General features: G+C 55.3%; 102 protein-coding genes, 1 tRNA gene, 1 pseudogene and 1 riboswitch (2 of these 105 running past the window's edge). Of the genes and pseudogenes, 61 read left to right on the top strand and 43 right to left on the bottom strand.

What is annotated here, in order from left to right; all coding sequences use genetic code 11:
- On the top strand, positions 1-66 hold the 3' portion of the coding sequence (gene hldE, locus ACFQW4_RS16980; protein ID WP_110867313.1) for a bifunctional D-glycero-beta-D-manno-heptose-7-phosphate kinase/D-glycero-beta-D-manno-heptose 1-phosphate adenylyltransferase HldE. It extends 1,359 nt beyond the left edge of the window; the window shows 66 of its 1,425 coding nt (coding positions 1,360-1,425); the start codon falls outside the window, past its left edge; the stop codon is at positions 64-66.
- A 37-nt stretch (positions 67-103) separates the two neighbouring features.
- Here hldE and ACFQW4_RS16985 read toward each other — a convergent pair whose 3' ends face one another.
- Complete coding sequence (locus ACFQW4_RS16985) at positions 104-409, bottom strand: accessory factor UbiK family protein (RefSeq protein WP_008103418.1); 306 nt, start codon at positions 407-409, stop codon at positions 104-106.
- A 171-nt stretch (positions 410-580) separates the two neighbouring features.
- Positions 581-730, top strand: a riboswitch (FMN riboswitch).
- A gap of 105 nt (positions 731-835) precedes the next feature.
- Between ACFQW4_RS16985 and ribB the strand changes: the two genes are divergently transcribed.
- Positions 836-1,492, top strand: a complete 657-nt coding sequence (gene ribB, locus ACFQW4_RS16990; RefSeq protein WP_008103416.1) for a 3,4-dihydroxy-2-butanone-4-phosphate synthase — start codon at positions 836-838, stop codon at positions 1,490-1,492.
- 59 nt (positions 1,493-1,551) lie between these two features.
- On the opposite strand, the gene ACFQW4_RS16995 is transcribed toward ribB, so the two are convergent.
- Positions 1,552-1,935, bottom strand: a complete 384-nt coding sequence (locus ACFQW4_RS16995; protein ID WP_101762992.1) for a cell wall hydrolase — start codon at positions 1,933-1,935, stop codon at positions 1,552-1,554.
- Between the two features lie 273 nt (positions 1,936-2,208).
- On the opposite strand from ACFQW4_RS16995, the gene ygiD reads away from it, so the two are divergent.
- Positions 2,209-2,994: a 4,5-DOPA dioxygenase extradiol gene (gene ygiD, locus ACFQW4_RS17000; RefSeq protein WP_217549714.1), complete on the top strand. Its 786-nt coding sequence runs from the start codon at positions 2,209-2,211 to the stop codon at positions 2,992-2,994.
- Positions 2,995-3,032: 38 nt separating this feature from the next.
- Here the strand turns inward: ygiD and ACFQW4_RS17005 are convergent, their stop codons facing one another.
- The 4 genes from ACFQW4_RS17005 to ACFQW4_RS17020 all read right to left on the bottom strand — a co-directional run bounded on the left by ACFQW4_RS17005 (position 3,033) and on the right by ACFQW4_RS17020 (position 6,680).
- Positions 3,033-4,196: a glutathionylspermidine synthase family protein gene (locus ACFQW4_RS17005; protein WP_277974124.1), complete on the bottom strand. Its 1,164-nt coding sequence runs from the start codon at positions 4,194-4,196 to the stop codon at positions 3,033-3,035.
- An 8-nt stretch (positions 4,197-4,204) separates the two neighbouring features.
- Complete coding sequence (locus ACFQW4_RS17010) at positions 4,205-4,879, bottom strand: DUF1190 family protein (RefSeq protein WP_061720467.1); 675 nt, start codon at positions 4,877-4,879, stop codon at positions 4,205-4,207.
- 140 nt (positions 4,880-5,019) lie between these two features.
- Positions 5,020-6,492 carry an outer membrane channel protein TolC gene (gene tolC, locus ACFQW4_RS17015; RefSeq protein WP_110867308.1) on the bottom strand — a complete coding sequence of 491 codons (1,473 nt, stop codon included), beginning with the start codon at positions 6,490-6,492 and terminating at the stop codon, positions 5,020-5,022.
- Complete coding sequence (locus ACFQW4_RS17020) at positions 6,489-6,680, bottom strand: hypothetical protein (RefSeq protein ID WP_225614418.1); 192 nt, start codon at positions 6,678-6,680, stop codon at positions 6,489-6,491. The genes tolC and ACFQW4_RS17020 overlap by 4 nt, the downstream gene beginning before the upstream one ends.
- 25 nt (positions 6,681-6,705) lie before the next feature.
- Between ACFQW4_RS17020 and nudF the strand changes: the two genes are divergently transcribed.
- Genes nudF through parE form a run of 5 tightly spaced genes read left to right on the top strand, consistent with a single transcriptional unit; the run spans position 6,706 to position 11,162 of the window.
- Positions 6,706-7,341, top strand: coding sequence for an ADP-ribose diphosphatase (gene nudF, locus ACFQW4_RS17025; protein ID WP_192236275.1), 636 nt, complete (start codon positions 6,706-6,708; stop codon positions 7,339-7,341).
- Entirely contained in the window at positions 7,338-7,763 is a 426-nt protein-coding gene (locus ACFQW4_RS17030; RefSeq protein ID WP_008103400.1) for a DUF1249 family protein, read from the top strand. The genes nudF and ACFQW4_RS17030 overlap by 4 nt, the downstream gene beginning before the upstream one ends.
- 44 nt (positions 7,764-7,807) lie before the next feature.
- Positions 7,808-8,635: a 3',5'-cyclic-AMP phosphodiesterase gene (gene cpdA, locus ACFQW4_RS17035; RefSeq protein WP_101762997.1), complete on the top strand. Its 828-nt coding sequence runs from the start codon at positions 7,808-7,810 to the stop codon at positions 8,633-8,635.
- Positions 8,636-8,638: 3 nt separating this feature from the next.
- Positions 8,639-9,220 carry an esterase YqiA gene (gene yqiA, locus ACFQW4_RS17040; protein WP_101762998.1) on the top strand — a complete coding sequence of 194 codons (582 nt, stop codon included), beginning with the start codon at positions 8,639-8,641 and terminating at the stop codon, positions 9,218-9,220.
- Positions 9,221-9,266: 46 nt separating this feature from the next.
- Positions 9,267-11,162, top strand: a complete 1,896-nt coding sequence (parE, locus tag ACFQW4_RS17045; protein ID WP_101762999.1) for a DNA topoisomerase IV subunit B — start codon at positions 9,267-9,269, stop codon at positions 11,160-11,162.
- Positions 11,163-11,191: 29 nt separating this feature from the next.
- Here parE and ACFQW4_RS17050 read toward each other — a convergent pair whose 3' ends face one another.
- A complete protein-coding gene (locus ACFQW4_RS17050) occupies positions 11,192-12,667 on the bottom strand; it encodes a tetratricopeptide repeat protein (protein WP_377726328.1) in 1,476 nt (491 codons plus the stop codon).
- Between the two features lie 92 nt (positions 12,668-12,759).
- On the opposite strand from ACFQW4_RS17050, the gene ACFQW4_RS17055 reads away from it, so the two are divergent.
- From ACFQW4_RS17055 to ACFQW4_RS17070, 4 genes are all read left to right on the top strand, one after another.
- A complete protein-coding gene (locus ACFQW4_RS17055) occupies positions 12,760-13,659 on the top strand; it encodes a LysR substrate-binding domain-containing protein (RefSeq protein WP_101763001.1) in 900 nt (299 codons plus the stop codon).
- A gap of 266 nt (positions 13,660-13,925) precedes the next feature.
- A complete protein-coding gene (locus tag ACFQW4_RS17060) occupies positions 13,926-16,130 on the top strand; it encodes an Ig-like domain-containing protein (RefSeq protein WP_377726331.1) in 2,205 nt (734 codons plus the stop codon).
- 67 nt (positions 16,131-16,197) lie between these two features.
- Positions 16,198-17,070: an OmpA family protein gene (locus tag ACFQW4_RS17065; protein ID WP_377726333.1), complete on the top strand. Its 873-nt coding sequence runs from the start codon at positions 16,198-16,200 to the stop codon at positions 17,068-17,070.
- A gap of 205 nt (positions 17,071-17,275) precedes the next feature.
- Positions 17,276-20,407, top strand: a complete 3,132-nt coding sequence (locus ACFQW4_RS17070) for an Ig-like domain-containing protein (RefSeq protein WP_377726335.1) — start codon at positions 17,276-17,278, stop codon at positions 20,405-20,407.
- A gap of 85 nt (positions 20,408-20,492) precedes the next feature.
- Here ACFQW4_RS17070 and ACFQW4_RS17075 read toward each other — a convergent pair whose 3' ends face one another.
- A complete protein-coding gene (locus ACFQW4_RS17075) occupies positions 20,493-20,801 on the bottom strand; it encodes a putative quinol monooxygenase (RefSeq protein ID WP_008103384.1) in 309 nt (102 codons plus the stop codon).
- Between the two features lie 31 nt (positions 20,802-20,832).
- Positions 20,833-21,411, bottom strand: a complete 579-nt coding sequence (locus ACFQW4_RS17080; protein ID WP_008103382.1) for an NAD(P)H-dependent oxidoreductase — start codon at positions 21,409-21,411, stop codon at positions 20,833-20,835.
- 163 nt (positions 21,412-21,574) lie between these two features.
- Here ACFQW4_RS17080 and ACFQW4_RS17085 point away from each other — a divergent pair, with 163 nt between their 5' ends.
- Positions 21,575-22,339: a transporter substrate-binding domain-containing protein gene (locus ACFQW4_RS17085; protein ID WP_101763005.1), complete on the top strand. Its 765-nt coding sequence runs from the start codon at positions 21,575-21,577 to the stop codon at positions 22,337-22,339.
- Positions 22,340-22,477: 138 nt separating this feature from the next.
- Here the strand turns inward: ACFQW4_RS17085 and ACFQW4_RS17090 are convergent, their stop codons facing one another.
- The 6 genes from ACFQW4_RS17090 to ACFQW4_RS17115 all read right to left on the bottom strand — a co-directional run bounded on the left by ACFQW4_RS17090 (position 22,478) and on the right by ACFQW4_RS17115 (position 27,823).
- Positions 22,478-23,341 carry a ketose-bisphosphate aldolase gene (locus tag ACFQW4_RS17090; protein WP_377726338.1) on the bottom strand — a complete coding sequence of 288 codons (864 nt, stop codon included), beginning with the start codon at positions 23,339-23,341 and terminating at the stop codon, positions 22,478-22,480.
- Positions 23,342-23,469: 128 nt separating this feature from the next.
- The gene (locus tag ACFQW4_RS17095) at positions 23,470-24,321 is read right to left on the bottom strand and encodes a class II fructose-bisphosphate aldolase (RefSeq protein WP_101763007.1); all 852 of its coding nucleotides are present in this window, start codon (positions 24,319-24,321) and stop codon (positions 23,470-23,472) included.
- Positions 24,322-24,330: 9 nt separating this feature from the next.
- Positions 24,331-25,422 (bottom strand): PTS fructose transporter subunit IIC, encoded by a 1,092-nt coding sequence (locus ACFQW4_RS17100; RefSeq protein WP_101763008.1) that lies wholly within the window; start codon positions 25,420-25,422, stop codon positions 24,331-24,333.
- Between the two features lie 11 nt (positions 25,423-25,433).
- On the bottom strand, positions 25,434-25,748 hold the full coding sequence (locus tag ACFQW4_RS17105; RefSeq protein WP_101763009.1) for a PTS fructose transporter subunit IIB: 315 nt from the start codon (positions 25,746-25,748) through the stop codon (positions 25,434-25,436).
- A gap of 24 nt (positions 25,749-25,772) precedes the next feature.
- Entirely contained in the window at positions 25,773-26,243 is a 471-nt protein-coding gene (locus ACFQW4_RS17110; protein WP_061720482.1) for a PTS sugar transporter subunit IIA, read from the bottom strand.
- Between the two features lie 17 nt (positions 26,244-26,260).
- Positions 26,261-27,823 carry a transcription antiterminator gene (locus ACFQW4_RS17115; RefSeq protein ID WP_101763010.1) on the bottom strand — a complete coding sequence of 521 codons (1,563 nt, stop codon included), beginning with the start codon at positions 27,821-27,823 and terminating at the stop codon, positions 26,261-26,263.
- Between the two features lie 407 nt (positions 27,824-28,230).
- Here ACFQW4_RS17115 and parC point away from each other — a divergent pair, with 407 nt between their 5' ends.
- The 3 genes from parC (at position 28,231) to ftsP (ending at position 32,827) form a co-directional block, all read left to right on the top strand.
- Positions 28,231-30,501, top strand: a complete 2,271-nt coding sequence (gene parC, locus ACFQW4_RS17120) for a DNA topoisomerase IV subunit A (RefSeq protein WP_377726342.1) — start codon at positions 28,231-28,233, stop codon at positions 30,499-30,501.
- A gap of 41 nt (positions 30,502-30,542) precedes the next feature.
- Positions 30,543-31,280, top strand: a complete 738-nt coding sequence (locus tag ACFQW4_RS17125) for a 1-acylglycerol-3-phosphate O-acyltransferase (RefSeq protein ID WP_101763012.1) — start codon at positions 30,543-30,545, stop codon at positions 31,278-31,280.
- 119 nt (positions 31,281-31,399) lie between these two features.
- The gene (gene ftsP, locus ACFQW4_RS17130; protein WP_101763013.1) at positions 31,400-32,827 is read left to right on the top strand and encodes a cell division protein FtsP; all 1,428 of its coding nucleotides are present in this window, start codon (positions 31,400-31,402) and stop codon (positions 32,825-32,827) included.
- 173 nt (positions 32,828-33,000) lie between these two features.
- On the opposite strand, the gene dkgA is transcribed toward ftsP, so the two are convergent.
- The gene (gene dkgA, locus ACFQW4_RS17135) at positions 33,001-33,828 is read right to left on the bottom strand and encodes a 2,5-didehydrogluconate reductase DkgA (protein WP_222234869.1); all 828 of its coding nucleotides are present in this window, start codon (positions 33,826-33,828) and stop codon (positions 33,001-33,003) included.
- A gap of 205 nt (positions 33,829-34,033) precedes the next feature.
- On the opposite strand from dkgA, the gene ACFQW4_RS17140 reads away from it, so the two are divergent.
- The gene (locus ACFQW4_RS17140) at positions 34,034-34,945 is read left to right on the top strand and encodes an AraC family transcriptional regulator N-terminal domain-containing protein (protein WP_377726346.1); all 912 of its coding nucleotides are present in this window, start codon (positions 34,034-34,036) and stop codon (positions 34,943-34,945) included.
- On the opposite strand, the gene ACFQW4_RS17145 is transcribed toward ACFQW4_RS17140, so the two are convergent.
- Both ACFQW4_RS17145 and metC read right to left on the bottom strand, forming a co-directional pair.
- Positions 34,946-35,608, bottom strand: coding sequence for a DedA family protein (locus tag ACFQW4_RS17145; protein WP_377726348.1), 663 nt, complete (start codon positions 35,606-35,608; stop codon positions 34,946-34,948).
- A 98-nt stretch (positions 35,609-35,706) separates the two neighbouring features.
- On the bottom strand, positions 35,707-36,897 hold the full coding sequence (gene metC, locus ACFQW4_RS17150; protein WP_192412117.1) for a cystathionine beta-lyase: 1,191 nt from the start codon (positions 36,895-36,897) through the stop codon (positions 35,707-35,709).
- Positions 36,898-37,157: 260 nt separating this feature from the next.
- On the opposite strand from metC, the gene exbB reads away from it, so the two are divergent.
- From exbB to ACFQW4_RS17165, 3 genes are all read left to right on the top strand, one after another.
- Positions 37,158-37,886 (top strand): tol-pal system-associated acyl-CoA thioesterase, encoded by a 729-nt coding sequence (gene exbB / locus ACFQW4_RS17155; RefSeq protein ID WP_192236537.1) that lies wholly within the window; start codon positions 37,158-37,160, stop codon positions 37,884-37,886.
- Between the two features lie 5 nt (positions 37,887-37,891).
- On the top strand, positions 37,892-38,314 hold the full coding sequence (exbD, locus tag ACFQW4_RS17160; protein ID WP_008103349.1) for a TonB system transport protein ExbD: 423 nt from the start codon (positions 37,892-37,894) through the stop codon (positions 38,312-38,314).
- A gap of 181 nt (positions 38,315-38,495) precedes the next feature.
- Positions 38,496-39,842, top strand: coding sequence for an MFS transporter (locus ACFQW4_RS17165; RefSeq protein ID WP_110867293.1), 1,347 nt, complete (start codon positions 38,496-38,498; stop codon positions 39,840-39,842).
- A gap of 65 nt (positions 39,843-39,907) precedes the next feature.
- Here ACFQW4_RS17165 and ACFQW4_RS17170 read toward each other — a convergent pair whose 3' ends face one another.
- Genes ACFQW4_RS17170 through ACFQW4_RS17190 form a run of 5 tightly spaced genes read right to left on the bottom strand, consistent with a single transcriptional unit; the run spans position 39,908 to position 45,130 of the window.
- On the bottom strand, positions 39,908-40,873 hold the full coding sequence (locus ACFQW4_RS17170) for a spore coat U domain-containing protein (protein ID WP_277974113.1): 966 nt from the start codon (positions 40,871-40,873) through the stop codon (positions 39,908-39,910).
- Positions 40,870-43,305 carry a fimbria/pilus outer membrane usher protein gene (locus ACFQW4_RS17175; RefSeq protein ID WP_377726352.1) on the bottom strand — a complete coding sequence of 812 codons (2,436 nt, stop codon included), beginning with the start codon at positions 43,303-43,305 and terminating at the stop codon, positions 40,870-40,872. Before ACFQW4_RS17175 ends, ACFQW4_RS17170 begins: the two co-directional genes overlap by 4 nt.
- Positions 43,305-44,003 carry a molecular chaperone gene (locus tag ACFQW4_RS17180; RefSeq protein WP_192236538.1) on the bottom strand — a complete coding sequence of 233 codons (699 nt, stop codon included), beginning with the start codon at positions 44,001-44,003 and terminating at the stop codon, positions 43,305-43,307. The genes ACFQW4_RS17175 and ACFQW4_RS17180 overlap by 1 nt, the downstream gene beginning before the upstream one ends.
- Before the next feature lie 24 nt (positions 44,004-44,027).
- Positions 44,028-44,534, bottom strand: coding sequence for a spore coat U domain-containing protein (locus ACFQW4_RS17185; RefSeq protein ID WP_240632893.1), 507 nt, complete (start codon positions 44,532-44,534; stop codon positions 44,028-44,030).
- A gap of 26 nt (positions 44,535-44,560) precedes the next feature.
- Positions 44,561-45,130, bottom strand: a complete 570-nt coding sequence (locus ACFQW4_RS17190; RefSeq protein WP_101761803.1) for a spore coat protein U domain-containing protein — start codon at positions 45,128-45,130, stop codon at positions 44,561-44,563.
- 548 nt (positions 45,131-45,678) lie between these two features.
- Here ACFQW4_RS17190 and ACFQW4_RS17195 point away from each other — a divergent pair.
- The 3 genes from ACFQW4_RS17195 (at position 45,679) to ACFQW4_RS17205 (ending at position 51,524) form a co-directional block, all read left to right on the top strand.
- The gene (locus ACFQW4_RS17195) at positions 45,679-47,781 is read left to right on the top strand and encodes a bifunctional diguanylate cyclase/phosphodiesterase (protein WP_110867289.1); all 2,103 of its coding nucleotides are present in this window, start codon (positions 45,679-45,681) and stop codon (positions 47,779-47,781) included.
- A 158-nt stretch (positions 47,782-47,939) separates the two neighbouring features.
- Positions 47,940-50,030 (top strand): putative bifunctional diguanylate cyclase/phosphodiesterase, encoded by a 2,091-nt coding sequence (locus tag ACFQW4_RS17200; protein WP_377726355.1) that lies wholly within the window; start codon positions 47,940-47,942, stop codon positions 50,028-50,030.
- 81 nt (positions 50,031-50,111) lie between these two features.
- Complete coding sequence (locus tag ACFQW4_RS17205; protein WP_377726420.1) at positions 50,112-51,524, top strand: PLP-dependent aminotransferase family protein; 1,413 nt, start codon at positions 50,112-50,114, stop codon at positions 51,522-51,524.
- Here ACFQW4_RS17205 and ACFQW4_RS17210 read toward each other — a convergent pair.
- On the bottom strand, positions 51,521-52,003 hold the full coding sequence (locus ACFQW4_RS17210; protein ID WP_101761807.1) for a YlaC family protein: 483 nt from the start codon (positions 52,001-52,003) through the stop codon (positions 51,521-51,523). The genes ACFQW4_RS17205 and ACFQW4_RS17210 overlap by 4 nt on opposite strands.
- A 224-nt stretch (positions 52,004-52,227) precedes the next feature.
- Positions 52,228-53,943: pseudogene (locus ACFQW4_RS17215) on the bottom strand (flagellar biosynthesis protein FlhA); the annotation flags it as partial.
- Here ACFQW4_RS17215 and ACFQW4_RS17220 point away from each other — a divergent pair.
- The 6 genes from ACFQW4_RS17220 (at position 53,915) to ACFQW4_RS17245 (ending at position 59,717) form a co-directional block, all read left to right on the top strand.
- A complete protein-coding gene (locus ACFQW4_RS17220) occupies positions 53,915-54,829 on the top strand; it encodes a flagellar motor protein MotB (RefSeq protein ID WP_377726358.1) in 915 nt (304 codons plus the stop codon). The pseudogene ACFQW4_RS17215 and the gene ACFQW4_RS17220 sit on opposite strands and share 29 nt — an antisense overlap.
- Before the next feature lie 280 nt (positions 54,830-55,109).
- On the top strand, positions 55,110-55,724 hold the full coding sequence (locus tag ACFQW4_RS17225; RefSeq protein ID WP_110867284.1) for a cupin domain-containing protein: 615 nt from the start codon (positions 55,110-55,112) through the stop codon (positions 55,722-55,724).
- Between the two features lie 111 nt (positions 55,725-55,835).
- Positions 55,836-57,275, top strand: coding sequence for a circularly permuted type 2 ATP-grasp protein (locus tag ACFQW4_RS17230; RefSeq protein WP_271461018.1), 1,440 nt, complete (start codon positions 55,836-55,838; stop codon positions 57,273-57,275).
- A complete protein-coding gene (locus tag ACFQW4_RS17235) occupies positions 57,269-58,198 on the top strand; it encodes an alpha-E domain-containing protein (RefSeq protein ID WP_101761812.1) in 930 nt (309 codons plus the stop codon). The genes ACFQW4_RS17230 and ACFQW4_RS17235 overlap by 7 nt, the downstream gene beginning before the upstream one ends.
- Positions 58,195-58,995 carry a transglutaminase family protein gene (locus tag ACFQW4_RS17240; RefSeq protein ID WP_101761813.1) on the top strand — a complete coding sequence of 267 codons (801 nt, stop codon included), beginning with the start codon at positions 58,195-58,197 and terminating at the stop codon, positions 58,993-58,995. Before ACFQW4_RS17235 ends, ACFQW4_RS17240 begins: the two co-directional genes overlap by 4 nt.
- Before the next feature lie 17 nt (positions 58,996-59,012).
- Positions 59,013-59,717 carry a peptidase gene (locus ACFQW4_RS17245; protein WP_377726361.1) on the top strand — a complete coding sequence of 235 codons (705 nt, stop codon included), beginning with the start codon at positions 59,013-59,015 and terminating at the stop codon, positions 59,715-59,717.
- Positions 59,718-59,752: 35 nt separating this feature from the next.
- Here the strand turns inward: ACFQW4_RS17245 and ACFQW4_RS17250 are convergent, their stop codons facing one another.
- The gene (locus tag ACFQW4_RS17250) at positions 59,753-60,373 is read right to left on the bottom strand and encodes a response regulator transcription factor (RefSeq protein WP_101761815.1); all 621 of its coding nucleotides are present in this window, start codon (positions 60,371-60,373) and stop codon (positions 59,753-59,755) included.
- Positions 60,374-60,648: 275 nt separating this feature from the next.
- Here ACFQW4_RS17250 and ACFQW4_RS17255 point away from each other — a divergent pair, with 275 nt between their 5' ends.
- From ACFQW4_RS17255 to ACFQW4_RS17275, 5 genes are all read left to right on the top strand, one after another.
- On the top strand, positions 60,649-62,349 hold the full coding sequence (locus tag ACFQW4_RS17255) for a lysophospholipid acyltransferase family protein (protein ID WP_101761816.1): 1,701 nt from the start codon (positions 60,649-60,651) through the stop codon (positions 62,347-62,349).
- A gap of 566 nt (positions 62,350-62,915) precedes the next feature.
- Positions 62,916-63,983, top strand: coding sequence for an ABC transporter ATP-binding protein (locus ACFQW4_RS17260; RefSeq protein WP_377726363.1), 1,068 nt, complete (start codon positions 62,916-62,918; stop codon positions 63,981-63,983).
- Positions 63,984-64,017: 34 nt separating this feature from the next.
- Positions 64,018-64,998 carry an ABC transporter substrate-binding protein gene (locus ACFQW4_RS17265; RefSeq protein ID WP_377726422.1) on the top strand — a complete coding sequence of 327 codons (981 nt, stop codon included), beginning with the start codon at positions 64,018-64,020 and terminating at the stop codon, positions 64,996-64,998.
- A 2-nt stretch (positions 64,999-65,000) separates the two neighbouring features.
- Entirely contained in the window at positions 65,001-66,737 is a 1,737-nt protein-coding gene (locus ACFQW4_RS17270; protein WP_377726365.1) for an ABC transporter permease, read from the top strand.
- Positions 66,738-66,937: 200 nt separating this feature from the next.
- Entirely contained in the window at positions 66,938-69,781 is a 2,844-nt protein-coding gene (locus ACFQW4_RS17275; RefSeq protein ID WP_377726367.1) for an EAL domain-containing protein, read from the top strand.
- A 60-nt stretch (positions 69,782-69,841) separates the two neighbouring features.
- Here the strand turns inward: ACFQW4_RS17275 and ftnA are convergent, their stop codons facing one another.
- Positions 69,842-70,348: a non-heme ferritin gene (gene ftnA / locus ACFQW4_RS17280; protein WP_101761821.1), complete on the bottom strand. Its 507-nt coding sequence runs from the start codon at positions 70,346-70,348 to the stop codon at positions 69,842-69,844.
- A gap of 238 nt (positions 70,349-70,586) precedes the next feature.
- Between ftnA and ACFQW4_RS17285 the strand changes: the two genes are divergently transcribed.
- The 11 genes from ACFQW4_RS17285 to mrdA all read left to right on the top strand — a co-directional run bounded on the left by ACFQW4_RS17285 (position 70,587) and on the right by mrdA (position 83,377).
- Positions 70,587-71,690, top strand: a complete 1,104-nt coding sequence (locus tag ACFQW4_RS17285) for an amidohydrolase (RefSeq protein ID WP_377726370.1) — start codon at positions 70,587-70,589, stop codon at positions 71,688-71,690.
- A gap of 238 nt (positions 71,691-71,928) precedes the next feature.
- Entirely contained in the window at positions 71,929-73,518 is a 1,590-nt protein-coding gene (gene prfC, locus ACFQW4_RS17290; protein ID WP_101761823.1) for a peptide chain release factor 3, read from the top strand.
- 261 nt (positions 73,519-73,779) lie between these two features.
- The gene (gene osmY / locus ACFQW4_RS17295; RefSeq protein WP_101761824.1) at positions 73,780-74,394 is read left to right on the top strand and encodes a molecular chaperone OsmY; all 615 of its coding nucleotides are present in this window, start codon (positions 73,780-73,782) and stop codon (positions 74,392-74,394) included.
- A gap of 93 nt (positions 74,395-74,487) precedes the next feature.
- On the top strand, positions 74,488-74,649 hold the full coding sequence (locus ACFQW4_RS17300) for a DUF1328 domain-containing protein (protein ID WP_007893192.1): 162 nt from the start codon (positions 74,488-74,490) through the stop codon (positions 74,647-74,649).
- A gap of 179 nt (positions 74,650-74,828) precedes the next feature.
- Positions 74,829-75,881, top strand: a complete 1,053-nt coding sequence (locus ACFQW4_RS17305) for a patatin family protein (RefSeq protein WP_192236321.1) — start codon at positions 74,829-74,831, stop codon at positions 75,879-75,881.
- Positions 75,878-76,657 (top strand): TatD family hydrolase, encoded by a 780-nt coding sequence (locus tag ACFQW4_RS17310; protein ID WP_377726372.1) that lies wholly within the window; start codon positions 75,878-75,880, stop codon positions 76,655-76,657. The genes ACFQW4_RS17305 and ACFQW4_RS17310 overlap by 4 nt, the downstream gene beginning before the upstream one ends.
- A 291-nt stretch (positions 76,658-76,948) precedes the next feature.
- Positions 76,949-77,728, top strand: a complete 780-nt coding sequence (gene deoC / locus ACFQW4_RS17315) for a deoxyribose-phosphate aldolase (RefSeq protein ID WP_192412100.1) — start codon at positions 76,949-76,951, stop codon at positions 77,726-77,728.
- Positions 77,729-77,885: 157 nt separating this feature from the next.
- Positions 77,886-79,208 (top strand): thymidine phosphorylase, encoded by a 1,323-nt coding sequence (gene deoA, locus ACFQW4_RS17320; protein ID WP_354467390.1) that lies wholly within the window; start codon positions 77,886-77,888, stop codon positions 79,206-79,208.
- A gap of 94 nt (positions 79,209-79,302) precedes the next feature.
- Positions 79,303-80,526 carry a phosphopentomutase gene (gene deoB, locus ACFQW4_RS17325; RefSeq protein ID WP_101761829.1) on the top strand — a complete coding sequence of 408 codons (1,224 nt, stop codon included), beginning with the start codon at positions 79,303-79,305 and terminating at the stop codon, positions 80,524-80,526.
- 33 nt (positions 80,527-80,559) lie between these two features.
- Positions 80,560-81,273 (top strand): purine-nucleoside phosphorylase, encoded by a 714-nt coding sequence (gene deoD / locus ACFQW4_RS17330; RefSeq protein ID WP_008103284.1) that lies wholly within the window; start codon positions 80,560-80,562, stop codon positions 81,271-81,273.
- Positions 81,274-81,502: 229 nt separating this feature from the next.
- Positions 81,503-83,377 carry a penicillin-binding protein 2 gene (gene mrdA / locus ACFQW4_RS17335; RefSeq protein WP_101761830.1) on the top strand — a complete coding sequence of 625 codons (1,875 nt, stop codon included), beginning with the start codon at positions 81,503-81,505 and terminating at the stop codon, positions 83,375-83,377.
- 74 nt (positions 83,378-83,451) lie between these two features.
- Here the strand turns inward: mrdA and ACFQW4_RS17340 are convergent, their stop codons facing one another.
- Positions 83,452-84,774 carry a PAS domain-containing methyl-accepting chemotaxis protein gene (locus ACFQW4_RS17340; RefSeq protein ID WP_101761831.1) on the bottom strand — a complete coding sequence of 441 codons (1,323 nt, stop codon included), beginning with the start codon at positions 84,772-84,774 and terminating at the stop codon, positions 83,452-83,454.
- A gap of 193 nt (positions 84,775-84,967) precedes the next feature.
- On the opposite strand from ACFQW4_RS17340, the gene ACFQW4_RS17345 reads away from it, so the two are divergent.
- Positions 84,968-85,043: transfer RNA gene (locus ACFQW4_RS17345), tRNA-Phe, on the top strand.
- Between the two features lie 57 nt (positions 85,044-85,100).
- Here the strand turns inward: ACFQW4_RS17345 and ACFQW4_RS17350 are convergent.
- A complete protein-coding gene (locus tag ACFQW4_RS17350) occupies positions 85,101-85,250 on the bottom strand; it encodes a hypothetical protein (RefSeq protein ID WP_210081144.1) in 150 nt (49 codons plus the stop codon).
- A 55-nt stretch (positions 85,251-85,305) separates the two neighbouring features.
- Here ACFQW4_RS17350 and ACFQW4_RS17355 point away from each other — a divergent pair, with 55 nt between their 5' ends.
- On the top strand, positions 85,306-85,764 hold the full coding sequence (locus tag ACFQW4_RS17355) for a GNAT family N-acetyltransferase (RefSeq protein WP_377726377.1): 459 nt from the start codon (positions 85,306-85,308) through the stop codon (positions 85,762-85,764).
- Between the two features lie 6 nt (positions 85,765-85,770).
- Here ACFQW4_RS17355 and ACFQW4_RS17360 read toward each other — a convergent pair whose 3' ends face one another.
- The 7 genes from ACFQW4_RS17360 to ACFQW4_RS17390 all read right to left on the bottom strand — a co-directional run bounded on the left by ACFQW4_RS17360 (position 85,771) and on the right by ACFQW4_RS17390 (position 93,737).
- Entirely contained in the window at positions 85,771-87,813 is a 2,043-nt protein-coding gene (locus tag ACFQW4_RS17360) for a pyridoxamine 5'-phosphate oxidase family protein (protein WP_377726378.1), read from the bottom strand.
- Between the two features lie 10 nt (positions 87,814-87,823).
- A complete protein-coding gene (locus ACFQW4_RS17365; protein WP_101761859.1) occupies positions 87,824-88,441 on the bottom strand; it encodes a glutathione S-transferase family protein in 618 nt (205 codons plus the stop codon).
- Between the two features lie 129 nt (positions 88,442-88,570).
- Positions 88,571-89,083 carry a ferritin-like domain-containing protein gene (locus ACFQW4_RS17370; protein WP_137386456.1) on the bottom strand — a complete coding sequence of 171 codons (513 nt, stop codon included), beginning with the start codon at positions 89,081-89,083 and terminating at the stop codon, positions 88,571-88,573.
- 70 nt (positions 89,084-89,153) lie between these two features.
- Positions 89,154-89,336, bottom strand: a complete 183-nt coding sequence (locus tag ACFQW4_RS17375) for a general stress protein (protein WP_110867269.1) — start codon at positions 89,334-89,336, stop codon at positions 89,154-89,156.
- Between the two features lie 415 nt (positions 89,337-89,751).
- Positions 89,752-91,158, bottom strand: coding sequence for an MFS transporter (locus ACFQW4_RS17380; protein WP_377726380.1), 1,407 nt, complete (start codon positions 91,156-91,158; stop codon positions 89,752-89,754).
- A gap of 161 nt (positions 91,159-91,319) precedes the next feature.
- Positions 91,320-92,408 (bottom strand): tartrate dehydrogenase, encoded by a 1,089-nt coding sequence (locus ACFQW4_RS17385; RefSeq protein ID WP_210081152.1) that lies wholly within the window; start codon positions 92,406-92,408, stop codon positions 91,320-91,322.
- An 18-nt stretch (positions 92,409-92,426) separates the two neighbouring features.
- On the bottom strand, positions 92,427-93,737 hold the full coding sequence (locus ACFQW4_RS17390) for an MFS transporter (protein ID WP_101761864.1): 1,311 nt from the start codon (positions 93,735-93,737) through the stop codon (positions 92,427-92,429).
- Between the two features lie 130 nt (positions 93,738-93,867).
- Here ACFQW4_RS17390 and ACFQW4_RS17395 point away from each other — a divergent pair, with 130 nt between their 5' ends.
- The 12 genes from ACFQW4_RS17395 (at position 93,868) to ACFQW4_RS17450 (ending at position 104,331) form a co-directional block, all read left to right on the top strand.
- Complete coding sequence (locus ACFQW4_RS17395) at positions 93,868-94,776, top strand: LysR family transcriptional regulator (protein ID WP_354467373.1); 909 nt, start codon at positions 93,868-93,870, stop codon at positions 94,774-94,776.
- 208 nt (positions 94,777-94,984) lie between these two features.
- Positions 94,985-95,944 carry a LysR family transcriptional regulator gene (locus ACFQW4_RS17400; protein WP_192236355.1) on the top strand — a complete coding sequence of 320 codons (960 nt, stop codon included), beginning with the start codon at positions 94,985-94,987 and terminating at the stop codon, positions 95,942-95,944.
- A 340-nt stretch (positions 95,945-96,284) separates the two neighbouring features.
- Entirely contained in the window at positions 96,285-97,739 is a 1,455-nt protein-coding gene (locus tag ACFQW4_RS17405) for an NAD(P)-binding domain-containing protein (protein ID WP_377726384.1), read from the top strand.
- On the top strand, positions 97,736-98,218 hold the full coding sequence (locus ACFQW4_RS17410) for a CMD domain-containing protein (RefSeq protein ID WP_377726386.1): 483 nt from the start codon (positions 97,736-97,738) through the stop codon (positions 98,216-98,218). Before ACFQW4_RS17405 ends, ACFQW4_RS17410 begins: the two co-directional genes overlap by 4 nt.
- A complete protein-coding gene (locus tag ACFQW4_RS17415; protein WP_137386449.1) occupies positions 98,215-98,781 on the top strand; it encodes a peroxidase-related enzyme in 567 nt (188 codons plus the stop codon). Before ACFQW4_RS17410 ends, ACFQW4_RS17415 begins: the two co-directional genes overlap by 4 nt.
- A gap of 10 nt (positions 98,782-98,791) precedes the next feature.
- Positions 98,792-99,529, top strand: coding sequence for an amino acid ABC transporter ATP-binding protein (locus ACFQW4_RS17420; protein WP_377726388.1), 738 nt, complete (start codon positions 98,792-98,794; stop codon positions 99,527-99,529).
- A 20-nt stretch (positions 99,530-99,549) separates the two neighbouring features.
- Positions 99,550-100,365: a transporter substrate-binding domain-containing protein gene (locus tag ACFQW4_RS17425; protein WP_101761871.1), complete on the top strand. Its 816-nt coding sequence runs from the start codon at positions 99,550-99,552 to the stop codon at positions 100,363-100,365.
- Between the two features lie 82 nt (positions 100,366-100,447).
- Entirely contained in the window at positions 100,448-101,134 is a 687-nt protein-coding gene (locus ACFQW4_RS17430; RefSeq protein ID WP_154155525.1) for an amino acid ABC transporter permease, read from the top strand.
- Between the two features lie 15 nt (positions 101,135-101,149).
- Complete coding sequence (locus ACFQW4_RS17435; RefSeq protein WP_377726390.1) at positions 101,150-101,842, top strand: amino acid ABC transporter permease; 693 nt, start codon at positions 101,150-101,152, stop codon at positions 101,840-101,842.
- 172 nt (positions 101,843-102,014) lie between these two features.
- On the top strand, positions 102,015-102,560 hold the full coding sequence (locus ACFQW4_RS17440; RefSeq protein ID WP_222185486.1) for a helix-turn-helix domain-containing protein: 546 nt from the start codon (positions 102,015-102,017) through the stop codon (positions 102,558-102,560).
- A 42-nt stretch (positions 102,561-102,602) separates the two neighbouring features.
- Positions 102,603-103,865, top strand: a complete 1,263-nt coding sequence (gene fabF, locus ACFQW4_RS17445) for a beta-ketoacyl-ACP synthase II (protein WP_377726392.1) — start codon at positions 102,603-102,605, stop codon at positions 103,863-103,865.
- 43 nt (positions 103,866-103,908) lie between these two features.
- Positions 103,909-104,331: a MarR family winged helix-turn-helix transcriptional regulator gene (locus tag ACFQW4_RS17450; protein ID WP_101761875.1), complete on the top strand. Its 423-nt coding sequence runs from the start codon at positions 103,909-103,911 to the stop codon at positions 104,329-104,331.
- On the opposite strand, the gene ACFQW4_RS17455 is transcribed toward ACFQW4_RS17450, so the two are convergent.
- The 4 genes from ACFQW4_RS17455 to ACFQW4_RS17470 all read right to left on the bottom strand — a co-directional run bounded on the left by ACFQW4_RS17455 (position 104,314) and on the right by ACFQW4_RS17470 (position 110,034).
- Positions 104,314-104,727, bottom strand: a complete 414-nt coding sequence (locus tag ACFQW4_RS17455) for an ester cyclase (protein WP_192236368.1) — start codon at positions 104,725-104,727, stop codon at positions 104,314-104,316. The two genes, ACFQW4_RS17450 and ACFQW4_RS17455, sit on opposite strands and share 18 nt — an antisense overlap.
- A gap of 198 nt (positions 104,728-104,925) precedes the next feature.
- A complete protein-coding gene (gene uxuA, locus ACFQW4_RS17460; RefSeq protein ID WP_377726395.1) occupies positions 104,926-105,990 on the bottom strand; it encodes a mannonate dehydratase in 1,065 nt (354 codons plus the stop codon).
- A 118-nt stretch (positions 105,991-106,108) separates the two neighbouring features.
- The gene (locus tag ACFQW4_RS17465) at positions 106,109-106,813 is read right to left on the bottom strand and encodes a response regulator transcription factor (protein WP_137386443.1); all 705 of its coding nucleotides are present in this window, start codon (positions 106,811-106,813) and stop codon (positions 106,109-106,111) included.
- Positions 106,810-110,034, bottom strand: a complete 3,225-nt coding sequence (locus ACFQW4_RS17470; RefSeq protein ID WP_377726397.1) for a transporter substrate-binding domain-containing protein — start codon at positions 110,032-110,034, stop codon at positions 106,810-106,812. The genes ACFQW4_RS17465 and ACFQW4_RS17470 overlap by 4 nt, the downstream gene beginning before the upstream one ends.
- Positions 110,035-110,384: 350 nt before the next feature.
- On the opposite strand from ACFQW4_RS17470, the gene ACFQW4_RS17475 reads away from it, so the two are divergent.
- Positions 110,385-111,332, top strand: coding sequence for a diguanylate cyclase domain-containing protein (locus ACFQW4_RS17475; RefSeq protein ID WP_377726399.1), 948 nt, complete (start codon positions 110,385-110,387; stop codon positions 111,330-111,332).
- Between the two features lie 174 nt (positions 111,333-111,506).
- Here the strand turns inward: ACFQW4_RS17475 and treF are convergent, their stop codons facing one another.
- Both treF and ACFQW4_RS17485 read right to left on the bottom strand, forming a co-directional pair.
- Positions 111,507-113,165 (bottom strand): alpha,alpha-trehalase TreF, encoded by a 1,659-nt coding sequence (gene treF, locus ACFQW4_RS17480; protein WP_052026007.1) that lies wholly within the window; start codon positions 113,163-113,165, stop codon positions 111,507-111,509.
- Positions 113,166-113,629: 464 nt separating this feature from the next.
- Positions 113,630-114,484, bottom strand: coding sequence for an SDR family oxidoreductase (locus ACFQW4_RS17485; protein ID WP_110867251.1), 855 nt, complete (start codon positions 114,482-114,484; stop codon positions 113,630-113,632).
- Between the two features lie 97 nt (positions 114,485-114,581).
- On the opposite strand from ACFQW4_RS17485, the gene ACFQW4_RS17490 reads away from it, so the two are divergent.
- A complete protein-coding gene (locus tag ACFQW4_RS17490; RefSeq protein WP_101761882.1) occupies positions 114,582-114,944 on the top strand; it encodes a helix-turn-helix domain-containing protein in 363 nt (120 codons plus the stop codon).
- A 33-nt stretch (positions 114,945-114,977) separates the two neighbouring features.
- Here ACFQW4_RS17490 and yghX read toward each other — a convergent pair whose 3' ends face one another.
- Positions 114,978-115,343, bottom strand: partial view of a YghX family hydrolase gene (gene yghX, locus ACFQW4_RS17495; protein WP_354467354.1) — the 3' end only. It continues 525 nt past the right edge of the window; the window shows 366 of its 891 coding nt (coding positions 526-891); its start codon lies off the right edge, out of view; the stop codon is at positions 114,978-114,980.

The following is a 115,343-nucleotide window of genomic DNA, read 5'->3' on the forward strand; positions in this document are numbered from 1 at the left end:
CGCGTATTAAACTTCGAAGATGGCATCTCAACCAGCAACATCATCAAAACGATTCGCAGTCATTAAGTGTGAATGGGCGGGAGGAAAACTCCCGCCGATTAGCTTACTGCGGAGTATCAATTTTCCCAGCGGGATCTGGCGTGATGATCGCCGGCGCGGGTGCCGCTGGACTTTCACTTTCTAACTTCGCCAGGCGCTGTTCCAGCGCAGCTAATTTCTCGCGCGTGCGCAGCAGTACCTGCGTCTGCACATCAAACTCTTCACGATTAACCAGGTCCATGCGCGTCAACTGCGCCTGCAATACCTGACGGATTTTCTTTTCGACATCATCGCCAAAATCGCGAATCCCTTTCGGCATAGCTTCATGTACCTGGCGAGCCAGTTGTTCAATTTTTTTCGTGTCGATCATGATTATTTCCTGGTTACGGTGGCCGATAGCTGCGCGTGTTCGGACTCAATAGCTATTAAGTGTAATGCCTGAAACGAAAAGGTTAAACCTGAAATCCGCAACGCAGGAAATGCAAAAGCATTTGCACTTTTGTCGATTGCCCGACCAGATGATTGGCGTTATAGTTTGTTCGCTTATTCTCAGGGCGGGGCGAAATTCCCCACCGGCGGTAAATCAGCTCTTGCTGAAAGCCCGCGAGCGCTCTCACAGTAATGTGAGAGGTCAGCAGATCCGGTGTAATTCCGGAGCCGACGGTTAGAGTCCGGATGGGAGAGGGTAACGACATCAGCCGGGCTTTGCCCGCGTCACGTTTTTGCCATGTGTTTTGTACGCACTCCTAAGCACGCCCTGGTTCTGGTAACTCATATTTTATAAGGTTTTTTTACCATGAATCAGACGCTTCTTTCTGAATTTGGCACGCCTGAACAGCGTGTAGAGCGCGCCATTGATGCGCTGCGCAACGGCCGCGGTGTAATGGTGCTCGACGATGAAAATCGTGAAAACGAAGGTGACATGATTTTCCCGGCAGAAACCATGACCGTTGAACAGATGGCATTAACCATCCGTCACGGCAGCGGTATTGTGTGCCTCTGCATCACCGAAGAGCGCCGTCAGCAGCTTGAGCTGCCAATGATGGTGGAAACTAACACCAGCGCTTACGGCACCGGTTTCACGGTGACAATTGAAGCTGCAAGCGGTGTGACCACCGGCGTTTCTGCTGCCGACCGCATCACCACGATTCGCGCTGCGGTGGCTGATGGCGCTAAGCCTTCAGACCTTAACCGTCCGGGCCATGTGTTTCCGCTGCGTGCGCGTGAAGGCGGCGTTCTGTCGCGTGGTGGACACACCGAAGCGACTATCGATCTGGTGACGCTGGCGGGATTTAAACCTGCAGGGGTATTGTGCGAATTGACCAATGATGATGGCAGCATGGCGCACGCGCCAGAAGCGATCGTGTTTGCTAAGCAACATGATATGCCGGTCGTCACCATTGAAGATTTGGTGGCGTATCGCCGTCAGCGGGAAACGCGTCACGCCAGTTAACTGAATTAATACAGAAGAAAGAGGCCGGATAGATATCTATCTGGCCTCTTTTTTTTGTTTTAACGATTGGCATAAAACACGTGATTGCCAATTACTACTGTACGCTGAAAGGTATGACGCCAGGCCGGTTTAGCATGATGTGCATGGAAAAAGGTCGCGCCTTTCGTTACGTCCTGTAATTCCCCTTCAACAATCTTCTGTGCCAGCTTTCTGGCGCGTTGCCAGCTTTTATCTTCATTTGGTGGATAACGATAAGGATGCTTTTTGAGAGACGTCCAGGAGAACTGCTTAGGTGCATACACCACAGGACAGATCTCTTTGACATCCCAATTGGCCCGGTTCATGGTCACCGTACCAACGGCTATTTGTCCTTTAATCGGTTCGCCACGCGCTTCATGGTAGATATTCATCGCCAGGCACAATATTGCTCCCTGAATTAACATAAATTCCAACTCATCTTTCTAAAACCGAGGGGAGTTTAAGAAGTAGATTGATTGGATGTAACAAGACTGGTCTCGCTCGGTCTTAGGTGCGGGCTATATCACTGATATCTAAAAGGCTCGCGTGCAATATTAAGACCTAACCTGTGTCGAATTTATCCGCCCTATATCATTCAAATTCTCTGACAGAGACCATCATACTTATCAGCGTTAATCCCCCAGCGAAAGCGCGTATCGTAGCGGTTAACAAAGCGACACTCCGTCAGAGGATTAATCATGAGCACTACACGCATGCCTGCGCTGTTCCTTGGTCACGGCAGCCCGATGAACGTACTGGAAGATAATCGTTATACCCAAGCCTGGCAGCAATTGGGTGCAACCTTGCCGCGTCCACGTGCGATTCTCGCGGTTTCGGCGCACTGGTACACACGCGGCACGGCGGTGACGGCGATGAATAATCCGCGCACTATCCATGATTTTGGTGGTTTCCCGCAGGCGCTATTTGATGTGCGCTATCCCGCGCCGGGATCGCCAGAACTGGCTCAGCAAGTGATGAATTTACTGGCTCCGATCGCCGTTCATGCCGATCAGGAGTGGGGTTTTGATCATGGTTCCTGGGGTGTGCTTGCAAAAATGTATCCCGATGCCGACATCCCAGTGGTGCAACTGAGTATCGACGGCACTAAACCTGCTGAATGGCACTACGCATTGGGGCAAAAGCTGGCGTCATTACGAGATGAGGATGTGATGATCGTGGCCAGCGGTAACGTGGTGCACAATCTGCGTATGCTGCGCTGGCAAGGCGCAGAAACTGCGTATCCGTGGGCGGAGAGCTTCAATCAGTTTGTACGTGAGAATCTGGATTTCCACGGTGAGGCAGCAGATCACCCATTGGTGAACTTTATGCAGCATCCGGATGCACAGCTTTCGAACCCAACGCCTGAACACTATCTACCGCTGCTCTATATTCTTGGCGCGCGTGCCGCTGATGAAGCGATCAGTATTCCTGTGGAAGGGATGGAGATGGGCGCGATCAGCATGATGTCAGTGCAGATTGGCTAATGCGCAAGGCCGCCCGAAGAGTGCGGGCGGCACAGCTTTTACTCAACAAAGGTATGCGGATAGAAGCGCGACAGATCCTGCGTGATCAAGGCACGATCTTCGCGTAAGCCGATGCCCGCAGGTTGATCGTCAATTAGCCAACTGCCGATCAAGGTATAGCTATCACCGAATTTCGGTAGCTGATAGAACTGCTGGATAATCATGCCTTCTTCGCCATACGGACCATCGGCGCGGGCGATCTCCTGACCGTTTTCAATGATACGAATATTGGCACCTTCGCGTGAAAACAGCGGTTTCACCACGTACTTATCCATCTGCGGCGCGTTCTTATCATCGGCAAAGTAAGCGGGCAGCAAATTGGGATGATTAGGGAACATTTCCCACAGCAGCGGTAACAACGCTTTATTGGAAATGATGCTTTTCCAGGCCGGCTCCAGCCAACGCACGCCTGCATCCGCCAGCTTGGTAGAAAACACTTCGCGCAGCATGAATTCCCACGGATAGAGCTTAAACAGATTGCTGATGACCTGATCGTTTACGTCGGTAAACTGGCCTCTTTCACCCAATCCAATCTCGTCAATATAGAGAAATTCGCTCGGCAATCCGGCTTCAGTGGCGCAGTCCTGCAGATATTGCACCGTGGCGCGATCTTCCTCAGTATCACGGCAGCAGGAAAAGTGTAGCCAGTTGAAACCGAACTGCTGATGCAGCGTGGCGAAGCGCTCAATCAGCTTCTCTTGCAGGCTGTTGAACTGGTCGCTGCCCTGTGGCAGATTGCCCGCTTTGACCTGGTCTTCCAGCCAAATCCACTGAAAGAAGGCGGCTTCATACAGCGAGGTTGGTGTATCCGCGTTGTTTTCCAGCAGCTTAGCGTCACCTTTGCCATCCCATGCCAGATCGAGGCGCGAATAGAGCGAAGGCTGGCGCAACTTCCAGGAATCACGCACAAAGTCCCAGGTGTGCTTAGGAATACAGAAACGGGTGAGCAGCTCGTCACTGTTCACCACTTTTTCCACCGCCTGCAAACACATCTGGTGCAATTCGGCGGTGGTATCCTCAAGCTGTTCAACCTGCGCTAGCGTGAATTGGTAGTACGCATCTTCACACCAGTAAGGTTCGCCATACATGGTGTGAAACTGGAAACCATATTCCGCGGCTTTTTCACGCCAGTCTGGACGTTCGGGGATTGCAATACGTTGCATGCTGAGGCTTAGCCTCCCAGCGAGCGGCTGCCGGTGCCAGAAGCACTGCTGCGCTGCATGGTGTTTTGTTTTGCCACGCTGTCACCAAAGCCGCCACGCGTAATGGTGGAAGTGGTCGCGGGTTTCGGCGCCATTGCTGTTTTCGGCACGTTGATGGTGCGGCCCGATGTGGCATTACCGTAATTTTTACCCGCAGCATCAACAAATTTACCGTTTGCCGGGCTGTTCGGATTTTTTGGCGAGAACAGGGGCTGCTGGGCAAACCCTGCACCGCCGCTCATCATACGTCCCATCATGTAACCGGCCATCAACGGCATCCAGAAGCTACCGCTTTGCTGAGCTTCAGCATTGTTTGCGGTGGTGCCCACACCCGCTTGTGCAGGCGTTTGCTGGCATTGGTTTTCACCAAACTCAGCCACACAATCTTCGCGTGTAGCGTATTTTGGCGCGGTACGTTCGGCTTCTTTCTGTGCGTTGTTATACGCAGTGGTACATTGCGCGCTCTGGCCTGGATTGGCTTTGGCGCAATCATCCGCGTTTTGATAGAGCGACACCGTTTCGTCACTCTGCTCGCAGCCTGCCAGCATAAACACTGCGCTAACGGCAAAGGCGACTGGCGTTAAGTGGCGTGCCTGCCAGCTTTTACGAAAAGCGGCATGGCGAATATTTTTCGTCCGTTTCATTATTTTCATCCTGTGCCCAAAGGTGGGGTAAGGATAGGGGATGAGCGGTGGAAAATGAAGCGCGAAGCCAGATGGGGAAAGGATCTTTACGTAGCTATACGATTGAATGCGAAAGGGGCCGCATACGGCCCCCTGGGGAATTAATTACCGAATGGATTTCCGCTGCTGCGTGCGGCAGCTGGACGGGCTTGTGCGGCAGTTGAAGGCGATGAAGCTTTCGGACCGTTATCCACACGCGCGGCCTGCTGGTTATTCTCCGGCGCCACCACTTCAGGAGTCGTGGTGATCTCTTTGCCCAGCGTGCTGTTCAGCTGCTGCAGATCCTGCTCGTTCAGCGTACCCAGCGCATATTTGATATTCAGCTGGTTGATCAGATAGCTGTAACGCGCATCTGAAAGCTGCTGTTTAGCATTGAACAGCGTGGTGGTCGCATCCAGCACATCGACGATGGTACGCGTACCGACCTGATACCCGGCTTCCATCGCATCCAGTGAGCTTTGTGCAGAGACAACGGCTTGCTTATAAGCATCAATGCTGCTGATAGAGGCATTCACGTTATTGAATGATGAACGTACCGTCTGAACCGCACTACGATGTGCGCCTTCCAGCTGTTCGCTGGCCGCGACATAGTTGTACTGCGCTTGTTTCACCTGCGAGGTGACCGAGCCGCCGCTGTAAAGTGGCATGGTGAAGCTCAAGCCAACCTGGTTAGAACCGGTGATGGAATCGGTGCTGCCAGCGCTCTGATTGGCGCGACTGCCGCCATATTTGCTGTTTGACATACCGGTTGAGGCGGTCAAATCCAGCGTTGGCATGTGGCCGGTTTCGGCTGAACGAATCTGTTCACGCGCCAGATCCTGGCTCAGACGCGCAGACAGCAAGGTCAGGTTGCGGCTTTCCGCTTCTTTCAGCAGGCTGGCCACAGCATCTGGACGCGCGGTTTTGAAACGATCGATATTCAATGAAGCCAGCGACAGATAATCCATGCCGGTAATCTGACGCAGCGATTCCACCGCATTATCGAGGTTGTTACGTGCGGTCACTTCGTTAGCCAGCACGGTGTCATACTGTGCACGGGCGTTTTGCACGTCAGTAATCGCGACCAAACCCACGTTAAAGCGCTGCGTGGTTTGATCCAGTTCGCGGTAGATAGATTGTTTCTGTGCTTCGGTGTAAGAAAGCGTGTCGATTGCCTTTAACACGTTAAAATAGGCAGTCGCCGTGTTAAGAATCAGGTCTTGCTGAGCAACCTGATAGGTAACATCCTGAATACCAGCCTGTTTTTCCTGCAGCGACAGCGCACGCCATTTCGACATATCGAAAATAGTTTGAGTTAATTGCAGAGAGGCGCTGGTCGTGTTGGAATGAAGTCCGCTGCTGTCACGGTAGCCATTGTTATAAGTGTAATCTGCGCCCAAGCCTAACTGCGGCAATAAAGGACTACGCGCTTCATTGATTTTCTCAAATGCAGCGTCGCGGTTAGCGGCTGAAGATCGCAGATCGGGGTTGCTAAGGCGCGCCTGCTGATAGACCTGCAACAGGTTTTCTGCCTGGCTGGCAAGGCTGAATCCGCCCAGAGTCAGCCCAATAAAAAGTGGGAGCAGTTTTTTCATTTGCATTCCTTTTGTTGCAGCAAAATGCACTGGTAGTGCTGCAGGTAAGCCAAAAAAATAATCGCCGATTCTACAGAGGCGGCGTCAGAGATAAGTTGGCTGAACGTGCCTTCTTCCCCTAATTTACGTAAATAATTCAAAAAGAACCACTCGGACGGAGCGGTAGACTTGGCTTTTCTTTGCTCCATCCCAATCTGCATAAGGAATCAGACGATGGCGAGTGAAAAAAAATCCCCTGTGACTTTCACAAAAAACGATGTAGAAATTATTGCACGCGAAACGCGTTACGATGGTTTTTTTTCCATCGTCAGCTACCGTTTCCGCCACCGTTGTTTTAATGGCGAAATGAGTGGTGAAGTGGTGCGCGAAGTTTTTGAGCGCGGACACGCCGCCGTGCTGCTACCCTATGATCCCTTGCGTGATGAAGTGGTACTGATCGAACAGATCCGCATACCCGCTTTCGATTCCAGCCCAACGCCCTGGCTGCTGGAAATGGTGGCTGGCATCATCGAACCTGGCGAAACACCAGAAGATGTCGCACGACGTGAGGCGGTAGAAGAGGCGGGCCTTAAGGTTGGCCGCGTCAAACCGATAGTGAATTACTTAGCCAGCCCCGGCGGAACGTCTGAACGTTTATCGGTGCTGGTGGGCGAAGTGGATGCCAGCCTGGCAGAGGGAAATCATGGGCTGGAGGAAGAGAATGAGGATATTCTTGTCCATGTGGTGAGCCGCGAACAAGCTTATCGCTGGGTGGAAGAGGGGATTATTGATAACGCGGCATCTGTCATCGCCTTGCAATGGCTGGCGTTGCACCATGAAAAACTACGACAAGAGTGGAAGCTAAAATGAAACAGCGCTATACCCCTGACTTTCCCGAAATGATGCGCCTGTGCGAAACCAATTTCGCCCAGCTGCGTCGCCTGCTGCCGCGTAATGACGAGGCAGGCGCATCGGTGATTTATCAGGTGAATGGCGCCAGCTATCAGCTCACCATTGAGGAATCAACGCGTTACACCACGCTGGTGGAAGTGCGTCAGGTGGCGCCCGCAGTGAGTTACTGGAGCCTGCCTTCTATGTCGGTGCGGCTCTACCATGATGCGATGGTCGCTGAAGTGTGTTCCACTAAACAGATCTACCGATTTAAAGCGCGCTATGATTATCCTAATAAAAAACTGCATCAGCGCGATGAAAAACATCAGATTAACCAGTTCCTTGCGGATTGGTTGCGTTACTGCTTAGCGCACGGCGCTGTGGCAGTACCGGTTTGCTGATAGCGTAAAAAACGCAACGATGGCGTGGAGATTAAGGAAACGCTTTGGATAGCCTGCTAACTCTTCCTGCGCAAGATGGGTCTGATATCAGGATTTTACAAATCACGGATACCCATCTTTTCGCCGGAAAACATCAATCGCTGCTTGGGGTAAATACCTGGTCGAGTTTTGATGCGGTACTGGATGCTATTGAAGTACAACAGCGTCAGTATGATCTGATTATCGCCACTGGCGATCTCGCTCAGGATCACACCGTCGAAGCTTACCAACACTTTGTAGCAGGCATTAATCGTCTGCCAAAACCTTGCGTCTGGCTGCCGGGGAATCACGATTTTCAGCCGGCAATGGTGGATACGCTGGCCGACGCGGGCATCAAATCTGACAAGCACGTTCTTTTGGGCGATCACTGGCAACTGGTGCTGCTCGATAGCCAGGTATTTGGTGTGCCACACGGCATGTTGAGCGAATACCAGCTGGAGTGGCTACACACCGCACTTAGCAAGTACCCAGAACGCCACACTTTGGTACTGCTGCATCATCATCCGCTGGCTTCCGGATGTACCTGGTTAGATCAGCACAGCTTGCGCAATCCGCATCAGCTGGAAGCGGTACTGCAGCACTTCCCGCGCGCGCGTAATCTGGTATGTGGCCATATTCATCAGGAGCTCGATCTCGACTGGCATGGTCGCCGTGTGATGGCTTCACCATCAACCTGCGTCCAGTTCAAACCGCATTGCACTAACTTCACCATTGATACGCTGGCGCCGGGCTGGCGTTGGTTTACCTTGCAGCCCGACGGCACGCTGCAGACCGAAGTGAACCGCCTGCAAAGTGACATGTTCCGCCCCGATCTTGATTCCGAGGGCTACTAAGCAATGGCGGCGCTGATCTATCTGCATGGCTTCAACAGTTCCCCGCAATCGGCGAAAGCCACGCAGCTGCAGCAGTGGCTCAACGAACAGCATCCGCATATTAATGTGATGGTGCCGCAACTACCGACGTTTCCGTCTGAAGCCGCCAGCATGCTGGAAGATCTGGTGATGCAATATGCCGGTGAACCGCTGGGATTGGTGGGATCGTCGCTGGGCGGCTATTTTGCTACCTGGCTGTCGCAGTGTTTTATGTTGCCAGCGGTGGTGGTTAATCCCGCCGTACGGCCGTTTGAGCTGTTAGTGGATTACCTCGGCGAAAACCGTAATCCCTACACCGGCCAGCAATATGTGTTAGAGTCTCGCCACATTTACGATCTGAAAGTAATGCAGATTGACCCTCTTGAAGCGCCCGATTTACTCTGGCTGCTGCAACAAACCGGCGATGAAATACTCGATTATCGCCAGGCGCTGGAGTATTACAGCGCATGCCGCCAGACGGTTGAAGAGGGCGGCAATCATGCCTATATCGGATTCGAACGCCATTTCGCACAGATCGTTGATTTTCTGGGATTAAACGCCCAGTGACCTTGCGAAGTGGGGCCATTTTCCTATTGCTAATCAGACATTTACGATGAGCCAATCAAGCTATAATGCCGATGCCATTGAGGTCCTGACCGGCCTTGAACCGGTGCGTCGTCGTCCGGGGATGTACACCGATACCACGCGCCCGAACCACCTGGGCCAGGAGGTGATCGATAACAGCGTCGATGAGGCGCTGGCCGGTCACGCTAAACGCGTGGAAGTCATTCTTCATGCCGACCAGTCGCTGGAAGTTATTGATGATGGTCGTGGCATGCCAGTGGATATCCATCCGGAAGAAGGCGTGCCAGCGGTTGAGCTGATTCTTTGTCGCCTGCATGCGGGCGGCAAATTCTCCAACAAAAACTATCAGTTCTCAGGCGGCTTGCACGGCGTCGGGATCTCGGTGGTTAACGCCTTGTCGAAGCGTGTGGAAGTTACCGTGCGACGTAACGGCGAAATCTACCAGATTGCCTTCGAAAATGGCGACAAGGTGCAGGATCTTACGGTTACCGGCACCGTCGGTAAACGCAATACCGGTACCAGCGTGCACTTCTGGCCAGATGAAAGCTTCTTTGATAGCCCGCGTTTCTCGGTTTCTCGTTTATCACATCTGTTAAAAGCCAAAGCCGTGCTGTGTCCGGGCGTTGAAATTGTTTTTAAAGACAAGGTCAACGACACCGAACAAACCTGGATGTATCAGGATGGCCTGACCGATTACCTGTGTGAAGCGGTTGACGGCTTACCCACGCTGCCGGAAAAACCCTTTGTAGGCAGTTTTGCAGGCGATGTGGAAGCAGTGGATTGGGCGCTGCTGTGGCTGCCGGAAGGCGGAGAGCTGCTAACAGAAAGCTACGTTAACCTGATCCCAACCATGCAAGGCGGCACGCACGTCAACGGTTTGCGTCAGGGCTTGTTGGATGCCATGCGCGAGTTTTGCGAATACCGCAATATTCTGCCGCGCGGCGTGAAGCTGTCGGCAGAAGATATCTGGGATCGCTGTGCGTACGTGCTGTCGGTGAAGATGCAGGATCCACAGTTTGCCGGGCAGACTAAAGAGCGCCTGTCGTCGCGTCAGTGTGCGGCATTCGTCTCCGCGGTGGTCAAAGATGCCTTCAGCCTGTGGCTGAATCAAAACGTGCAGGCGGCTGAAATGCTGGCCGAGCTGGCAATCTCCAGCGCGCAGCGCCGCATGCGCGCCGCGAAGAAAGTGGTGCGTAAAAAACTCACCAGCGGCCCGGCGCTGCCGGGCAAACTGGCTGACTGCACCGCACAAGATTTGAACAAAACCGAGCTGTTCCTCGTCGAAGGGGATTCTGCGGGCGGATCCGCCAAGCAAGCGCGCGATCGTGATTATCAGGCGATCATGCCGCTTAAAGGTAAGATCCTTAATACCTGGGAAGTCTCTTCGGACGAAGTGCTGGCCTCACAGGAAGTGCATGATATTTCAGTGGCGATCGGTATCGATCCTGACAGCGAAGATCTGAGCCAGCTGCGTTACGGCAAAATCTGTATCCTCGCGGATGCGGACTCCGATGGTCTGCACATTGCCACGCTGCTGTGCGCGCTGTTTGTGAAGCATTTCCGTACGTTGGTGCAACACGGCCATGTGTACGTGGCGATGCCGCCGCTGTATCGCATCGATCTCGGCAAAGAAGTCTATTATGCCCTGGATGAAGATGAGAAAGAGGGCGTGCTGGACCAGTTGAAGCGCAAGAAAGGTAAGCCGAATGTGCAGCGTTTTAAGGGCTTGGGTGAAATGAACCCGCTGCAGCTGCGCGAAACCACGCTTGATCCGAATACGCGTCGTCTGGTGCAATTGACGATCAGCGATGAGGATGTCGATCAAACCCTACGCGTGATGGACATGCTGCTGGCGAAGAAACGCTCGGAAGACCGCCGCAACTGGCTTCAAGAGAAAGGCGATTTAGCCGACCTCGAAGTGTAAAAAAACAGGGACGCCGCGGCGTCCCTGTTTTATTGCTGCTGTAATGCCTGTTTAATCCGCGTAATAACCGTGCTCCACTCTTCATCCTGCCCGCGCCCAAACAATCTCATTTGCGGATACCACGGCGATTCATCGCGATTTTCCAACCAGCGCCAGTCTCGCGCCCAGGCGGGAAGTAATACCCAGCAAGGTATCCCCATCGCCCCTGCTAAGTGGATCACCGACGTATCTACACCAATCACCAAATCCAGTTGTGAAATGACCGCGGCGGTATCCTGATAATCAGTGAATTGGGCACCAAGCGGCTGTATGTGTGGAAAGTCAGCGATTTCCTCTTCACCTGCACCTTTTTGCAAGCTAATCCAGTTGATATCAGGCAGGTCAAATAAAGGTGCAAACTGTGAAAGGTGCGCAAGCGATCGTTGGCTATCATTCTTATGCCCGCTAGAGCCTTTCCATACGATACCAATTTTTTTCCCGTTCCCCTCAATCGGCCACCTCGCCTGTTGTTCTGCAGAGCTAAACAGATAGGGATGATGCGCGCTGAAGGGCTGTGTTGAGTTGAGGAAGTGCTGCGGTAAATCCAGTAGAGAGCACCAGTAATCTGCCGGTGGCAACGTGTGTTGTACATCTTCCCGTGTCAGATAATTATCGAGGTGCGGCAGCGTAACCATCAATGATTTTAAGGACTTGCTACCCAGCATGATCACTTTTACCGCATGCTTCTCAGTTTTAACGCGTGTGAGATAACGACAGAACTGAATTTCGTCCCCCATGCCTTGCTCGGTCCTTACCAACAGCGTTTTGCCGCGCAGATCCTCTCCTTGCCAGTAGGGAATAGGGAGTTTCGGTAAGGTAAAGAAGCGATCGGGATTATCGGGCGCATAACGCGCCTGATAGTTAGACCAGCCAGCAGCGAAGTTGCCTTGTTGTAGCTGAACCATGCCGAGCGAATTTCGGCAACGTTGATCGGCGTCACGCACTTGCAATACTTGCTGCATCTGACTTTCTGCTTCTTGTAGCTGGCCCATGTGCGCTAGCAACGTACTTAAGCCATAGCGGGCTTCGGTATAATCAGGCTGGCTTTGCAGCGCCAATCGATACTGATCTAAAGCAAGGTGATAGCGCTGCTGTTTATGCAGCAAAATAGCGTAGTTATTGTGACAGGCGGCATAGCCCATATGTGATTGCTGCGCAGCCTGATAACAGGCTTCCGCCTCGCTCCAGCACCCGGCGTCATAATGGGTTAGACCAAGACCGTTGAGTAATCCCGCATCTGTAGGCGCAAGTTTTAGCGCCCGCTGATAATAGCGCTGCGCCGTATCCAGATCGCCGTTGCGCCGTGCAAGCCGTGCGGCTTCATGAAGGAACCAGCCATCGTAGGGAGCAAGCGTCAGGTGCGCCCGAATCTTACGCCAGGCTTCTTCCTGTCGCCCTTGCTGCAGCAACTGGGTTACCGCTTGTTGCTGACGTAAATCGTTAGCCAACCGAGGTTTATGGCGCATTGTGATATCCTGCCGCGAATAAAGTGGCGTAATTTAAGTCAAAAGTGTTAGAAACCGCGCTAAGACAGGTCTCGATCTTTAAGGATGGGAATTTGAAAATAACACTGGAAGAGTTACGTGCCTGGGTTGCGGTGGTGGATACCGGATCAATCACATCAGCCGCGGAGCAGTTAGATCAAACCAGCTCTGGCGTGAGCCGTGCGCTTAGCCGGCTGGAAGGTAAGCTGCAAACCACCTTAATGCATCGCACCACGCGTCGCCTGGCATTGACCGAAGAGGGGCTGATTTTTCTCGATCATGCGCGGCAGATTCTGGCGTCGGTTGAACAGGCGGAAGAACTGATCGCGCAGCGCCGGGACATTCCTTCTGGACGCTTACGCGTCAATGCCAATACGCCATTTACCCTGCACGTCATTGTGCCGCTGGTGGCGGAGTTTCGTCAGCGCTACCCGCTGATTCAGCTGGAATTAAACACCGACGATATTGTGATCGATCTGCTGGAGCAGCAAACGGACATCGCCATTCGCATCGGCGAGCTGCGCGATTCGACGCTGCGTGCGCGTGTGCTCGGAAGCAGCGCCATACGCCTGTTAGCCAGCCCGGATTATCTTGAAAAGTTTGGTGTACCGGAAAATGTTGATGCACTGGCGAACCATCAGCTGTTGGGGTTCAGTCAGCTTGATGTACACAACGTCTGGCCGGTTTGGCAGCGCGAAGGCGAGTTCCTGCGCATCAAACCTACGCTGTCCGCCTCCAGTGGTGAAACATTGCGTCAACTGGCTTTAGCTGGGCAAGGTATCGTACGTTTATCCGATTTTGTCAGCCGTGAAGATCGCGAGAGTGGGCGTTTGGTACAGGTTTTGGCAACGGAAACCCGTGAACAGCGTTTACCCATCCACGCGGTCTATTATCGCAATCAATCCCTTACCTCGCGCATTACCTGTTTTCTGAGTTTTTTACGCGAAAAAATTCAGGAAAATCATCTGTTATAGTCTTGTTCCTGCTCGATTATTTACCCTTCATCTTCATATCTTTATTCATAAAAACGCTTTAATTCATATAGTTAATTAACTAATAACTTTTCTGTCAATGTTGGGAAATTTTTTCTTTCCTAACGGGACGTTTCTTATGTCTCGGAAATCTCTCTTTCCCGATTATGTCGCTCACTTTGAGCCCGCACAGGTGGGTTAAGCCAGGGAGATTGTTGCGCTTGTACGCAATCGCACAATCAAAATCTAATGTACGGAAGGGATTAAACATGAACGTTTCGCCCGTGAGTGTTGCGGTTATTGATAAAAAAACAATAACGAAAGCGGAAGCATTGCGTGTAGGTAAAGACGGTAAAGCTGCAAAAGTTCAGGCTATTACCAACGGCAAATATTTGCTGACCCAGGGTAATGACGGCGTTGCACCAGAAAACATTACCGTTAAGCGTGTCGGGAAAGATTTGCTGGTGATGCTGGAAGGATCCGACGCCAGCGAACCGGATCTGATTATCGAAGACTTTTTCGCTAAATCAGGTGCTTTAGTTGGTAAAGCTGAAGATGGCGCCATGCATGAATACGTCGCTACCGATGGTGACGCCGATCACGATGCTGCCGCATTGGCTGATGGCGAAACCACCGCATTAGCGCTTGGAGAGAGCACGGTTGATACCGATTCTGGTTTCATGCTGGCCTCAGGATTTGAATGGTCCCCGGCGTTGATCGCTTTAGGCGGATTGGCGGCTATCGCTGCGGCCGCCGGCCTGGGCTACGTGGCAGCCAAAGAGCAGTATCAGGATAAAAACGCTCACGAAAACGGCAGCAGCGATCAAAATGGTGGGGACAACGGGAAGGGCGGTGATGGCGGCGGTGATGGCGGCGGTAAAGGTGGCGGCGACAGCGGCGGCGGCAATGTAAACGTCCCGGTAGTTAACGGCCTGTATGACGACGTGGGCAGCATTACCGGATTGATCGCGAAAGGCGGCCGTACCGATGACACCACGCCGACACTGAACGGCACGGGCACCAAAGGGAATGTCATTGAAATTTGGGATGGCAGCACAAAAATTGGTGAAACCACGGTTGGTGAAAACGGCACATGGTCCTTTACACCTGGTAAAGCATTGGGCGCCGGTAGCCACAGCATCACCACACGTGAACGCAATGAAAGTGGCGTAGTAGGCGATTCAAGCGAGGCCTGGAGCTTCGTTATCGATCTGACCGCCCCTGCCAAGGGCACCATTGGTAGCATGGTGGACGAAAGCGTGAATCCGCCGAAAGAGATCGTGAAAGATGGCATCACCAAAGACAACACACCGACGCTGGCGGGTAAGGCCGAAGCGGGCGCTACCGTTGAAATCTGGAAAGATGGCCAGTTGCTGGGCACTGCCAAAGTAGACAGCGAGGGTAACTGGACCTACACCAGCCCGACGCTGGCAGAGGGTAAACATGATTTCAGCATCGTCGTCGTAGATGAAGTCGGGAATAAATCGCTACCTTCCGAAGCCTGGATTATCGAGGTTGATACCGTAGCACCAGAAAATAAAGGCATTGGTGCCATCGCTGATGATGAAGGTAAGTTGATTGAAAATGGTGGCGAAACGCAAGACAGCACGCCAACCTTCTCTGGCGTCGGTGAAAAAGGCGACATCATTAAAATCATTGATAACGGCCAGGTTATCGGCAGCACCGTTGTAGACGACGAAGGAAAGTGGCAATTCACCCCAGAAAAAGCCATTGGTAATGGCGATCACGAATTCCAGATTATTGAAATGGATCCAGCAGGTAATGAATCTGCGCCTTCAGAAAAAGTCATTATCGAAATTAACGATCCGAATAACCCTATTGATCCCGGCAAGGAAGTGATTCCGAATCCCGATGTACCGGTAACTGGCGCGGTTGACGACGTGTATCGTGATGAAATGTTGGATAACGGCGAAAAGTATTTCATCGGTAAACAGCCTATTGCTAACGGCGATGCGGTGAATGATTCAACGATTTTTGTGGGTGGATCCGGCAACGCGGGCGATATCGTTTATATCTGGCTCAGTGGAAGCAATAACCATTATTACCTCTCCTCTGTCGTAGATGAGAACGGGAAGTGGAGTATCGCCACGCCAGAGTTATCTGATGATGTTTACAAGATTGAAGCGGCATTTAAAAATGCTGAGGGCGTAGTAACAGCCAAAACCGAAGCATTTGAAGTTGAGATCGACACGCTTCCACCAGAACCCATCGATCCGGGCGATCTCTTCCCAGATTTACTTAGCCATGTTGAATTATCTGAGCTGCTCTCGGCAAACGGTGACACGTTATTCAATGAAGCGCAGGAAGAATCTGCATTACTCAATAATATTGATGAAAGCATTTTGAGTAATATGGTTTTTGATGCGGATATTAAGAGTTCTGCAGTGGACGGCGTAATGTCTCTCGATATTACAGCTTTGAAGGATTTAGATATTCATTATTTATCTGAATAATTATCACATCATTGCGATTAATAGAATAAAAACAGGCGTCGTCTGACGCCTGTTTTCTGGAGTTATAATGAAACTTAAAAAATATGCTATTGCCACGGTGCTTGCGTCATTGTCCATCAGCGCAACTATCCAAGCGCAATCTAATTTTGGCAAAGCCTGGCAATCCATGCCTGCAGCGGCCTCAGAGCAAACCCGCATCGTTTATTATCGTGCTACAGACGATAATAATAATAAAGCAGCACACATCTATGTTGATGGCGAATTCCAAACGGCATTATTAACCGGTGGCTACACGGTGTTTTGCCTGAAACCGGGTGTACATTCATTGGGGAGCTATATCGATGATGCGCCGGGTTATCAGGGCAAGCAGCAACAGCCATGGCGCGATAATCTGGCGGCGGGCAAAACCTATTATATTATTGCCAGCCTTGACGGTTCTGGCCGTCCTCTGGTGATGGATAGCGAACAGGCTCAGCAGCAATTAGTAGGAACACGTCAGCAAACTCACTTGCTTTCCCGCGCGTCAGCGGTGGTGCCGTGCCAGCCTGGAACTACACAGTCTTATGATAATTATGAGTTTTCATCGGATTTGTTGTTTAATTTTGGTAGTGCGAGCAGTGCCGATATCTCCGCTCAGGGTCACAGCGCCATTCAACAATTTGCGACCTTGTTGAAAAGCAAAAATAAAGCCGAACAGCGCATTATAGTCACCGGCTTTACCGATCCGATTGGGGAGGAGGAAAGCAACATCAAGTTAGGCCAACGCCGCGCGGATGCAATCAAGAAATTATTGGTTAATAACGGGCTCGCGAGCGAGCATATTCATTCGCAAAGTATGGGTGAAAGCCAGGTCACGGCGCAGTGCGCGGGCTCGCTGAAGCAGCAAAAAGCATGCTATCAAGGCGAACGTCGTGTAATTATCAGTGTGGAGAATAAATAGTTTTATCACTTTCTGAAAATTAACCAATGGTCTGATTTTTTAAAATTTAGACCATTTTTTTCGGCCGCCGGTTTTTATTAGTGATTTCGTTAAAAGACCATTAATTAAGACATGTCCTGTGTTGGTTATTTCACTAACTGGTCGAGAATACTTGCGTTCCGGGAGGGAACCGGAACACGAATCTAAATATTAAAGGAATATTATCATGGCAAATAACAGCATTAACGCATTAAAAAAAGTGGACATTAAAACTATCACCGATAGTCAGTTTGGTTGGATAGGTCAAACGGTCGATCCTAAAGACGCCGGTGGTTATGTTGAAATCCTTATTGATGGTGTGATTTACAAAGCACCTATTGATGAAAACGCTAATTGGTCTTTCACACCGCCAGCGGGCTGGGACGAAGGCTCACATACCGTGCAGTTGATCACCGTCGATAAAGCAGGTAACCGCGCACCACCATTGTCCTTTATTGTAATTCTGGATACCCAAGCCCCAGAAGCGCCGGAAATCTGGCGTGTGGTAGACAACACTGGCAGCAATAAAGGCAATTTGAATCCGGGCGAAATCACCGATGAACATAAGCCTGTCATTTCAGGCGTAGCGGAGCCGGGCGCGATTGTTTACCTGTATGACAACGGCGGAAAAGATCCGATTGCGTCAGTCAAAGCCAATAGCATGGGTGCATGGACCATTACTCCAGAATTGGCAGATGGCGAACATAGCCTGACCGTAGTGGCTAAAGATGCGGGTAAAAACGAAAGCCCAGCCTCTGCGCCTTTCGTGATCGTGGTTGAAGCGGGCGCGGTGGTGAAAGCCGAAGGCCCAACTTCAGAGTTACAGCAATCTGAAGAGTCAGTAATTGGCACGCATGATTTCGGCACATTTAAAAATGCCAATGAGGCCTATAGAAGTAAAAGTTATATTGAGCAAGCGGGAACAATTAAGGACAAAAACGCCGAAATTCAAATCACGTTAAATAACGAAGTTTATATCATTCGTTCTGATTCAGAGGGTAAATATCATTTCAAATCTGAAGAGCTGCCAGATGGTATTTATTACTATCAGACGCGCGTTCGCGACAACGCTAATAACTGGGGACCAGCTACCACATTTATTATACATATTGAAGCTGAAACACCCGAAGCGCCGCAAATCCTGCGCGTCATTGACGATGTAGGGAATGTTGACCACTTAACTTCGGGTCAATACACCGACGATAAAAACCCAACGCTGTCTGGCGTGGCTAAGCCAGGTTCGCTGGTCTTCATTTACGGTGCGGATTCAGCACCGATCGGCAGCGTGACAGCAGGTGGCGATGGCCGTTGGACCTTCACACCGGAACTGACCACGGATGACACCTATATCTTCAACGTGGCGTATCAGGATCGCTACGGTCGTATGAGTCCGAAATCAGACAACTTCATTCTGAAACTGGATGCTACTGCACCTGAAGCGCCTTCACTGGAAGGTGTTTACGATGACGTAGGCCGCGTAACCGGTGAGCTGAAATCAGGCGATACCACTGACGACACCACCCTGTCGCTGTCGGGTAAAGCGGATGCCGGTTCCATTGTACGTATCTGGGATGGTGAAAAAGTAGTTGCAACCGTTATTGCCAACTCACGTGGTGAATGGTCTTACGAACTGGATGTCGCCGAGGGCAAACATGCGCTGCGCGTAGATTCCGTCTCCAAAGGTGGTGCTGCTTCTGCTCCATCAGAAGAGTTCATTGTGATTGTTGATACCCAAACGCTGCCTCCGGCACAGATCGAAGAGATCGTTGCCAACAACGGTGCAGAAGAGCGTCCGCTGGTGAGCGGTGATGCTACCAACGATGATACCCCAGTGCTGCGCGGTTCAGGTGAAGAGGGTGAAATTGTTTATGTTTACGATAAAGATAAAGTCATTGGTTCTGCTACCGTAGGCAAAGATGGCAAATGGGAAATCGAGCTTGATCCACTGGAAGAAGGTTCGCATGAACTGAAGATCAAAATCGAAGATCCAAAAACCGGCAAAAGTTCAGACTTCTCAGATCCGGTCACCATCGTGGTGGATTTGACCGCACCTGAAAAACCGGTTGCTCCGGGCATTGTCGATAACACCGGTGATGAGCAGGGCATCATCCAGCCAGGCACGCCAACCGACGAAACCCAGCCGGAGTTCACCGGTGGCGGTGCTACACCGGGCGACGTTGTGGAAATCATCATCATTGATAAAGACGGAAAAGAGCAGGTCATTGGTAGCGGCGTAGTCGACGAGAAAGGTGATTGGACCGTCACCCCAACCGATCCAATCGGTGATGGTGAGTACGACGTGGTGGTTGAAATTACCGATCCGGCGGGCAACACCTCCGATCGTTCCGATCCAATTGAACTGATTATCGATACCAAAATTCCGGTCGAAATCAAGGACTTCGAATTGTGGGATGACGTAGGTGCAATTACCGGTCAGATCCTCGATGGCGGCGTAACTGATGATAAATCGCCAACCGTGCGCGGTACCGGTGAAAACGGGTCTAAAGTCATTATCTATGATGGCGATAAGCAGATCGGTTCAGCAACCGTGGTTGATGGGAAATGGAGTTTTGATCTGCCTGCTCTGACGGAAGGTGCGCACAATATCCGCGTTCAACCTGTCAGCGCTTCAGGTGTGAAAGGCCCTATCAATGACGGCATCAACTTTGATGTGGATCTGACCGCGCCTCAGGCTGGTACATACACCGGTGGTACGTTCATTGACGTTGATGGCTATCCTCGTCCAATTGTTCCTGATATCAACGGTCAGGTCATGAAGCTGAACGGTACCGGTAAAGAAGATGGCACCGTGGTAGTGGTCTATGGCGATGCGGCGCGTACCGAAATCATCGGCAGCGCGGTGGTGACCAACGGCAAATGGACACTGGATACCAAAGAACTGGCTGAAGGTAGCTACCATATCTCCTTCGGTTACCGTGACGCGGCGGGTAATGAAGTGGCCGGTGAAGAATCGTTCGATGTGAACGTCGACGTTACTCCACCAGAGCCTATCGATCCAGGCGACCTGTTCCCAGACTCATTCAACGAAGCGCTGATGAGCATGTCACTGACGGATATTCTGTCCATGAGCGATGACTCGTTATTCATCGACAACGGTAAAACGCAGTTGATGATTTCGGATTCTGCGCAGGAAGTGACCTTGCAAGACATCCTGCCGGAAGGTGAAGACGTGAATAACTGGAGCCAGGCAAATGGCACCGTAACCGTGGCAGGCGTTGAATATAACGTTTACCAGAATAACGGTGGCGATGCTGAAGTGATGGTTCCACAGCACCTGCTGCAGGAACAACAGCACTAATTTCTGATTAGCTGCGAAACAAAAGCCCCGATCGAAAGACCGGGGCTTTTTTTATGCACGATATGTAACAACACAGTAAATTGACTTATTTAGCCGCTTCCAGCACCAGGATCTTCACATCGACCACTTCATCTTTAATCAACGCGCGATGCGCATCCATGTGTGGCATCTGCTGATGCTGCTCCAGATGACGCAGTGATTCCCATAGCTCCAGCATGAAAATGGAATCGGGTGAATTCTGTTTCCACGGCACTTGCGCCTGATGATCAACTAATGCGTCATATTGATGACAGCCATCTTCTTCCAGCACGGTAGGAATCAGCTGGTTAATCGCATCCAAAACCACCTGGCGACGGCCCGGTTTGACACAAATCTCTGCAACGACGGTTAACATAGTGCTTCCTCTTTTCCCTGGGTGCTTACAGTTAAGCAAAGATCTGGCTGAGATGAGTCCGATAACGTTCGATATCGCGCGGTACGTCCGGCATTTTAATCACATCGTTACAGATAAAGGTCGGCAAACCTTCCATACCGAGGAACTGGTTGGCCTTATGGAAGTGCAGATACAAACCGTCCACGCCCACGCCTTCAAAAAACTGCTCGGGATCGTTAAAGGCTTCCAGCGGAGCGTTCCAGGTCAATGACAGCATGTATTTCTTACCCTGAATCAGGCCGCCGGAGCCGTATTTTTTACCGGCATCGCTGCGTGTGCGGCCATCGCTGGCATACAGTGAACCGTGACCTTCGGTGAAGACATCATCGATATACTTTTTTACTGTCCACGGCTCGCCCATCCACCAGCCGGGCATTTGATAGATCACCACATCGCTGTCGAGGTATTTCTGCACTTCTTCTGCCACGTTGTAGTCGCTGTCGGCAATCGTTACCTGTACCTGATGACCAAGATCGCGCAACTGGCTGGCTGCGACGTCAGTTAAGGTATGGTTCAGTTCGCCTTTCGAATGGGCGAAGGTTTTGCCACCATCGATAATTAAAAAATTCATGTCATCCGCTCCGTTTCTCGTTAATGCCGCACACTCTACGCGCGCGCAGCAGCGAGAAAAATGCGTGATCGATCACAACACTTTTGCTAATAAAGCAATAATACGCAGGGTTATGAAACAATCCGTGAGCAAACCAACATCAACTCCCATAAAAGAAGAAAACATGAAAACCGCGATACTGAGTGCATTACTTATGGTGACGGGCGCTGCTCAGGCGCAATCCCACCTCGATGACATCCGCGCAAGCAAAACCTTAAAAGTCTGTACCACCGGTGATTACAAGCCATATAGCTATTTGCGCAGCGATGGCCAATACGAAGGATTGGATATCAGCATGGCGCAATCGCTGGCGGCAAGCCTGGGCGCTAAAGTGCAGTGGGTGCCAACCACATGGAAAACCCTGAGCGATGATTTTGTGGCCAAGCAGTGTGATATCGCATTGGGCGGCGTATCAGTCACCCTCAAGCGTCAGCAGATCGCCTGGTTTGCCCAGCCGCTCGGTGTCGATGGAAAAATTCCACTGGTGCGCTGTGCTGATAAAGCGAAATATCAGACGGTTGAACAGATTAACAAGGCGAGCGTGCGCGTGATCGAACCGGCGGGCGGCACCAACGAAGCCTTCGTGCACAGCCATCTGCCGCAGGCAACGCTGCAGCTGGCTGACAATGTGGGGATTTTCCAGCAGTTGGTGGATAACAAAGCGGACGTAATGATCACCGATGCGTCTGAAGCGCTGTTCCAGCAGCAGCATTATCCCGCGCTGTGCGCCATCAATCCGGACAAACCGATGCAGTACGGCGAGAAGGCCTACATGATCCCGCGCGATGATATGAGCTGGAAGTTGTATGTCGATCAGTGGCTGCATCTCAGCACCGCCACCGGCGAATACGCGCAGATTGCTAAACAATGGTTGGGTGCGACTAAATAACAAAAGAGCGCGATAAATCGCGCCGCTACAAATATGTGCGCGTGGCTGATTACCATACTTAATATCTGCACATACCGTAGCGGCGCAATTTATTGCGCATTGCCGAGCACGTTGAAGATGCCAGGCTTACTACTTAACTCAACGATACAAACTCGCCTTACCCAACCCGCCAAACAGATTCATTTTGTAGCGAATGACTTCCTTCGCCGCCGCAATGGCATCGGGATAAATCACATTCGGATCCCACCAGGTTTCGCGTGCCAGAATCTCGCGCAGCTTAGCGAAATAGGCGAACTTCATGTCGCTGGAAATATTGATTTTGCACACGCCCAGCGTCACCGCTTCCGCGATCTCGGCATCCGGATTTGCTGAACCGCCGTGCAGCACCAGCGGAATAGTGGTGCGCTGCGCAATGTCTCTGAGGATATGCATCTGCAGCTCAGGCTTCATATCTTTCGGGTAGATGCCGTGCGCGGTGCCAATCGCTACCGCCAGCGTATCTACACCGGTGCGCTGCACGAAATCCTCTGCCTGCGCCGGTTCGGTGTAGATCACTTTACTCACGCCGCCTTCCACTGAAGTGCCGGTATCGCCGATGGTGCCGAGTTCACCTTCCACCGAAACGCCCACCGCATGCGCCAGTTTCACCACTTCTTTGGTCAGCGCTACGTTCTCTTCATAAGGCAGCAATGAACCATCGATCATCACTGAGGTAAAGCCGCATTGAATAGCGCGCAGCACCTGAGCAATGGACGCACCGTGATCGAGGTGGATGGTGAACGGCACTTTGCTTTTCAGCGTGCGTTCGCGCACATAGCCAAAGAACTCATCAGTGACAAACTCCAGCTCGCTTGGATGGATGGAAATGATCGCCGGCGTATGGGTAGCTTCAGCTTCTTCAACTACCGCGCGGATAAAGCAGCTGTCGGCCACGTTAAAAGCGCCAATCGCGTAACGGTGTTCACGAGTCGGTGCCAACATCTCTTTCATTGAAATCAACATGTTAATATTTCCTCAGCGTGATATTTACCGGAGCCGACGCATGCGCCGACCCGATAGTGGATATGAATGTGAAATTGATAATGCGACCTTGTGTCGCCATTCATGGCGAACACTAACCTACCTGATGACTAAACCTTGCCCGCCGATCCCGACCAGCTTAGGTACTCCGCCACCACTTCGCGGCAGGCGGACTCCATCAGCCCAAGCACATCGGCTAACTCAGCGTGAGGATGCTGCTTCAAGGCCTGTTCCACCGCCATTTTTCCGGCATCAAACACCGCCGCGCCGACGTTGATCTTGGCAACGCCAAACTCACTAACGCGGCGAATATCTTCAGCGGGCGTGCCCGATCCGCCGTGCAGCGCCAGCGGTCGCGAAGAAACCGCCTGCAACTCCTGCAAGCGCTGAAAGTCGATCTTTGGCTTCACACCCGCCGGATAAAGCCCGTGCGCGGTGCCAACCGAGATCGCCAGCAGGTCGATATCGGTCTGTTCGATAAACGGCAGCACATCGGCCACCTGCGTCATCTTCACTGAGGCATCAGCCAGTTCGTAGGTTGGCGCATCGGCGATATGTCCTAGCTCGCCCTCGACGCACACGCCGGCGGTATGCGCCATTTTCACCACGGCGGCGGTCTGGCGAATGTTCTCGGCCAGCGGCTCCGAGGAGGCGTCAATCATTAAGCCGGTAAAACCGGCGCGAAACGCCTGACCAATCAGCGGAAAGGCTTTGCCGTGATCGAGTGCCAGCGCCACCGGCACGCTGGCGGTCTCGGCCAGCGCACGCACTAACGGCACCGCGACAGCAGGCGGGAAGTGCGCGCTGTGTCCCTGATAAACATTGAGGATCAGCGGAGCGCGCTGCTGCTCGGCGGCCTGAATGGCGGCGCGCGCGGTTTCAAGGTTGAAGCAGTTGATCGCTAACACCGCATAGCGCTGTTGGGCGGCGGCCTGAATCAGGTCGTTCATCATGGCAAACATGGTGGCTCCTTATTCCAGAGTGAATTTGATCTCTTCATCGCGGACGCCGGGGGCTTCCACGTCATCGAACTCTTCATCCGCCTGCGTCACCGGCTTTTTCAATACCGACAGCATCACGCCGCACACCGTGGTGCCGATACCGAGTGCCAAACAGAACAGCCAGGGTTTGGTGAACAGCGGCACCACAAACATGCCGCCGTGCGGCACCGGTGCGCCGACCCCCCACACCATAATCAGCCCACCGGCGATGGCGGAGGCCACCACGCAGCTGCCGACCACGCGGAACAGGTCGCGCGCTGCAATCGGAATCACGCCTTCGGTAATCATGCAGATGCCCATCGGGAAGGCGGCTTTCAGCGCCTCTTTTTCCGCTTTGGTATATTTGTTGCGGCTAAGCAGATAAGAGAGCGTGATGCCGAACGGCGGGATCATCGAGCCGACAAACTTCACTGCTTCCGGTCCGTAAATGCCGTCAACCAGCATGCCGTCGGCGAACAGCGACATGGTTTTATTCACCGGACCGCCGAAGTCGAAGGTGGCCATCGCGCCGAGGATCGCGCCCATCACAAATTTCGAACCGCCTTGCATCGACTCCAGCAGGGCAATCAGCGCCTTCTGCAGCCAGACAATCGGCTGGCCGATAAAGGTCATCATCAGCAGCCCGGCGATAATGGTGCTCAGCACCGGCAGCACCATAATCGGCATCAAGCCTTGCATCGATTTCGGCAACTTAATGGTGCGGCGCAGCAGCAGCACGGTGTAACCGACCAGAAAACCGCCGAAGATGCCGCCGATAAAGCCGGTACCGATCTGCCCGCAGATAAAACCGACGATCAGGCCAGGCGCGAAGCCGGGACGATCGGCAATCGAGTAAGCAATCGCCGCGCTGATCAACGGTACAATCAGCCCCATGCCCCAACCGCCGATCTGATTCAACATCCACGCGAGGGTGCCGGTCTGTTTACCGACATCCGGCCCGCCGATCACCTGGCCGAGCGCGATGCAGATCCCGGCGGCGACGATCAGCGGGATCATCCACGAGATCCCGGTAAGCAAATGCCCTTTGATCTCCTGGCCGTACTGACGTTTGTTGTCACTCATGATGGATCTCCTCAGGCGCGCGCCAGTGAATCCGCCACTTTTTCGAGGAATTTCACCGGTGATTTGATCACTACTTCGGTTTTCACTCGCACAATGGGTTTGCCCTGAAAGCGCTCCTCGCCTTTGATCTTCACGTCAACGGCGAGGATCACCACGTCCGCAGCGGCGATATCTTGCTGCGTCAGCGCCGTTTCGGTGCCGATGGTGCCCTGAGTTTCAACGTGGATGGTGTGGCCCAGCGCGTGGGCCCCTTTAATCAGTTTTTCGCGCGCAATGTAGGTATGCGCGATGCCTGCCGTGCAGGCCGCTACACAGACGATATTCATGTGTCACCTCAGAGAGTTAGGGTGTTAACAGAGGTCGGTTTCGGCGTACTGACTAAACAGCCGGATGATATTGCTGGCATCGTTTTCCACCAGCAGTTGGGCTATCACCTCATCATCGGCCAGCGCACTGGCCACCTGCGACAACAGGCGAATATGGGTGGTGTTCTGATCTTCCAGTCGCACCGCGAACAGGATGATGCAGCGCACCTGGCTGCCATCGAGCGTTTCCCACGGAATGTCGTGTTGGGTGCGGCCGATGGCGAGCGTGGTTTGTTTCACCGCGGCGGATTTACCGTGCGGGATGGCGATATGATTTTCGAAGCCGGTGGAACCTTCAGCTTCCCGCAGCCAGACGTCTTCAATAAAGGCAGCGCGGTCGCTGATGGCGCCGTCGTGGTAGAGCAAATCGGTGAGCTCATGAATCGCTTGCTCTTTGGTGGTGGCGGTCAGCGCCAGGTTAACGCGGCGTGGCGTCAGAATGCGCGAAATATCCATGTTCAATCCTCATTCAATTAATGTTCAGCCAAAGCGCAGGAGGCGCCGTCGGGCAGCTGGCTGCCAATCATGGCGTCAGTCACCCGCCGAATATCGTCATCGTTAAAAAAGGCGCTGACATACACCGCCGGAACCGCTCCGGCGTTGAGGTGAATAGTAGTAATCACCAAATCCACCGTTTCTCGCTGGCAAAACTCCGCGTGATTACTGGCGGAAACCACGCCGACAATCTCCCAATCCGGGAAGGCGCGCAGAATGCGACTCTTCAAAAGATGCGAGGTTCCCACGCCGCTGGAGCACACCACCAGAATGCGTTTGTGGGCGATTTGTCGCTCCAGCGCTGCCTGGAAATGCACGCACAGATAACCTATTTCGTCATCCGCCACCGATGAAAGTCCCTGGCTACGCGCGGTTAATTGCATCGCCTGTTGCGTTAATGAAAATATTTCCTTCATCTCCTGCTGAATATCCTCCAGCAGCGGATTACGAATGTGAATATGATATTTGAGTCGATTTAATAATGGCTTTATATGAACTAATAACCCTTCAAATAATAATCGGTCCTGCGCTAAGTCCTGCTGAATAAATGACGCGAAGCGATCGATTAATTCACAGGTTATTTTCACTGATTCAGCGGTGGAAAATTGATTATGCAGCGGGGCATTATCGCCACGCTCTTCCACCACAATGCCGGACGAGACAATATATTGATAAATAAAACCCACTTCATCGGCGGGCAATGCGCAGCACATGCGCTGTTCAATCTGCACCACCATATTTTGGGCAATCTTCAGAATGCGCTGGTCGAGATCCTGCGCGCTGGTTAGGGTTTCCAGCGCCAGCGCGTTACCTTGCGCCATGCGATGCATCATGATCAGAATATGGGTGCAGAGATTGAGGTACCACGCGTCGCCCAACGGATAACTCAGTTGCTGCTCCATCTGCTGCAGCAGCGCCTGCACAAAAGCCACATCCTCGTCGCCAAAATAGTGCACCAACGCTTGCTGGCTGCCGGGATCGAGGCGTGGTAGCAGCGGCGTGCCGGCGACGTTCTGCTGCATCACATCATTGATCAGCGAGACCATCGCCTGGCGCAGCGTCTGCTCATTGCCTTCGATGTGGGTGCCGCCGGGGCCGCGCTGCAGCACCAAACCCAGCGGCTGCAGCCACTCTTCGATCACCTTCAGGTCATTCACAATCGACGCATGACTAATAAAGTAGCGTTCCGACAATTTACTGATTGAAGTTGCGCGTGGCGCATCGCTCAGCAGCTGCGAGGCAATTTTCACCCGTCGGCTGTTGTGGCTCAGCGCATCCGAACTGCTTTCGTCGCCGTTAAGCTGCTGCTCCAGTTGCAGACGCTGCTGCAGATCGTCCACCCGCAGACGTATGCCGCGTCCCGGCATTTTTTCCAGCTGCAGCGACCAGTCGCGAAGCCAACTCTCCAGCCATTGCAAATCGCGCTGGATGGTTTTCTCCGACACGCCAAGCTGTAAAGCTAATTCTTTTGTCGGCTGCGGTGCGGCATGATGCAGCAGCAATTTTACTAATCGGTGTTGTCGCGAAGTCAGTATTTGCATTCGTTCACCCTTATTTTGGCAAAACGTTTATGGCTAATTGGTGGTTATATTTATTCCATGCCAGAAATCAGACGCGCAAAAATGTGGGGCTTGTGGAGTATGAATTTAGGAGAGTAATCACTAAGCAACAATACTAAATGTTGTCCCGGCTTGCGGACACCATTAATACGCTAAATGCCTCGCGATATTAATTGCGAAGTTGCTCACAGATTATTGCCGATATTCACTGTGACATGGCTCCCATTCCGTTTTAATTTTCCAACCAATATCACGCTATTTAATGCAAGACGATTCTGTTTGCTGAACGGGCTTCTCTGTGACTAAACCGCACGAATAAGGTAATATCCTCGCCAAATGACCGCCGGATGTCCCGCCGTTGCGGGCCACGAAGTGAGGATGCGAGCTGAATGAGCGAATTGACGCAGGATGGTGCAGAGCGTCTTGCCCTGCACACGTTTACCGAAAACGCGTACCTGAACTACTCCATGTACGTGATCATGGACCGCGCGCTGCCGTACATTGGCGATGGCCTCAAGCCAGTGCAGCGCCGTATTGTGTATGCCATGTCGGAATTGGGTCTCAATTCCAATGCCAAATTCAAAAAATCGGCGCGTACCGTTGGTGACGTGCTGGGTAAATACCATCCGCACGGCGACAGCGCCTGTTATGAAGCGATGGTGTTGATGGCGCAGCCGTTCTCCTACCGCTATCCGCTGGTGGATGGCCAGGGAAACTGGGGTGCGCCGGACGATCCGAAATCCTTCGCCGCGATGCGTTACACCGAATCGCGCCTGTCTAAATACGCTGAAATCCTGCTGGGTGAACTCGGTCAGGGCACGTCCGATTACATCCCGAACTTCGACGGCACCATGCAGGAGCCGAAGATGTTGCCGGCGCGTCTGCCCAACATTCTGCTCAACGGCACCACCGGCATCGCCGTGGGGATGGCGACCGACATTCCGCCGCATAACCTGCGCGAAGTAGCGGAAGCGGCGGTCAAGCTGATCGACAACCCGAAAACCACGCTGAATGAGCTGCTGGATATTGTGCAAGGTCCGGATTACCCGACCGAAGCGGAGATCATCACGCCACACAGCGAAATCCGTAAAATCTATCAAAGCGGACGCGGTTCGATTCGTCAGCGTGCGGTGTGGAAAAAAGAAGATGGCGATGTGGTGATCACCGCGTTGCCGCATCAGGTGTCGGGCGCACGCGTGCTGGAGCAGATCGCTAACCAGATGCGCAATAAAAAGCTGCCGATGGTAGAAGATCTGCGTGATGAGTCCAACCACGAAAACCCGACGCGTTTAGTGATTGTGCCGCGCTCCAATCGCGTGGATCTCGAGCAGGTGATGAATCACCTGTTTGCCACCACCGATCTGGAAAAAAGCTACCGCGTTAACCTGAATATGATCGGACTGGATAACCGTCCGGCGGTGAAAAACCTGCTGGAAATCCTCTCTGAATGGCTGGTGTATCGCCGCGATACCGTGACGCGCCGCCTCAACTATCGTTTAGATCGCGTGCTGCGTCGCCTGCATATTCTTGAAGGTATGCTGGTGGCGTTCCTCAATATTGATGAAGTGATCCACATCATCCGTACCGAGGATGAGCCGAAGCCGGTGCTGATGTCGCGTTTTGACATCAGTGAAACCCAGGCCGAAGCGATTCTCGAACTGAAACTGCGCCATCTCGCCAAACTGGAAGAGATGAAGATTCGCGGCGAGCAGGCGGAGCTGGAAAAAGAGCGCGATCAGCTGCAGGCGATTCTGGCGTCCGAGCGTAAGATGAGCAATTTGCTGAAGAAAGAGCTGCTGGCCGATAGCCAAACCTACGGCGACGATCGCCGTTCGCCGCTGCACGAGCGCGAAGAAGCCAAAGCGCTGAGCGAAACCGAGCTGGTGAGCGCTGAGCCGGTGACCATCGTGCTGTCGCAAATGGGCTGGGTGCGCAGCGCCAAAGGCCACGATATCGATCCGGCGGGCTTAAGCTACAAAGCGGGCGACAGCTATCTGGCCGCCGCACGCGGCAAGAGCAATCAGCCGGTGGCCTTTATCGACTCCACCGGACGCAGCTACACGCTGGATCCGACCTCATTGCCGTCCGCGCGCGGACAGGGCGAGCCGCTCACCGGCAAACTGACGCCACCGCCGGGCGCGGTGATTGAGCAGGTGCTGATGGAGCCCGACGATCAGAAGCTGTTGATGGCCTCTGACGCCGGTTACGGTTTCATCTGTACCTTTGCCGATCTGGTGTCGCGCAACCGTGCCGGTAAAGCGCTGCTGACGCTGCCGGAAAACGCCAAAGTGATGACGCCAATGGCGGTACATTCGGGCGATGATATGCTGCTGGCAATTACCCAGGCCGGACGCATGTTGATGTTCCCGGTTGGCGATCTTCCGCAGATGTCGAAAGGCAAAGGCAACAAGATCATTTCGATTCCTGCAGCGGAAGCCGCGGCGGGCACCGACAAACTACAATGGTTGCTGATTCTGCCGCCGGGCGCGTCAATCACCGTATATGTCGGTAAACGTAAGCTGATCATGCGTGATGAAGATCTGCAGAAAGTGCGTGCCGAGCGCGGTCGTCGCGGCAGCGTGGCGCGTGGCCTGCAACGCATCGATAGCGTAGAAGTGAATGCACCAGCGCGTCCGAAAGCCGACGCGAGTGAAGAGTAACGCTGTAATTCAGGCGATGGAATGTCCCATTTGAGGAATCTATGTTACTAATTTTACGAGCAATTATTGTTATTGTTTATTCGATTCTGGTCAGTATTGTTGGCTGTATCTGGTGTCTGTTTTCACCGCGTAATCCGCGTCACGTCGCAACCTTCGGCCATCTACTCGGTCGTCTGTCGACGGTGTTTGGTCTCAAAGTGGAACTGCGTAAACCGGCGGAAGCCGCGCATTATGGCAACGCGATCTATATCGCTAACCACCAGAACAACTACGACATGATCACGGCGGCCAAAATCGTGCAGCCGACCACCGTGACCGTGGGCAAGAAAAGCCTGCTGTGGATTCCGTTCTTTGGCCAGCTCTACTGGCTGACCGGTAACCTGCTGATTGACCGTGATAACCGCTCCAAAGCGCACGGCACCATCGGTGAGTTGGTGGAGCAGTTCAACAAAAAGCGCATTTCGTTCTGGATGTTTCCGGAAGGGACGCGCAGCCGCGGTCGTGGTTTGCTGCCGTTCAAAACCGGTGCGTTTCATGCAGCGGTAGCAGCCGGTGTGCCAATCATCCCGATTGTGGTTTCCAACACCCACGACAAGATCAAGCTGAACCGCTGGAACAACGGTTTGGTAATTGTGGAGATGTTGCCGCCGGTCGATACCTCGCAGTTTGCCACCACCTCGGTGCGTAAGCTCGCCACGCACTGCCGTGAATTAATGTCGACTAAACTGGAAGAATTGAACGCCGAAGTCGCCGAACGCGAAAAAAACGGTAAACTCTGAGCAGCCAAAATGGGGCAGGTGATCATCTGCCCCGTTCTCAAGCCACACAGCAACTCATCATTAATTAGAACAACATGGACACGGCGTCCTCACGCCACGCTCAAAAGGTCTGAAGTTTTATGTCTTGCAGCAGACGTCAGTTTATTCAGCTTTCTGCCGGTGTCGCACTGGCTTCCGGTGCTATGCCTTTCGCCGCCCGCGCCGCCGCGCCATTGGGCGATACGCCACTTCCTATTCCACCGCTGATTGAATCACGTCGCGGTCAGCCGCTGTTTCTCACCTTGCAGCGCAGCCATTGGTCGTTCAGCGGCAATAGCAACAAAGTGCCGGTGTGGGGCTTTAACGGCATGTATCTCGGCCCAACGGTGCGCGTGTATAGCGGCGACGATGTGAAGCTGATTTACAGCAACCGCCTCAACGAACCGGTATCGATGACCGTCAGCGGTTTGCAGGTGCCGGGCGCGTTAATGGGCGGTGCGCCGCGCATGATGTCGGCCGGAGCTGATTGGGCGCCGGTGCTGCCGATTCGTCAGGGCGCGGGCACATTGTGGTATCACGCCAATACGCCAAATCGCATGGCGCCGCACGTCTACAACGGACTCGCCGGCATGTGGCTGGTGGAAGATGACGTCAGTAAATCGCTGCCGCTACCGAAGCATTATGGCGTCGATGATTTCCCGCTGATTATTCAGGACAAGCGCCTCGATAACTTCGCCACGCCGGTTTATAACCCGCCCTCCAGCGGCGGTTTTATGGGCGACGTGCTGCTGGTGAACGGCGTGCAAAATCCCTATGTCGAAGTCTCACGCGGCTGGGTGCGTTTGCGTTTGCTGAACGGCTCGAACGCGCGCCGCTTCGATCTCACCTTCTCCGATAATCGTCCCTTTACGGTAATCGCCAGCGATCAGGGCTTCCTGCCTGCGCCGGTGGCGGTGCAGCTGCTGACGTTGGCTCCCGGCGAACGTCGTGAAGTGCTGGTGGATATGTCACAGGGCGATGAAGTTTCGATCATGGCCGGAACGGCGGCGGGTTTGATGGATCGCCTGCGCGGATTGTTTGAGCCGTCATCGATTCTGACCAATACGCTGGTGCTGAGCTTACGCCCAACCGGTTTATTGCCGCTGGTGACTGACAATCTGCCGATGCGTTTGCTGGCGGATCAGATTCTTGATGGCGTGGCGGTGCGCACGCGCGAATTCCGTATTGGTGACAGCGAGCCGGGCATTAACGGCGTGTTGTGGGACATGAACCGCATCGATACCACCGTGCAGCAGGGCACCTTTGAGCGCTGGATTATCCACGCGGATCGCCCGCAGTCGCTGCATATTCAGGGCGTGATGTTCCTGATTAAGAACGTCAATGGCGCGCAGCCGATGGGCGAAGATCGCGGCTGGAAAGATACCGTTTGGGTGGATGGCAGCGTGGAGCTGCTGGTGAGCTTCCCGCAGAGTTCGTCGGATCACTTCCCGTTTGTCTATTACAGCCAGACGTTAGAGATGGCGGATCGCGGGACGGCGGGGCAGTTATTGGTGAATTCAGCGTCTTAATGCCCTCACCCCAGCCCTCTCCCGCAAGCGGGCGAGGGAGCAGATCGAGCAAAACGCACCTTACGGTTCCCTCTCCCGCAAGCGGGCGAGGGAGCAGATCGAGCAAAACGCACCTTACGGTTCCCTCTCCCGCCTGCGGGAGAGGGTTAGGGTGAGGGGAAACGCGCGCCATTCTACCCGTTAAACGCCTCCGGATCCGGGCCCAAACGGTTACCGCTATCCAGCCTACTGATCTCACTCACTTCAGTTTTATCCAACCTAAAATCAAACACCTGGAAATTCTCACGAATGCGTTCCGGGGTAATCGACTTCGGAATCACCACCAAACCGCTATCCAGATGCCAACGAATCACGATTTGTGCCGGCGTCTTGCTATATTTCTTCGCCAGCTCGCGGATAATCTCCTGATCAAACACGCCTTTACCGCCTTGCGCCAGCGGGCTCCAGGATTCGGTTTGAATCTGGTGCAGCGCATTCCACGCATGCAGCGTGCGCTGTTGCAGCATCGGGTGCAGCTCGATCTGGTTCACCACCGGCGATACGCCGGTTTCATCGATCAAACGCTTCAGATGCGCCTCGTGGAAGTTACATACGCCGATGCTTTTGGTTAAGCCCTGTTGCTGCAGCTCAATCAAGCCTTTCCAGGCTTCAACGTAGTTATCTTTTTCCGGGCACGGCCAGTGCATGAGATACAAATCCACCTGCTCTAACTGCAACTTCTTCAAGCTGGTTTCCATTGCCTGTTGCCAGTTGGTCTGGTCGTCGTTCCACAGCTTGGTGGTGATAAAAATGTCATCGCGCGCCACGTCGGTCTCTTGCAGCGCTTGCCCAACCGCTTCCTCATTTTTGTAGATAGCGGCGGTATCGATGGAGCGATAGCCGACTTTCAGGGCTTCCAGGATGGCGTTGCGCGCATCCTCAATGCTCGCTTGCCACACGCCGAGGCCAAGCTGCGGCATCATGTTGCCGTCGCGCAATTTAATAATGGGTTGATCTGCCATAATTGCTCCTTATCTGTTGCAGGGACTTACCGTAGAAAAGATGTGCTTAAGTCTAGTCAACAAACCTCACCACAGGATCATTGTGGCAAGCGGGCGGCACTTTTGCCTGATGGATTTCTGCAAGAATCTTGCCTGATTCTCCAGAATGATGGAGCTTTGCACAGCCTTACGGCAAACTGACTTTTTAGCTGCCTGAGAGAGATGCATGCCAAACGACGCCCTTTGCCGCCAGCTAGCGCAGCGCGTGGTTGCGCTGATGAGTGACCTGCATAAGCCGCTGTGCGCGGTAGAAAATGTCAAATTGATCTATGCCTGCGAAACCTTGCCGCGTACGCCGATGATGTATCAACCCGGCATCGTGATTCTGTTTCAGGGGCGTAAAACCGGCTATCTCGGCAGCACCGTTTTCCACTACGACGCCACCAAATATCTGATGCTCACCGTACCGTTGCCAGTGGAGTGCGAAACCGAAGCCACGCTGGCGGAGCCGCTGGCCGGCATGTGTTTGAGCGTGGATATCGCTAGCCTGCAGGATTTGCTGATGGATATCGGCGATGACGAGCAGTTCCAGCCGCAGGCACAAACTTCCGGCATCCATTCGGCGTTCATGAGCGAGGAGATGCTGTGTGCGGCCGAACGCTTGCTGGATGTGATGAATAACCCGCGCGACGCCCGCGTGCTGGGGCCGCAGCTGGTGCGCGAGATCATCTATTACGTGTTAACCGGACCGATTGGCGGCGCGCTGCTGTCGCTGGTCAATCGGCAGACGCAGTTCAGTCAGATTGCGCGTGCGCTGCGTCGCATCGAAAACCACTTCGCGGAGAGTTTGAGCGTCGACATGTTGGCCGCTGAAGTGAACATGAGCGTTTCGGCGTTTCATCATAACTTCAAAGCGGTGACGCAAACCTCGCCGCTGCAATACCTTAAGCGCTATCGCCTGCATCAGGCGCGCCTGATGATGCTGCAGGATGGCATGAAAGCCAGCGCGGCGGCGGTGCGCGTCGGTTATGAAAGCCCATCGCAGTTTTCGCGTGAGTTTAAGCGCTATTTCGGCGTGACGCCGGGAGAAGAGGCGAGCCGCGTGCGTCAAACTTTACCGTTTGACGCCGCGTCGTAATCAGGAGAGTTTCTGGCGGCGTTTTTTCCAGATCACCACAATGCTGCCTGCCAGGCCGATAAACAGCAGCGCGATCGGCAGAATCATCAGGATCGCCATCACCTGATCTTCATGGCGCTTGATAAAGGGCACATGGCTGATGCCGTAGCCCAGCGTCACCACAATCCCAACCCACAACAAGCCGCTCAGCCAGTTAAACAGCTGGAAGCGGCCATTGTTTAAGCCGGAAATCCCGGCCATGGTCGGCAGTAAGGTGCGCACAAAGGCCAGGAAGCGGCCAACCAGCAGCGCCATCAAACCGTGGCGGTTAAACATATTCCACGCGCGCTGATGATATTGCGCGGGCAGATGCAGTAACCAGCTTTTCACCAGTTTGGTGTTGCCGAGCCAGCGTCCTTGCAGATAGCTGAGCCAGCAGCCGAGACTGGCCGCCGTGGTCAGAATCACAATGGTCGGCACGAAGTCCATCACACCTTTGGCGACCATCGCGCCCGCCAGTAACAGCAGGCTATCGCCCGGCAGGAATGACGCGGGCAGCAAACCGTTTTCCAGAAACAGCGTTAAAAACATCACGCCGTAGACAATCCAAACCACATCCGCATTGCCGAGCGCGGCAAAATCCTGATGCCAAAGCGCCTGGACAATCTCATGTAAAACACCCATCAGCTATTCCATCGAGTCACAAGGAGTCTAATTTTAACCTTCTGTGGCATTGCATACGTTGATCTCTCATCGCCGCCACAGCGTGGTTTATCTTCTGTTTAACTTCTTAAACGTGCAAAACCGGCTTTAAGATCATCCAGCAAGTCATCGACATGTTCGAGGCCGATATGCAGACGCACCAGCGTGCCGTCAAAATCCACGCCGCCCGCCGGACGAATCGCCGCCAGCTCTTCAGGCTGGTTCGCCAGAATCAGGGATTCATAGCCGCCCCACGAATACGCCATGCTGAAATGGTGGAAGTGATCGAGGTAATTTGCCAGCTGCTCACGGCTCAGTTTTTCATGCAGGATGAACGAGAACAAACCGCTGCTGCCGCTGAAATCGCGCTGCCAGAATGCGTGGCCTTTACACTGCGCCAGCGCCGGATGATTAACGCGCGCCACTTCCGGCTGCGTGGCCAGCCATTCCGCCACCTGCAATCCGCTCTCTTCGTGCTGACGCAGACGTGTGCCCAGCGTACGAATGCCGCGGCTCGCCATATAAGCGGTATCGGCATCGACCATTTGGCCCATCAGATAGGAGTTCTCGCGCAGCTGCGGCCAGCAACGCTCATTTGCTACCGCCGTGCCAATCATCGCGTCGCTGTGACCAATGATGTATTTGGTGCCGGCCTGAATCGAAATATCGATGCCATGCTCCAGCGCGTTAAACAACACGCCCGCCGCCCAGGTGTTATCGATCATGATGATCGCCTCCGGCGCTTTGGCGCGCACGGCGGCAACAATCGCGGGAATATCCTGCACTTCCATGGTGATCGACGCCGGTGATTCCAGGAACACCACGCGCGTATTCGGCTGCACCAGTTCGCCAATTTCGCTGCCGATGCAGTGATCGAAATAGGTGGTGGTGACGTTCAGCTTACTGAGAATTTTCGAGCAGAAATCCTGTGTCGGTTCATAGACCGCGCCGCTCACCAGAATATGGTCGCCGGCTTCGACAAAGGACAAAATGGCATTAGAGACCGCCGCCGCGCCGCACGGATAGAGCGCGCAACCTGCGCCGCCTTCCAGCTCGGTCATGGCGTCTTGCAGCGAGAAATGGGTGAGGGTGCCGCGACGACCATAAAACAGCTCGCCTGACGCACGGCCAGCGGTAGCACGTTTCTTGTCGGCGACCGTGTCAAAAACCAGGGATGAAGCGCGTTGAATTACGCTGTTAACTGAGCCTTGCGTGTAACGTTTACTGCGTCCCGCGCTGACAAGCGTGGTGTCTATTTTTTTCGTTGCCATCACTGCCTTTCCTGACATTTCCCACAAAACATTCACGTTACCACGAATCAGTGTAGCGGGTTGAGCCTGATTGCGGATTATCAGAGTGAGGCCAGTATTGCGCATAACATCCGCTAACTTGTGGAAATCGCGGGCATCTTTGCTTTGTAAATAGTAATGAGAACCACTATCACTTCGGTGGTGTTTTTTGTTATGATCCGCGCTTCAATCGTGAACTGTGCAACAGAAGTTGGAGATGCAGCGTGGTAGCCAGTGATTTGATGCAAACGGATCTTTCCGTTTGGGGCATGTATCAGCATGCCGATATCGTGGTAAAGATTGTGATGATTGGCCTGTTACTGGCTTCGGTTGTCACCTGGGCAATTTTCTTCGGTAAGTTTGCTGAGCTGAGCGGGGCGAAACGTCGCCTGAAACGCGAGCAGCAAGCGCTGGGCGAAGCCCGCTCATTAAACGATGCTTACCGTGCTGCTGAAAACTTCAAAAGCAACAGCCACAGCGCTGTGCTGCTAAACGACGCGCAGAATGAGCTGGAGCTCTCCGCTGGTACTGAAGATCTGGATGGCATCAAAGAGCGCACCAGCTTCCGTCTCGAACGCCGCGTGGCTGCATTTAGCCGTCATGCCGGTCGCGGTAATGGATTCCTCGCCACCATCGGTTCCGTTGCGCCGTTTATCGGTCTGTTCGGTACCGTTTGGGGCATCATGAACAGCTTCATCGGCATCGCGAAAACGCAAACCACTAACCTCGCAGTCGTCGCGCCGGGCATCGCCGAAGCGCTGCTTGCTACCGCGATTGGTCTGGTGGCGGCAATCCCCGCCGTGGTTATCTACAACGTCTTCGCGCGTATGATTGCCAGCTACAAAGCGTCGCTGGGCGATGTCGCCGCGCAGGTGATGTTGCTGCAGAGCCGCGATCTGGATCTCGGCAACGTGGATACCGCGAAAGAAGCCAACCGTCCAGCGGCGGCACAGAAACTGCGCGTAGGATAAGTATTATGGCGATGCGTTTAAACGATGACTCGGTCGGCGATGGCGAAATGCACGAAATCAACGTGACGCCGTTTATCGACGTCATGTTAGTTCTGCTGATCATCTTTATGGTCGCCGCGCCATTAGCTACCGTCGATGTGCGCGTTAACCTGCCAGCATCGACCAGCGCGCCGCAGCCGCGTCCGGAAAAACCGGTTTATCTCTCCATCAAGGAAGATAAGCAGATCTTCATCGGAAACGATGCAGTCACCAAAGAGACGCTGGTGAATGCGCTGACGGCACAAACCGAAGGCAAGAAAGACACCACCATCTTCTTCCAGGCGGATAAATCGGTGGATTACGCCACCCTAATGGAAGTGATGGATCAGCTGCGTGAAGCCGGTTATCTGAAGATTGGTTTGATGGGCATGGAAACGGTGAAGAAGTAACGTCACTCCACTTAGCCTTGCCGTAAAGGTCGCTCCCGCAGCGGCCTTTTTTAATGCCTGCACGCAATTTGTTAATTTATTGTTACTATTGGTCGTATTTTTGTAAACTGCAATGGTGAAGAAGATCACGTTTATTCCTGGCCCGGCACGCTACAACGGAAGAAAAACCAGGAAGGACAATATGAGCGCGAGTCACTCTTTACAAAAGTCGCCGCAAAGCGGTGCCAAAACCATCTTTAGCGTTACCAGCGGTAACTTCCTTGAGATGTACGATTTCATGGTGTTTGGCTATTACGCCACGGCGATCGCCAAAACCTTTTTCCCCGGCGATGATCCCTTTGCCTCTCTCATGCTGACGCTGATGACCTTCGGCGCAGGCTTCCTGATGCGCCCGCTCGGCGCGATTATTCTTGGTGCTTATATCGACCATCATGGCCGTCGTAAAGGCTTGCTGTTAACGCTCGGCTTGATGGCGATTGGGACCTTAACCATCGCGCTGGTGCCCGGATACGCCACGCTCGGTGCCGCCGCACCGATCCTGATTCTGCTCGGTCGTTTATTGCAGGGCTTCTCGGCGGGCGTTGAGCTGGGCGGCGTCTCGGTGTATCTGGCGGAAGTGGCGCCGAAAGGGCGCAAAGGCTTTTATGTTAGCTGGCAATCGGGCAGCCAGCAGGTTGCGGTGATCTTCGCCGCGCTGCTCGGTTTGGGCCTGAACCATCTGCTGGCGAAAGACGCCGTCACCGAATGGGGCTGGCGTATTCCGTTTGTGGTGGGATGTATGATCGTGCCGTTCCTGTTCTATATCCGCCGCATGCTGGAAGAGACCGAAGCTTTCAGCCAGCGTAAACATCATCCCTCAATGCGTCAGATTATGCGTTCGGTCGGGCAGAACTGGGCGCTGGTGCTGGCAGGGATGTTAATGGTGGTGACCACCACCGTAATGTTCTACATGATCACCGCCTTTACCCCGACGTTCGGCAAAACCGTGCTGATGATGAGTGACAAGCAGAGCTTCCTGGTGACGCTGTTTGTCGGCATCTCCAACCTGTTTTGGCTGCCGGTGATGGGTTCGCTGTCGGATCGCATCGGTCGTCGTCCGCTGCTGATTGTCTGCACCCTCTTGATGATTTTAACTACCTGGCCGGTGCTGCATTGGCTGGTGGGAGCGCCGACCTTCTCCCATCTGGTTGAGGCCGAGCTGTGGCTCTCGTTCCTGTATGCCAGTTATAACGGCGCGATGGTGGTGTATCTGGCTGAGATCATGCCGGCAGAAGTGCGCGCTTCGGGTTTCTCACTGGCCTACAGCCTGGCAACCGCGCTGTTTGGCGGCTTTACGCCAGCGGTGTCGAGCTATCTGATTCATGCCACCGGCGATAAAGCGATGCCGGGCGTGTGGCTCTCTTTTGCTGCGGTGTGCGGATTAGTCGGTACGCTGCTGATTGGCCGCATGGTGAAGCAATATCAAGCGCAACATCGTTCCCCTCACCCTAACCCTCTCCCGCAAGCGGGAGAGGGAATGTTTAGGTAACGGCGCGATCAGCTCCTTCTCCCGCCTGCGGGAGAAGGCTGGGATGAGGGACAGCGCGCACCCCGCTAAAACGACACATCCACCACCACGCTATCGGTATAATTCCCCGCCGCGGGCGTATTCTGCGTGGTCAAAATCTGCGCCGTATAGGTAAAGTTGCGCGTCACGGTATCCGCATTCAACGATGTCGAGGTGGTGCTGCTCCAGCGATCGGTGCCGGTCGGTCCCCAGCGCGATGTGGTGGTGGTGCCTTTGTAGATGTCATACGCCAGCCGGTTAGTTCCGCTCGCCATCTGCCGCGTGGTGCCGCTGTAGTAACTGCCGTTGCTCAAGCCCACGGTATAAGTGCTGCCCTTCGAACACACCACGTTAATCGTCTGCTGCACCGTTGAGAAACTGCCCACCAAAGGCGCGCTGCCAAAACTGACGTTGGGCGCAGTGATGGTGGTGCAATCGTTGGTCACCACCAGATTCACGGTAATCGGCATCGCCGTACCCGTGCTGCTCTGTACCGTTCCCACACACAATCCTCCCACGTTTAACCCGGCGCACACCGTATAACTCACGGTAATGGTAATGGTGGTGGTATAGGTGCCGGCGGCGATCACCTGGCCGGGTACGGTGCGGAAGTAGAGCGGAATATTGAAGTTAAGGGTGTTTCCCAACGCCAGCAGCGAGGCGGAACTCCAGCGATAGCTGCCGCCCTGCTGTAATTCGGTGGCGCAGGCGCTGTCGATACACAGCTGAATCGGAATGTTATCGGTGCCGCCGCTGGCGGTTTTCAACACGGCGCGCGTGCCGCTGAGGTTTGAGGCGGTGGTAAAAGCGTAGGTAATGTTATCGGAGCCCAGCAGCGAAAGTGTACCCGAACCGCAGTTGACGTTAGTGGTGCTTGAGGTGTTATTCACCGTTGAAGCGACGGAAAACGTGGTAACCGATCCGAACGTGGCGGTGGGGGCCGATAAGCTACACAACGCATAGCTGGTGCCCGGCAGTAAAAACAGCGCCAGCAGGAGCAGAAGCTTTCTCATGGTGAAATCCCTGACGGTGAATTATCCGCGCTGCTCACCGCAGAGCCTTGCGGTGGCGGTGGCAGCGGGCAGGTAAGCGGTCCGTAAGTTTCCAGCGCTTTTGGCTGGCCGTCGGCGATAGCCAGTTGCGTATCGCAGCTGCGTCCATCCGGCGTCACCACGTGAATCGGGTTATTAGCACCGAGATCTTCCATCCACACAATGCCGTCCCAGCCGACATATTCGGTGGCCTGATTCGGACGTAACACCTGGCTGGAAATCGGCAGCGGCTGATGATTGCTGTCATGCAGTACCACGCTGGCGGCGCGCAGACGCTCCACCGGGAAGTTGAGCAGATAGCCGCTCTTACGCTTCACCGCAAAGCGCTGTTCAACTTTCGGCGCAGTGCGATCGGCGGGCAGGTCCAGCGTATCGATGTCGTATTTGGCGCCGTAATAGCTGCTGATCGATGGCACCAGCAGATAGCCTTGTTTATCGGTGCGGCCCATGGTCTGGTTCTCATAACGCACCGTGACATCCGGATAATCGGTTTTCACTACTACGAAGGCATCGTTAATGTCGTTAGCAGCGAACACGCGGTTATCCATCAATACCACCGAGCCGGTAAAATCGGCCCATTGCGTGGTGTTGTCGTTATCGCCGTAGAAACCGGCTGAGGTATCAATTTTGTTATTGCGATAACGCAGACTGGCCTGACGATAATCGCCACTGTCGCTGGCCTGATTAGCCCAGGCCGCATCCCAGGAGAAGCCACCGTCGGTTGGCATCGCGCGCGACACATACAGACGCTGGCTGTTATTGCCCTCCTGATCGCGTTCCGTGCTTACCGAGGCGCTGCTCTGTTCGCCGAAAGGGATGATCAGCGAAATGGCGCCGCTCCAGTTGCCCTGATCCTGATCGCGGCTGGCGGAGATATACAGGCTGCTGTTGCCCCACAGATTTTTACTCCACGACAGATTTAATAAACGGGTGCGGTCACCGTTGCCGCCGGAGATATCAAAATAAGCCAGGCCAAGGCTGCCGTAGTCACTTAGCGACACGCTGGCAGTGTATTGCGCGCTGCGTCGCGCCAGCGAGTAACTGGTGTTCGCGCTGTCGCCACGGCTGCCGACCAGCGCGAGATTACCGAAATCGACGCTGCGAATGATGTGCTGGGTTCCCAGGCTGAACCAACTATTGTTGTACTGATAGCCCCAGCTGTATTGCGTGCCGGGATTACCGTCCATCTGGCTCTGCGCCAGCGCGCCATTCACCACGCCAAAACTGCCGAGCTTCACCAATCCACCCGCGCCGCCCATCGCCACGCTGTCGCTGCCTTCCGCATGGCTCTCCAGCGTCAGCCAGTCGTTCAGCCCGTAGCGATAGGAGCCGCTGGCCGCCGCTGCGCCATAATCAAAATTGCTTATGCCGTAGTTTTCGCGCATCGCACCGGCGGAGAACGAGTAATCGGATAATCCGGTTTTCAGCAAGCTGCTGGAGACGTAAAACGGCAGCGTGGTGGTGACTTGTCGGCCCACCGCATCGGTGGTGGTGATCACTGCATCGCCGGCGCCGTTAACGAAAGGGACATTGGTGAGCGACCACGGGCCCGGTTGCACGTCGGCCTGTGTGCTGCGATAGCCATTGATAAACAGATCGACCGAAGAGGGCACCGCCGCCTGGCCGGAAAAGGCGGGCAGCGGATAGGTCACCAGATCCGGCCGTACGCTGAAGTCGCGGCCAATCTGCACGCCACCCAGCCGCACGCTGTTGCTCCAGCTCAGCGCATCAGTAACCAAATCCCCGGCGCGCCAACTGATCGCTGCGTTCTCGTTTTCATTACTGAACCACGTATCGTAGCGGATATAGCCTTCCTGCTGACCGGCAACGCCACCTTCCAGTTGCTGCACGTAAACGCCGTTGGTAGAAAACTGGCCAGCCGGGCCAAACAAGCGCAGTTCGTTCCAGCTGGAGAGGCGCGAACCGGCGTTATCGGTACGGGTGGCGTAGAAGTCATAGTTGAGCAGCGCGCCATTGCTGGCGCGACCGGGAAAGCGCGGTGCATGCTGTAACTGGCCAATGGTTTGACCCGGCAGCCAGGCGGGTGGCACCGTCAATAACAGGCGCTGGCGTCGTTCGTCATACTCCACTTTCGCTCCGCTGAGTTGATTGACATCGATCTGCTGGCCTTGCAGTTTCTCGGCCGGAATGCCGGCGCGTTGCAGATCGCCGCGTCGCAGCCAGAAATCGCCATTCTTACGTTCAACCGGCACGATGTCGCCACGTTCGCTCTGATTCACCACCAGTTCCAGCATGTATTGCTGACCGCTGGCGTTATTCTCCAGCGCAGGCGGCGGTGGCAGTTCGGAGAAGGTCTCCGCGCTGCTACTCATCGGACTGATACAAAGCACGCTGGCGACGGCCAGCGCGCAGGGATGCGGCGTAAACTTCATCAACGCGCGGCCGCGCTGCTCCAGTGACCTTTATTCATTTCGGCCGACAGCTCACCGCTCACGCTGCGGGTTAACGGCCAGCGATGGCTGCTGTTGGCCAGCACATAGCCAAACAAGCCGTTGCCCATTTTGCGTCCGCCAATGGTGACGTTACTTAAGCGCGCGTGGCCATTACCGCGATTAGTCAGCTCCAGCCAGCGTTTGCCGCCGCTGTTCACTTCCTGCCAGCTCAGCTGCGGTTTTGCCGTGTCGCGCGTCACGCCGCTGCCGTAGATGAACAGCGGCACCGAATAGCGCATCTGGAAAGTGAGTCCGGCCTGATTTTCGCCTGGCGTACGCGGCGTAGGGATCTCATCCAGCACCACGCGAAAGGCCACTTCACGTCCGGCTTCAGGTGGCGTTTGCTTAATTAAACGCACCAGCTGCTTCTGTCCTGGCTCGAGGCGCACCATCGGCGGGCTCGCCACCACTTGCTGCTGGGTTTGATACTGCTCCTGGCCGTTAACCTGCTGCCAGCTGAAGATGCGCACCTGCATCATGGTGGTGGCATTGCCGCGATTCTCCAGCCACAGCTCGCTGGCTTTATCTTCCGGATCAATCGCCGGATCGATCGGCCACACCATCAGCGAATTGGCGGCATGCACCGCAGGCGTTAGGGCCACAAATAACAACAGGATCAGGGCGCGCAGGTTAATCATCATTCCTCCTTTTAAGTGACGCCATCACCAACTCAGCGTGACGGTTAAAGTGTCGGTATAGGTCCCGGCGCGCGTGGGGCCGGGCAGCGTTAATAAGCCGTAAATCGGCAACGTGATGTTGTTGGCATTGCTGTAGCTCAGCGCCATCGGGCTATTCACCGGAATTGCCGTGGTGTGTGCCGCATTGGTATACAGGCTGTACGCCACGGTATTGGTGTTACTGGTGTGTTTGAGATTGCGCGTGGAGGTGTAATGACTGCCGCCGTTGATGCTCATACTCACGGCGGTGCCTGGCGTGCAGGCGAGCGTGATAGTGGTGCTTTGCACATAGCTGGCGCTGACGCTGCTTGCGGCCACGCCAGATTGGGTACCAAAATTAAGCGTGCCAAATACCCCGGTATTGGTTCCGGAGACAACACAGCCTGCCACTACTGATGCTGAAACCTGAAACGTTGCGGTCGGCAACCCCCAGGCGGAGACGCTCCCTATCAGCAGGGCAAGGCCGCCTGCACTGTGCACCCACCGCTGCACCACGGCCTCCCTGATTATCCTTTCCCTCAGTAATTCACCGCCACGTTGATGGTGTCGGTGTAGGTCCCTGCCGGAATCAAGGGGTTAAACCCGCCGCCCACAACCTGACCATAAATGGCGTAGTTGGTCCCGAGTGTGGGATCGGTGGTACCACTGGCAGCGATATTGGTGTTGTTGGCGATGGCGGTAGTGAATGCGGCGTCGCTATACAGCGTATAGGCAATGCCTTGCGTGTTGTTGGAGCCGAGGATCAGGTAGCGTGGCTGGCCACTCACCGTACCGTAAACGGTCGCCGGTGCAGCGTTGCTGCTGGTGACCTGCACGTTGAAAGTTTGTCCGGTGGTGCAGCGAACAAAGATGCCGTTACCTGCTGCGCCAACCAGGGTGGCATTGAGCGTATCAAAAGTGGCTGCGCTACTACCAAAGTTCAGGGTACCGAAGTTCACTCCCGCCGTGGCCGATTGACCGTTCACCAAACAACCGGTGGTCAGCGTCAACGTCGCATTGATGGTTCCCGTTGTGGTGGCGGCAAAAACAGCATGAGGTGCCAGTGCGGCGCTTAGGCTAGACGCCACAAGAAAAAGCTTGAGTTTCATAATCATTCCTTACTGATTATCCAAGGTCAGTGCTTTTTCACCTGGTCATACATTTATGGAAATACATCCGAAATCAAACAAGAGCCGCAATGGACTCGACAGCGTAAGCGCCTGCCGCCTAAGAAAATTCCTGGATGGCGGATTAATGATTTATATCAGTTTTCTTTACTATAGATCAGCAAATTGGCCCCTGTATGCAGATGGTTCAATTTTTCCCTAATCAATTCACACTTTTCGCCGATAACTCAGTAATCACAAGGGGTAGCGAGCGGTTAAAAAAACCAAATAGACGATGATTTCACCCTCTACCGCGCGCTTCGGTTCAATGTTATGTTCGTGCATTAATCAGATATTATTAATTTTTTGCTTAACGACTGACGATGAAAATAAAAAAAATCCGCACGACAACTCCAGATTTTTCTGGACCAGTTCTGTATTGAACTGCGCCGCAGGGGGACATTAATCGCCCTTGATCGGCGCTTTATCATCCTTGTTCTAATTTGACGACACCGCACCCGCTCCGCAGCGGGTGGAGTTTAGGAGCGCACATGCTGCTGGTTACCTGGGATAGCGTTCTGGTTACCGTTTCACTGATCGTGGCCTTCATTGCCGCGTTCACCGCCTTAGATACCGCCGGGCGCGTGGCCGTTTCACGCGGTTATCTGGCAACACTGTGGTTGATCGGCGGGGGCACCGCGATGGGCATCGGCGTGTGGGCAATGCACTTTATTGGCATGCTGGCGATGATGATGCCAATGACCATGCGCTACAACGTCGAGCTGACCGCCATCTCATTGCTGGTGGCGATTATCAGCGCCATCTTCGCCTTTGCGCAGGGCGTGCAGGGCAGTCATCTCACCCGACGCCGCTTAATTCGCGGCACCTTAATCATGGGGAGCGGCATCATTGTCATGCACTACCTCGGCATGAACGCGCTGATGATTGCCACCCCGATTTACTGGAATCTGCCGCTGGTGACGCTCTCGGTGCTGATTGCCTACGCAGCATCAGGTGCGGCGTTATGGCTGGCGTTTCATCTGCGCCAGGGCGAAAGCCTGCTGCTGCTGCGCGCCTGTGCAGCACTGGTGATGGGCATTGCGATTGCCGGCATGCATTACACCGGCATGGCGGCAGCAGAATTCGTTATGCCGGTGAGCATGCAACATCACGGCGCCAGCGAAGAGGGAATGGCGGTGTGGGTCACGATTATCACGCTGAGCATTCTGGGGCTGATGTTACTGATCTCGATGCTGGATGCGCAACTGCGTGCCGCGCGTCTCGCTGCCAAACTCAAGCGCGCCAACAGCGAGCTACGTCAGCTGGCGATGCATGACAACCTCACCGCGCTGCCAAATCGCGTGATGCTGGAGCAGCAACTCACCACGGCGATCAAGCAGGCGACGCTGCAGGATGAAAACTTCGCGCTGATGTTCATGGATCTGGATGGTTTCAAAGCCATTAACGACACATGGGGCCATCACGTTGGCGACCGCTTGCTGATCGCGGTAGCCGATCGTTTGCGCGATGAACTGAGTGAGGAGATTCTTTTGGCGCGTCTGGGCGGCGATGAATTCGTCATACTGTGCCCGCAATTTCATCTGCATCAGGCCAGCAAACTGGCGCAGCGTTTGGTTCAAATCATTGATGCGCCTTTCGAACTCGATCGCTATTCGCTGCGCGTCTCGCTCAGCGTCGGTATCGTTATCTTCCCGCTGCATGGTCGCAGCCAGCAGGAGCTGATGTTCAACGCCGACTCCGCCATGTATCACACCAAACACAGCGGGCGTAACGGCTGGTGCCTGTTTGAACCGGCGATGAGCGCGGTGGCGCAGCATCAGTTGGCGCTGGCTAACGATCTGTGGAACGCGCTGGAGTATCAGGAGATGCGCCTGTTCTATCAGCCAAAATTCCGCGCGGGCGGCACCGTATTGATGGGCTTCGAGGCGCTGCTGCGCTGGCAGCATCCGCGTCGCGGCCTGCTGATGCCCGATATGTTTCTGGCGCGCGCCGAGAAAACCGGGCAAATTGTCGCGCTGGGTAACTGGGTGATCAATGAAGCCTGCCGCCAGCTGAAGCAGTGGCACGATGAAGGTAACGGCGACTGGACGGTATCGGTCAATCTCTCGGCTCTGCAGTTTCAGCAGCGTGATTTGATTGAGAGCGTGCGCCAGGCATTGCAGCGCCATCAAATTCCTGACGGGGCGTTGATGCTGGAAATTACCGAGAACATTGCGATGCGCGATCCGCAGTTCAGCCAGCAGCGCATTGCCGAACTGCATCGTCTTGGGGTGAAAGTGGCGATTGATAACTTCGGCATCGGCTACGCCAACTTGCTGCACTTGAAACACCTCGAAGCCAGCGAGTTGAAAATCGACCGCGCCTTTATCAACAGTTTGCGCGCCGGCAGCGAAGACGCCACGGTGGTCACTGCGATGTTGACGCTGGCACAAACGCTTAACCTGCGCATGGTGGCGGAAGGGGTCGAAACCGAGGAGCAACAGCGTTTGCTCACCGGGTTAGGCTTCGACACGCTGCAAGGTTATCTGCTCGGCAAGCCCACGCCAGCCGATCGCATCGGTGAATTTACCGCTGCGCTTGCGGTGCCGCTGGCCTTTAGCGATAACGTGGTGCCGCTGGCGGGCGCGCAATAAACAATTTTTAGTTTCTTCCCCATCGGAAGGTTTTATCGTTCAAAAATTCATATCGGCAGTTACGCTGCCGATAATTCCTACAATAAAACCAATAGACCGCACTTTTTTAACAACAACACCACAGCTGACTTACACCGGCTTTTACTTGGGAAATCACTATGTTAGTGACTTCGTACGATTCGTTTACCGTCATCGTCTCGATTCTGGTAGCGATGCTGGCCTCGTTTACTGCGCTTGATATGGCAGGGCGCGTGGCTTCCTCAACTGGCAAGGTGGCGCTGGTTTGGTTATTCGGCGGTGGATTCGCTATGGGCGTGGGCATCTGGGCGATGCACTTCATTGGCATGCTGTCGATGAGCCTCGATATGGTCATGAGCTATGATCCTACGCTCACCGTCACCTCCATGGTGGTGGCGGTATTAGCCTCGGTTTTTGCGCTGTGGCTGGTGTGCTCAACGCCCACTTTGCCGTGGCTGCGACTGTGTGGAGGCTCTGTGGTGCTGGGTTCCGGCGTTGTAGCAATGCACTACACCGGCATGGCGGCGCTGATGTTTACGCCCGGCATCACCTGGAATTGGGGTTGGGTGGCGGCATCGGTGGCGATTGCGCTGGTGGCCTCAGGCGCCGCGCTCTGGCTGGCGTTTAACCTGCGCGAAGGTCACGGCCGCGTCACCGCGCTGCGTTTAGGCGCATCGGTGGTGATGGGCTGTGCGATTGCCGGCATGCACTACACCGGCATGGCGGCGGCCAATTTCCCGATGCACAGCCATGCGACGCACATGGGCGTAAACAGCAACTGGCTGGCGGTGGTGGTGACGGTGGTGACGCTAGCGATCCTCGGCATTACTTTGCTGGTCTCAATGCTCGATGCACGTCTGCAAGCGCGCACCTCGATCCTTGCCCACTCGCTGGCGGAAGCCAACCGTGAGCTGGCACAGCTGGCGCTACACGATAACCTGACGCGTCTGCCCAACCGTATTTTGTTGGAAGATCGTCTGGAGCAAGCCCTCAATAAAGCGAACCGTGAGAAAACGCAGTTTGCGCTGATGTTTATGGATCTGGATGGCTTCAAAGCGGTAAATGACGCTTTTGGCCATCACGTGGGTGACAACCTGCTGATTGGCGTGACCGAGCGCATGACCGAACAGATGAAAGGGCACTACACGCTGGCGCGCATGGGCGGCGACGAGTTTGTGCTGCTGCTGGAAATTGCTGAACCCAATGATGCCGCAGCGGTTGCTGATACGCTGGTGAAAGCGGTGGATCGCCCATTCGATATCTCGCGCTATGAGCTGGTGGTGTCGCTGAGTATTGGAATTGCGGTTTACCCTGGTGACGGCAAAGATGATCGCGAGCTGATGTTCAACGCCGATGCCGCCATGTATCACACCAAGAACAACGGCCGCAACGGTTACACCTTCTTCCAGCCGTCAATGAACACGCTGGCGCAGTCGCAATTGCAGCTGAACAACGATCTGTGGCAAGCACTGGATAACGAAGAGTTACGCCTGTTCTATCAGCCCAAATACTGCGCGCCGAGCGGCCCGATCCTTGGCTTTGAAGCGCTGCTGCGCTGGCAGCATCCTTCACGCGGTCTGCTGGCGCCGGACGCCTTTCTGCCGATGGCGGAAAAGACCGGCATGATCATTAACATCGGCAACTGGGTGATCAACGAAGCCTGTCGCCAGCTGCGTGCCTGGCATCTGCAGGGTCATCCGCACTGGTCGGTGGCGGTCAATTTGTCGGCTGTACAATTTGAGCAAAGCAATCTGGTGGAAACCGTCACCGAGGCGCTGGCGCAGCACCTTATTCCGGCTGAACTTTTGACGCTGGAAGTGACCGAAACCACGGCGATGCGCGATCCGGAAGAGAGCGTGCGTATCCTCACCGAACTCACCAACATGGGCGTAAAAGCCTCGATTGATGATTTCGGCACCGGCTACTCCAGCTTGTTGTATCTCAAGCGGTTACCGGCCAGCGAGCTGAAAATCGATCGCGCTTTTGTTAATGAACTGCAGGCGCATTCGGAAGATGCCACCATCGTCTCCGCCATTGTCGCGCTGGCGCAGTCGTTGCATCTGAAAGTGGTCGCCGAAGGGGTAGAAACCCAGGATCAACAGGCGTTCCTCACCGGTTTAGGCTGCGATACGTTGCAGGGCTATTTGCTGGGCAAACCGGTGCCGCCGGAACGCATTGGCGAGTTGCCGAATTTTTATCAAGAAGAGTTAGCGCTGGAGCAGGTGCCTTAACGCCTTCATTCCCTCTCCCGCTTGCGGGAGAGGGTTAGGGTGAGGGAAACTAGCCGCCAAATCCTCTACATCGGAGTTCGGGTGGCGAAATATCAGCAGTTGGTCGAGCAGCTTCGCACGCAAATCGAGGCGCGCATCTGGCCGCCGGGCGAAAAACTGCCGTCGCTACGTCAGCAGGCGGAGCAGAGCGGGTTGAGCCTGATGACGGTGATGCACGCCTATGAAGTGCTGGAGAGTCAGGGCTGGATCGTCTCAAAGCCGCAATCCGGCTATTACGTGGCGCCGCGCGCCGCCGAAAGCCGTCCGCGCCTGCCCACGCAAGAGATCGGCAAAACCGATCAGGCGGATACCAACAGCTTCGTGTTCGACGTGCTGCAAGCCACGCGCAATCCCGCCATCATGCCGTTTGGCTCAGCCTTTCCCGATCCCGAACTCTTCCCGCAGCGCCAGCTGATGCGCTCGCTGGTAAAAGTCTCACACAACTTAAAGCCCACCGATGCGCTCAACAACCTGCCGCCAGGCAATGAAGCGCTGCGCAAAATTCTCGCCCAGCGCTACGCACAGCAGGGCATCACGCTGTCGCCGGATGACATCGTCATCACCAATGGCGCAATGGAGGCGCTCAACCTCAGCCTGCAAGCCGTCACCGAACCCGGTGATTGGGTGATCCTCGAAAACCCGTCGTTTTATGGTGCGCTCCAGGCGATTGAACGCCTCAAGCTGAACGCGATTGCCATCGCCAGCGATGTCGAACACGGCATGGATCTGGATGAGCTGGAGCAGGCCTTGCAGCGCTGGCCGGTGAAAGCCTGCTGGCTGATGACCAACCGGCAAAATCCGCTCGGCTTCACCCTGAGCGCCGAGCGCAAGCAGCAGTTGGTGGAACTGCTGGCGCGCTACAACGTGGCGATGATTGAAGACGATGTGTACGGCGATCTGTATGAAGGCCATGACAAACCGCTGCCGGCTAAAGCTTTTGATCTTGATGGCAACGTGCTGCACTGCGGAAGTTTCTCGAAGAATCTGGTGGCGGGATTTCGTGTCGGTTGGGTCGCGGCCGGACGTCATGCGCAGCGCGTGCAGCGTATTCAGTTGATGAGCACGCTCTCGACCAGCGCGCCGATGCAGCTGGCCCTCGCCGATTTCCTCAGCACGCGCAGCTACGATACGCATTTAAAGAAGCTAAGGCAGACGCTGGCTAAACGTAAGCAGCTGGCGCAACAGGCGCTGCGCCGGGTATTACCTGCTGAGGCCAACATCAGCGATACGCCGGGCGGTTATTTTCTCTGGGTTGCGCTGCCGGTGCAGATCAATACCACTGAGCTGTATCATTTGGCCTTGCAGCAGGGCATCAGCATCGCGCCCGGCCAGCTGTTTTCCAGCAGCGAAGGCTTCAGCCACTGTTTCCGCTTCAACACCGCCTGGCCGTGGGATGCACGCGCCGAGGCGGCGGTAGAGACGTTGGGAAAACTGATTAGCAAGCTAAACGGTTAAACCTGGGCCGCCTGCTGGTGGCCCCAGGTGAGATAGTAAACGTCGTAGAAATCCACTTCACCTTTCTGCTTCATCAGGCGATCAATGCCGCTGCGTACGCGCTCCGGCGTGTGGGGGTTATCGAGGATCTTATCCAGCGCTTGTTGAGAAACCGGCTGCACGTAATACCATTCGCCGTTGTAACAAACGCGCAAATCCAGCGTGTCGATATCTTCGAAGCGATATTTCGGGTTGATATCCATCAGCATCAGCACGCTCATCACCACCACAAACACCGTGGCAAACCAGAACGCTGGCCAGCCGAGCATGTCGGTTGAAAAGATCAGCGCCACGCACAGCGCGTAGCACAGATACATGATGGCCCAGAGCCCCGGATGGGTTTTGAGGAAGGAAAAGCTAAAGCGCGGCAAATTATCACGCTGTCCTTCGCGGTTCAGCGTGGCGATTTCGTCGAGCAGGATTTGTTTGATCGCGTCCATTGTTCACCTCTAATTATCACTGCCTGCCAGTAAAGCACATAACAGTGAAGCGAATTAGAGACAGATTCGCTGTGTTTTTTTATAACAGTTGCGAGGGGCCGGTGTTTCCCTCACCCTAACCCTCTCCCGCAAGCGGGCGAGGGAACCGATTGAGCCCGTTCTAACTACCCTTTCTACTTGTGGGAAAGGGCCGGGGTGAGGGCATCAAGCCGCAGAGTAATAAATCAAGAAACCTGACCCACAATCTGCAAATTCGCATCGTCTGGCACTTCGTTGTACGACAACACATTCAACCCATTGGCAAACAGACGGGCGTAGCGCGCAATCAGCGGGCGCAATTGCGGTGTTACCAGCAGCACCTGCGTCAGGTTCTGCGCTTTCAACTGCTCCACCATCACCGGCAGCGTGCTCTGCAGCTGCGTCAGGATATTCGGATCAACCGGGAAGCTATCCAGCGCCACTTTGCCGGCTTGCTGTGCCTGATTCAGCGCCGCCAGCAGCAGATTCTCCAGGCTGTTTTCCAGCGTATAAGCCGACAGCGGTTTGTTGTCCGGCGCAATCGCCGCCACCATGGCGCGACGCAGGGCATAGCGCACATCGGATGTCAGCAGGATCGGATCTTTGGTGATCGCCGCGCTCTCCAGCAACGTCGTCGCGATGGTGGTGATGTCTTTCAGCGACACCTGATCGTTCAGCAGCAGACGATACACTTTCAGCTGCAAGCTGAAGTTCACCGCCGCATTCACATCTTCCGACAGCTTAGGCGCCACATTCGCCAGACGCTGATGCAGCTGAGTGATGTCATCGTAGTTAAACAGCTCCGGCAGATTCTCGCGCACCACTTTATTCACATGAGTGGCCACCACGCTGGCGCAATCCACCACCTGATAACCCAGGTTCAGCGCTTTGGCTTTCTGCTCGGGCAGAATCCACGTCACCGCCATGCCGTAGGCCGGATCGGTATCCAATACGCCATCGATTTCGCCGTACTGTTCCGGCGTCGGGATCGCCATCAGACGATCGGCATGCACTTCGCCGACGGCGGTGCGCACGCCATTGATCTTGATCGCGTACTGCGCCGGCTTGAGGTGGAAATCTTCGCGCAACGCAATTTCCGGCAGCAGCACGCCGCTGGTTTCCGACACCACTTGCCGCACGCCACGCATACGCAGCGTCAGCGGCGCACCTTTGCCTTTATCCACCAGCGTCACCAGCTTGTAGCCGAGATTCAGCCCGATCGGCTCAACCATCGGGATAGTGTCCCAACCGATGGCGGGCTGATCGTCCGGCTGCGTCAGCGCCTGGCTGATCGCTTCCATAGCGTGATGATCTTGCGTCGGCGCTTTGATTTTCTGGCTTTGACGCCACGCAGCGAACAGCAGCAGGCCGGTAAATACCAGGAACACCAGATGCGGCATGCCCGGCACCACCGCCAGCACAAACATCACGGCCGCAGCGGTATACAGCGTACCTGGCTTAGCCAGCAGCTGAGACTTGATGTCATCGCCCATGTCCGCACCATCGCTGATGCGCGTCACGATAATCGCCGCCGCCGTTGAGAGCAGCAGTGAAGGAATTTGTCCGACTAAGCCATCACCGATGGTCAGCAGGACATATTGTTCAAACGCTTGTCCTGCTGGTAAACCGTATTTGAATACGCCAATCAAAATACCGCCAACCACGTTAATCAGCAGGATCATGATGCCGGCGATGGCGTCGCCGCGTACGAATTTGGACGCGCCATCCATTGCACCGTAGAAGTCGGCTTCGTTTGCCACATCCTGGCGACGCGTGCGCGCCTGTTCCTGATTGATTAACCCGGCATTGAGATCGGCATCGATCGCCATCTGTTTGCCTGGCAACGCATCAAGCGTAAAGCGCGCCGAGACTTCAGATATACGTTCGGCACCTTTGGTGACCACCACAAAGTTGATCATCAAACGCGGCGGCAAAAAGGCACACCATGCGCATCATGGCGGCGCGTGGAAAGTGGCCTTTGCGGACTTCACGTTGGCGATGATGGCGCTGTTTATGGTGCTGTGGATCATGGGCGCGGTGAGTGAAGAGGAGCGTAAAGAGATCGTCGCGCAATTGAACGGCACGTCGGTTTTTGATGGCACCAATTTCAATCCTTTTGACGTTGAGAACTCCGGCGGATCGGCGATTATCGGCGAAACCATGGCAATTTCCCCGCCGACGCAAACAGCGACTGTCAGCCCAGGTAAGGCTGACATCAGTTTGAACGCCAGCAGCAAGCCACAGGAAGATTTAGACAGCGTGCTGTCACGCTCGGATGCGGAGTTGGTGCTGCTACATAACCAGCTGCAACGGATGATCAACAGCTATAACGCGCAAAATTACCTGATGCTGGAAACCTTGCCACAAGGGCTGCGCATCCTGATTCAGGACGATCAGGATCGCATGATGTTCCCACGCGGTAGCGCGGTGCTAACGCCGTTCTTCCAGAAACTGCTGACCGAGCTCGGCCCGGTGTTTAACCGCATCGACAACAAAATCATGATCAGCGGCCACACCGATGCCGCGCAGTACAGCGGCAACGCCGCCTACAACAACTGGAATCTGTCGGGCGATCGTGCGCTGGCGGCACGCCGCGCGCTGGAGCGTGGCGGGCTGGAGAGTGCGCGCGTATTGCAGGTTAATGCCATGGCGTCACGCATGCCGCGCGATCATGACGATCCCATGAGTGCGCGTAATCGCCGCATTGAAATTCTGGTGTTAACCGATGCCGCTGCAGAAACCCTGTTCCAGTTTTATGGCCGCGAAGGGGAGAACGTTGTGAAACCTATCGCTGAGCGCCTGCGATAACCTGTCAGTGCCTTTGAATCGCTTTTTTTTGATTCGGCCGGTGGCGAAATCCACCGGTTTTTTTTGCATTAAATTCATGCCGCTTTGCGGCCTGGTGCGCATAAATGCGCGCCAGTTAGGGCGACCCTCATTCACCCGCACGAGATGTTAATTATGTTGCTAATAAATTTGGCTTTAGTTAGCTAAATCATTCTTTTTTGTGAATTTTGTTGGTGGGCGCACATTGCAATGCCACTTTGGTAAGCCACAATTAAGCATCGTGATTAACCGGAGAAAGAGTATGACTGCCAACCACTCCAGCCTGCTGTTACTGATGTCTTTCGCCGCCGGCACCTTTTCCGCTGGATCCTCCAGCAATCCGCAACATCTGATGTTATCGCTGCCGTCGGGCGGCGTGCCCAACAGCCCGCTGCCGCTGATCATCTGGCCCGGCATTGTGCCGTATGACGATGAAAATCCGACGGAAGACAGCGCCGCCTGGTTTGAAAAAACCTTTACCCGCAACGGCTGGCCCGCCGCATGGCGTGCGCCGATCTTTCCCTATACGCATTACCATCCGAACACCCATGAAGTGCTGGGTGTTGCGGCTGGCTGGGCGGAAGTGCTGTTCGGCGGCGACAGCGGTCGCATGGTGACGCTGCGTGAAGGCGATGCGGTACTGATCCCGGCGGGCGTCGGCCACAAACAGGTGTTTGCCTCAGAGGATTTTTTCACCGTTGGCGCCTATCCTGAAGGCATGTCCCCGGAAACCGTGCGTGATGAGCCGTCGCGTTTACGTACGTCGAAGGAGAAGATCCAGCAGGTGCCGCTGCCATCCCGCGATCCTTTTACCGGTGGCGAAGGGGCGATGACGGAGATCTGGCTGCCAATCGCGCAGCAGCTAATGCACCAGTAAAGTGCAAAACAGCCATTTCCGTTGACGCGGCGCGTGTGCCTTACCGGGGCAAGCCTCTGGCACAGTTTGTGCAGGAGAGAGTGAGGTCCTCTGACAAGCGCCGGGTAAATCATGAAAGAAAGCTACCAGATAGCATCACAATTCTATGATGAGATGTGGCTGAGCGATGGCCAACACCGCGCTCACTACCAGCAATACTGGGAATGGTTACAACAGGCGGACAAAGAGGCCGTGGCGCGCAAACGTGAAGAAGCGGAACTGCTGTTTCATCGCGTCGGCATCACCTTCAACGTCTACGGTGATGACGGCGGCGCGGAACGTTTAATTCCTTTCGACAGCGTGCCGCGCATCATACCTGCCAGCGAGTGGGCGATGCTCGATCGCGGCATTCGCCAACGGGTACAAGCCCTTAACGCCTTCCTGCACGACATCTACCATCAGCAACTGATCCTCAAAGCCGGCATCGTGCCCGCTGAACAGGTGCTGGTGAACGATCAATATCAGCCCTGTATGCAAGGCGTCGATCTGCATCGCCACATCTACGCGCACATTGTTGGGGTAGACATGGTGCGCAATAACGACGGCAAATATTACGTTCTCGAGGACAATCTGCGCACGCCGTCTGGCGTCTCCTATATGCTGGAGAACCGCAAGATGATGATGCGCCTCTATCCGGAACTGTTCGCCGGGCAGCACATCGCGCCGGTAGAGCGTTATCCTTCGCATCTGCTGCAAACCCTGCGCGAAAGCTCGCCGGTCAACGATCCGGTGGTGGTGGTGCTGACGCCGGGCCGCTTTAACAGCGCCTACTTCGAGCACAGCTTCCTCGCGCAGCAGATGGGCGTTGAGCTGGTGGAGAGCGCCGATCTGTTTGTCAAAGATGGCGCGGTGATGATGCGTACCACCGCCGGGCCGTGCAAAGTCGATGTGATCTATCGTCGCGTTGATGATGCCTTCCTCGATCCTCTGGCGTTCCGCCCGGATTCGATGCTCGGCGTGCCGGGCTTGTTGTCGGTGTATCGATCCGGCAACGTGGTGCTGGCGAACGCGATCGGCACCGGCGTCGCCGATGATAAATCGATCTATCCCTACGTCCCGGACATGATCCGTTTCTATCTTGATGAGGATCCGATCCTCAATAACGTACCCACCTGGCAATGCCGCAAACCGCAGGATCTCACCTACGTGCTGGCCAACCTGGCGAAAATGGTGGTGAAAGAGGTGCACGGCGCAGGCGGTTACGGCATGTTGATTGGCCCGGTGGCGAGCCAGCAGGAGCTGAGTGATTTCCGTGATCGCCTCAAAGCGCGCCCGGAAAACTACATCGCGCAGGACACGCTATCGCTCTCCACGTGTCCAACCTTTATCGATAACGGCCTCGCGCCGCGCCACATCGATCTGCGCCCGTTTGCGCTGTGCGGCGCGGATATTCGTCTGGTGCCCGGCGGCTTAACCCGCGTGGCGCTGAACGAAGGTTCGCTGGTGGTGAACTCGTCGCAGGGCGGTGGCACCAAGGACACGTGGGTTCTGGAGGATGACGCATCATGCTAAGCCGCACGGCCAGTGGCCTCTATTGGATGGCGCGCTATCTTGAGCGCGCAGAACAACTTGCTCGCGTGTTAGACGTGACCAACCGTTTGTCGTTAATGCCGGTGCGCGGTGACCAGGGCGACGATCTGCTGCTGCCGCTTAATCTCACCGGCACGCGTGAACTGTTTGAAACCCTCAACGGCCGCTTCACCATGCCGCAGCTGTTCAACTTTTTCGCCCTCGACGATCGCAATCCGTGCAGCATTTTCAGCTGCTGGCAGGAGGCGTGGAACAACGCGCATGCGGTGCGCGGCAGTTTGTCGTCGGAAGTGTGGGAGAGCATCAACTCGACGTGGATTGAGATGCGCAATACGCGGCGGCGCGGTATTACCAGCGCCAACGCCGATAGCTTTTTCGATTGGGTGAAAGAGCGCTCGCACCTGTTTCGTGGCGCGATGTTCGGCACCTTGCTGCGCGGTGATGCCATGAGTTTTATCCGCATCGGCACGCTGATGGAGCGCAGCGACGGCACCGCGCGTTTGCTGAGCGTCAATCAGCAACTGCTGGAACAACAGTCCGATTCGGTGCGCGAATATTATCGCCTCGATACCTTGCTGCGCGCGGTGTCGGCGCGTGAAGCCTACAACGCCATCTTTAAGCAGCAGCTGTTACCGGATCTGGTGAATGAGATGCTGATCCTGCGCAGTGAAAGTCCGCGATCGCTGCACTCCTGTATTGATGAGATCGCTACCCAGCTCGAGCAGATCGGCAGCAGCGGCGAAGATCGTCCGCGTTATCTGATCACCGTGCTGCTGGCGGAAATTAGGTTTAGTACCTGGGAAAGCCTGACCCAGGAAGGGTTAACGCACTGGCTCAATGCATTCCTGACGCGCCTGAACGCGCTGGCAGACAGCATCAATCACACCTATCTGGAGGCGAAATGAGACTGAACATCGAGCACAAAACCCGTTACGCCTACGAGCAGCAGGTGACACTCAGCACCCAGTATCTGCGTTTGACGCCGCAAAATTCGGTGCATCAGCAAATTATCTCGTGGGATTTGGAGCTGCCCTGCGCAGCCACCTGCACGCAGGATGCTTACGGCAACGTGATGCATGTGCTAACGCTGGATACGCCGCATCAGCAGCTCGATATCGCCGCGCGCGGTGTGGTGGAGATCCTTGATGCCGGCGAGTGGGCACCCGATCCGGAGTGCGCGTTGTCGCCGCTGGTGTTTCTGCGCGCCACGCCGCTGACGCTGCCCAATCCCGAGATCCGCGAGTTTGCCCAGCGCTACTGGCGGCCGGAAAAGCCGCTCGCCAGCCTGGAAAAGTTGATGGATGAATTGCTGCTGAAGATGCCGTATCGTCCCGGCAGCACCCAGGTAACTGATACCGCCGCGAAAGTATTTGCCGCCGGCAGCGGCGTTTGCCAGGATCACAGCCACGTGTTTCTCGCCTGCTGTCGCACTCTGGGGATTCCGGCGCGCTATGTGAGCGGCTATCTCTATACTGAAAACGTTGAGCACGTCGCCACTCACGCCTGGGTTGAAGCCTGGCTGGATGGCAGTTGGCACAGCTTTGATATCACCAATAATACCCGCAGCACACGCCAGCATTTACGTCTGGCGGTTGGTGTGGATTATCTCGATGCCTGTCCGGTGCGCGGTATGCGGCTGGGCGGCGGCGGTGAAGATATGCTGGCGGTGGCTGCGGTGCTTCAGGTGCATGCGCAGCAGTAATCAGAACAGGCGTAACTATGACTTATTGTGTGGCAATGCGTTTATCGTCAGGGATGATTTTTGTATCCGATTCGCGGACCAATGCGGGCGTTGATCATATTTCCTCGTTCCGTAAATTGCATGTGTTTCAGGTCGATGATGAACGCACGCTGGTGCTGCAAAGCGCCGGCAATCTGGCTACCACGCAGAGCGTGCTGAGCCTGCTGCGACGCAACAACGGCGATAACGATCAACCGAATTTACTGAATGGACGATCGCTGTATGACATTGCGCTGATGGTGGGCGAAACGCTGCGCGAGGTGATCAAGCGCGATGGCGAGGAGTTTGGCGGCACGCTGCTGCTGGGCGGACAGATTCGTGGCGAGGAGCCGCGTCTGTTCCAGATCTATCCGCAGGGCAATTTCATCGAAGCCAGCGTTGATACGCCTTATTTCCAAATTGGTGAGAGCAAGTACGGCAAACCGATTATTGATCGCGTGCTGCGCTATGAAACGCCGCTCAGTCAGGCGATGCAGTGTGCGTTGATTTCAATGGATTCCACGTTAGCGAGTAATATTTCGGTGGGATTACCGCTCGATGTGATGGTCTATCACACCGACAGTTTCAGCGATAGCGAGCAATATCACATCACCGAACAGCATCCCTATTTTTCACAAATTCGTCAGCTGTGGAGCAAAGGATTGTTGAGCGTGTTTTCGCAGCTGCCACCGTTAAAACTCTAATTGAGTGGGGTCGCCATTCATGGCGACCCGATCTTTCACACCAACTCATTCAATTTTGCTGTCATATTAATGCCACTAATCCCTTTTAAACCTAATTTACGCAGGATTTTTATTTTATAGGTACTCACCGTTTTACTACTGAGTTGTAATTGTGAGGCGATCTCTTTATTTGTCATTCCCGACGCCAGTTTCACCAATACCATCAGTTCCCGGCGCGTCAGGCTCATCAATTTTTCACTCTCAATTAACTCGTTTACCTCGGCCGCTTCCTCCGTTACCGGATAAAAACGCTTACCACATTCCACCTCTTTTATTGCGGTAAGGAGAGTGTCTAAATTGCCGCGTTTACACACATAGCCTTCCACGCCTAATTGCAAGCAACATCGTTGATAAAAAAGGCTTTCTGAAGCGGTATAAACAATGATTTTGAGGTCTGGCAGCGCGCGCTTAATGTCCGTAATCAACGGAATGCCAGCGCGTCCAGGCATGGTGAGATCGAGCAGTAAAACGTCCGGACGTGTCCTATGCAGCTCGGTTATTAACAGATCGCTTTTATTAGCAGTGCCAGCAATGGCGTAGTGATATGACTGCAGTAATGCCTGAATGCCCGTACAGATTAACGGATGGTCATCAACAATAAATACCGAATGAATCATATGTGTAGCCCAGAGGAAAAAATAAAAAATAAACGCAAAGTTAAAACACCCTTTAACAAACAATTTAACTGGTGTGACCAGATTAATTCACGCTGCTTAACAATAAGCTTTAAGTCATGTCTTGAATTTGGGGTTTTAAGGTGAGTTTTTGTTTTTTATGCGCAAGAACAATGCAAGTGGCTGCTTTTTAGGCTCTCACGACGCTGCAGTCATAAATCTGAAAACAAGCCGTTTTAACGTCGAAGCGATAAACCGCTGCGTGTAAAAGGTGAATGATGTTTTCCGTTGATCAGCTTCTCGATACCTACTGGCCAGGTCATCAACCGGCAAACTGGCAGAAAAGCGCCCTGAAATGGGCCGTTCGCGAACATGAATTCCAGGCGTTTGCCGCCCGCTATCGTCATCTGAAAGGCGTGGATATGGTGGAGCAGGTACTGGAGCATCTTGATGTGCGCTGTGAACTGAGCGAGCGCGATTTGGAGCAGATTCCCACGCGTGGCCCGGTGGTGATAGTTGCCAACCATCCACTCGGTGCGCTGGATGGTTTAGCATTGCTGGCGGCGGTTTCGCAGGTGCGACGCGATGTGAAAATTGTTGCCAACCGCATGTTGATGATGCTGGAGCCGATCAACAACATGATGTTGCCGGTGGATAACATGGGCAACCGTACCAGCCGCGAACAGCTAACGCGCATGCAGCAGCATCTCGATAATCAGGGCGTGCTGATTATCTTCCCGGCGGGTGAAGTGTCGCGCCTTTCCAGCCGAGGCGTGCGCGATCGTCACTGGCATCACAGCTTCTTACGCCTCGCGGCCCGCGCTCGCGCGCCAATCGTGCCGGTGCACGTGGTGGGGCGCAACAGCCTGGCATTTTACGCCGCCGCAAAAATTGCCTCGCCGCTCGCGTTACTGATGCTGGTACGCGAAATGTTTCGTCAGCGCGGTTCGCGCATTAAGTTGCACATCGGCGAACAGATCCCGTTTGCCAACTGGCATGATGGCCACACGCCAGGCAAAGAGCTGGCGAAGCGGCTGCGCAAACATCTGTATCGCATTGGTCAGGGACGACGCGGCTTGTTTCAGACCGAAGCGGCGATTGCGCGGCCGGAAGATCGCGCCGAACTGAAAAAAGCGCTGATGGAGAGCGAGCGACTCGGCACGCTGCCGGATGGCAAGCAGATCTACCTGTGGCGACGCAACGGTGCCAGCTGGGTGCCGCTGCTGCGTGAGCTCGGGCGCTTACGGGAAGTGGCATTCCGCGCGGTGGGTGAGGGCAGCGGGCGGCGTCGCGACCTCGATAAATACGATGACGATTACTATCACCTGATTCTGTGGGACGACGATGCGCTGGAGATCGTCGGCGCCTATCGCTTTATTCCGGGCGCCGAGCAGCTGGAGCGTCGTGGGCTGGAAGGCATCTACAGCGACAGCCTGTTCCACTATGACGAGCGCATGTTGCCGATCATCAATCAGGGGCTGGAGCTGGGCCGCAGTTTTATTCAGCCTGCCTATTGGGGCAAACGCGGCCTCGATTATCTGTGGATGGGCATTGGTGCCTACATCGCTAAATATCCCGAAACCCGCTACTTATTTGGTCCGGTCTCGATCTCGGGCGGCATGCCGCTGGCGGCGCGCGATCTGCTGGTGGCGTTCTATCGTCTGTATTTCCCTACCGAACTGCCGCTGGCGACTTCACGCCGCCCTTATCCAGCCTCGCTGCCGGAAGTGCTGGCGCAGTTCACCGGCGATAACTACAGCGAAGATTTACGCCGGTTGAAACATCTGCTGGCGAATCTCGGCACCGCCATTCCCACGCTCTACAAGCAATATTCCGAGGTGTGCGAGCCGGGTGGCGTGCAGTTTATCGATTTCGGCAGCGATCCCGATTTCAATAACTGTATTGATGGCTTAGTGCTGGTGGATCTCACGCGGGTGAAGCCCGCGCGTTATGAGCGTTATATCGGCATGCATCTGTGAATCGCGTCATGCCGCTTAGTTAAGCACGGAGCGGCTTTCGTTCGCCTTGAACCTGGGCAGTTGCAGCACTTCGGTGCGGCGACCGAGCAGAGGACGCCTGGCCGCGCCCTCTGCACTCCCGGGCCTTGCGCCAGCCCAACCCGCCGCTTCGCGGTGCCTTCACTCATTCACGATTCCTGACGGACCGGCGGCGATTCGCTCCTGCTCAGCGCCGCCTCTCGCCGCATCCCTGCGGCTCGCCCTGGAATCTCTCATTCGTTCAGCGGGTTAGGATGTCGCCCCAACACCCGCGCTGCAGCAGTGGTGCGTATCCTTAACTCAAAATCGCTATCCATCCGCTGGGATTGCCATTCATGGCAACCAGATGCGCATAAATGCAGACTCTCGAAAAACCAAGCCAGGCATTCTGAGACTGCTGGATGCTTAGCGGGCGATACCCCTGCGATGTCAGCGCGCTGATTATCAGACAAGCATTACGCCATTTAGGGCGACCAGCTGCAATGTCATGGAATCGTCATCACAGTGTCGTAGGGTCTTAGCCGGACGGTTAGCGAAAGGCCAGAAACATGGCATCAATCACACTGCGCGGGCTGCGCAAATCCTTTGCGGCGCAGCCGGTATTGCAAGACATCTCACTGAAGATTGCGCAGGGGGAATTTATCGCCGTATTAGGCCCGTCGGGCTGTGGCAAAACCACCTTGCTGCGCCTGCTGGCCGGTTTTGAAACCGCCGATGCCGGAGAGATCCACGTGGGCGAACGCTGCTTCGCTGCGCCGGGCGTGCATCTGCCGCCGGAAGATCGTCAGCTTGGCGTGGTGTTCCAGAGCTACGCACTGTGGCCGCATATGACGGTGGCGGAAAATGTTTCCTACAGCCTGAAAGTGAACGGCGTCGCGCGTGCCGAGCGCGAGCGCCGCACGCAGCAGGCGCTGGAGCTGGTGGGATTGGAAGCGTTCGCCGCCCGTCGTCCCGCCGATCTCTCCGGCGGTCAGCGTCAGCGCGTGGCGCTGGCGCGCTGTTTAGTGGCGCAACCGACCTTAGTTCTGCTCGATGAGCCGCTCGCCAACCTCGATGTCCACCTGCGCGCCACCATGGAAGAGGAGTTCCGCCGCTTCCATCATCACAGTCACGCCACCTTGCTCTACATTACCCACGATCAGCATGAAGCGATGGCGCTGGCCGATCGCATCGTGGTGATGGATGCCGGCCGTGTGATGCAGTTCGCCACGCCGCAAACGCTGTGGCGCGAACCGGCGAACGCCATGGTCGCGCGCTTTATTGACGACGGCAAAGTGCTGCCGATCAGCGATATCGAACCGCTCGGCGAGGGCCGCGCTTATGCCACGCTGTGCGGTATGCGCGTGTCGTTACGCTGCGCGCCGCATCAGCGTCCGCAGCCGCAGGCGCAAGCCAGTTTTCACGCAGTCGATTTCCACTTAGCCGCGCCGGGCGAACCACAGTTTGCCGCGCGCGTGCAGCGGGTGATCTATCGCGGCGGCCACTATCAGCTCAACGTGACGCCGCTGGCCGCGCCCGAATGCAGCATCACGCTGCTGCTGGCCGATCAGCCTTTACCCGTTGTCGACGCCACCGTGGGTGTGGCGCTGCGTGACGGCTGGATTCTTCCTTCTTAATCTTCTAAACCTTCAGGGAAATGCTATGCGTACGATGTTCAACGTGTTGATGTTAGCCAGTGGATTCGTGATCTCTGCCGCCAGCTTTGCCGACGAGGCGCCAGCAGGGAAATTGGTGGTTTATACCTCGCAGGCACCCGAAATTGCCCAGCAAACCATGGATGCGTTTAAAGCCGCCTATCCCAATGTGCAGGTCGAGTGGACGCGCAACGGCACCACGCAGTTAATGAACGTGCTGCGCACCGAAATGATGAGCGGCGAAGCCAAGCCGGATGTGCTGCTGATTGCCGACGCCATCAACCTCGGCGCGCTGAAAAACGAAAACCATCTCTACAGCTACAGCGATGCGCCGCTTAGCCACATCAATCCATCGTTTTACGACAAAGACAAAACCTTCTTCGGCACCAAAATCATCGCCACGGTAATTGCCTACAACACCCAGCATGCGCAGCCGATTGATAGCTGGAACGCGCTGGCGGTGGAAGCCAACAAAGGGCAGATTGCGGTACCAAGCCCGCTTTACTCCGGCGCGGCGCTCTACAAGCTGCACACCGATATCAACACGCCGTCGATTGGCTGGAGCTTCTACAAAAAGTTGGCGGCCATCGGCATCGCGCCGCAGGGCGGCAACGGCCCGGCGCTGAAGGCGGTCGCCAGCGGGCTGGATAAGTACGGCATCATCACCGACGCCGACGTGATTCTGGCGAAGAAAAAGGGTTCACCGGTGGATCTGGTCTATCCCAAAGAGGGCGTGTCGTATGTCACCGAACCGGTTGCCATCATGAAAACCGCGCACAACCTGCCGGCCGCCAAAGCCTTCGTTAACTTTATGCTTTCCGAGCCAGGCCAGAAGCTGGTGGTCGAGCAGGGCAACCGTCCGGTGGATGATCGTGTCTCAGCACCGGCAGGTTTCACGCCGATCAATAAAATCAAGCTGCTGTCGCCGGACGTGGCGAAAGCGATCAAAGAAGATGCGGCAGTGCGCGATCGGTTCACCGCGCTGTTTGGTGGCTAAGCATGAGCGTGTTGAGCAACGAATGGCGCAATGTGACGCGCAAAGCGCCGCGCGTTAACAGCGAACGGCTGATTCTGGCGCTGCTGGTGTTGCTGATTGGTTTGCTGTCGGTGGCGCCGCTGATGCGGCTGGTGTGGACCGCCATTGCGCCCAACGGCGTGCCGGATATCGCACGCTTAACGCGCCTGCTGGCGAGCGATCGCGTGTTGATCGCCAGCGGCAATACGTTGCTCATCGCGCTCAGTTCTACTTTGATTTCCGTGGTGCTCGGCACCGCCGCTGCGTGGCTGGTGGCGCTTAGCGATCTGCGCGCCAAAACCGCGTGGGTGTTTGCGTTTATCCTGCCGCTGATGATTCCGCCGCAGGTGACGGCGCTGGCCTGGCTGCAGGCGCTGGCTCCGAGCAGTCCGCTGGCGCTGCTGTTCGCCACGCTTGAGTTGCCGTGGTTTGCGCCCGGCGAGCAGCCGCTCTACACCTTAACCGGCATTGTGCTGCTGCTCGGCACGCACAATGCGCCGTTGGTGTTCCTCACCGTGCGCGCCGGTTTGCGTCGTTTGCCCGCCGATTTGGTGGAAGCGGCGCAGGCCAGCGGTGCGTCACGCGCGCGCATCCTGTTCACCATTGTGCTGCCGCTGGCGCGCCCGGCGATTTTTGCCGGTGCCGCGCTGACCTTCGTTGCGGCGGCGGGCAACTTCGGTATTCAGGCGATGCTGGGGATTCCGGCGCGCGTGCCAACGCTGATCACGCTGGTGTATCAGCAGTTGAATGGCATTGGTCCGAGCGCGCTGCCAAACACCGCGGTGTATGCGTTATTGATTGCGGTAATTACGCTGGCGGGCATGGCGGCCAGCGCCTGGTTGGGCGGACGCCATGATGTGCGCGTCAACGGTGCACCGCGCCTGTGGCAGCAATCGCTGGGGCGCGGGCGTATGGCGGTTGAGGGCGTCGCCTGGCTGTGGATGGCGCTGACCTTGCTGTTGCCGCTCAGCGCGCTGTTGATCACCGCGCTCACCAGCGGTTTTGGCCAGGCGCTGAGCTGGAAAACGTTGACACTGGAGAACTTCCGCGCCGCGTTGTGGGGTTATCCGGCGGTGCGACAGGCGTTTCTCACCAGCCTCGGATTGACCACGCTGGCGGCGCTGATTTTAACGGTTTGCGCGCTGTTTCACGCCTATTTCCTCAGCTGGCGGCGAACCAAATTAGTGCGCGGTTTGTGGCTGGCGAGTGAACTGACTTACGCGCTGCCGGGCATTGTCACCGGCGTGGCGGCGATGCTGTTTTTCCTGCGTCCGCTGCCGATCGTTAATGTCTCGCTGTATGGCACGGTGTGGATCATCCTTGCCGCCTATCTGGCGAACTTCCTCGCGCTGGTGCTGCGCCCAACGCTGGCCGGATTCGCCCAGTTGGAACCGGCATTAGATGAAGCGGCACGTTTGTGCGGCGCCGGTTTTCTGCGCCGCATGCGCGACATCTTATTGCCACTGGCGGCACCGTCGGCGCTGGCGGGCAGCGTGCTGGTGTTTCTCACCGCGCTGAATGAAATCCAGGTTTCGGTGCTGCTGGTCACCTCGCAAACGCAAACCATCGGACCGACCATCGTATTCCTTGATGAAGGCGGATCCGCGTCGCTGGCGGCGGCGGTGGGCTGCCTGATGATTGTGGTGGTTTGCTTATTAATGGCGGTTGCCACACGCCTGACGCGACGCTTGCCGCACGGCATTTTACCGTGGCAAGCGTAACGCCAGCCTGCCGTCAACGTATGATGATTTGTGAAGTATCCTACTGAACATTTTCTCGCCACTGCCGATAACTTACCTACCAACATTTGTCTGCGGATGAATAGCGCTTGTCAGCGCTGCGTATTTGCGCTTAAGTCTGCTTGATAATTAAGAATTTTCTTAAGTTTCGACGATATCAGCCCAGCAATAGGCGAATAACAATGAATAATAACTCTGACGTCATGTACCGACTTTTGGTACAGAGCGTGGTGGATTACGCCATTTACATGCTCAAACCCGATGGCACGGTGGCGAACTGGAATAGCGGCGCGCAGCGCGCCAAAGGTTACACGCCCGATGAAATCGTAGGGAAGAATTTTGCGCTGTTCTACAGCGAAGACGATCGTAAAAACGGCGCGCCGCAGCGCGGACTGGCGACCGCGACAGCAACCGGGCGCTTTGAAACCGAAGGCTGGCGTTACCGTAAAGATGGCAGCGCGTTTTGGGCGCATGTGGTGATCGACGCTATCCGCGATGAGTTTGGTGAGCTGCTGGGTTTTGCCAAAATCACCCGTGACTGCACCGAGCAGCAAGAGCAGCAGCGCAAACAGCGCGAGCAGGAACAGCGCTTTCGCATGCTGGTGGAAGGCGTCAGTGATTACGCCATCTATATGCTCGATTTGGACGGCAACGTGGAAAACTGGAACGTAGGCGCACAGCGCGCGAAAGGCTACGTTGCCGAAGAGATTGTTGGACAGCACTTCTCACGCTTCTACAGCGCCCAGGATCGTAAAAACCATATCCCGGAAAAAAACCTCACCACCGCCTTCAAAACCGGTCGTTTCGAAGACGAAGGCTACCGGTACCGCAAAGATGGCAGCGCGTTTTGGGCACATGTCATCATTGACGCAATCCGTGATGATGCCGGCAAGCTGATTGGCTACGCCAAAATCACCCGCGACTGCACCGAACAACAGGCGCTGCTGCGTAAACAACACGAGCAGGAGAAGAAATTCCGTCTGCTGGTGGAAGGCGTGCGCGATTACGCCATCTATATGCTGGATGTGCAGGGCCGCGTGGTGAACTGGAACAACGGTGCACAGCGCGCTAAAGGTTATCTGGCTGACGAGATTGTCGGTCAGCACTTCTCGGTGTTTTACAGTTCAGCGGAACGTCATGCCAATGCGCCCGAAGCTAACCTCGGCATTGCGTTGAAAACCGGGCGTTTTGAAGATGAAGGCTGGCGCTACCGCAAAGATGGCTCGGCATTTTGGGCCCACGTTGTTATCGAAGCGATTTATGATGAAAACGGCAAACTGATCGGCTTCGCCAAAATTACCCGCGATATCACCGAACGGCGTGAGAACGAGCAGCAGCTGCTGCGCGCACGGGATCTGGCGCAGTCGCAGAGCGCGAAAATGTCGGAGCTGTCGGGTTTTCTCGACACCATCATCAGCAATATTCCCTCATGCGTGATCGTTGAAGATGCCATCAGCCGTGAAATCCTGATGGTGAATGACAAAGCTGAGCAGCTGTTTGGCATCAACAAAGCGCTGATCATGCACAAGCGCCCGCACGAATGTATGTCGGCGGAGCTGGGTGATTACTTCAACAGCCTGGCGGATGTGGCGCTGCGCAGCGAAGGCATCCACTCGCGCGAACAGCTGCTGCTGACGGCGGGCGGCGAGCGCATTCTGCATACGCGTGCCACCACCATCAGTGGCAAAGATATGCGTCAGAACTACGTGATGCTGATTGTCGAGGACGTGACCGATCAGCGCGAAGCCGATGCGCGCATTCGTCATATGGCGCATCACGACAATCTCACCAGCCTGCCGAACCGCGTGCTGTTCCGCCAGAAGCTGAGTGAAGCGTTGCGCGTCGATAGTCAGAACCACCAGGTCAGCGCCACGCTGTGTCTCGATCTCGATAACTTCAAAAACGTCAACGATGCACTCGGCCACCAGATTGGTGATGACCTGCTGCGCGTGGTGGCGAAACGCCTGCGCAGCGCGCTGCGCGATCACGATACGCTGGCGCGCATTGGCGGCGATGAGTTTGCCATCGTGTTACCCAATGTTCGTGCTGCCGATGAAGCGGCGGTGGTAGCGCAGCGGCTGATCGAGGCGATTCGTCCGCCGATCAACGTTGAAGGGCATAATCTGTCGGTGGGCTTGAGCGTTGGTATCGCGCTCACCTCGCAGGCCACCAACACGCCGGAGCATATGCTGCGCTGCGCCGATATGGCGCTGTACGAAGCCAAACGTAATGGCCGTAATCGCTTCGAACACTTCACCATTGAGATGGACAATCAGGCGCGCAGCCGTCGCGTGATTGAGAACGATCTGCGTGATGCGATTTCTGGTCGTCAGCTCAAGCTTTACTATCAGCCGATTACCAACGAGCAGGGCATCATCGGCTATGAAGCGCTGATGCGCTGGCATCACCCGATCAAAGGGCTGATCATGCCGAACGATTTCATCCCGATCGCTGAAGAGACCGGTTTGATTCACATGCTCGGCGCCTATGCGCTGTATGAAGCCTGCCGCGAAGCGCAGAGCTGGAACACCGAACAATCGGTGTCGGTGAACCTGTCGCCGCTGCAGTTTAAAAACAGCTCGCTGGTGTCGGTGGTGGAAGGTGCGCTGCGGGAATCCGGGCTGGCGCCGCATCGGCTGGAAGTGGAGATCACCGAATCGGTGCTGCTGGACGATACGCTTGGTAATATCCGCACCTTGCAGAGTTTGAAAACGCTTGGCGTGCAGATTGCGCTGGATGATTTTGGCACCGGCTACTCGTCGCTCAGCTATTTGCGTTCGTTCCCGTTCGACAAAATCAAAATCGATAAGTCGTTCATCAATGATATGGGCGACAGCCGCGAGGCGCTGGCGATTATCCGCGCCATTACCGGCATGAGCCGCAGCCTCGATATTCAAATTACCGCTGAAGGCGTGGAGAACGGCGAGCAGTTTGCGAAGCTGCGCGAAGAGGGGTGTACGCTATTCCAGGGCTATTTCTTTGGCCGTCCGCAGCCGTCGGAGTTGCGGTTGAAAGAGTTGGAATAGGCATAAAAAAACGCCCGACATGTCGGGCGTTCTCTATTTTGCTGTGTGTAATCTTTATTATTATGCGCCGTGGCCGTCGACGGACATGTGGCCGAGATCTTTGTCCACCAGGAACAGGCCTTCGCCTTTGTTGCCGACCATCGCCAGTTTATCCAGCACGGTTTTGAACAGCTTCTCTTCTTCATGCTGCTCGGCAACGTACCACTGCAGGAAGTTGAAGGTTGAGTAATCCTGGGTGGTTAAGGCGGTGTGCACCAGCTCGTTGATTTTTTTGGTGATCAGCTGCTCATGCTTCAGCGCTTCTTCCAGCACGTCGTTCAGTGAAGTCCAGCTAATCGCCGGCGCCGCAATGCTGCCCAGCACCGGCAAAGCGCCGGCATCGCTGACGTAATCGAACAGCTTCTGCATGTGCTGCATCTCTTCGCGAGAATGCATTTTCAGGAATGAAGCGGCACCTTCATAGCCTTTATCGCTGCACCAGGCGCTCATCTGCAGATAGAGGTTGGCAGAGAAGAATTCGAGGTTCAGTTGGTCGTTTAAACGCGAGGTCATTTCAGCAGTTAACATGGCTGAGTCCTTTTTAATTTGTCAGGTGAAGTACGGCGAATTATGCATCAATCTATACTTTTTTGTGAAGGGTTTTTCGCAAAAAGGTTGAATTTATCTTATTGATTGTAAATGGAATTATTCCACATGTTGAATGCGAGGAGTTCTCATTTTTGACTAATTTTCATTCACGCTGGATTGATTATAGCTGCGCATCGGGCGATGCTGAGGCTTGCCTTTACTTGTCAGGAGCTTAGCGGTGTCGAACGTCTTAGAGCATTACCATTTTCTGCATGAAATTCCCGAACTGGGTTTTCAGGAATTCAAGACCTCTGCTTATATTGCCGATCAGCTGGAGAGCGCCGGAATTAAGGTGACGCGCGGCATCAATAACACCACCGGCATGGTGGCGGAAATCGACAGCGGCGTGCCCGGTCCGGTGCTGGCGCTGCGTGCGGATATGGATGCGCTCGGCCACATCATTGATGGCGTAGCCTGTGCGCGTCACACCTGCGGCCACGATGGCCATTCGTCGGTGGTGCTGACGGCAGCGCAAGAGCTGATGAAAGAGGGCGCGATCAAGAAAGGGCGGCTCAAGCTGCTGTTCCAGCCGGCGGAAGAGCTCGGTGCGGGTGCGCTGGCGATGATTGAGGGCGGCGCGCTGGAGGATGTGGAGGTGATTCTCGGCTTCCATGTGCGTCCGCTGGAAGAGTGTCATGTGGGACAGGCGACGCCAGCGGTGATTTACTCTGCCTGCAGCACGCTGGAAGCCACCATCAAAGGTGCACCGGCGCATGCGGCGCGTCCGCATTTGGGCGTCAACGCGCTGGATGCGGCGGTGCAAGCGGTACAGGCCGTCAACGCCATCCATCTGCCGCCGGGTTTGACCTGGAGCGTGAAAGCTACACGCTTTCTGTGCGATGCGGGCGTGACCAACTCGGTGCCGGATGAGGCGCGCGTGGTGTGGGATCTGCGTTCGCAGGAAAACGCGCCAATGGCGGTGCTGAAAGAGAAAGTCACACTGGCGATTCAGCACAGCGTGGCGGCGCTGGGTGCCACGGCGGACGTGGTGGTGCTAAAAGAGATGCCGGCGGCAGAAATTCATGAGGAAGCCACGGCGGTGATTCGCGCGGCGATTGTCGACGTCCTGGGCGAAGCCGGTTTGCTGGATACCAAAACCACGCCGGGCAGCGAAGATTTCTTCTATTACCCGGTGAAAAACCCGCAGGTGAAAGCCGGTTTCTGGGGATTGGGAACCAATCTGGTGCCGGGTTTACATCATCCTGAGATGCGCTTTGAGCTGAGCTCGCTGGAGATTGGCGTGAAGATCTTCAAGGCGGCAGTGGTGCGGGTGTTGGGGTGATTAGAGGGTTAGGGTGAGGGCTATTAGGGCACCGATTCCCCCTTTCTGCGAAATATTGTATGCTATGCCGCCTCAATGCTGACGGGATTCAGGACTGCCGCCAATGTAGATCGCACACCTCTTGCTGTGAACCGACGCCACTGCGTCGCCATTGGCCGCGTTATCCTGCGGAATGACCCCGAAACGATTTATTCGCAGCGCGCTGTCCGCGTGTTGCCCTTGAAGAAGAATTCACTCAATGTCTAATGCCTCCTTTTTAGAAGAAGTGGCGCGCCGCCGTACCTTTGCGATCATCTCGCATCCGGACGCCGGTAAAACCACAATCACCGAAAAAGTGCTGCTGTTCGGACAGGCGATTCAAACCGCCGGTACCGTCAAAGGCCGCGGCTCCAACCAGCACGCGAAATCGGACTGGATGGAGATGGAGAAACAACGTGGTATCTCCATCACCACCTCGGTGATGCAGTTCCCGTATCGCGACAGCCTCGTGAACCTGCTGGATACGCCAGGACACGAAGACTTCTCTGAAGATACTTACCGTACGCTGACGGCGGTTGACTGCTGTTTGATGGTGATCGACGCCGCAAAAGGTGTTGAGGATCGCACCCGCAAGCTGATGGAAGTGACGCGCCTGCGCGATACGCCAATCATCACCTTTATGAACAAACTCGACCGTGACATCCGCGATCCCATGGAGCTGCTGGATGAAGTGGAGAGTGAGCTGAAGATCGCCTGCGCACCAATTACCTGGCCGATTGGCTGCGGCAAGTTGTTCAAAGGGGTTTATCACCTCTACAACGACGAAACTTACCTGTATCAAACCGGTAAAGGCCACACCATTCAGGAAGTGCGCATTGTTAAGGGGCTGGCGAATCCAGAACTGGATGCCGCAGTAGGCGAAGATCTGGCACAGCAGCTGCGCGATGAGCTGGAGCTGGTGCAGGGCGCTTCGCACGAGTTCGATCAGGAGCTTTTCCTGAGTGGCGAAATCACGCCGGTGTTCTTCGGCACCGCGCTGGGTAACTTCGGCGTTGATCATATGCTGGATGGCCTGGTTAGCTGGGCGCCGCGTCCAATGCCGCGCAACACCGACGCGCGTTTGGTGGAAGCAAAGGAAGAGAAATTTAGCGGCTTCGTGTTTAAGATCCAGGCAAACATGGACCCGAAGCACCGCGACCGCGTCGCCTTTATGCGTGTGGTATCCGGCAAGTACGAAAAAGGCATGAAGCTGCGTCAGGTGCGTACCGGTAAAGATGTGGTGATTTCCGATGCACTGACCTTTATGGCCGGCGACCGTTCGCACGTAGAAGAAGCCTATCCGGGCGACATCATTGGTCTGCACAACCACGGCACCATTCAGATTGGCGACACCTTTACGCAGGGTGAAAACATGAAGTTCACCGGCATTCCGAACTTCGCGCCAGAGCTGTTCCGCCGTATCCGTCTGCGCGATCCGCTGAAGCAGAAACAGCTGCTGAAAGGGCTGGTTCAGCTGTCGGAAGAGGGCGCGGTGCAGGTGTTCCGTCCGGTGCACAATAACGATCTGATTGTGGGCGCGGTCGGTGTGCTGCAGTTCGAAGTGGTGGTGGCACGCCTGAAAAGCGAATACAACGTTGAAGCGATCTACGAAGCCATCAACGTCTCAACCGCTCGCTGGGTTGAGTGTGATGATGCGAAGAAATTCGACGATTTCCAGCGTAAAAATGAAGTGAACCTGGCGCTCGATGGCGGTGATAACCTCACGTATATCGCGCCAACCATGGTGAACCTCAACATCACTCAGGAACGCTATCCTGACGTGAGATTCCGCAAAACGCGCGAGCACTAATCGCCGTTGCCAGCAGGGCTTGTGATTTTCACTGGCCCTGTTTTGTTTGTTACAGACTCCTCCTAATTCCGCTGTTTTTTTCTCTTTTTGGCGATATATCAACCACAAGAGCCAGCAAAAGCTGTAATCCCTACTACTATTATCCTGTCGGACGAGAAAAGAGACCTTTCGGGTTTCATTACGTCCAGTAACTCAGCAACGCCGTTCGTTGCTGGCGCATCCGCGATAACGGATGAGTTAACTGATAGAAGGATGATATCGATGAATAAGACTAAGATTGCTAAAACCCTGATTGCTGCCCTGGCCGGTTCTGCTCTGCTGAGCGGTGCGGCGTTTGCAGATGAATCACTGTCGCAGAAAGCACAGCAAACCTCCGACAGCGCGGGTGCGAAGATCGATAGCTCTATGAAAAAAGTCGATGGCTATATGGATGACAGCGGCATCACGGCTAAAGCCAAAGCGGCGCTGGTGGATGATGACGCAATTAAAAGCACGGATATCTCCGTCAAAACGCACGATGGCGTGGTGACACTGAGTGGCTTCGTAGCTTCTCAGGATCAGGCTGAAAAAGCCGTCGCGCTGGTGCAGAAAGTCGAAGGTGTGAAATCCGTCAGCGACAAACTACACGTTAAAGACAGCAAAAATGCTTCTCTGAAAGGTTATGCGGGCGATACCGCAACCACCAGCGAAATTAAAGCTAAGCTTTTAGCAGATGATATCGTGCCATCACGCAACGTTAAGGTGGAAACTACCGACGGCGTGGTGCAGTTATCAGGGGAAGTGGCGAATCAGGCACAGTCCGATCGTGCTGAGAAGATCGCCAAAGCCATTGAAGGCGTGAAAAGCGTGAAGAATGACCTGAAGGTGAAATCTTAACGCGAGCGACTCGGCACCAGCAGGTGCCGTTTCGTAATAAAAACAAAGGTGTAAATAAGCAGTTCGATTTTCACAATGGTAAAGGAGAGGCTTATGTTTCGTTGGGGTATTATCTTTCTGGTCATCGCTCTGATTGCTGCGGCATTAGGTTTCGGCGGTCTGGCGGGTACGGCAGCATGGGCAGCTAAAATTGTCTTCATTGTCGGTATTATTCTGTTCCTCGTGAGCCTGTTTACCGGGCGCAAACGACCCTGACTACTTGCGTCTCAATAGACGCTAACCCGCGAGTCACCTAAAGCGGAGACCGGTCTTGTGCGGCATACTACGAAGCCGCAACGATTGCAGAAGCAATTGGTCAGGGAACGACAATGACTGGTTCTCCGGGATGCTGCTTCGGCGACTCCCTCAGAGCAAGCAACACTGAGGGACATCCATTGGGCACACGTATTCCGTTGACATTAGGTTCATTCGAACCGCTGGCTTTAACTCCTTTCAAATCAAATAAAATCGCCCTGGTGTGCGAAGGCGGCGGTCAGCGCGGCATCTTTACCGCAGGCGTGCTGGACGAATTTCAACGCGCAGGCTTCAATCCTTTTCAACTGTTACTCGGCACCTCGGCCGGGGCGCAAAACCTGTCGGCATTTGTCTGTGGCCAGCCTGGCTACGCGCGACGCGTGATCTCCCGTTACACCACCAGCAAACTGTTCTTTGATCCGCTACGATTCGTGCGCGGCGGGCATCTTATCGATCTCGATTGGCTGATCGATATCACCAAACAGGAATTCCCGCTGGCGCTCAACACCGCCGAAGGGCTGTTTGCCAAAGGCAGCGAATTCTATATGTGCGCCTGCCGCAGCGACGATTACAGCGCCGAGTACTTCAACCCGATCAGCACCAACTGGCACGACATCCTAAAAGCGTCCAGCGCGATCCCCGGTTTTTACCGCAGCGGCGTGCAGATGGACGGCGTGAGCTATCTTGACGGCGGCATCAGCGATGCCATTCCGGTACGCGAAGCTGCGCGCCGTGGCGCGGATACCATTGTGGTGATCCGCACCGTGCCGTCGCAGGTGTCCTACACGCCGAAGTGGTTTAAACGCATGGAACGCTTTTTGTCCGACAGCGCATTGCAGCCGATGATCAACATCCTGCATCAGCATGAAGAGAGCTATCGCGAGATTCAGCAGTTCATCGAGCAGCCGCCGGATAATCTGCGCATCATCGAAATCTGTCCGCCAAAACCGCTGGCGAGCATGGCGCTTGGCAGCCGCTTGTCATCGCTGAATCAGGATTACCATTTAGGTCGCCGCAGCGGGCGCTATTTCCTCGCCACGCTTGGTCAATGGTTGAGTGATGCTGAGCCGCTGGTGCGTTCAACCACGGTTACGCCGCCGGCAGCGGTGGCGAATGCGCCTGACAATCGCCCGCTGATTACGCCCGCGCTGGCGGAAAACGATGCCGATTTTGATAAAGGCTCGCTGGCATGAAGTTTATCGACACGCATTGCCACTTCGATTTCCCGCCGTTCGTTGATGATGCGCACGCCAGCATTGCACGCGCTGCGCAGGCCGGCGTGGAACGCATCATTGTACCGAGCGTGGATGCCAGCCGTTTCGCGCTTGTGACGCAACTGGCGCAGCAGCATCCGGCGCTGTATGCCGCGCTGGGCCTGCATCCAATCAATATTGCTGAGCATCAGGAAGATGCGCACCTTGATGAATTAGCGCGCTGGCTGAAAAAGCCCGATAGCAAGCGTGTGGCGATCGGCGAGATCGGTCTCGATCTCTATATGGACGATGCGCAATTTGCCAAACAGACGCGGCTGCTCGATAAGCAGCTCAAGCTGGCGAAGCAGTACGATCTGCCGGTGATCCTGCACTCGCGCCGCACCCACGATCAATTAGCGCTGCATTTACGTCGTCACGATCTGCCACGTCGCGGCGTGGTACACGGTTTTGCGGGTAGCCAGCAGCAGGCGGAGCGCTTTATTCAGCTTGGCTATGCCATTGGCGTTGGCGGCACTATCACCTATGAACGCGCCAGTAAAACCCGCAACACCATCGCCAACCTGCCGCTCAAGGCGTTATTACTGGAAACCGACGCGCCCGATATGCCGCTGCACGGTTTTCAGGGCCAGCCCAATCGTCCGGAGCGGGCGCGCAATGTGTTTGACGTGCTGTGTCAGTTACGCAGCGAATCCCCTGAAGCGATCGCCGATGCGCTGTGGCATAACAGCCAGCAGCTGTTCGCCTTGCCTGTCTGATTCTCACCCGACAGATTCTGCATTTACGCTGCCTTACGCCTGATTAGCTACATTGATAAAGCTGAGAGTACACTTTTGCGTCCATTTTTGTGATAATAATAACAATGACCATCACGGCGCATTCCCGCCTGGTTAGCAATTATTTGTGATAATAATCACTAAATAATTGTATTTAAATGACAGATTTTCTTTTTCGTGTGACGTGAGGCGCAATTCATTGTCACGGTAGTTGTTAGAATTATCACATTCCCCGGTGGGTTGTGCCCGCCGATCTGAATTTTGGAGAGCATCATGACCGACCTGAAAGCAGCAGCACAGCGCGCATTGCAACTGATGGATTTAACCACCCTGAACGAAGACGACACCGACGAGAAGGTGATCGCGCTGTGCCGTCAGGCGAAATCCCCAGCCGGTAACACCGCTGCCATCTGCATCTATCCGCGTTTCATCCCGGCAGCACGTAAAGCGCTGCGCGAGCAGGGCACGCCGGAAATCCGCATCGCCACCGTCACCAACTTCCCGCACGGCAACGATGACGTTGAGATCGCGCTGGCCGAAACCCGCGCGGCCATCGCCTACGGCGCTGACGAAGTGGATGTGGTGTTCCCGTATCGTGCGCTGATTGCCGGCAACCGCGATATCGGTTTCGAGCTGGTAAAAGCCTGTAAAGAAGCCTGCGCGGCGGCGAACGTGCTGCTGAAAGTGATCATCGAAAGCGGCGAGCTGAAAGATGAAGCGCTGATTCGTGCCGCTTCGGAAATCGCTATCGATGCGGGTGCCGATTTCATCAAAACCTCCACCGGTAAAGTGCCGGTCAACGCGACGCCAGAAGTGGCGGCGATCATGATGCAAGTGATCCGCGACAAAGGCGTGAAGCAGCAGGTTGGTTTTAAACCGGCGGGCGGCGTGCGCACTGCAGAAGACGCGGCGCTTTATCTGCAGCTGGCAGACGACATTCTGGGTGAAGGCTGGGCGGATGCGCGTCATTTCCGCTTCGGTGCCTCCAGCCTGCTGGCAAGCCTGCTGAATACACTGGGCCACGAAACCGCGACCAGCAAAGCCGGTTATTAATCTCTTTCGCTGATGGTTCTGCGATTCGTAGCGGCGCGATTTATCGCGCTGGTTTTTACGCTTCAGCCCCGACTTAACATCGCGCGATAAATCGCACCGCTACGGCAGGTGCAAGCTGCCGTATCATTTCAATTTCTATCCCTTCAGGGAGGCAACCGTGTTCCTGCCACAAGAAATTATTCGTAAAAAACGCGACGGCCAGGCGCTGAGTGAAGCGGAGATTCGCTTCTTCATCAACGGCGTGCGCGACAACAGCGTTTCGGAAGGTCAAATTGCCGCATTGGCGATGACCATCTATTTCCATGATATGACGCTCGACGAGCGCGTGGCGCTGACTATGGCGATGCGCGACTCCGGCACGGTGCTGAACTGGAAATCGCTGAATCTCAACGGCCCGATTGTTGATAAACACTCCACCGGCGGCGTTGGCGATGTCACTTCGCTGATGCTCGGCCCGATGGTAGCGGCGTGCGGCGGTTATGTGCCGATGATCTCCGGGCGCGGCCTCGGCCACACCGGCGGCACGCTGGATAAACTGGAAGCGATTCCGGGCTTTGATATCTTCCCGAGCGACGATCGTTTCCGCCAGATTATTAAAGACGTCGGCATCGCGATTATTGGCCAGACCAATTCGCTGGCGCCGGCCGACAAACGTTTTTACGCCACGCGCGATATCACCGCCACCGTGGACTCCATTCCGCTGATCACCGCGTCGATCCTCGCCAAAAAACTGGCGGAAGGATTGGATGCGCTGGTGATGGACGTGAAAGTGGGCTCCGGCGCCTTTATGCCGACCTTCGAAGCCTCAGAAAATCTGGCACAGGCGATTGTTGGCGTCGCCAATGGCGCAGGTTGTAAAACCACCGCGCTGCTCACCGACATGAATCAGGTGCTGGCTTCTACCGCCGGTAATGCGCTGGAAGTGCGTGAAGCGGTGCAGTTCCTGACCGGCGAGGCGCGCAATCCGCGCCTGCTGGAAGTGACGATGGCGCTGTGCGCGGAAATGCTGATCTCCGGCAAACTGGCTGAGAATGACGCCGATGCGCGCCAAAAGCTGCAGCAGGTGCTGGATAACGGCAAAGCCGCTGAAGTATTTGCCCGCATGGTGGCGGCGCAAAAGGGTCCGGTAGATTTCATCGAGCGCATGGACAGCTATCTGCCCGCGCCAACGCTGAGCAAAGCGGTATACGCCGATGGCGCCGGTATCGTCAGCGCAATGGATACGCGTGCGCTCGGCATGGCGGTGGTTGCGCTCGGCGGGGGGCGCCAGCGCGCCAGCGACAGCATTGATTACAGCGTGGGCTTGAGCGACGTGACCACGCTCGGCACGCAAGTTGACGCGCAGCGTCCGCTGGCAATTATCCACGCCGCGTCGGAAGCGCAGTGGCAGCAGGCCGCCGCCGCCGTTAAAGCAGCCATCACGCTGAGCGATACTGCGCCAGCGATCACGCCGGTAGTTTATCGTCGCATTAGCGAATAACTGGCGCTTCTTCGTGCCAGGTAGCGGCCGTTCGGGTATACTGATCTGATCGCTTTTTTTTGACTTGTCATCGCGCATTGCGCAGGAGACTTGCATGAAACGTGCTTTTATTATGGTTCTCGACTCCTTCGGGATCGGCTCCAGCAAAGACGCCGATAAATTCGGTGATGAAGGATCGGACACGCTCGGCCATATCGCCGAAGCCTGTTTCGAAGGCCGCGCCAATGAAGGTCGCGAAGGCCCGCTGCACTTACCGAACCTGACCAAACTGGGCCTCGGCAAAGCGGCTGAGCTCTCTACCGGTCGTTTCCCGCCAGGCCTCGATCCCAACGCGGAAATCATCGGTGCGTATGCTTACGCCAGCGAATTGTCGTCCGGTAAAGATACGCCGTCGGGCCACTGGGAAATCGCCGGCGTGCCGGTGCTGTTTGATTGGGGCTACTTCAGCGATAAAGAGAACAGCTTCCCGCAGGCGCTGCTGGATACTCTGGTGAAACGTGCCGATCTGCCGGGATATCTCGGTAATTGTCACTCATCGGGCACGGTGATCCTCGACCAGCTCGGCGAAGAGCACATGAAAACCGGCAAGCCGATTTTCTACACCTCGGCGGATTCGGTGTTCCAGATTGCCTGCCACGAAGAGACCTTTGGCCTTGACCGTCTGTACGAACTGTGTGAAATCGCCCGTGAGGAGCTGACCAATGGTGGCTACAACATCGGTCGCGTGATTGCGCGTCCGTTCGTGGGCGACAAAGCGGGTAACTTCGAGCGTACCGGCAACCGTCACGATCTGGCGGTGGAGCCGCCTTCAGCGACCATGCTGAAAAAACTAGTCGATGAGAAGGGCGGTGAAGTGATTTCGGTGGGTAAAATTGCCGATATCTACGCCGAGCAGGGCATCACGCAGAAAGTCAAAGCCACCGGCTTAGACGCGCTGTTCAACGCTACCATCGAGCAAATGAAGAAAGCGCCAGATACTTCGATTGTGTTCACTAACTTCGTTGATTTTGACTCAACGTGGGGACATCGTCGCGATATTGCCGGTTATGCGGGGGGACTGGAGTTGTTCGATCGTCGTTTGCCAGAGCTGATGGAGTTGGTGAAAGAGGGCGACATTCTGATCCTCACCGCCGATCACGGCTGCGATCCAAGCTGGAAAGGCACCGAGCACACGCGTGAGCACATTCCGATTCTGATCTACGGCCCGAATGTGAAGCCAGGATCGCTGGGATACCGCGATACCTTCGCGGATATCGGCCAGACCATCGCAAAATATTTTGGCCTGTCCAGCATGGACTACGGCAAGAGCATGCTGTAAAACAGCGCCCCAAATTTAATAAGGAAAATAACCATGGCAACGCCTCATATTAATGCAGAAATGGGTGATTTCGCGGACGTCGTGCTGATGCCAGGCGATCCGCTGCGCGCAAAGCACATTGCGGAAACCTTCCTCGAAGATGTGGTGGAAGTGAACAACGTGCGCGGCATGCTGGGTTACACCGGGACTTATAAAGGCCGCAAGATTTCGGTGATGGGTCACGGCATGGGCATTCCATCCTGCTCGATCTACACCAAAGAGCTGATCACCGACTTCGGCGTGAAGAAGATTATCCGTGTCGGTTCTTGCGGCGCAGTGCGCGCAGACGTGAAACTGCGTGACGTGGTGATTGGTATGGGTGCCTGCACCGATTCCAAAGTGAACCGCATGCGCTTCAAGGATCACGACTTCGCGGCGATTGCTGACTTCGACATGGTGCGTAACGCCGTGGATGCCGCGAAAGCGCTGGGTGTTGATGCGCGCGTGGGTAACATCTTCTCCGCCGATCTGTTCTATACGCCAGATCCGCAGATGTTCGACGTGATGGAGAAGTACGGCATTCTGGGTGTGGAGATGGAAGCGGCGGGTATTTACGGCGTGGCAGCAGAGTTTGGTGCGAAAGCGCTGACCATCTGTACCGTGTCGGACCACATCCGCACCCACGAGCAGACCACGGCGGCTGAGCGTCAGACCACCTTCAACGATATGATTAAGATCGCGCTGGAGTCAGTGCTGCTGGGCGATTGATTTTTTCCCTCACCCTAACCCTCTCCCGCACGCGGGAGAGGGGATTGATCGAGCTCACATATGGCAGCGTCTCCCTCTCCCCGTGGGAAAGGGCCAGGGTGAGGGCACCATACCGCACCATCCCGTAAACATCTGACACACTTTTACCCAGGCTTGTGCATCTTCGTGCTGGCTCTGAAACAATCTCTGCTTATCATTAGCGTGATAACAAAGAGACTAAGCCCACCTGATGAATTTCCGTAATTTCGAAGCAGAAGAAAAGCTGTTTGCCCGCCGTGCGATTGTCGCTTTTGCCCTGGTTGTCATCTGCTTTACCATTTTAGGCATCAACCTGTATCGCCTGCAGGTCGATCAGCACAGCTATTACCAGACGCGTTCCAACGAAAACGACATCAAAATGATCCCCATCGCGCCGACGCGTGGATTGATCTTTGATCGCAACGGTATTCCGCTGGTGCGCAACGTCAGCTGGTATGACATTCACATCACGCCGTACAAAATCGACAACATGCAGGAAACGCTGAAAGAGCTGACGCCGATTGTCGATCTTACGCCGGAAGAGATTGAAACCTTCGAGCACGAGCTCAAACAGAACAGCCGCTACAAGCCGGTTGAACTGAAAGCGGAACTGACTGACGAAGAAGTAGCGCGCTTCGCCGTCAATCAATTCCGCTTTAGCGGCGTCACTGTCGATACCTATCAGGACCGTGAATATCCTTACGGTGCCGACCTGGCGCACGTGCTTGGCTATGTTTCGAAAATCAACGATAACGACTACAAACGCCTGAACGCAGAAGGCGTTGGCGAGAACTACGCGGCTGACCACAACATCGGTAAGCAGGGCATTGAAGGCTATTATGAATCGCTGCTGCACGGCAAAACCGGCTATCAGGAAGTGGAAGTGGATAACCACGGCCGCATCGTGCGCGTGCTAAAAGAGGTGCCGCCGGTGGCCGGTCAGAACATCACGCTGACGCTCGATCTGCATCTGCAGCAGTACGTCGAGAGTCAGCTCGCCGGGCAACGTGCCGCGGCGCTGATTGAAGATCCGCACGACGGCAGCGTGCTGGCGATGGTTTCCGCGCCGAGCTACGATCCCAATCCGTTCGTCAAAGGCATCAGCTACAAAGCCTATAAAGCCCTGCTGCAGGATAAAGATCTGCCGCTGATCAACCGCGTTACACAAGGCTTGTATCCACCGGCGTCCACCGTGAAGCCTTATATGGCGATGTCGGCGCTGCTGACCAAAGTCATCACACCGAGCTTTACCCTATTTGGCGCGCCGACCTGGACGCTGCCTGGCACCGATCGTAAATATCGCGACTGGAAAAAAACCGGTCACGGCATGCTGGACGTCACCAAAGCCATCGAAGAGTCGGCGGACAGCTTCTTCTATCAGGTGGCGTTTATGATGGGCATCGATCGCATCCACACCATGCTGAGCCAGTTTGGCTACGGCAAATCGACCGGCATCGATCTTAACGAAGAGTACGCTGGATTGCTGCCGAGCCGCGAATGGAAGCAGAAAGTGCACAAACACGTGTGGTATCAGGGCGATACCGTTTCAGTGGGCATTGGGCAAGGTTATTGGGTGGCGACGCCGATTCAGATGGTGAAAGCGATGGTGGCGCTCATCAACAACGGGCGTGTGATCAATCCCCATCTGCTGGAGAAATCACAGCGCGGCAAGGAGGTGCAGCTCTACCAGGCAAAACTACCGCAGCCGCAGATTGGCGATGCTAAATCGCCGTATTGGTCGCTGGTGCGCCACGCCATGTTCGGTATGGCGAATGCGCCGAACGGCACCGGCTACAAATACTTTCACACCGCGCCGTACGGCATTGCGGCGAAATCCGGTACCTCGCAGGTATTCAGTCTGAAACAGAATCAGGTGTATAACGCCAAAATGACGCCGATGCGCCTGCGTGACCACATCTTCTACACCGCGTTTGCGCCGTTTAACGATCCCAAAGTGGCGGTGGCGTTGATTCTTGAAAACGGCGGCAACGAAGGCGTCACGGCGGCACCGCTGATGCGTAATATTCTCGACCACATCTTTATGCCGGAAGCCACACCGCCGCCGGTGGCGACGGCGGCGCAGTAAACTATGCGGCCATGGCAGGTTATTGTCATGCCGCCTGGTTTGTGGGGTCGCGGTGCATTGCGACCTGCAACGCATCACTCCTCTCGCAATGTCGCGGTAACATGCCCAATCGCGCGCACCACTTCGCTGGAACTGTCACGAATATCCGCCATCATGCCGCCGGCTTCTTTCGCCAACCCCACGCCCTGATCGGCGCGTTTCAGGTTGGAGGCGATACCTTTCAGCGCTTTCTCCGCCAGCGTATGGTTCTGCTGCACCATATTCTCAATTTCGGTGGTGGCGCGGTTGATGTTGGCCGCCAGCGTGCGCACTTCATTGGCCACCACGGCAAAGCTGCGACCATGCTGACCGGCGCGCGCCGCTTCCACCGCGGCGTTCAGCGCCAGCAGGTTGGTTTGATCGGCAATCCGGCGAATACTCTCAACAATGGCGCCAATGCGATCCGACGACTGACTCAGATCGTTGATATCACCAGAAATGCCGTGCAGCTCGCCCGCCAAATCATTCATGGTCTGCACGCTGTTCTCAATCACCGTGGCGCCAAGGCGCGTGCTTTCGCTGGTTTGCAGTGCGGTTTGATACGCCTGCTGCGCCGCGTCGCGCTCTTGCTGATTCTTCTCCACCTGCGCGGTGACATCGGTAGCGAACTTCACCACTTTGTACAGCTCGCCGGTTTCGTTAAACACCGGGTTGTAAGTGGCGCGCAGCCACACCGTTTGGCCGCGTTTATTCACGCGCTGGAACTGGCCGGAGATAAATTCGCCCTGATTCAGCTTGTGCCAGAAGCGGCGATATTCGTCGCTGTTGCGCATCTCCGGCGGGCAGAACTGGCTGTGATGCACGCCGATTACTTCTGACGCGTTATAGCCCATGGTTTTCAGGAAGTTGTCGTTGGTCATCAACACTTCGCCCTTGAGATTGAAGGCGATCACCGCCATCGAACGCTCAATCGCGGTGGTCATGGCGCGCTGCTCTTGCGCGTCCATGATGCGCGCGGTGATATCGCTCGCCAGCTTGACGATTTTGATCACGCGGCCGCTGCGATCCTGCACCGGCACATAATTCGCCTCCAGCCAGATAGGACGGCTGTGTTTTGCCACGCGCAGGAATTTATCGCTGAAGCCTTCGCCGCGATTCAGGCGTCGCCAGAAGTCACGGTATTGCGGCGAGTTAAGCATATCTGTGGTGCAGAACATGCTGTGATGCTGACCAACAATCTCTTTGAGCGTGTAACCCATGCGCTCGAGAAACAGCTCGTTGGCGGTAAGGATCTTTCCTTCTGGGGTGAATTCGACCATGGCAATGGCATCTTGTAATGAACTGAGCGTTGCCTTGCTATGACCGCGTTTTTGCCACGCAAGGCGTGACAGTATTCCTGATGTAATAGTGCTGAACATGGTGGACCTTATTATTGGTATCGGATGTCAGCAAGGTTATCGGCACAAGCGACTAAAAATTCACCTATACCAGCGATAGGCGAATGAATTTTTACCGGTTGGTCTGGAGGTTGCTGTAAAAGGCATCAGTCAGCTGATTTTTGCCGAAAAGCGTTTGACGGTGCCGCGCGAGTAGGGTTTAATGCGCCCCGTTGCCCGGATAGCTCAGTCGGTAGAGCAGGGGATTGAAAATCCCCGTGTCCGTGGTTCGATTCCGCGTCCGGGCACCAACATTCTGAAAACCCAGCTTATGGCTGGGTTTTTGCTTTTCTGGGTTTCAACTCTCTTCATACAAGCATCAATTCCTTGCGCCTGACCCAAGCCTGCGTCATAAAATTCGTCGCCATTCCGATACCTGCACCCAAAGCAATAATCACCAGCAAGCCAGGGTAATTGATGCCGCTGGCGATGCGAATAAAGAATCGCTTGTCACCCACAACCATCCTTCATAAATTCTCTTACACCCCAACCAAACTATCGTAGGCCGCAGAGATGAGTGAGTTCGTCGTAGAAGAGTGGAACAAAGAGGGTTATTTGATCAGCACGGACGAAAATAAACTGGACCTCGCCGCCATACACCGTTATCTCACCACTTCGACATGGGCAGCAGGCATTGATGAAGAGACGGTCAATGCTTCGATACAAAACAGTCTTAACTTTGGTCTTTACCATCAGGGCGAACAGATTGGCTTTGCGCGGCTCATCACGGATTACGCCACCTTCGCTTATCTGTGCGATGTTTACGTGCTCGACGCGTATCAGGGAAACGGCCTGGCACGCTGGTTGATGGCGAGCATTCATGCGCATCCGGTTTTTGCGCGGCTGCGCAGAATTACGCTGTTCACCAGCACGGCGCCGTGGCTGTATGAAAAGTTTGGCTATCAACCGGTTAACCAGCCGAATTACGCGTGGACGATTACCCGGCCTGATATCTACAAAAATAAAGCGTGATAAATCTCACAGCGCCAGCTGAATCGCCTGCACCTCATCCTCCTGCTGCGCCGGCCGCGCGCAGCAGATCAGCACTTCATCATCCGCCACTTGCGCGCTCGGTGGCGTTGGGTAAGTCACCGCGCCTTGCAGCAGTTTGGTTTTACAGCTGCCGCAATGTCCGGCGCGACAGCTGTACGCTGGGCTCAGGCCACGCGCTTCAGCCAGCTCAAGCAGCGAACCGGTATCCGGCGTCCAACGCGCCTCTTTCAGTGAATCCATGAACTTCACCGGCACCGATTGGGTTGCTATCGGCAACAGCGGTTTTGCTTCTTTAACAATATCGTTGGTGCGCTGCAGCGACGACGGCCCAAAGGCTTCGGCGTGAATGCGATCGTCGGCGATATTCAAGGCGCGCAGCCCGTCGTACAGCGCCTGGGTAAATTGCGGCGGACCGCACAGATAGAAGTCGTAATCGTTAAACGGCAGCACCCGCGAGAGCAGCGCCATATCGATGCGGCCGGCAAAATCGTAATCAACATCCGGTTCTGCGTCCGCCGTCTGGCTCAGCACGCGCACTAGCTTCACCGCGCCATGCGCCGCCGCCAGCAACTGGTCGAGTTCGCGCACAAAAGGGCGCTCGGCTTTGCTGCGCGCCGACTGGAACAGAAACGTGGGGCGCAGGCGCTGTTTGCGCTCTCCTTCGTATATCAGATGTCGCAGCATCGCCAGCATCGGCGTGATGCCCACGCCAGCGGCAAGCAGCACCGCCGGACGCGGTTCGCTGGCGTCGAGAGTAAAATCACCCGCCGGCGCACGCGCTTCCAGCGTATCTCCGGTGTGGAGATGATCGTGCAGGTAACGCGATACCACGCCATCGCGCTTGACGCTGATGCGGTAAAAATTCTCCGATGGCGCGACCGAAAGCGTGTAGGCGCGCATCAGCGGCTTATCCGTACCGGGCAACTGCAGGCGAATCGGCAGATGTTGACCGGCCAGATGCGGCAACAGACCCGCGCCATCATCCGGCACTAAATGAAACGAGCGGATCGTGGCGCTCTCATCCACCACCTTAATCACCTTGAACGGACGCCAGCGCGAAGCCAGATCTGCTGCACGCAGGCGTTCGGCGGCGGCTTGCCAGTCGCCGGTCATCAGCGAACTGGGTGCGACGCCATCCGGCGGCGTTAACCAGCGTAAGGCGAGGGCGGCACGACGACGCACGATACGGCGCGGGCGAAACGTCCACAGCCGCTCGGCACCCTGAAAAGCGGCGATCTCGGGCGAGTCGAGAATCACTTCGGCATCGCCGCTCAGTTGCAGCGTGTCGCCGCTGGCGTAATCAACAAACAGCAATCCCGCTTTGCCATTATGGTGAATGTTGCCCAGCGTGGAGAAAAACAGATTGCCGTTGAAGTCGGGAATGGTCAGCAGACCACTTTCGCTCACGCGCACGAAACCCGGTTTGCCGCCGCGATGCGAGGCATCAACCTGGCGTTCGGCATAGGTGGCGACGTAGAAGGTATCCGCCGCGCCGATGCTGGCGCGCGCGGCATCATCCAGCGCGCTCAGGGTTTCCACCTCACCGCGATAAGGTTCAGCGGGAGGATGTGCAAAGTGAAAGTCACGCAGCTGGATATAGCGCGGGCAGTTGCCAAAACTCTGCTCCACCTGCACGCGAAAACCACCGCCAATCGCCTGCAGCACGCCGTTCATGCGGTTACGTCGCCGCGTATGCAGTTCGATGCCGAGCAGCCCAACCGGCGCGCCATCCTGCATGCCCGCCGCCGCGGGATCGCCTTGATGCGGACGCGCCTCGATATCCAGCGTGGTGGCATTGGGCGAGAAGATAAAACCGGGTTGGCCTTCCAGCAGCGTGGCCCACGCATCGCCGTGCGCATCCACGCTGCCCGCCACAATAAACGGCAGCTGCGCGTAGAAGTCGCGGTGTTGATCGGGCATGTGATCGCGGATCACGCGCTGGCCGACGTCCGCCATGCGCTCCGCCACACCCGCCTGTTGCTGAAGCGCAATTTCACCCTGATGCCAAACCGGCAGTTTCTTGCTCATGATGGTGGACTCAGGCGATGCTGCGCAGGCCAGCTGCAGTTTGAGGGAAGGGCACAAAGCCCGGCAGCGCTTCGATGCGACGCAACAGCGCGTTCACCGCCGGATAGCCGGAGAGATCGACATTGCCTTCTGGCGCACCCACGATATAGCTGTACTGCGCGACGTCGGCGATAGTCGGGCGATCGCCAACCAGCCATTCACGGCCTTCAAGATGCTGCTCAATGCGTGACAGCACCAGATGCGCGCGGGCAATCACCTCTTCTGGATTGAACGGGCGGCCAAATACGGTAATCAAACGCGCCGCAGCCGGACCAAAGGCGATATCACCGGCTGCCACGGTCAGCCAGCGCTGTACCGCCGCCGCGCCCAGCGCATCTTCCGGCAGCCATTCGCTGCGACCGCTTTTCTTCGCCAGATAGACCAGAATGGCATTGGAATCGGCAATAAACACGCCGTCATCTTCCAGCACCGGCACCTGACCAAACGGATTCATGGCGAGGAATTCCGGCGTTTTGTTTTCGCCAGATTTGAGATCAACATCGATGACTTCATGCGGTAAATCCAGCAGCGACAGGAACAGACGTGCGCGGTGAGCATGACCAGAAAGCGGGAAGTGATAGAGTTTCATGTTGCGGTTCCTTAGGTGTTGCTCGGGATAATCCCGAGCCTTGCCATAAGGTTCGCACAGACAATTTAGCGGCAGAATAGCCGGGTTAGCGAAGTCATTGTTGCGAAAAATGGAAGAATCGTGCCGGAGCTACTTCTTAGCTTCCACGCCTGGCGTAGCGGAGCGAATCAAATACTGTTCGGTCACGTCCGGCAAATGCGTCAAGGTCCAGTCGGCCATGGCGATTTCCTGCTCGCGGATGCGCGAGAAGATATCGGCACTTTCGTGATCGTTGAGATGCTGCGCCGCCGCAATCAGTGAGGTGTAGCTGGCAATCTCAAGGTGCTCAAACACGTGGCCGCTGATCGCGCCTTTCACCACTTCATCTTCCACCATCACGCCGCCAATCGACTGACCGAAAGCGGAGATTTTGCCGGCGAGATCTTTCAATACCGATTGAGAAGTGGAGTAGCGATCGATCACGCTCTGCACCAGCGTCTGATGTTCACGGGTCTCAACAATATGCTGTTCGATACGCAGTTTAAGGTCGGGATAGTGTTCAAGGCGCGAGGCCATTTTTTCCAGCATGCTTTCAGCCTGTTTTTCCATGGCATGGGCATCTTTTACCCAATCGAGAAAGTGCTCTTCGCTGTTGTGGCTCATAATATTTTCCTGACAAATAAATAAAAGGAGATTGCGGCTGTTGCCGAATTACCGGTCAGCCGCAATAACGTTATGCGGGAGATTTATCGACGACTCGACGGCTTTTTTTACCGCCTTTTCGTCCCGCTTCAATCGCACGCTCTGGATTATTACGAAAATTGCCGCCGCTTAATTGGCCGCCTTTTTTACCCGCTTCGCGGGCTCTTTCCGGGTCCATGGCAAAATTGCCAGAACCGCCACGTGGTGTTGTCATAATGAATACCTCAGATAAAGGGGATAACGCATATTTCATTTGCTACTTAAGGTTAGCCCTAAAAGCCAAACGTACAACCAATTGCAATTAGGAATTATCCTAAGGCAATTGAAATCGTTCAGTTATTTTTCATACTTAAAATAAGTTGATTTGGCAAAAAAGATAATTAAAGCTTCGCGATTAATGGGTGAGAGAAAATAATTGACCGCTGCGCTTATAATTTTTTTCTCTTCCAACGTGATGAAATGAATTAAAATTCCTGATGCTTTTATTTTTTTCTTAGAGAAAGAGTGGCGACCAGATCATTAGCCATAATCTTAAAAGGGGTTTAATAAATATAAATGCTAATAAAAAAGGGATTATTTTAAGCGAAGCGCACTATTTCTGCTTTTTAACCATAAATAGTGCGTTGGGATTATTTTACCAGCACCTGCGCACCGGCGTTTTTCTCCAGTCGCGTTACGTCAAACAGCGACAGCAGCACCAACAGCGCCACACCGGCAAAGGCGATATGAATATCGCTTTGCGCAATTTCGCTATGCTCCTGCCACAACATGGATGCGCGCAGGAACAGCGCCGCCAGCGCAATACCCGCGCTCATGCTGAACTGGAAGAAGATGCTGAACACCACCGAGGCATCGCTCATCTTGTTTTGCGGCACATCGGCGAAGCCCAAGCTGTTGTAGCAGCTGAACTGCAGCGAGCGCGACAGCCCGCCAACAAACAGAATCGCGGCAATCGCGAAGTAGCCCAGCGACGGATTGAGCAGCAAGCAGCCGAGCATCGCCGCAAGGCTGATCATGCCATTGAACATCAGCACGCGACGAAAGCCCCAGCGCTTCATTAACCAGGTTGTCGCCGGCTTCATCGCCAGGTTTCCGGCAAATACCCACAGCACCATCGCACCGGCCTGCGCCGCGCTCCAGCCAAAGCCAAGCTGAAACAGCAACGGCAGCAAATAGGGCACCGCGTTGATCGAGGCGCGGAAGAACGAGCCGCCAATCACCGCATTGCGGAAGGTGGCAATTTTCATCGCGCTAAACGGCAGCAACGGCTGCGCATGGCGGAAGCTGTGACGATACGCCAGCCAGCTGCACAGCATGCCCAGCAGCAGCAGCGGAATGCCAAAACTGAGATGCATCTGCCCGAGCGCTTCCAGCGCGATAATTAATGAGGTGCAGGCGGTGGCGGTAAGCACAAAGCCGCGCACATCAAACGGCCGCCGCTGTTCGCTTTTAAACTGCGGCACCAGATAAGCGGTGGCGATGATAGCAAGGATGCCGAGCGGAATATTGAGCCAGAAAATCCACGGCCAATGGCCGTAAGTGACAATCAATCCGCCCAGCGGCGGGCCGAGCACCGGCGCAATCAAACCCGGCCAGGTAATAAAGGCGATGGTTTTCACCATCTCCTTTTTCTCCGTGACGCGCAGCACTACCATGCGACCGACCGGCACCATCATCGCGCCGCCAATGCCTTGCAGAATGCGACTCAGCGTGAACGTCGGCAGCGTGTCGCTCAAGCCGCAAAGGATCGAGGCGAGGGTGAAAATCAGGATGGCGCTGGCGAATATCGTGCGCGCGCCAAAGCGCTCCGCCAGCCAGCCGCTCATCGGAATGAACACCGCCACCGCCAGTAAATAGGCGCTGACGCCAATGTTCAGCGCCACCGGGCTGGAAGCGAAGTCGCGCGCCATCTGCGGAATCGCGGTGGTAATCACCGTGGCATCGAGGTTTTCCATAAAGAAGGTCACGGCGACCAGCAACGCTAACAGCAGGGTGCGATGGGAATTCGGTCTGGCTTCTCTGCCTGAGTCGATCATGCGAGGTCCTGCGAAAATAGAAGGATGCAAAGACTTTTAATGAAAAGCGCAGCAGGTGCAAATCAAAATCACAGAATGCATGAGTCGTAGCGGCGCAATTCATTGCGCGATAAATCGCGCCGCTAAGCAATGTGCGATGACAGGATGCGCACTGGATAAAATCAGATGGCTTCTGCCACGGTAGCTTTCGCCTCAATAAACTCCACCACCGCACGCGTTACCTCAGCGGTATTCGCCGTGCCGCCGACATCCGGTGTCAAAATGCCCTGGGCGCAGACATATTCAATACCTTGCATAATCAGCGCCGCAGCATCCCGCTCGCCGAGATGCTCCAGCATCTGCACCGCCGTCCAGAACGTGGCGATCGGGTTGGCGATGCCTTTGCCGGTGATATCAAACGCCGAGCCGTGAATCGGTTCGAACATCGACGGGAAGCGACGTTCAGGATCGATGTTGGCGGTGGGCGCCACGCCTAAACTGCCCGCCAGCGCTCCGGCCAAATCCGACAGAATATCGGCGTGCAGATTGGTGGCGACAATGGTATCGAGGCTTTGCGGATGCAGCGTCATGCGATGCGTCATCGCATCCACAAGCATTTTGTCCCACTGCACGTCCGGGAACTCCTGCGCGACTTCAGCGGCAATCTCATCCCACATCACCATGCCGTGACGCTGGGCGTTGGATTTGGTCACCACCGTCAGCAGCTTGCGTGGGCGTGACTGCGCCAGTTTGAAGGCATAACGCATTATGCGCGTCACGCCAACGCGGGTGAAGATCGCCACTTCGGTGCCGACTTCTTCCGGCAAACCACGATGCGCGCGCCCACCATTACCGGAATATTCGCCTTCTGAGTTTTCCCGCACAATCACCCAGTCGAGATCGCCGGGGCCGCGATTGCGCAGCGGCGAGGTGACGCCCGGCAGAATTTTGGTCGGACGCACGTTGGCGTACTGGTCGAAGCCCTGACAAATCGGCAAACGCAAACCCCACAGCGTGATGTGATCCGGCACGTCGGGCGCGCCGACCGCACCAAAGTAAATCGCATCAAACGTCTTCAGCGTTTGCAGGCCATCTTCCGGCATCATTACGCCGTGTTGCTTGTAGTAATCCGAGCCCCAGTCAAAGGTTTGCACCGTAAACGTCAGCTGCGGATCGTGACGCGTCAACGCGTGCAGCACGGCTACGCCAGCAGAGATCACTTCCGGGCCAATACCATCCGCAGGAATCGCGGCAATTGAGTAGTTACGCATGATGTTTCTCCAGTTAGGTCAATGTGTATGAGGATGAGCAAGCTCTGCGGGATGCGGTGTTTTGCCTCGGGCAGAGAGAATCAGAACTACAATCGCCGATAGCACCAGCAGCCCGGCAACAAAATAGAGGCCCCACGTATAGCTGCCCGTTTGCTGACGGATCACGCCAATCATCATCGGGCCGACAAAACCGCCAAGGTTGCCGATAGAGTTGATGGTGGCGATGCCCGCGGCCGCCGCGGGACCGCTCAGGAACAGCGTCGGCATGCTCCACAGCGGCGGTTTGGAGGCGCTGATGCCGACGGTGACCAGCGTCAGGGCGATAATCACCGTAAACAGCGTGCTGACGTTCCCGGCATAAATCAGTCCGGCAGCCGCCAGCAAACAGGCACCGATAACATGCCAGCTGCGCTCTTTGGTGCGGTCCGAATGGCGCGCCCACAGAATCATGCCGATCACGCCCAGTACCGCCGGGAAGGCGTTGAGGAAACCAATTTCTATTGAGGACGCGCCGAAGCTGCGGATGATTTGCGGTGACCAGATGCCCAACGTGTACAAGCCTGCGGATGTGCCGAAATAGACCAGCGCCAGCGCTAACACACGCTTATCGGCCAGTCCGCGCCAGGCGCTGCTGTGGCTTTGATTGGCCGCGCGCGCCTGTTCTTCGGCCTGCATGGTCTTTTCCAGCCACGCCCGTTCTTCATCGGTGAGCCACTTGGCTTTCGCCGGGCGATCGGTGAGGTAAAACAGCACCACGATGCCGAATATCAGTGCCGGTATCGCTTCCAGCACAAACATCCATTGCCAACCGGCGTAGCCAAGCAGGCCATGCATCTCCAGTAATGCGGCGGAAATGGGCGAACCTAACGCAGTGGAAAGTGGGGCCGCAGCCATAAAGATGGCGGTAACCTGCGCACGTTTCGCCGCCGGAAACCAGTAACTGAGATAAAGGATGATGCCGGGGAAGAAACCGGCTTCCGCTACGCCAAGCAGAAAGCGCAGCAGGTAGAAGCTGGTGGTGCCCTGCACAAATGCCATGCAGCCGGAAACCAATCCCCATGTGATCATGACGCGCGCAATCCAGATGCGGGCGCCGACTTTATGCAGAATTAAATTCGACGGCACTTCAAACAGAAAATAACCGAGGAAAAAGATTCCAGCGCCAAAGCCAAATACCGTGGGCGAGAAACCTAAATCCTGATTCATAGTTAATGCAGCAAAACCAATATTGACGCGATCGAGAAAAGCGATGAAGTAGAGCAGCATGATGAAGGGCACAATGCGTAACGTCACTTTACGCATCACCCTTTTTTCGAGGTGAGAGTTCATATTAAAGTGCTCCAGATTGTGTAGGGTGGTGTTATTTTTTTGTAATCGAGTTCAGTATGCAGTTTTACTTTGGCTTATCATCAGATGTGGATTATATAAACTATTTGCATAATCAACGGGTGAGGGGAATGTGGATATAAATCAATTGCGTTGCTTTGTTTCGGTCGGTAAAGAACTGCATTTTGGCCGCGCCGCACAAAAGATGGAAATGATGCCTGCGTCACTTTCTCGCTTCATTCGTTTACTGGAAGAGGACCTCGGCGTGCGTCTGTTAAATCGATCGACGCGTAATGTTTCATTAACTGCCGAAGGCGCGCTCTTTTTTGACGACGCCAGCAAATTAATCGATCAATTTGATGCGCTGGCGAAACGTTTTAAAGTGGGATTAAAAGATGAACGCCGCACATTACGTATTGGTGCGATTGATAGTGCCGCGCGTGGATTAGTTCCGGCGTTACTTAATTTATTTGTTCCGCTGCATCCGCACAGCGATATTCATATTATTGAAGACAAAACCATTAATTTAATTCCGAAATTAAAGTCGGGTTGGCTGGATATGATTTTTATTCGCGAGCCGCAAAGTATTGATGCGTCATTAGCGGTGCGCTTTATCACGCGCGAAAGCTGCGTGCTGGCGGTGCCGATTCAGCATGTGCTGGCGGATCGTGAACGGGTGGCGGTGGCCGATTTTCAACACGAAGCGATGATCATTCCAGACCGGCGCACACGCCCGCACAGTCACGATCTCACCATGAGCTTGTTTAAACTGGCGGGATTCACGCCGCACATCGCGCAGTTTGCTGAAGAGAAGCAAACCATCCTGAGCCTGGTTGCTGCGGGGCTGGGATTGGCGGTGGTGCCCGCCTCGTATCGCACCATGAACAGCGACAGCGTTAGCTATATTGCGCTGGATCTGCCGGAGCAGATTAAAGGATTGCCATTGAGCATTGCCTGGCAGAAGGGCAACGAAGATCGGTTTCTGCGCGAGATGCTGCGCCTGTTGCATGAGCATCAGCGTGAGCTGACGGATAAGTTGTGATTTCCCTCACCTTAACCCTCTCCCGGAGGGAGAGGGAACTGGCCGCTGCGGAGTCTAACAATTCCCTCTCCCGCCTGCGGCAGAGGGCCAGGGGTGAGTGGCAATGCGCACTTTCCACCCTGTGGCTAATTCCCACCACTCTCTCTATGATGAAAACTTTCCCGCGCCAATGTCGGGAACGATCAATGAGTTAGGGAAAAATTGCGCGATGACCATTTTAAACGACCTGGATTTGCGGCAGCTGGAAGCCTTTTCGGCGGTGATCTCTGCCGGTAGCGTCACGGCGGCGGCGAAGGCGCTCAATCGCTCGCAGCCGGCGGTGTCGCGTTTGATTCAGGAGCTGGAACAATCGCTGGGTTATCCGCTGTTTATACGCAACGGGCCGCGTATTCATCCTTCGGAAGAGGCGCTGCAGCTGCATCAATACGTGCAGAAAGCGCTGCTCTCGCTGCAGCAGATTCGCCTGCGCGCGCAGGAGATCGCCCATCAGCAGCATCGTCCGCTGAGCATCGCCGCCACGCCGGCATTGGCGGCGGGTTTGCTGCCGCAGGCGCTGGCCGCGCTGAATCTGCAGAACAAAGTGCAGATCATCAGCGAATCCGCCGTGCAGACGGCACATGCGGTGATCACTGCCGAAGCCGATCTCGGTTTATGCAGTTTGCCGCTGGAGCATCACGCGGTGGAGCTGCACTGGATTGGCCAGTCGCAATGCGTGGTGGCGCTGCCAGAGCATGACGAGCTGGCGGCGCAATCTCAGCTGTCGTTGAGCAGCCTGGCGGGACGCCGTTTGATTGCACCGTGGAGCCCGCAGCGGTTGCGCGGGCGCTACGAAAAGGCGCTGAAAATGGTCAAAACGCCGCTGCACGAAACCATCGAAACCAACTCCTCCGCCAATATTCTTGGCTGCGTGCGCGCCGGGCTGGGCGTGGCGATTCTCGAACCGGTCACCGGTTGGGGCATGCCGCTGGCCGGTGTGGCGATCCGTCCAATTGAGGAGGATATTCCCTACTACTTTGGCGTGATCACGCCGCAGGGAAGACAGATTTCAGCTGCCGCGCAGGCGCTGGTTGAGGCGTTAGCCAGCGCGGCCGCCGATTTGCTGCCGGGTTTTGAGCGTCTGCCCGCCAGCGAGCATCCGCGTATTATGCGGTTGATTAATCAGGATTAAATATCTTACCCCAATCGTATTTTTTAGCGGTGCGATAAATCGCGCCGCTCCGAAATATACGTGATGTCAGTCATCAGCCAGCGTATAAAAATCTTCTTTTAACAAGCCTTATAACATTTCCGGCATAAGATATAAGAAATCCATTGGTCAAAAGCTGAGCGCGATTATTGACTCTGTTTTAGGGCAAGAGGATTATGCGAAACCTTAGCTCTTACTATGTGATTTAGTGATTAATAACCATTAACTATGTGTTATCAGGATAATGGAAATGCACAATCACTTACGCGATTTGGTGGTTTCGTCCGCACCCTGGCCGCCGCTTATTTCTGGGAAAACATGTATGACTTATGCCGCCGATGGCCTTGCCGCGCTGGAAGCTCAGCTTCAGCAGGATCTGGAATATCTTGAACTGCCCGCTAAATCCTGGGTGCCCGAGCGCACGCAGGATGGCGCACCCGTGCGTGACGTGGTGGTGATCGGCGCGGGCATGTGCGGGCTGGCGGCGGTGGCGAAATTGCAGTTCAGCGGCATCAGCAATGTGGTGGCGTATGACGCCGCACCCGCCGGGCTGGAAGGTCCGTGGGTGACCTTTGCGCGCATGGAAACGCTGCGTTCACCGAAATCTCTACAAGGTCCGGCGCTCGGCATGGCGCAACTGACGTTCCGCGCGTGGTTCACCGCGCAGTGGGGCAAAGAAGCCTGGCAAGCGCTGGATAAAATTCCCAAAGCGCAGTGGATGGATTATCTGATTTGGTATCGCAAGGTGCTGAATCTGCCGGTGCGCAACAATGTGCGCGTCACCCATATTGGCTTTGCTGGCGATCTGATTGCGCTCGATGTAAGCGGTGCCGAAACCGGCCGCATATACACTCGCCGCTTGGTGCTGGCCACCGGACGTTCTGGTCTTGGCGGCTTCGCCGTGCCGGATTTCCTGCAAGGTATTAGCCGCCAGTTCTGGGCGCACTCCGCTGACGACATTGATTTCTCAGCCCTAAAAGGCAAACGCATCGCGGTGATTGGCGCAGGTGCATCGTCAATGGACAACGCCGCCACCGCGCTGGAAAACGGCGCGGGCGCGGTGGATCTGCTGATTCGGCGTAAGCAGATGCCGCGCATCAACAAAATGACCGGCATTGGCAGTCAGGGCGTGGTGCACGGCATGCATCAGCTGCCGGACGCGTGGAAGTGGAAGTTTGTCGATTACACCGCCACCACGCAAACGCCGCCGCCGCGCTCCTCGACGCTGCGCGTATCGCGTCATGCCAATGCTCGCTTCTTGCTTAATTGCGGCATCAAAGCGGTTAAGCAAGAGGCCGATGGGCTGCTGATCGAAACCACGCAAGGCGCGCTGCGCTACGACTACCTCATTGCGGCCACCGGCTTTAGCAACGATTTCCACGACCGCCCGGAGTTTGCCGCGCTCGCGCCACATATCCGCAGCTGGCGCGACGGACGTTATCAGTCGTCAATGGGCGCGCCGCGAGCCAATCTGCTGGAAGCGCCGGATCTCGGTCCCGCCTTTGAATTCCGCGAACTGACACCAGGCGCATGTCCGCTGTTGGCGCACATTCACTGCTTCAACGATGCCGCGATGCTGACGCACGGCAAAGTCTCCGGCGATATTCCGGCGGTGAGCGCCGGTGCCGATCGTCTGGTGCGCGGCATTACCGCTTCGCTGTTTGCCGAAGACGTCGAGCAGCATTACGCCAACTTACAGGCTTTTGACACACCTGAATTGCAGGGCGATGAATGGGTGGATTCTACGCCCTTACTCAACCAGGAGAACGCGCAGTGAGTGACGCAATTGATCGCGCAGTCGGTTTAAACGCTGAAGATGCGCTGTACGGCACGCGCCGCCTGCGCCCGGAATTTGTTGACGGCGCGGAGCAGTGCCGCATCTCGGTGCTGGCACCCAACGACGATCAGGGCTTAGCGCCGGATGTGCGTTTAGCGCTGGCGCATCGCATGGCGCAGCTGAATAACGATGCCGCGCTGCAACAGGATTATCAGACGCAGCTGGCGGCGTTGCAGCCGTCAGAGGCGCTGCTGGCGCTGGCGGCAGGCGCCACCGATCTGCCAGAACCGCTGGCGACCATCGCGCGCCACGCCGATCTCATTACCCAGCAGCCAATGCACGCCACCGAGCAGCACATTCGCCTGCTGGAGCAAGCCGGATTGAGCAATTCACAGATTGTGGCGCTCTCCGAGCTGATCGCTTTTATTAACTTCCAGACGCGCGTCGCGGCCGGATTACGTTTGCTGAGGTCTGCATGATTCCATCGGTTAATCTCAAGCCGCTGCACTGGCATCCGTATATTGCGCCGGTTGAGGTAGAAGAGGCCACGCCCGCGCAGCTCGATGCGATGAAAGTGACGCCATCCAACAAGAAGATCTCCGAATATGTGCGCACGTTAGCGCACGATCCCGACAGCTACGTGGCGCGTACCGTGCTGTTCAACGCCATTATGTATGTCGATGGCGGGCTGGATCGCGCGGATCGTGAACTCGGCGCGCTGGGCGCGTCGATCGTTAACGGCTGCAAATATTGCGCGGTGGTGCATGCGCGTCGCCATGCGCAGCTGGCGGAGAGCGATGCGGTAGTGAGCGCCATCTACTTTGATCGTGCGGATGTGCTCGGTGAGCGAGATGCGGCGATCTACCGTTTTGCCCGCCGCCTGTCGGTGACGCCGTCAGAAGCCAGCGTCGAAGATATGGCGGCACTGCGCGCGGTCGGCATGAACGATCAGGAGATTATCGATCTGATCCACGCCATCGCCATTTTTGGCTGGGCCAACCGTCTGATGCATGTGCTTGGCCATGCTGACCTGCACAAATAAGGGCTGCTGCATGTTAGAACTCAACGATATTACGCTCTCTTACGGCAGCACGCCGATTCTGAAAGGTGTCGATCTGTCGGTGAAACGCGGCGATGTGGTGTCGATCATCGGGCCAAGCGGCACCGGCAAAACCACGCTGCTGCGCTGCATTAACTATCTGGCGAAACCGGCGTCGGGCACCATTCAGCTCGATCAGATCCGCATGGATTATCAGTCACCGGATAAAGCGGCGATCCAGGCGATCCGTCTGCGCACCGCGATGGTGTTTCAGCAGTTCAACGTGTTCAAAAACATGACGGTGCTGGAAAACGTGACGGATCCGCTGATCGTCATTCAACGCAAAAGCAAACAGCAAGCGCGCGATATCGCCGTGCAGGAGCTGGAGCGCGTCGGATTGGGCGCCAAACTCGATCACTATCCGTCGCAGCTTTCTGGCGGTCAGCTGCAGCGTACCGGCATCGCCCGCGCGCTGGCGGTGCGTCCTGATGTGATGTTGTTTGATGAACCGACCTCATCGCTCGATCCGGAGCTGGTGGGCGAGGTGCTGAAAGTGATTAAAGATGTGGCGTCCTCCGGCATTACCTCGCTGCTGGTGACGCACGAAATGCAGTTCGCCAAAAGTATCTCGAACCGCATCGTCTTTATGGATCAGGGCGTGGTGGCCGCGCAGGGCAGCCCGACTGAGATGTTTGATAATCCAACCCTGCCGCGACTTGCTCAGTTCCTCAATTCAGAACGCGTATTCTAATAATTAAAGGAATCAACGACATGCCTGCAATCAAAACCACTTTACGTCGCCTGGCCGCGCCTGGCATCATCGCGCTGGCACTCATCAGCGGTAACAGCTTCGCCGACGCGGTGCGCACCATCAAAATCGCCACTGCGGCGGAGTCTAAACCGCTGTCGTGGGGCGCGATTGGTCACGAGCCGCAGGGCTACGAGCCGGACGTGCTGAAAGCCATCAACGCTAAACTGCCGCAGTACAAATTTGTGATGGAAGGTGCGGCGGATATCGCCCAGGAAACGGGCCTCGCCACCGGCAAATATGACATGGCGACCGGCGGTTATTACAAAGCGCCAACGCGCAGCAAACAGTTCCTGATTCCGGATGCACCGATCGGTGCCAGCCTGATGAAAATCTACAGCCGCAGCGATAGCACCATCAACAGCATGAAAGATCTGGTCGGCAAGAAGATTGTGCCGGTTACCGCCGGCGGCGGCGTGTACAAATTCGTGACGCAGTGGCAGCAGGACAACCCGAACGACAAAGTTGAGATCAAAGCTTCGAGCGCAGGCGTGCCTTATCCGGATCGTCTGAAAGAGGTGCAGCGTGGCAAATATGATGCGCTGATCCTGCCTTCGAACCTCGGCGAGCAAACGGTGATCGACAACCAGAAACTGGCGATCAAAGCCAGCGAGCCGGTTGCCATCAACAACACTTACGTGCTGATTCACCGTTCAGCCGAGAACCAGGCGCTGAACGATGACATCAACAAAACGCTGCAACAGCTGAAAGCGGACGGCACGCTGGATAAGCTGGCGCAGAAGTGGTTTGGCGAAGACGTCACTAAGTACATGAAGTAAGGATTCACTAAAGCTGCGCCCGGTGCTGAGCCGGGCGTTGCTTCATTGTTAGCAGGAGTGTTTCACCGTGAATCTGACTTCGATGATTCCCGAGCTGCTCTCGGCGCTGCCGTTGACGCTTGGCATAATGTTTGTCGCGATGATCGTCGGGTTCTTCCTGGCGCTGATCGCCACCGTGTTCCGCGTGCGCCGCATCCCGGTTATCAGCCAGTTTGTGGATTTGTACGTCTCATACGCGCGCAGCGTGCCGGTGGTGCTGCAGCTGTTTGTCGCGTTTTATGGCTTGCCGCTGGTGGCCGAGCAGTTTGGCTTCAGCGATTTTGTCACTGCCAACATCGCGGCGATGATTGGCCTGAGCCTGTATCACGGCGGTTATCTGTCGGAAGTGATGCGCCCGGCGTTCCTCGCCGTGGAGAGCGGCCAGCATGACGCCGCCGACAGCATGGGCTACAGCTTCCGCCAGAAAATGCTGCGTATTGTCGGTCCGCAAGCGGTGCACTATGCGCTGCCGGGTTACGGCAATGCGATTATCTATCTGATTCATAACGTGGCGCTGGTAATGTACATCGGTGCGGCGGATGTGATGGCGACTGCGCATCTGATCATGGAACGCGACTACAACCAATATCAGTTCGGCACTTATCTGGTGCTGGCGGTGCTCTATTCGCTGCTGTGCGGCGTAGCCTGGTTGATTATCCGTTTCTTCGAACAACGTCACGCGAAGTACAGCTCGAAAACTGCTGCACGCGTCAAATTCACCAGCGTCTGATAAGGGAGAGAAACCATGTTTGATCTTGAGGTTTTACTGCCGGACTTCTGGAGCATTCTCGATGCGGTGCCGGTGACGCTGCTGATGGCGGTGACGGTGTTTATCTGTTCAACGCTGCTCGGCGGGCTGTTTGCCTTTATTGAACATCGCCGCCTTCCGGTGCTGCGTCAGTTGGTGATCGCCTACAAAATTGCCTTCAAAGGCGTGCCGATGGTAGTGGTGATTTTCCTCGCCTATTACGGTTTGCCGCCGGCGCTGGATTTCGTTGCCACGCTGATTGGCGTGAAAGTGAATGCGCACTCGCTGCCGAACTGGGTGATCATCATCGTTGCCCTAAGCGCCTGTGTTGCAGCGTTTCAGGCGGAAGTGTGGAAGGGCGCGCTCAACTCCTTTGATAGCGGACAATCGGATGCGGCGCTGTCGCTCGGTTACAGCGGCGGCCAGCTGTTCCGCCGCGTGATGTTCCCGCAGATTATCGTGGCGGCGATTCCCGATCTGGCCAACGCCTTTATGGTGATCATGAAAGCGCTGTCGCTGGCGTTTGCCATCGAAGTGGTGGATATCTTCGCCCAGGCGCAACTGACCGCGGCGCTGAATTTCTACTACCTCGAAGCCTTCCTGGTGGCGGTGGTGTTTTACATGGTGATTGCCTATGTGGTGACCAAGATCGCCGATAAGATTGAGGCGAGATTGCGGGTACGGACCTGACCAAATCCGCGCGATAAATCGCGCCGCTACGATCAAGTGCACCCAACCGTAGCGGCGCACTTTATTGTGCAAAGAAGCCACCGCCAAATCACTTTCATTCTGCAAGTTACTTGCAAAATGAAAGTCACTCTGCAACAGTATCCGCCATCAAAACGATGTGGGATAGCCAACCTTGAAAAACCAACCGCTCTACAACATGCCTTGTCCCATCGCGCGCAGCCTTGGGCGCATTGGCGATGGCTGGAGCATACTGATTATGCGCGATGCGCTGGCCGGTTTTACGCGCTTCGATGAGTTCCAGAAAAGCAGCGGTGTAGCGCCCAACATATTGTCGCGGCGGCTGAAAGAGCTGGTGGACGATGGCTTGCTGGAGAAGGTGTGTTACAGCACCAGCCCGGCGCGCTTCGAATATCACCTGACGGCCGTCGGTCGCGATTTTCGCGGCGTAATTCTGGCGCTCACCGAGTGGGGCAGCACGCATTTCTCGCCGGAAGGTCGCCAGATGCAGCTGGTGGAAAGCGCTACGCAGCGTCCGGTGAAGATGCAGCTGGTCGATAGCGAAAACGGTCAGCCGCTGACGCTGGATAACTATCAGATGGTGCCCGGCCCGGCAGCGGAGCCGATGATGCACTATCGCCATGATTATCTGCAGAAAAAACGCGCTGGAGATAACACCCAGAAATTTGCGCCGCCGCCGCTGCACCAGCCGCAGTCATAACGCTAACGCGCAAGTAAGCATCCGCAGATTAAGGAATGAAAAATGAAACGAATTGTCATTACCGGCATGGGGCTGGTATCGCCGCTGGGCTGCGGCACGGAAGCGGTTTGGCAGTCGCTGCTGGCGGGAAAATCGGGCATCAGCGCCTTGCCGCCAGAGATGGTGCAGGACATCGCCTGCAAAGTGGCGGGACAGGTGCCGACGCTGGAGCAGGATCCCCAGCACGGTTTTAATCCCGACGGCATTATCGCCGCCAAAGATCGCAAGAAAATGGATCGCTTTATTGAGTTCGCTCTGGTGGCGGCGCATGAAGCACTGACGCAAGCCAACTGGTTCCCGCAGGACAGTGCGCAACAGCAGCGCACCGCCACGGTGATCGCCACCGGCATCGGCGGCTTTAACGAAATCGCCAACGCGGTTGAAACCACCGCCGAGCGTGGGCCGCGTCGCTTGTCGCGGTTTACTATTCCTTCGTTTCTCGCCAATCTGGCCGCCGGACACGTTTCGATTGCACATGGTTTTCGTGGGCCGATTGGCGCGCCGGTGACGGCGTGCGCGGCGGGTGCGCAGGCGATTGGCGATGCAGCACGGCTAATTCGCAGCGGCGAAGCGGATATTGCGCTGTGCGGCGGCACCGAAGCGGCGATCCATCGCGTGAGCGTGGCCGGATTTGCCGCAGCGAAAGCGATGTCGGGCGGCTTTAACGATCGTCCAGAGCAGGCTTCGCGTCCGTTTGATCGCGACCGCGACGGTTTTGTGATGGGTGAGGGCGCGGGATTGCTGGTGATTGAATCGCTGGAACATGCGCAGGCGCGCGGCGCGACACCGCTGGCGGAGCTGGTGGGTTACGGCACCAGCGCAGATGCTTACCATCTCACCGCCGGTCCGGAAAATGGTGAAGGGGCACGCCGGGCAATGGAAACCGCGCTGGCGCAGGCGGGCATTACGGCGAGCGAGGTGCAGCATATCAATGCACATGCTACGTCGACGCCGGTCGGTGACAGGGGCGAACTGGCAGCAATTAGCTCACTGTTCGCTGGCAGCGAGGTAGCGATCACCTCCACTAAATCGGCCACCGGACATCTGCTCGGTGCGGCGGGTGGCGTGGAAGCGATCTTCTCGATTCTGGCGCTGCGCGATCAGGTTGCTCCGCCGACGCTCAATCTGCAGAATCCGGATGAAGCGGCTGTTGGGCTGAATCTGGTGGCGCTGAAACCACAGCCGACGGTGATGACCTATGCGCTTTCCAACGGTTTTGGCTTTGGCGGCGTGAATGCCAGTTTGTTGTTTAAAGCCTGGCAATAGGTTTCCTATAATGGACCGACGATAGCGCGCAGGAATCGCCCCTTTGAGCACTGAAAATGAAACCCAGCAGCTGGCGGAAGAGCTCCGTAAGATGGTCAGTCATTTGGTACGTAACGTCCGCGTCAGCACCGCGACCGTGCGCACCTCGCAATATGAAACCTTAGATCTGCTCGACAGCCATGACGCGCTTTCTATCGCCGATCTCGCGCGGCTGCGCGGCGTGAAGCATCAAAGCATGCGATTAGTGATTAACGAACTGGAGGCGCAAGATTTGGTGCTGCGACAAAAAAGCGCGCAGGACGCGCGGGCGCAGGTGATTGTGCTGAGCGATCAGGCGCGCGCTGCGTTGGCGGCCGCACGTCAACAGCGTGCCGACTGGCTTGCGGCGCGCATCAATGAAACACTCGACCAGCAGGATCGCGACGATCTGCAAAAAGGGCTGGCTGCGTTACGCAAACTGCTTTAACTGCGTCATCACCGCCGCCAGCGTGTTCATGCCCCAATGTTCCGCGTATTTTCCCTCTTCAATTCGCACCATATCGATCACCGCGATCGTTACAGGTAAACCGGTGGGCGCGATGCCCATCAGCGATCCGCTGTGAACGCCGGTTATTGTTTTGCGCGTGGTGACCCAATCGCGCTCGGCGATTTGATCCTCAATGTGCACCTCAAGATGGGAGAAAGCGGGGCGCAGGATCTGATCGAAGGTGTGCCAAAGACTTTCGCGATCGCTGGGCGCGCCGGCTGGAGCTGAGCGGTTAATGAAGTTTTCGCCAACGAGCTGATCGAAAGCCTGGCGATCGCCTTCTGCAATCACCTGCTGATTGAATCGACGCACAACGGCTTTGTTATGTTCTGACATGGTGATTCCCCGCTGAATATATACAGTTTGACTGTATATATTTAACGGCAAGTGCGGAAGGCGAGTTTGTCAGGTTGTGCGGTGATTATGCTGCGTGCTGATGCCCTCACCCCGGCCCTCTCCCACGGGGAGAGGGAGCAAAAAGTTCCTCGCCCGCTTGCGGGAGAGGATTAGGGTGAGGGACAAAGCGCACCCAACTCAGCGCTTACTCAGCGCTTCCCACAATCCCAGCAGATAGGTGGTGCCTAGCGCGCGGTCGTACAAACCGTAGCCCGGACGGCCGGTTTCGCCCCAGATAAAGCGGCCGTGATCCGAACGGATGTAGCCATCGAAGCCGTTGTCATGCATTGATTGCAGCACTTTATACATATCCAGCGAACCGTATTCGGTTGGGTGCGCGCACTCGTAGAAATCTTTATCCTGGATAATCTTGATGTTACGCACATGGGCGAACGGAATACGTTTGCGGCGCGAGAACTCCGCCAGAATGGCGTAAACATCATTACTCGGATCTTCGGCAATCGATCCGGTACACAGCGTGATGCCGTTAGCCTCGGAATCGACCACGTTACAGATCCAGTCGAGATCGTCGCGGTTCTTCACCACGCGCGGCAGGCCGAAGATCGAATACGGTGGATCGTCCGGGTGGATCGCCATCTTCACGCCCACTTCTTCACATACCGGGATCACCGCTTTCAGAAAGTAAGCGAGGTTTTCACGCAGCTTAGCGTCATCAACATCTTTGTATTGGGCAAACAGATCCTGCACTTTTGCCAGACGCTCCGGTTCCCAGCCCGGCAGGGCGAAACCATTGGCGTTGCCCAGCACTTCCTGCACCACTTCGTCGAGGCTCTTATCAATGCCTTTCTTCTCGAACGCCATGGTGAGCGAGCCGTCTGGCAGCACGTAGTTCATGTCGGTCTTCATCCAGTCAAACACCGGCATGAAGTTGTAGCAAATCACCTTCACGCCAACCTCGGCCAGGTTGCGGATGCTCTGCTTATAGTTTTCGATGTATTGATCGCGGCTCGGCAGACCGATTTTGATGTCGTCGTGAATGTTGACGCTTTCGATCACTTCCACGGTCAGCCCGGCGGCATGCACCTGCTTAACCAGCGCGTTAATTTTCTCTTTCGGCCAGGTTTCACCTACCGGCACGTCATACAGCGCGCCCACGACGCCGCGCACGCCCGGCACCTGACGAATATATTCCAGCGAAACTTTATCTTCTTTCGGACCAAACCAACGCATTGTCAGTTGCATAATGTCATCCACCGTTATCGTGTCTGTGATAACTGATAAACTACCATTCTAGTAAACATCATGACAGCGCAGCGCGTCCAATAAGCCTTGATCCGCGTCACAGAACACAATTTATGCATCAGTGATGCAGCACAATTTCACCGAAATGCTCTTTGTATTTAAATAATTCCAAATCAGATCGCAGACCCAATTTACGCAGTGCAGTCTGTTTTTGCCCGCTGATGGTTTTACGGCTGCGCGCATATTTTCCGGCGATTTGCGTAATGCTTAATCCATCCAGATAGCAACGGATCACCTCGATCTCACGTGGGCTGAGATTGCGCAGCAGCAGCGTGATATCTTCGCCAGTTTGACGCGGCAATAAATAGTCATGCATTTCCCTATCGCTTTCCTGAAACTTATCCATCTCCAGCAGCATATCGGCGGTGAGAAAACGCTTGTTACGGCATACCTGATGCAGGGCGGTAATCAGCACTTCCTGGTCTTCACTTTTACCCACAAAACCATGCACACCCGCTTTTAACAGCAGTTGCACTATTGCCGGTTTTTCTACTGCCGAGGAGATCAGGATTTTCAAATCGGGATATCGCGCGCGCAGCTGTTTCACCATCTGCAGGCCGTCGAGTTCGTCTTCGCCAAGCATGTAGTCCAGCACCAGCACGTCCACTGAATGACGCTGTAGAAATGCCATCAGCTGTTGGCGTTGCGAAAAGGCGCCAGCCAGCTCCAGCAGCGCTTCCTGCGCCAGACGATACTGAATTGCTTTGCCGATCAGGGGATGATCGTCTAATACGGCAACCTGCCAGATTGCATCTTGTTTCATGGTTTCACCTCATTATCAGGATTATTTTTTAGTGCGTGGAGGAAGATCGCTTCCAGTTCGGCCACTGCTGTAGCGACTGCGGGAATCAGCTGCTGCAGGAACGCACTCTCTCGTTGTTCGGCTGCCTGCTCGGCGGCCAGGCAACTCTGTTGTAAGCTTTCAGCGCGCAGTAATTTGGCGCTGCCAAGTAATTGATGTGCAGCGTGGTGTGCGCCGGGGAAGTCCTCCGCCATGGCAGCTTGCTCCAGTTGTGCAAGATCGCGCGCATTTTGCTGCTGAGCGGTGGTGACCAGATCGCGCCAGGCTTGCGGATCATTGGCTGCGAGGTTTTCCAGGGTAAGCAGGGTTTCATTGCGCACACTGCTGGCAGCGCTGCCAGTGACCACTCGCAGCAGCTGGGTGCGCTCCAGCGGTTTAAACAGGCAACCATCCATGCCAGCCTGCGTCGCGAGTTGTGCAACGCGCTCTTCTGCCATCGCCGTCAGGCCATAAATCGGGACTGCGCGGCGATTCATTAGCTTCTCCTCAATACGTAACTGGCGGGTAAATTCAAAGCCATCCATGCCTGGCATATTGCAATCGGTGATGACACGATCAACGTCATGTTCGCGCCACAGTGCCAGCGCCGTTTCACCGTCTTCTGCCACCAACACATGATGCCCGGCGTAACGCAACTGTTGTGCCAGCAGCAGGCGATTGGTGGCGTTGTCATCTACAACCAGCATTCTTAAGGATGCGTGCACGACGTCATCAACTGGCTCAGCTTCTGCTTCAGTCAGCGTGGCGGGTTGGGCGATGAAGCGCAGCATAAATACGCTGCCCTCATCGGGCTCGCTCTCTACATGCAGCTCGGTTCCCAGCATCACCGCCAGACGGCGACAGATGTTGAGACCCAGTCCGGTGCCACTGACGCGATTAGTGCCCTGATCCACCTGAACAAAGGGCTCGAAAATCGCCTTTTGCTGTTCTGGCGTGAGACCAACCCCACTGTCGCAGACTTCCAGTACGTATTCGGGTTTAGTGATATCTGCCTGGTAAAGCGCCACTTCAACTTCACCCCGCGCGGTAAACTTAATGGCATTGCTGACCAGGTTCGCCAGGATCTGCTTCAACGCCACGGGATCGAACAGCACGCTGTCCTGATCGATATCCAGCATGACATTGAGCGCCAGCCCTTTATTTAGCGCCACCTGACGGAATAGCGCTTCAGTGTCGTAAACCACATCGCTCAGTGACATCGGCATGTGGCGAATGCTGAAATGACCGGATTCGATTTTCGCCAGGTCGAGAATATCGCCGACCAGCGAGAGCAGTGAACGGGAAGATTCCCACGCCAAATCGATATTCTTTTGCCGCTGCGCTTCGTCGCTCTGACCTAAATGTTCAATCTCCAACAGGCCAATCAGTGCCGCCAACGGCGTGCGGATTTCATGGCTCATATGTGAAAGGAAAGTACTTTTCGCCTCGCTGGAGCGCAGTGCCGCACGCTTCGCTTTACGCACGTCCTCTAACAAGGTTTCGATCGTGTGCAGTTGGTTGCTGATTTCGCGCTCGTGCTGGCGCTGCCTCGCCAGCGACGATTTCAGCAGATGGTTGCGCCACAGGAAAAACAGCAGGCAAATGCCGGCCACCGCAGCAATACGCAGCACGTAACTGCGATAGCTCTGCCAGGACGTGCTGGTGGCGGGCGGCGTGTACTTGATCCAGCGCTCCATCAGTGACTGCATGGTTGGCTGCGGAATATCGGACAGCGCTTTATTCAGGATGGAATTCAGATGCTCATCCGCCACATTGGTGGCCATCGCCATGCGAAACATCGGCAACGGTGCGACAAACGCCACTTTGAAGCGATCGTTGAAGTGGTTATTCAGCAAATATTGCGCCGATTCGTAGGGCACGATAAAGCCGTCAACCTCTTTGTCCTGCAGCTGCCCGAGGGAGTCGAGCGAAACCGCATTTTCACTAAAATCGATGGTTGGCCAGCGGCGACGCAGATCAAAGCGATAATAAGAACGCTCGTAGATGCCGATGCGTTTCCCTGTCATCTCATCGAAACTGTGCCAGTTACTGTCGCTGCGGGTCATCACCACCCAAGGCGAATAGACATAAGATCGCGTGTATTGAATCTGCGGGCTCTGCTTTGACGCGCCGTCACTCACCACAATCAGGGAATTGCGTTGATTAACCAGCGCATCGCGCATGTTGCTCAAGCCCCGCATTGGGTTGTAATGAAAACGAATACCGGTGCGTTGCGAGATGAGATTTAACAAATCAACGCTGAGTCCGGCGACACGCTGTTTGCTGTCGAGAAAGGTGAAAGGCAGATGTGTAGGGTCGTAATTCACCGTGATGTCGCGGTGCTCCGCCAGCCATTTTGCTTCGGCTTCGCTAAGGTCCAAAGGATGATTCTTCACCACCGACCGGTAATCAAGCCCCCAGGCTTCGGCAATTTGTACGGCATTACGTAGCGGGATATTTTTAAGAATTTCATTAATGGCGTCGATCAGCTCAGCATTGTCTGCGCGGGCGGCAAAGCGTGCATCCACATCGTTCATGTAAGGCGTGCTATGGCCTTCAATGATGTTCTGCAAGCCGCGCTGCGACAAATAGCGCTGCGTGGCGGAGTTACTCCAGAACACCATGTCCTCATTAAAAGCGGTATCGGTATAGGCCCAGAGCGGCGGTGAGGCGGGCGCTAATGTGGCTTCGGGATAGCGTTTATGCAGCAGCGCTTTCAGTTCGTCGTCACCGTAGTACATCAGGCGATAGCGGCTGTCATTCAGCTGACGATCAAATTTTGCCTGGCGGCGGCTAATCAACACGCTTTGCGCCAGCGAATAGGGAATACTCAGCGCCAGTTTGGTTTCATGATTAGCAGCCTGCGGGTAGTAAGGAATTAAATCGACTTGCTTGTTATTGAGCGCGTTAACCAGATCGAGACGGGTGTTATAGCGCTTAACCTCGACCGGGCGATTCAGCGTTTTCGCGATGATGGCCAGATAATCGGCGGACAGTCCTTCAAAGGTGTCCTCTTCGAATTCAACCGAATAGGGCGGTAACGTATGGCTCCATACGCCGACGCGCAGCACCGGATGACGTTTTAGCCACTGCTGTCCCTCTGCATTCAGCGTCACTTCAGGGGAAACCAGACCGTAACGCGGCGTGAATTTTAAGGTGGTGGCGCTCCAGGCCGACAGGCAAAAGCCCAACAAAAAAATCATGCTAAAAATGCGTTTGCCCACGAATTGATTCTCAGTTTTCTTTGCTGCTTTAGGCACTGCCGTGCGGCGGTGCGGCCCTCTGGCTGCGCTTTAATGCGCCAGTGACCCTTCACAGCGGCACGAAGCTCAACGGTTATTAAATGCTTTTTAAGAAATTTCTTACGTATGTAGGCGGGGCTTACTACAGGCTGGTACTTAAGTAAGTTAAGTCAGCTGTTTTGACAGGAAACTTTCGACGTAACTCCTGAAGTTTCTCCAATTTGCCGCTGCTAATCGGCTTTTCATTTGTTTTATTTACAGAAACTTCCCGGCAGGCAAAATAGCGATTATTTCCTCTCCTTCAGCCAACCATGTCAGAAGAAGCGCTGCGTCAGCAGATTCAGAACCTGAAAAAGCATAATGCGCGGTTAAAGCGTATAGCGCATGACGCGCGTAATAAGCTGAGTGCAGCGCTGGATGGAACCGGTTTATGTTTGTGGCAGCTGGATATTCCCAGCGGCAAGCTGGTGATTTTTAATCGTCGCTGGGGTGCGATGCTGGGTTTTCAGCCGAAAGAGACCAAAGCGCAGTTCGATGTGTGGCGCGAACGCCTGCATCCGGATGACGCCGACGAAGTGCTCAAAGCTTTTTACGATCACATTGAAGGGCGCGCGCCTTATTACGAAGCGCTGCACCGCATGCTGGGCAAAAACGACAACATTAAATGGGTGCTGGATCGCGGACGCGTTACAGAATGGGACGCAGCGGGTAATCCGCTCAAAGTCACCGGCACGCACATCGATATGACCAAAGAGAAGCAGTACGAAGCGCAGCTCTCATCGCTGGCGCATCACGATCCGCTAACCGGACTGACTAATCGCCATGCGCTCAATACGCAGTTCAGCAGGATGAAAGCGCTGGGCCCGCTGTGCGTGGCGTTTATCGATCTCGATAACTTCAAACACGTCAACGATACCTTGGGACATCGCAGTGGTGATGAGGTGTTGATTCAACTGAGCCAGCGCATCATCGACGTGGTGCCGCCAAACGTGGTGATCGGCCGACTCGGCGGCGACGAGTTTGTGCTGCTGATGCCGTTCCTGATCGACTATCCGAAAGTGCGCATTATGATACAGGCGGTGCTGGATGCCGCGCTGACGCCGTTTGATATTGATAATGGACATGCGCAGATTGGTGCGTCGATTGGTATTGCGCAGGTGCAGGAACGCGACAGCTTCGATGAGGCGCTGACGCGGGCCGATGAGGCGATGTATCAGATTAAGAAGAATGGTAAGCAGGGTTTTGGGTTGGCGGGGTAGCTTTTACCCTCGCCCTAACCCTCTCCCGCAGGCGGGAGAGGGGACCGTTCGAGCGGATACGTGTGGATATGTGGCAGCGTTTCCCTCTCCCCGGGCCGATCGAGCTTACATATGGCAGCGTTTCCCTCTCCCTGTGGGAGAGGGTCAGGGTGAGGGCATCAAGCCGCACCAATCTCAATCCGCCAGCAAATGCCCATACATGGTCATCAATCTGCGGGTGACGCCATTAGTCCAGCCGAAGCCGTCCTGCAGCGGATATTCGCCGCCGCCACCCGGACGGGCGCGATCGCCGCTGATGTCATACTTCTCCACCAGCTTATGATGCAGTGAATAGAAATTATTTACCGTATTCAGCCAGTTAACGGCAATTTCTGTCGCCAGCGTCTCTTCACCGTAGTGATTCAAACCGACCACCGCCATCCACTGCAACGGCGCCCAGGCATTGGGTTTATCCCATTGTTCGCCGCTCTCCACCATCGAGGTTAACAAGCCGCCTTGCGTCAGTAACAGATGGCGCAGCGCAACGGCCTGCAGGTGCGCCTGCTCAGGCGAGGCGAGGCCGAGGAACAGCGGCACCACCGCAGCAGCGGTGAAGGCGCCAAAGCGTTCGCGACGCCAGTCGTAATCGCGGTACACCCCGGCAGTGTTATCCCACAGATAGCGATGAATCGCCTGCTTACGCGCATCGGCTTTTTTCTGCCACGCCAGCGCCGTGAGCTCTTCACCTTTAGCGTGCGACAGCGTCGAAATCATCAGCTCCAGCTTGTAGAGGAACGCGTTGAGATCGATCGGAATAAATTGCGTGGTACGGATACTCGCCAGACGCTGCGGATCACGCAGCCAGCGTGAAGAGTAATCCCAGCCCGATGCGGCACCGGCACGCAGATCGCGATAAACCTCGTTGGCCGGACGACCTGATTTCTTCGCGGTTTCAATATCTTCCAGCCACGACTCATCGCGCGGCGTGTCGCGATCGTCCCAGTAACGGTTGAGCAGCGAACCATCTGGCATGCGCACCACGTGGCGATAGGCCTGATGCGGCATCAGCTCACCCGCGCCGTCCATCCAGAACTGGTACTCTTTCATCAGCTGATCGAGATAGCGTTTCGCGCCGCGAATGCCATCCTCTTCAAACAGTTCCACCATCAGCGCAAACACCGGCGGCTGCGAACGGCTGAGGTAGTAAGTACGGTTGCCGTTCGGCACGTGACCGTAGTTATCAATCAGCCAGGCGAAGTTATCCGCCATATGGCGCAGCAGATCGTCGCGGCCTGCATCGGCGAGGCCGAGCATGCTGAAGTAGGAGTCCCAGTAATAGGTTTCTCCAAATCGGCCGCCGGGCACCACGTAAGGTTTCGGCAACGGCAGCAGCGATGAGTGCGCTAAATGTTGCTGTGGCATTTTGGTTAACACCGGCCACAGATCGTCAATATGTTCGGTTAAGGTTTTATCTGGATTGGAAACATAAAAACTCTCATTCACCTGAGGTGAATAAAAATGTTCGTGCACGAATGCTTCCAGATCAAAATCCGCTGCGCGTTTACGGCGACGAAAACGAATTAAAATATCCAGCGGATCGAATTTTGGTGCGCAGTCCGGAAACGTTTTGCTGTCAGCAAATATGTGCGATGTCTGTACCTGCTCAAACAGTTCCATGTAGCGATCGGCAGGCGTCAGCGCATCCGGCGCGGGCAAACCTTCAATCAGCTCGGGTTCCGGCTCCGAATCCTGCATACCTTCGCGAACGAACTCGTGAGGATTATATTGATACTCCAGTTCAGCATCAGCGCGTCGATCCTCGAAAGCGTTATATTGCTGTTGGTTAGTATTAATAGCAGCCTCCTGGTAAATTCTTGAATGCGTAAAGAACAAATTATAGAGCTCTGAACGGGCGAAACAACAATGCGATTTATCTATGAACGTAATAAATCATGTCGATGGATCCGGTGTTTTTATGATTTTTCAGTGATTACAACGGACTATATTTCAGGAAATGAAAGCGGCTTTTAGGATGGATGTTTAAATAGCTGCACAGAAATATCTGTATTTAAGAAAATCGCTAAAATTTGCGCAAAAAAGCGTGGGATGGCTTGATCAATTTATGGCAAACGCAGCGAAAATAGAGCTGTATTTCCCTCACCCTAACCCTCTCCCGCAGGCGGGAGAGGGAACCGATCGAGTTAACATGTGGCAGCGCCTCACTCTCCCACAGGGAGAGGGAATCGATAGAGCTAAAATGTGGCAGCGACTCCCTCTCCCCGTGGGAGAGGGTCGGGGTGAGGGCATCAGACCGCACCTTACTTCTGCAACGCCGCCTTTATCACGTCCGCATACGGCGTGGTGGGGCGGCCAATCAGTTTGCTTAGCGTATGGCTATCGTCAAACAAACCGCCTTTTTCGGCGCCGGCATCTGAATCTGCCAGCATCTCTGACAAGCCCTCTGGCAAACCGGCACCTTTCAGCGCGGCGGCAAATTCGGCTTGTGGCAGATTGATGTAATCCACTTGCTCGCCAGACTGTTTAGCAATCTCGGCGCTGAACTGCGCCAGCGTGTAGCTGTCGTCGCCAGCCAGTTCATACACCTTGCCCGCCTGATCGTCACGGCTGATCACTTCGGCCGCTGCCGCCGCATAGTCAGCGCGCGCCGCGGAAGCGATGCGACCTTCGCCGACCGCACCAATAAAGGCATGATGCGCCAGCGCGGGCGCAATACTCGCCGCGTAGTTTTCGGTGTACCAGCCGTTACGCAGCAGCGCGAAAGGAATGCCTGAGGCTTTCAGCTGGGCTTCAGTCGCACGATGCTCAACGCCTAAACCCAACGGTGAGGTATCGGCATGCAGTAAGCTGGTGTAGGCGATAAAGCCAACGCCGGCGGCTTTAGCCGCATCGATCACCGCCTTGTGCTGCACTTCACGCTGGCCGACTTCACTGGAAGAGATCAGCAGCAGTTTATCGACACCGGCAAAGGCGCTTTGCAGCGTTTCCGGTTGGCTGTAATCCGCCGCTCGCAGCGTTACGCCCAGCGCCTGCAGATCGGCCGCTTTCTCGGGCGAACGCACCGCCGCAATGATTTCGCTAGCCGGCACTTTTTTCAATAACGCATTAATCACCAGACGGCCCAGTTGGCCTGTGGCACCTGTAATCGCAATCATGTTGTTCTCCTGTTGAACTGGTATGAAAACAGCCTAAGCGATAAACTAACTTTTAGTAAGTACTTACAGATTGGTTAGTTTGGAGAAGATGAGTTAAATGTCTGAAAAGTTGAGTGAAAAATTTACGCGCGGTGAGTTGCTTAACGTGAATTGCCCGTCACGCGACGTGTTGAAGCGCATTACCAGCCGCTGGAGCGTACTGATTTTGCTGGCGCTGCGCGAAGAAACCCTGCGTTTTAGCGAACTGCGCCGCAAGATTGGCGGCGTCAGCGAACGTATGCTGGCGCAGACGCTGCGCTATATGGAAGAGGATGGTTTTGTGGAACGCATTGCCTATGACGTGGTGCCACCGCACGTTGAGTATCGTTTGACGTCGTTAGGCCGCGAAGTGGAAGGGCAGGTGACCGGACTGGCGGATTGGCTGGAGAGCAATGTGCATCGGATTTTGAAGGCGCATTGAGAAGGGCCGCCATTTATGGCGACCGCCGCACCCTCAAGCGCGTAAATACTTCTCAAACCAACCCAGCGTGCGGCTCCATGCTAATTCGGCGGCGGTTTTGTCATAACGCGGCGTCGAATCATTGTGGAAGCCATGATTCACACCGGGATAAACATAGCCTTCATAGATTTTGTGATTGGCTTTCAACGCCTCTTCATAGGCTGGCCAACCTTCGTTGATGCCTTTATCCAGCGCGGCGTAGTGCAGCAACAGCGGCGCTTTGATGCGCGGCACATCTTCCGCTTTAGGCTGACGGCCGTAGAACGGTACCGCGCAGGCCAAATCAGGGAACGCGACGGCCGCCGCATTGGCTACGCCGCCGCCGTAGCAGAAGCCGGTGATACCCACTTTGCCGGTGCC

Source organism: Pantoea sp. GCM10028869 (genome assembly GCF_042666835.1).
Lineage (GTDB): Bacteria > Pseudomonadota > Gammaproteobacteria > Enterobacterales > Enterobacteriaceae > Pantoea > Pantoea leporis.

Bases quoted from the DNA above. Each gene is read 5' to 3' on its own strand.
- uxuA (WP_377726395.1), bottom strand. From the start codon at position 105,990: ATGCAACTGACAATGCGTTGGTTTGGTCCGAAAGAAGATAAAGTTTCG.
- ACFQW4_RS17110 (WP_061720482.1), bottom strand. From the start codon at position 26,243: ATGGATATTTCGCGCATTCTGACGCCACGCCGCGTTAACCTGGCGCTG.
- metC (WP_192412117.1), bottom strand. From the start codon at position 36,897: ATGGCAACGAAAAAAATAGACACCACGCTTGTCAGCGCGGGACGCAGT.
- ACFQW4_RS17075 (WP_008103384.1), bottom strand. From the start codon at position 20,801: ATGTTAACCGTCGTTGCAGAGATTTGTGTCAAACCGGGCCGTCGCCAG.
- osmY (WP_101761824.1), top strand. From the start codon at position 73,780: ATGAATAAGACTAAGATTGCTAAAACCCTGATTGCTGCCCTGGCCGGT.
- ACFQW4_RS17065 (WP_377726333.1), top strand. From the start codon at position 16,198: ATGAAACTTAAAAAATATGCTATTGCCACGGTGCTTGCGTCATTGTCC.
- ACFQW4_RS17085 (WP_101763005.1), top strand. From the start codon at position 21,575: ATGAAAACCGCGATACTGAGTGCATTACTTATGGTGACGGGCGCTGCT.
- ACFQW4_RS17225 (WP_110867284.1), top strand. From the start codon at position 55,110: ATGACTGCCAACCACTCCAGCCTGCTGTTACTGATGTCTTTCGCCGCC.
- ACFQW4_RS17405 (WP_377726384.1), top strand. From the start codon at position 96,285: ATGACTTATGCCGCCGATGGCCTTGCCGCGCTGGAAGCTCAGCTTCAG.
- ACFQW4_RS17115 (WP_101763010.1), bottom strand. From the start codon at position 27,823: ATGCAAATACTGACTTCGCGACAACACCGATTAGTAAAATTGCTGCTG.
- ACFQW4_RS17100 (WP_101763008.1), bottom strand. From the start codon at position 25,422: ATGAGTGACAACAAACGTCAGTACGGCCAGGAGATCAAAGGGCATTTG.
- ACFQW4_RS17475 (WP_377726399.1), top strand. From the start codon at position 110,385: ATGTCAGAAGAAGCGCTGCGTCAGCAGATTCAGAACCTGAAAAAGCAT.
- ACFQW4_RS17365 (WP_101761859.1), bottom strand. From the start codon at position 88,441: ATGAAACTCTATCACTTCCCGCTTTCTGGTCATGCTCACCGCGCACGT.
- exbB (WP_192236537.1), top strand. From the start codon at position 37,158: ATGCAAACGGATCTTTCCGTTTGGGGCATGTATCAGCATGCCGATATC.
- ACFQW4_RS17060 (WP_377726331.1), top strand. From the start codon at position 13,926: ATGAACGTTTCGCCCGTGAGTGTTGCGGTTATTGATAAAAAAACAATA.
- ACFQW4_RS17265 (WP_377726422.1), top strand. From the start codon at position 64,018: ATGTTCAACGTGTTGATGTTAGCCAGTGGATTCGTGATCTCTGCCGCC.
- deoC (WP_192412100.1), top strand. From the start codon at position 76,949: ATGACCGACCTGAAAGCAGCAGCACAGCGCGCATTGCAACTGATGGAT.
- ACFQW4_RS17250 (WP_101761815.1), bottom strand. From the start codon at position 60,373: ATGATTCATTCGGTATTTATTGTTGATGACCATCCGTTAATCTGTACG.
- ACFQW4_RS17165 (WP_110867293.1), top strand. From the start codon at position 38,496: ATGAGCGCGAGTCACTCTTTACAAAAGTCGCCGCAAAGCGGTGCCAAA.
- dkgA (WP_222234869.1), bottom strand. From the start codon at position 33,828: ATGGCAGATCAACCCATTATTAAATTGCGCGACGGCAACATGATGCCG.
- ACFQW4_RS17455 (WP_192236368.1), bottom strand. From the start codon at position 104,727: ATGTCAGAACATAACAAAGCCGTTGTGCGTCGATTCAATCAGCAGGTG.
- ACFQW4_RS17375 (WP_110867269.1), bottom strand. From the start codon at position 89,336: ATGACAACACCACGTGGCGGTTCTGGCAATTTTGCCATGGACCCGGAA.
- ACFQW4_RS17430 (WP_154155525.1), top strand. From the start codon at position 100,448: ATGATTCCCGAGCTGCTCTCGGCGCTGCCGTTGACGCTTGGCATAATG.
- ACFQW4_RS17300 (WP_007893192.1), top strand. From the start codon at position 74,488: ATGTTTCGTTGGGGTATTATCTTTCTGGTCATCGCTCTGATTGCTGCG.
- ACFQW4_RS17235 (WP_101761812.1), top strand. From the start codon at position 57,269: ATGCTAAGCCGCACGGCCAGTGGCCTCTATTGGATGGCGCGCTATCTT.
- ACFQW4_RS17240 (WP_101761813.1), top strand. From the start codon at position 58,195: ATGAGACTGAACATCGAGCACAAAACCCGTTACGCCTACGAGCAGCAG.
- ACFQW4_RS16985 (WP_008103418.1), bottom strand. From the start codon at position 409: ATGATCGACACGAAAAAAATTGAACAACTGGCTCGCCAGGTACATGAA.
- fabF (WP_377726392.1), top strand. From the start codon at position 102,603: ATGAAACGAATTGTCATTACCGGCATGGGGCTGGTATCGCCGCTGGGC.
- parE (WP_101762999.1), top strand. From the start codon at position 9,267: ATGAGCCAATCAAGCTATAATGCCGATGCCATTGAGGTCCTGACCGGC.
- ACFQW4_RS17140 (WP_377726346.1), top strand. From the start codon at position 34,034: ATGCCAAACGACGCCCTTTGCCGCCAGCTAGCGCAGCGCGTGGTTGCG.
- ACFQW4_RS17125 (WP_101763012.1), top strand. From the start codon at position 30,543: ATGTTACTAATTTTACGAGCAATTATTGTTATTGTTTATTCGATTCTG.
- exbD (WP_008103349.1), top strand. From the start codon at position 37,892: ATGGCGATGCGTTTAAACGATGACTCGGTCGGCGATGGCGAAATGCAC.
- prfC (WP_101761823.1), top strand. From the start codon at position 71,929: ATGTCTAATGCCTCCTTTTTAGAAGAAGTGGCGCGCCGCCGTACCTTT.
- ACFQW4_RS17105 (WP_101763009.1), bottom strand. From the start codon at position 25,748: ATGAATATCGTCTGTGTAGCGGCCTGCACGGCAGGCATCGCGCATACC.
- nudF (WP_192236275.1), top strand. From the start codon at position 6,706: ATGGCGAGTGAAAAAAAATCCCCTGTGACTTTCACAAAAAACGATGTA.
- ACFQW4_RS17435 (WP_377726390.1), top strand. From the start codon at position 101,150: ATGTTTGATCTTGAGGTTTTACTGCCGGACTTCTGGAGCATTCTCGAT.
- ACFQW4_RS17310 (WP_377726372.1), top strand. From the start codon at position 75,878: ATGAAGTTTATCGACACGCATTGCCACTTCGATTTCCCGCCGTTCGTT.
- ACFQW4_RS17370 (WP_137386456.1), bottom strand. From the start codon at position 89,083: ATGAGCCACAACAGCGAAGAGCACTTTCTCGATTGGGTAAAAGATGCC.
- ACFQW4_RS17420 (WP_377726388.1), top strand. From the start codon at position 98,792: ATGTTAGAACTCAACGATATTACGCTCTCTTACGGCAGCACGCCGATT.
- ACFQW4_RS17005 (WP_277974124.1), bottom strand. From the start codon at position 4,196: ATGCAACGTATTGCAATCCCCGAACGTCCAGACTGGCGTGAAAAAGCC.
- ACFQW4_RS17080 (WP_008103382.1), bottom strand. From the start codon at position 21,411: ATGAATTTTTTAATTATCGATGGTGGCAAAACCTTCGCCCATTCGAAA.
- ACFQW4_RS17210 (WP_101761807.1), bottom strand. From the start codon at position 52,003: ATGGACGCGATCAAACAAATCCTGCTCGACGAAATCGCCACGCTGAAC.
- ACFQW4_RS17190 (WP_101761803.1), bottom strand. From the start codon at position 45,130: ATGAAACTCAAGCTTTTTCTTGTGGCGTCTAGCCTAAGCGCCGCACTG.
- ribB (WP_008103416.1), top strand. From the start codon at position 836: ATGAATCAGACGCTTCTTTCTGAATTTGGCACGCCTGAACAGCGTGTA.
- tolC (WP_110867308.1), bottom strand. From the start codon at position 6,492: ATGAAAAAACTGCTCCCACTTTTTATTGGGCTGACTCTGGGCGGATTC.
- ACFQW4_RS17485 (WP_110867251.1), bottom strand. From the start codon at position 114,484: ATGATTGCGATTACAGGTGCCACAGGCCAACTGGGCCGTCTGGTGATT.
- ACFQW4_RS17180 (WP_192236538.1), bottom strand. From the start codon at position 44,003: ATGATTAACCTGCGCGCCCTGATCCTGTTGTTATTTGTGGCCCTAACG.
- ACFQW4_RS17090 (WP_377726338.1), bottom strand. From the start codon at position 23,341: ATGTTGATTTCAATGAAAGAGATGTTGGCACCGACTCGTGAACACCGT.
- ACFQW4_RS17340 (WP_101761831.1), bottom strand. From the start codon at position 84,774: ATGTTCAGCACTATTACATCAGGAATACTGTCACGCCTTGCGTGGCAA.
- yqiA (WP_101762998.1), top strand. From the start codon at position 8,639: ATGGCGGCGCTGATCTATCTGCATGGCTTCAACAGTTCCCCGCAATCG.
- ACFQW4_RS17145 (WP_377726348.1), bottom strand. From the start codon at position 35,608: ATGGGTGTTTTACATGAGATTGTCCAGGCGCTTTGGCATCAGGATTTT.
- ftnA (WP_101761821.1), bottom strand. From the start codon at position 70,348: ATGTTAACTGCTGAAATGACCTCGCGTTTAAACGACCAACTGAACCTC.
- ACFQW4_RS17400 (WP_192236355.1), top strand. From the start codon at position 94,985: ATGACCATTTTAAACGACCTGGATTTGCGGCAGCTGGAAGCCTTTTCG.
- ACFQW4_RS17355 (WP_377726377.1), top strand. From the start codon at position 85,306: ATGAGTGAGTTCGTCGTAGAAGAGTGGAACAAAGAGGGTTATTTGATC.
- ACFQW4_RS17050 (WP_377726328.1), bottom strand. From the start codon at position 12,667: ATGCGCCATAAACCTCGGTTGGCTAACGATTTACGTCAGCAACAAGCG.
- mrdA (WP_101761830.1), top strand. From the start codon at position 81,503: ATGAATTTCCGTAATTTCGAAGCAGAAGAAAAGCTGTTTGCCCGCCGT.
- ACFQW4_RS17195 (WP_110867289.1), top strand. From the start codon at position 45,679: ATGCTGCTGGTTACCTGGGATAGCGTTCTGGTTACCGTTTCACTGATC.
- ACFQW4_RS17095 (WP_101763007.1), bottom strand. From the start codon at position 24,321: ATGTTTGCCATGATGAACGACCTGATTCAGGCCGCCGCCCAACAGCGC.
- parC (WP_377726342.1), top strand. From the start codon at position 28,231: ATGAGCGAATTGACGCAGGATGGTGCAGAGCGTCTTGCCCTGCACACG.
- ACFQW4_RS17425 (WP_101761871.1), top strand. From the start codon at position 99,550: ATGCCTGCAATCAAAACCACTTTACGTCGCCTGGCCGCGCCTGGCATC.
- ACFQW4_RS17415 (WP_137386449.1), top strand. From the start codon at position 98,215: ATGATTCCATCGGTTAATCTCAAGCCGCTGCACTGGCATCCGTATATT.
- ACFQW4_RS17230 (WP_271461018.1), top strand. From the start codon at position 55,836: ATGAAAGAAAGCTACCAGATAGCATCACAATTCTATGATGAGATGTGG.
- ACFQW4_RS17070 (WP_377726335.1), top strand. From the start codon at position 17,276: ATGGCAAATAACAGCATTAACGCATTAAAAAAAGTGGACATTAAAACT.
- ACFQW4_RS17245 (WP_377726361.1), top strand. From the start codon at position 59,013: ATGACTTATTGTGTGGCAATGCGTTTATCGTCAGGGATGATTTTTGTA.
- ACFQW4_RS17470 (WP_377726397.1), bottom strand. From the start codon at position 110,034: ATGATTTTTTTGTTGGGCTTTTGCCTGTCGGCCTGGAGCGCCACCACC.
- ACFQW4_RS17030 (WP_008103400.1), top strand. From the start codon at position 7,338: ATGAAACAGCGCTATACCCCTGACTTTCCCGAAATGATGCGCCTGTGC.
- ACFQW4_RS17020 (WP_225614418.1), bottom strand. From the start codon at position 6,680: ATGGAGCAAAGAAAAGCCAAGTCTACCGCTCCGTCCGAGTGGTTCTTT.
- ACFQW4_RS17270 (WP_377726365.1), top strand. From the start codon at position 65,001: ATGAGCGTGTTGAGCAACGAATGGCGCAATGTGACGCGCAAAGCGCCG.
- ACFQW4_RS17010 (WP_061720467.1), bottom strand. From the start codon at position 4,879: ATGAAACGGACGAAAAATATTCGCCATGCCGCTTTTCGTAAAAGCTGG.
- ACFQW4_RS17170 (WP_277974113.1), bottom strand. From the start codon at position 40,873: ATGAGAAAGCTTCTGCTCCTGCTGGCGCTGTTTTTACTGCCGGGCACC.
- ygiD (WP_217549714.1), top strand. From the start codon at position 2,209: ATGAGCACTACACGCATGCCTGCGCTGTTCCTTGGTCACGGCAGCCCG.
- ACFQW4_RS17275 (WP_377726367.1), top strand. From the start codon at position 66,938: ATGAATAATAACTCTGACGTCATGTACCGACTTTTGGTACAGAGCGTG.
- ACFQW4_RS17175 (WP_377726352.1), bottom strand. From the start codon at position 43,305: ATGAAGTTTACGCCGCATCCCTGCGCGCTGGCCGTCGCCAGCGTGCTT.
- ACFQW4_RS17490 (WP_101761882.1), top strand. From the start codon at position 114,582: ATGTCTGAAAAGTTGAGTGAAAAATTTACGCGCGGTGAGTTGCTTAAC.
- ACFQW4_RS16995 (WP_101762992.1), bottom strand. From the start codon at position 1,935: ATGTTAATTCAGGGAGCAATATTGTGCCTGGCGATGAATATCTACCAT.
- ACFQW4_RS17200 (WP_377726355.1), top strand. From the start codon at position 47,940: ATGTTAGTGACTTCGTACGATTCGTTTACCGTCATCGTCTCGATTCTG.
- ACFQW4_RS17260 (WP_377726363.1), top strand. From the start codon at position 62,916: ATGGCATCAATCACACTGCGCGGGCTGCGCAAATCCTTTGCGGCGCAG.
- ACFQW4_RS17255 (WP_101761816.1), top strand. From the start codon at position 60,649: ATGTTTTCCGTTGATCAGCTTCTCGATACCTACTGGCCAGGTCATCAA.
- ACFQW4_RS17360 (WP_377726378.1), bottom strand. From the start codon at position 87,813: ATGAGCAAGAAACTGCCGGTTTGGCATCAGGGTGAAATTGCGCTTCAG.
- ACFQW4_RS17390 (WP_101761864.1), bottom strand. From the start codon at position 93,737: ATGAACTCTCACCTCGAAAAAAGGGTGATGCGTAAAGTGACGTTACGC.
- ACFQW4_RS17465 (WP_137386443.1), bottom strand. From the start codon at position 106,813: ATGAAACAAGATGCAATCTGGCAGGTTGCCGTATTAGACGATCATCCC.
- ACFQW4_RS17380 (WP_377726380.1), bottom strand. From the start codon at position 91,158: ATGATCGACTCAGGCAGAGAAGCCAGACCGAATTCCCATCGCACCCTG.
- ftsP (WP_101763013.1), top strand. From the start codon at position 31,400: ATGTCTTGCAGCAGACGTCAGTTTATTCAGCTTTCTGCCGGTGTCGCA.
- deoD (WP_008103284.1), top strand. From the start codon at position 80,560: ATGGCAACGCCTCATATTAATGCAGAAATGGGTGATTTCGCGGACGTC.
- ACFQW4_RS17385 (WP_210081152.1), bottom strand. From the start codon at position 92,408: ATGCGTAACTACTCAATTGCCGCGATTCCTGCGGATGGTATTGGCCCG.
- deoB (WP_101761829.1), top strand. From the start codon at position 79,303: ATGAAACGTGCTTTTATTATGGTTCTCGACTCCTTCGGGATCGGCTCC.